The sequence below is a fragment of the Inquilinus sp. 2KB_23 genome (assembly GCF_052115705.1).
In the GTDB taxonomy this organism is placed as follows: domain Bacteria; phylum Pseudomonadota; class Alphaproteobacteria; order DSM-16000; family Inquilinaceae; genus Inquilinus; species Inquilinus ginsengisoli_A.
In genome coordinates this window covers 1-111,142 of sequence record NZ_JBFRHF010000006.1, presented here as the reverse complement: position 1 = coordinate 111,142, position 111,142 = coordinate 1, and the positions used below count along the sequence as shown (strand labels likewise).

106 protein-coding genes and 1 pseudogene (1 of these 107 cut by a window edge) are annotated in these 111,142 nt (G+C 70.0%); 56 read left to right on the top strand and 51 right to left on the bottom strand.

What is annotated here, in order from left to right; genetic code table 11:
- The 7 genes in view from sctO to AB4112_RS09720 are tightly spaced (at most 47 nt apart) and all read right to left on the bottom strand, a layout consistent with a single transcriptional unit that may run on beyond the window.
- Positions 1-125 carry the 5' end (the start) of a type III secretion system stalk subunit SctO gene (gene sctO, locus AB4112_RS09750; RefSeq protein ID WP_441719028.1) on the bottom strand. Its footprint begins 361 nt before the window's first position, so the window shows 125 of its 486 coding nt (coding positions 1-125); its start codon is at positions 123-125; its stop codon lies beyond the left edge, outside the window.
- The gene (locus tag AB4112_RS09745; RefSeq protein WP_441719025.1) at positions 122-1,474 is read right to left on the bottom strand and encodes a FliI/YscN family ATPase; all 1,353 of its coding nucleotides are present in this window, start codon (positions 1,472-1,474) and stop codon (positions 122-124) included. The genes sctO and AB4112_RS09745 overlap by 4 nt, the downstream gene beginning before the upstream one ends.
- Positions 1,471-2,094 carry a type III secretion system stator protein SctL gene (gene sctL, locus AB4112_RS09740; protein WP_441719022.1) on the bottom strand — a complete coding sequence of 208 codons (624 nt, stop codon included), beginning with the start codon at positions 2,092-2,094 and terminating at the stop codon, positions 1,471-1,473. The genes AB4112_RS09745 and sctL overlap by 4 nt, the downstream gene beginning before the upstream one ends.
- Complete coding sequence (locus AB4112_RS09735) at positions 2,087-2,749, bottom strand: SctK family type III secretion system sorting platform protein (protein WP_309800097.1); 663 nt, start codon at positions 2,747-2,749, stop codon at positions 2,087-2,089. The genes sctL and AB4112_RS09735 overlap by 8 nt, the downstream gene beginning before the upstream one ends.
- Positions 2,746-3,549, bottom strand: a complete 804-nt coding sequence (gene sctJ / locus AB4112_RS09730) for a type III secretion system inner membrane ring lipoprotein SctJ (RefSeq protein ID WP_441719018.1) — start codon at positions 3,547-3,549, stop codon at positions 2,746-2,748. Before sctJ ends, AB4112_RS09735 begins: the two co-directional genes overlap by 4 nt.
- Before the next feature lie 6 nt (positions 3,550-3,555).
- Complete coding sequence (locus tag AB4112_RS09725) at positions 3,556-4,044, bottom strand: hypothetical protein (protein WP_309800101.1); 489 nt, start codon at positions 4,042-4,044, stop codon at positions 3,556-3,558.
- 47 nt (positions 4,045-4,091) lie between these two features.
- Entirely contained in the window at positions 4,092-4,787 is a 696-nt protein-coding gene (locus AB4112_RS09720) for a secretin N-terminal domain-containing protein (RefSeq protein ID WP_309800103.1), read from the bottom strand.
- 445 nt (positions 4,788-5,232) lie between these two features.
- On the opposite strand from AB4112_RS09720, the gene AB4112_RS09715 reads away from it, so the two are divergent.
- The 7 genes from AB4112_RS09715 (at position 5,233) to AB4112_RS09685 (ending at position 11,666) form a co-directional block, all read left to right on the top strand.
- Complete coding sequence (locus tag AB4112_RS09715; protein ID WP_441719013.1) at positions 5,233-5,409, top strand: hypothetical protein; 177 nt, start codon at positions 5,233-5,235, stop codon at positions 5,407-5,409.
- A 111-nt stretch (positions 5,410-5,520) separates the two neighbouring features.
- On the top strand, positions 5,521-6,504 hold the full coding sequence (locus AB4112_RS09710; RefSeq protein ID WP_309800108.1) for a SctD/MshK family protein: 984 nt from the start codon (positions 5,521-5,523) through the stop codon (positions 6,502-6,504).
- Between the two features lie 30 nt (positions 6,505-6,534).
- The gene (locus tag AB4112_RS09705) at positions 6,535-6,909 is read left to right on the top strand and encodes a hypothetical protein (RefSeq protein WP_441719010.1); all 375 of its coding nucleotides are present in this window, start codon (positions 6,535-6,537) and stop codon (positions 6,907-6,909) included.
- Positions 6,910-6,914: 5 nt separating this feature from the next.
- Positions 6,915-7,250 (top strand): hypothetical protein, encoded by a 336-nt coding sequence (locus AB4112_RS09700; RefSeq protein ID WP_309800112.1) that lies wholly within the window; start codon positions 6,915-6,917, stop codon positions 7,248-7,250.
- On the top strand, positions 7,247-9,343 hold the full coding sequence (sctV, locus tag AB4112_RS09695; protein ID WP_441719006.1) for a type III secretion system export apparatus subunit SctV: 2,097 nt from the start codon (positions 7,247-7,249) through the stop codon (positions 9,341-9,343). Before AB4112_RS09700 ends, sctV begins: the two co-directional genes overlap by 4 nt.
- Positions 9,344-9,351: 8 nt before the next feature.
- Positions 9,352-10,965 (top strand): type II and III secretion system protein family protein, encoded by a 1,614-nt coding sequence (locus tag AB4112_RS09690; RefSeq protein WP_441719003.1) that lies wholly within the window; start codon positions 9,352-9,354, stop codon positions 10,963-10,965.
- Between the two features lie 8 nt (positions 10,966-10,973).
- Positions 10,974-11,666, top strand: a complete 693-nt coding sequence (locus AB4112_RS09685) for a CpaD family pilus assembly lipoprotein (RefSeq protein WP_441719000.1) — start codon at positions 10,974-10,976, stop codon at positions 11,664-11,666.
- Between the two features lie 37 nt (positions 11,667-11,703).
- On the opposite strand, the gene AB4112_RS09680 is transcribed toward AB4112_RS09685, so the two are convergent.
- Positions 11,704-12,468, bottom strand: a complete 765-nt coding sequence (locus tag AB4112_RS09680; protein ID WP_309800119.1) for a tetratricopeptide repeat protein — start codon at positions 12,466-12,468, stop codon at positions 11,704-11,706.
- Positions 12,469-12,648: 180 nt separating this feature from the next.
- Positions 12,649-13,245 carry a YcbK family protein gene (locus tag AB4112_RS09675; RefSeq protein ID WP_309800121.1) on the bottom strand — a complete coding sequence of 199 codons (597 nt, stop codon included), beginning with the start codon at positions 13,243-13,245 and terminating at the stop codon, positions 12,649-12,651.
- A 236-nt stretch (positions 13,246-13,481) separates the two neighbouring features.
- Between AB4112_RS09675 and AB4112_RS09670 the strand changes: the two genes are divergently transcribed.
- On the top strand, positions 13,482-14,114 hold the full coding sequence (locus AB4112_RS09670) for a CDP-alcohol phosphatidyltransferase family protein (protein WP_441718996.1): 633 nt from the start codon (positions 13,482-13,484) through the stop codon (positions 14,112-14,114).
- On the opposite strand, the gene AB4112_RS09665 is transcribed toward AB4112_RS09670, so the two are convergent.
- The 5 genes from AB4112_RS09665 to aepX form a co-directional block, all read right to left on the bottom strand.
- Positions 14,105-14,536 carry a DUF2141 domain-containing protein gene (locus AB4112_RS09665; protein WP_309800125.1) on the bottom strand — a complete coding sequence of 144 codons (432 nt, stop codon included), beginning with the start codon at positions 14,534-14,536 and terminating at the stop codon, positions 14,105-14,107. The two genes, AB4112_RS09670 and AB4112_RS09665, sit on opposite strands and share 10 nt — an antisense overlap.
- Complete coding sequence (locus AB4112_RS09660; protein WP_441718992.1) at positions 14,533-15,639, bottom strand: 2-aminoethylphosphonate--pyruvate transaminase; 1,107 nt, start codon at positions 15,637-15,639, stop codon at positions 14,533-14,535. Before AB4112_RS09660 ends, AB4112_RS09665 begins: the two co-directional genes overlap by 4 nt.
- Positions 15,636-16,640, bottom strand: coding sequence for a flippase-like domain-containing protein (locus AB4112_RS09655; protein ID WP_441718989.1), 1,005 nt, complete (start codon positions 16,638-16,640; stop codon positions 15,636-15,638). Before AB4112_RS09655 ends, AB4112_RS09660 begins: the two co-directional genes overlap by 4 nt.
- Positions 16,637-17,806 (bottom strand): phosphonopyruvate decarboxylase, encoded by a 1,170-nt coding sequence (gene aepY, locus AB4112_RS09650; protein ID WP_441718986.1) that lies wholly within the window; start codon positions 17,804-17,806, stop codon positions 16,637-16,639. The genes AB4112_RS09655 and aepY overlap by 4 nt, the downstream gene beginning before the upstream one ends.
- Positions 17,807-18,013: 207 nt before the next feature.
- Positions 18,014-19,690: a phosphoenolpyruvate mutase gene (aepX, locus tag AB4112_RS09645; RefSeq protein WP_309800135.1), complete on the bottom strand. Its 1,677-nt coding sequence runs from the start codon at positions 19,688-19,690 to the stop codon at positions 18,014-18,016.
- A 57-nt stretch (positions 19,691-19,747) separates the two neighbouring features.
- Here aepX and AB4112_RS09640 point away from each other — a divergent pair, with 57 nt between their 5' ends.
- The 3 genes from AB4112_RS09640 to AB4112_RS09630 all read left to right on the top strand — a co-directional run bounded on the left by AB4112_RS09640 (position 19,748) and on the right by AB4112_RS09630 (position 22,652).
- The gene (locus tag AB4112_RS09640; protein WP_441718983.1) at positions 19,748-20,575 is read left to right on the top strand and encodes an NTP transferase domain-containing protein; all 828 of its coding nucleotides are present in this window, start codon (positions 19,748-19,750) and stop codon (positions 20,573-20,575) included.
- A gap of 2 nt (positions 20,576-20,577) precedes the next feature.
- Positions 20,578-21,372: a phytanoyl-CoA dioxygenase family protein gene (locus tag AB4112_RS09635; RefSeq protein ID WP_309800138.1), complete on the top strand. Its 795-nt coding sequence runs from the start codon at positions 20,578-20,580 to the stop codon at positions 21,370-21,372.
- A gap of 242 nt (positions 21,373-21,614) precedes the next feature.
- Positions 21,615-22,652 (top strand): LLM class flavin-dependent oxidoreductase, encoded by a 1,038-nt coding sequence (locus AB4112_RS09630; protein ID WP_309800141.1) that lies wholly within the window; start codon positions 21,615-21,617, stop codon positions 22,650-22,652.
- A 154-nt stretch (positions 22,653-22,806) separates the two neighbouring features.
- On the opposite strand, the gene hpnE is transcribed toward AB4112_RS09630, so the two are convergent.
- Positions 22,807-24,069, bottom strand: a complete 1,263-nt coding sequence (gene hpnE / locus AB4112_RS09625; protein ID WP_309800144.1) for a hydroxysqualene dehydroxylase HpnE — start codon at positions 24,067-24,069, stop codon at positions 22,807-22,809.
- The gene (locus AB4112_RS09620) at positions 24,066-25,793 is read right to left on the bottom strand and encodes a squalene/phytoene synthase family protein (RefSeq protein ID WP_309800147.1); all 1,728 of its coding nucleotides are present in this window, start codon (positions 25,791-25,793) and stop codon (positions 24,066-24,068) included. The genes hpnE and AB4112_RS09620 overlap by 4 nt, the downstream gene beginning before the upstream one ends.
- 566 nt (positions 25,794-26,359) lie before the next feature.
- Between AB4112_RS09620 and AB4112_RS09615 the strand changes: the two genes are divergently transcribed.
- From AB4112_RS09615 to AB4112_RS09595, 5 genes are all read left to right on the top strand, one after another.
- On the top strand, positions 26,360-27,115 hold the full coding sequence (locus tag AB4112_RS09615) for an SDR family oxidoreductase (RefSeq protein WP_441718977.1): 756 nt from the start codon (positions 26,360-26,362) through the stop codon (positions 27,113-27,115).
- Positions 27,116-27,449: 334 nt separating this feature from the next.
- Entirely contained in the window at positions 27,450-28,445 is a 996-nt protein-coding gene (gene hpnA, locus AB4112_RS09610) for a hopanoid-associated sugar epimerase (protein ID WP_441718973.1), read from the top strand.
- An 8-nt stretch (positions 28,446-28,453) separates the two neighbouring features.
- Positions 28,454-29,629, top strand: a complete 1,176-nt coding sequence (locus tag AB4112_RS09605; protein WP_441718970.1) for a glycosyltransferase — start codon at positions 28,454-28,456, stop codon at positions 29,627-29,629.
- The gene (gene shc, locus AB4112_RS09600; protein ID WP_441718967.1) at positions 29,626-31,575 is read left to right on the top strand and encodes a squalene--hopene cyclase; all 1,950 of its coding nucleotides are present in this window, start codon (positions 29,626-29,628) and stop codon (positions 31,573-31,575) included. The genes AB4112_RS09605 and shc overlap by 4 nt, the downstream gene beginning before the upstream one ends.
- A 292-nt stretch (positions 31,576-31,867) precedes the next feature.
- Positions 31,868-32,530 (top strand): phosphorylase family protein, encoded by a 663-nt coding sequence (locus AB4112_RS09595; RefSeq protein ID WP_441718964.1) that lies wholly within the window; start codon positions 31,868-31,870, stop codon positions 32,528-32,530.
- Here the strand turns inward: AB4112_RS09595 and hpnH are convergent.
- Positions 32,477-33,631 carry an adenosyl-hopene transferase HpnH gene (gene hpnH / locus AB4112_RS09590; RefSeq protein ID WP_309800162.1) on the bottom strand — a complete coding sequence of 385 codons (1,155 nt, stop codon included), beginning with the start codon at positions 33,629-33,631 and terminating at the stop codon, positions 32,477-32,479. The two genes, AB4112_RS09595 and hpnH, sit on opposite strands and share 54 nt — an antisense overlap.
- A 47-nt stretch (positions 33,632-33,678) precedes the next feature.
- The gene (gene ispH, locus AB4112_RS09585; RefSeq protein ID WP_309800166.1) at positions 33,679-34,617 is read right to left on the bottom strand and encodes a 4-hydroxy-3-methylbut-2-enyl diphosphate reductase; all 939 of its coding nucleotides are present in this window, start codon (positions 34,615-34,617) and stop codon (positions 33,679-33,681) included.
- Between the two features lie 239 nt (positions 34,618-34,856).
- On the opposite strand from ispH, the gene dxs reads away from it, so the two are divergent.
- Both dxs and AB4112_RS09575 read left to right on the top strand, forming a co-directional pair.
- On the top strand, positions 34,857-36,806 hold the full coding sequence (gene dxs / locus AB4112_RS09580; protein WP_441718960.1) for a 1-deoxy-D-xylulose-5-phosphate synthase: 1,950 nt from the start codon (positions 34,857-34,859) through the stop codon (positions 36,804-36,806).
- A gap of 58 nt (positions 36,807-36,864) precedes the next feature.
- Positions 36,865-37,503 carry an ABC transporter substrate-binding protein gene (locus AB4112_RS09575; protein WP_441718957.1) on the top strand — a complete coding sequence of 213 codons (639 nt, stop codon included), beginning with the start codon at positions 36,865-36,867 and terminating at the stop codon, positions 37,501-37,503.
- A gap of 49 nt (positions 37,504-37,552) precedes the next feature.
- Here the strand turns inward: AB4112_RS09575 and AB4112_RS09570 are convergent, their stop codons facing one another.
- From AB4112_RS09570 to AB4112_RS09550, 5 genes are all read right to left on the bottom strand, one after another.
- Complete coding sequence (locus AB4112_RS09570) at positions 37,553-38,380, bottom strand: MlaA family lipoprotein (protein ID WP_309800176.1); 828 nt, start codon at positions 38,378-38,380, stop codon at positions 37,553-37,555.
- A 270-nt stretch (positions 38,381-38,650) separates the two neighbouring features.
- Positions 38,651-41,266, bottom strand: a complete 2,616-nt coding sequence (locus AB4112_RS09565) for an MMPL family transporter (RefSeq protein ID WP_309800178.1) — start codon at positions 41,264-41,266, stop codon at positions 38,651-38,653.
- A 92-nt stretch (positions 41,267-41,358) separates the two neighbouring features.
- A complete protein-coding gene (locus tag AB4112_RS09560; protein ID WP_441718953.1) occupies positions 41,359-42,540 on the bottom strand; it encodes an MFS transporter in 1,182 nt (393 codons plus the stop codon).
- Between the two features lie 10 nt (positions 42,541-42,550).
- Complete coding sequence (locus AB4112_RS09555) at positions 42,551-43,825, bottom strand: Gfo/Idh/MocA family oxidoreductase (protein WP_309800181.1); 1,275 nt, start codon at positions 43,823-43,825, stop codon at positions 42,551-42,553.
- A gap of 91 nt (positions 43,826-43,916) precedes the next feature.
- Positions 43,917-44,519 (bottom strand): TetR/AcrR family transcriptional regulator, encoded by a 603-nt coding sequence (locus AB4112_RS09550; RefSeq protein WP_309800183.1) that lies wholly within the window; start codon positions 44,517-44,519, stop codon positions 43,917-43,919.
- A gap of 102 nt (positions 44,520-44,621) precedes the next feature.
- Here AB4112_RS09550 and AB4112_RS09545 point away from each other — a divergent pair, with 102 nt between their 5' ends.
- From AB4112_RS09545 to AB4112_RS09535, 3 genes are all read left to right on the top strand, one after another.
- Positions 44,622-45,326 carry a glutathione S-transferase N-terminal domain-containing protein gene (locus AB4112_RS09545; protein ID WP_309800184.1) on the top strand — a complete coding sequence of 235 codons (705 nt, stop codon included), beginning with the start codon at positions 44,622-44,624 and terminating at the stop codon, positions 45,324-45,326.
- A 2-nt stretch (positions 45,327-45,328) separates the two neighbouring features.
- Entirely contained in the window at positions 45,329-46,033 is a 705-nt protein-coding gene (locus tag AB4112_RS09540) for a glutathione S-transferase family protein (protein WP_309800186.1), read from the top strand.
- A 190-nt stretch (positions 46,034-46,223) separates the two neighbouring features.
- Positions 46,224-46,649 (top strand): OsmC family protein, encoded by a 426-nt coding sequence (locus tag AB4112_RS09535; protein WP_309800189.1) that lies wholly within the window; start codon positions 46,224-46,226, stop codon positions 46,647-46,649.
- 61 nt (positions 46,650-46,710) lie between these two features.
- Here the strand turns inward: AB4112_RS09535 and AB4112_RS09530 are convergent, their stop codons facing one another.
- The 3 genes from AB4112_RS09530 to AB4112_RS09520 all read right to left on the bottom strand — a co-directional run bounded on the left by AB4112_RS09530 (position 46,711) and on the right by AB4112_RS09520 (position 48,097).
- Positions 46,711-46,917, bottom strand: a complete 207-nt coding sequence (locus tag AB4112_RS09530) for a hypothetical protein (RefSeq protein WP_309800191.1) — start codon at positions 46,915-46,917, stop codon at positions 46,711-46,713.
- Positions 46,918-47,021: 104 nt separating this feature from the next.
- On the bottom strand, positions 47,022-47,540 hold the full coding sequence (locus tag AB4112_RS09525; RefSeq protein ID WP_309800192.1) for a DUF1579 domain-containing protein: 519 nt from the start codon (positions 47,538-47,540) through the stop codon (positions 47,022-47,024).
- A 29-nt stretch (positions 47,541-47,569) separates the two neighbouring features.
- A complete protein-coding gene (locus AB4112_RS09520) occupies positions 47,570-48,097 on the bottom strand; it encodes a DUF1579 domain-containing protein (RefSeq protein WP_309800193.1) in 528 nt (175 codons plus the stop codon).
- Positions 48,098-48,185: 88 nt separating this feature from the next.
- On the opposite strand from AB4112_RS09520, the gene AB4112_RS09515 reads away from it, so the two are divergent.
- Positions 48,186-49,160 (top strand): helix-turn-helix transcriptional regulator, encoded by a 975-nt coding sequence (locus AB4112_RS09515; RefSeq protein WP_441718947.1) that lies wholly within the window; start codon positions 48,186-48,188, stop codon positions 49,158-49,160.
- 3 nt (positions 49,161-49,163) lie between these two features.
- Here AB4112_RS09515 and AB4112_RS09510 read toward each other — a convergent pair whose 3' ends face one another.
- Both AB4112_RS09510 and AB4112_RS09505 read right to left on the bottom strand, forming a co-directional pair.
- Complete coding sequence (locus tag AB4112_RS09510; protein ID WP_441718944.1) at positions 49,164-49,853, bottom strand: GntR family transcriptional regulator; 690 nt, start codon at positions 49,851-49,853, stop codon at positions 49,164-49,166.
- 7 nt (positions 49,854-49,860) lie between these two features.
- Positions 49,861-50,856: a Gfo/Idh/MocA family protein gene (locus AB4112_RS09505; RefSeq protein WP_441718941.1), complete on the bottom strand. Its 996-nt coding sequence runs from the start codon at positions 50,854-50,856 to the stop codon at positions 49,861-49,863.
- Between the two features lie 212 nt (positions 50,857-51,068).
- Here AB4112_RS09505 and AB4112_RS09500 point away from each other — a divergent pair, with 212 nt between their 5' ends.
- The 5 genes from AB4112_RS09500 to AB4112_RS09480 all read left to right on the top strand — a co-directional run bounded on the left by AB4112_RS09500 (position 51,069) and on the right by AB4112_RS09480 (position 55,211).
- Positions 51,069-52,775, top strand: a complete 1,707-nt coding sequence (locus AB4112_RS09500; RefSeq protein ID WP_441718938.1) for an IlvD/Edd family dehydratase — start codon at positions 51,069-51,071, stop codon at positions 52,773-52,775.
- 34 nt (positions 52,776-52,809) lie between these two features.
- Positions 52,810-53,721: a dihydrodipicolinate synthase family protein gene (locus AB4112_RS09495; protein WP_441718935.1), complete on the top strand. Its 912-nt coding sequence runs from the start codon at positions 52,810-52,812 to the stop codon at positions 53,719-53,721.
- Positions 53,722-53,821: 100 nt separating this feature from the next.
- On the top strand, positions 53,822-54,136 hold the full coding sequence (locus tag AB4112_RS09490) for an ArsR/SmtB family transcription factor (RefSeq protein ID WP_309800205.1): 315 nt from the start codon (positions 53,822-53,824) through the stop codon (positions 54,134-54,136).
- Positions 54,133-54,615, top strand: a complete 483-nt coding sequence (locus AB4112_RS09485; RefSeq protein WP_441718931.1) for an SRPBCC family protein — start codon at positions 54,133-54,135, stop codon at positions 54,613-54,615. Before AB4112_RS09490 ends, AB4112_RS09485 begins: the two co-directional genes overlap by 4 nt.
- Positions 54,603-55,211, top strand: a complete 609-nt coding sequence (locus AB4112_RS09480; RefSeq protein WP_441718928.1) for an ATP-dependent Clp protease proteolytic subunit — start codon at positions 54,603-54,605, stop codon at positions 55,209-55,211. The genes AB4112_RS09485 and AB4112_RS09480 overlap by 13 nt, the downstream gene beginning before the upstream one ends.
- Here the strand turns inward: AB4112_RS09480 and AB4112_RS09475 are convergent.
- The 9 genes from AB4112_RS09475 to pcaD form a co-directional block, all read right to left on the bottom strand.
- Positions 55,208-56,545, bottom strand: coding sequence for a 3-carboxy-cis,cis-muconate cycloisomerase (locus tag AB4112_RS09475; protein WP_441718925.1), 1,338 nt, complete (start codon positions 56,543-56,545; stop codon positions 55,208-55,210). The genes AB4112_RS09480 and AB4112_RS09475 overlap by 4 nt on opposite strands.
- A gap of 114 nt (positions 56,546-56,659) precedes the next feature.
- Complete coding sequence (locus AB4112_RS09470) at positions 56,660-57,238, bottom strand: HPF/RaiA family ribosome-associated protein (RefSeq protein ID WP_441718923.1); 579 nt, start codon at positions 57,236-57,238, stop codon at positions 56,660-56,662.
- A 91-nt stretch (positions 57,239-57,329) separates the two neighbouring features.
- The gene (pcaF, locus tag AB4112_RS09465; RefSeq protein ID WP_441718920.1) at positions 57,330-58,535 is read right to left on the bottom strand and encodes a 3-oxoadipyl-CoA thiolase; all 1,206 of its coding nucleotides are present in this window, start codon (positions 58,533-58,535) and stop codon (positions 57,330-57,332) included.
- On the bottom strand, positions 58,532-59,305 hold the full coding sequence (locus AB4112_RS09460; RefSeq protein WP_309800215.1) for a CoA-transferase subunit beta: 774 nt from the start codon (positions 59,303-59,305) through the stop codon (positions 58,532-58,534). Before AB4112_RS09460 ends, pcaF begins: the two co-directional genes overlap by 4 nt.
- Before the next feature lie 2 nt (positions 59,306-59,307).
- Complete coding sequence (locus AB4112_RS09455) at positions 59,308-60,165, bottom strand: CoA transferase subunit A (RefSeq protein ID WP_441718917.1); 858 nt, start codon at positions 60,163-60,165, stop codon at positions 59,308-59,310.
- Positions 60,166-60,177: 12 nt separating this feature from the next.
- Positions 60,178-60,756 carry a protocatechuate 3,4-dioxygenase subunit alpha gene (pcaG, locus tag AB4112_RS09450; RefSeq protein ID WP_441718914.1) on the bottom strand — a complete coding sequence of 193 codons (579 nt, stop codon included), beginning with the start codon at positions 60,754-60,756 and terminating at the stop codon, positions 60,178-60,180.
- Positions 60,753-61,475, bottom strand: a complete 723-nt coding sequence (gene pcaH, locus AB4112_RS09445) for a protocatechuate 3,4-dioxygenase subunit beta (protein WP_441718911.1) — start codon at positions 61,473-61,475, stop codon at positions 60,753-60,755. The genes pcaG and pcaH overlap by 4 nt, the downstream gene beginning before the upstream one ends.
- Entirely contained in the window at positions 61,472-61,870 is a 399-nt protein-coding gene (pcaC, locus tag AB4112_RS09440; RefSeq protein WP_441718908.1) for a 4-carboxymuconolactone decarboxylase, read from the bottom strand. The genes pcaH and pcaC overlap by 4 nt, the downstream gene beginning before the upstream one ends.
- Positions 61,863-62,651 carry a 3-oxoadipate enol-lactonase gene (gene pcaD / locus AB4112_RS09435; protein ID WP_309800226.1) on the bottom strand — a complete coding sequence of 263 codons (789 nt, stop codon included), beginning with the start codon at positions 62,649-62,651 and terminating at the stop codon, positions 61,863-61,865. Before pcaD ends, pcaC begins: the two co-directional genes overlap by 8 nt.
- 100 nt (positions 62,652-62,751) lie before the next feature.
- Between pcaD and pcaQ the strand changes: the two genes are divergently transcribed.
- The 3 genes from pcaQ to AB4112_RS09420 all read left to right on the top strand — a co-directional run bounded on the left by pcaQ (position 62,752) and on the right by AB4112_RS09420 (position 65,872).
- Complete coding sequence (gene pcaQ, locus AB4112_RS09430) at positions 62,752-63,711, top strand: pca operon transcription factor PcaQ (protein WP_441718905.1); 960 nt, start codon at positions 62,752-62,754, stop codon at positions 63,709-63,711.
- A 174-nt stretch (positions 63,712-63,885) separates the two neighbouring features.
- Entirely contained in the window at positions 63,886-65,181 is a 1,296-nt protein-coding gene (locus AB4112_RS09425; protein ID WP_441718903.1) for a multidrug effflux MFS transporter, read from the top strand.
- A gap of 16 nt (positions 65,182-65,197) precedes the next feature.
- Complete coding sequence (locus AB4112_RS09420) at positions 65,198-65,872, top strand: HAD family hydrolase (protein WP_309800231.1); 675 nt, start codon at positions 65,198-65,200, stop codon at positions 65,870-65,872.
- Positions 65,873-66,226: 354 nt separating this feature from the next.
- Here AB4112_RS09420 and AB4112_RS09415 read toward each other — a convergent pair whose 3' ends face one another.
- Positions 66,227-66,913, bottom strand: a complete 687-nt coding sequence (locus tag AB4112_RS09415; protein ID WP_441718900.1) for a hypothetical protein — start codon at positions 66,911-66,913, stop codon at positions 66,227-66,229.
- A 298-nt stretch (positions 66,914-67,211) separates the two neighbouring features.
- On the opposite strand from AB4112_RS09415, the gene AB4112_RS09410 reads away from it, so the two are divergent.
- Complete coding sequence (locus AB4112_RS09410) at positions 67,212-68,153, top strand: alpha/beta fold hydrolase (protein WP_441718897.1); 942 nt, start codon at positions 67,212-67,214, stop codon at positions 68,151-68,153.
- A gap of 237 nt (positions 68,154-68,390) precedes the next feature.
- Here AB4112_RS09410 and AB4112_RS09405 read toward each other — a convergent pair whose 3' ends face one another.
- Together AB4112_RS09405 and AB4112_RS09400 are read right to left on the bottom strand one after the other, a co-directional pair.
- Entirely contained in the window at positions 68,391-70,232 is a 1,842-nt protein-coding gene (locus AB4112_RS09405; RefSeq protein ID WP_441718894.1) for an ATP-dependent nuclease, read from the bottom strand.
- A 502-nt stretch (positions 70,233-70,734) separates the two neighbouring features.
- The gene (locus AB4112_RS09400; protein ID WP_441718891.1) at positions 70,735-72,081 is read right to left on the bottom strand and encodes a calcium-binding protein; all 1,347 of its coding nucleotides are present in this window, start codon (positions 72,079-72,081) and stop codon (positions 70,735-70,737) included.
- Positions 72,082-72,318: 237 nt separating this feature from the next.
- Between AB4112_RS09400 and AB4112_RS09395 the strand changes: the two genes are divergently transcribed.
- The 9 genes from AB4112_RS09395 (at position 72,319) to AB4112_RS09355 (ending at position 81,677) form a co-directional block, all read left to right on the top strand.
- Positions 72,319-72,618: a hypothetical protein gene (locus AB4112_RS09395; RefSeq protein WP_441718888.1), complete on the top strand. Its 300-nt coding sequence runs from the start codon at positions 72,319-72,321 to the stop codon at positions 72,616-72,618.
- Positions 72,619-72,998: 380 nt separating this feature from the next.
- Positions 72,999-74,075 carry an ABC transporter substrate-binding protein gene (locus AB4112_RS09390; RefSeq protein ID WP_441718886.1) on the top strand — a complete coding sequence of 359 codons (1,077 nt, stop codon included), beginning with the start codon at positions 72,999-73,001 and terminating at the stop codon, positions 74,073-74,075.
- 162 nt (positions 74,076-74,237) lie between these two features.
- Positions 74,238-75,164, top strand: coding sequence for an ABC transporter permease (locus tag AB4112_RS09385; RefSeq protein WP_441718883.1), 927 nt, complete (start codon positions 74,238-74,240; stop codon positions 75,162-75,164).
- Positions 75,164-75,943, top strand: a complete 780-nt coding sequence (locus tag AB4112_RS09380; RefSeq protein ID WP_441718880.1) for an ABC transporter permease — start codon at positions 75,164-75,166, stop codon at positions 75,941-75,943. The genes AB4112_RS09385 and AB4112_RS09380 overlap by 1 nt, the downstream gene beginning before the upstream one ends.
- Positions 75,930-76,991 carry an ABC transporter ATP-binding protein gene (locus tag AB4112_RS09375; protein ID WP_441718878.1) on the top strand — a complete coding sequence of 354 codons (1,062 nt, stop codon included), beginning with the start codon at positions 75,930-75,932 and terminating at the stop codon, positions 76,989-76,991. Before AB4112_RS09380 ends, AB4112_RS09375 begins: the two co-directional genes overlap by 14 nt.
- A 3-nt stretch (positions 76,992-76,994) precedes the next feature.
- A complete protein-coding gene (locus AB4112_RS09370; RefSeq protein ID WP_441718875.1) occupies positions 76,995-77,591 on the top strand; it encodes a cysteine hydrolase in 597 nt (198 codons plus the stop codon).
- A 4-nt stretch (positions 77,592-77,595) separates the two neighbouring features.
- The gene (locus AB4112_RS09365) at positions 77,596-79,821 is read left to right on the top strand and encodes an MGH1-like glycoside hydrolase domain-containing protein (RefSeq protein ID WP_441718872.1); all 2,226 of its coding nucleotides are present in this window, start codon (positions 77,596-77,598) and stop codon (positions 79,819-79,821) included.
- 166 nt (positions 79,822-79,987) lie between these two features.
- Positions 79,988-80,911 (top strand): hypothetical protein, encoded by a 924-nt coding sequence (locus AB4112_RS09360; RefSeq protein WP_309800247.1) that lies wholly within the window; start codon positions 79,988-79,990, stop codon positions 80,909-80,911.
- A 91-nt stretch (positions 80,912-81,002) separates the two neighbouring features.
- Positions 81,003-81,677: a lysozyme inhibitor LprI family protein gene (locus tag AB4112_RS09355; RefSeq protein ID WP_441718869.1), complete on the top strand. Its 675-nt coding sequence runs from the start codon at positions 81,003-81,005 to the stop codon at positions 81,675-81,677.
- 64 nt (positions 81,678-81,741) lie between these two features.
- Here AB4112_RS09355 and AB4112_RS09350 read toward each other — a convergent pair whose 3' ends face one another.
- From AB4112_RS09350 to AB4112_RS09315, 8 genes are all read right to left on the bottom strand, one after another.
- Positions 81,742-82,032, bottom strand: a complete 291-nt coding sequence (locus AB4112_RS09350) for a hypothetical protein (protein WP_441718866.1) — start codon at positions 82,030-82,032, stop codon at positions 81,742-81,744.
- Positions 82,033-82,218: 186 nt separating this feature from the next.
- Positions 82,219-82,809 carry a hypothetical protein gene (locus AB4112_RS09345; protein WP_441718863.1) on the bottom strand — a complete coding sequence of 197 codons (591 nt, stop codon included), beginning with the start codon at positions 82,807-82,809 and terminating at the stop codon, positions 82,219-82,221.
- Positions 82,810-82,942: 133 nt separating this feature from the next.
- On the bottom strand, positions 82,943-83,398 hold the full coding sequence (locus AB4112_RS09340) for a GNAT family N-acetyltransferase (RefSeq protein ID WP_441718860.1): 456 nt from the start codon (positions 83,396-83,398) through the stop codon (positions 82,943-82,945).
- Positions 83,399-83,492: 94 nt separating this feature from the next.
- A complete protein-coding gene (gene glgX, locus AB4112_RS09335) occupies positions 83,493-85,625 on the bottom strand; it encodes a glycogen debranching protein GlgX (RefSeq protein ID WP_441718858.1) in 2,133 nt (710 codons plus the stop codon).
- 67 nt (positions 85,626-85,692) lie between these two features.
- On the bottom strand, positions 85,693-86,229 hold the full coding sequence (locus tag AB4112_RS09330; protein ID WP_309800257.1) for a hypothetical protein: 537 nt from the start codon (positions 86,227-86,229) through the stop codon (positions 85,693-85,695).
- Positions 86,219-88,936, bottom strand: coding sequence for a malto-oligosyltrehalose synthase (gene treY, locus AB4112_RS09325; protein WP_441718855.1), 2,718 nt, complete (start codon positions 88,934-88,936; stop codon positions 86,219-86,221). The genes AB4112_RS09330 and treY overlap by 11 nt, the downstream gene beginning before the upstream one ends.
- Positions 88,933-90,777, bottom strand: a complete 1,845-nt coding sequence (gene treZ / locus AB4112_RS09320) for a malto-oligosyltrehalose trehalohydrolase (RefSeq protein WP_441718852.1) — start codon at positions 90,775-90,777, stop codon at positions 88,933-88,935. Before treZ ends, treY begins: the two co-directional genes overlap by 4 nt.
- A 42-nt stretch (positions 90,778-90,819) precedes the next feature.
- Entirely contained in the window at positions 90,820-91,017 is a 198-nt protein-coding gene (locus tag AB4112_RS09315) for a DUF2934 domain-containing protein (protein ID WP_309800265.1), read from the bottom strand.
- Between the two features lie 529 nt (positions 91,018-91,546).
- Here AB4112_RS09315 and AB4112_RS09310 point away from each other — a divergent pair.
- From AB4112_RS09310 to AB4112_RS09265, 10 genes are all read left to right on the top strand, one after another.
- Entirely contained in the window at positions 91,547-92,596 is a 1,050-nt protein-coding gene (locus AB4112_RS09310) for a LacI family DNA-binding transcriptional regulator (protein WP_441718849.1), read from the top strand.
- A gap of 1 nt (position 92,597) precedes the next feature.
- The gene (locus AB4112_RS09305) at positions 92,598-93,560 is read left to right on the top strand and encodes an ABC transporter permease (RefSeq protein WP_441718846.1); all 963 of its coding nucleotides are present in this window, start codon (positions 92,598-92,600) and stop codon (positions 93,558-93,560) included.
- Positions 93,560-94,459 carry a carbohydrate ABC transporter permease gene (locus AB4112_RS09300; RefSeq protein ID WP_309800271.1) on the top strand — a complete coding sequence of 300 codons (900 nt, stop codon included), beginning with the start codon at positions 93,560-93,562 and terminating at the stop codon, positions 94,457-94,459. The genes AB4112_RS09305 and AB4112_RS09300 overlap by 1 nt, the downstream gene beginning before the upstream one ends.
- Before the next feature lie 43 nt (positions 94,460-94,502).
- Positions 94,503-95,954 carry an extracellular solute-binding protein gene (locus AB4112_RS09295; RefSeq protein ID WP_441718842.1) on the top strand — a complete coding sequence of 484 codons (1,452 nt, stop codon included), beginning with the start codon at positions 94,503-94,505 and terminating at the stop codon, positions 95,952-95,954.
- The gene (locus tag AB4112_RS09290; RefSeq protein ID WP_441718840.1) at positions 95,941-97,158 is read left to right on the top strand and encodes an ADP-ribosylglycohydrolase family protein; all 1,218 of its coding nucleotides are present in this window, start codon (positions 95,941-95,943) and stop codon (positions 97,156-97,158) included. Before AB4112_RS09295 ends, AB4112_RS09290 begins: the two co-directional genes overlap by 14 nt.
- Positions 97,159-97,175: 17 nt before the next feature.
- Positions 97,176-99,284, top strand: coding sequence for an ADP-ribosylglycohydrolase family protein (locus AB4112_RS09285; protein WP_441718837.1), 2,109 nt, complete (start codon positions 97,176-97,178; stop codon positions 99,282-99,284).
- Positions 99,277-100,500, top strand: coding sequence for a CaiB/BaiF CoA transferase family protein (locus tag AB4112_RS09280; RefSeq protein ID WP_309800278.1), 1,224 nt, complete (start codon positions 99,277-99,279; stop codon positions 100,498-100,500). Before AB4112_RS09285 ends, AB4112_RS09280 begins: the two co-directional genes overlap by 8 nt.
- Positions 100,497-102,581 (top strand): ADP-ribosylglycohydrolase family protein, encoded by a 2,085-nt coding sequence (locus AB4112_RS09275; RefSeq protein ID WP_441718834.1) that lies wholly within the window; start codon positions 100,497-100,499, stop codon positions 102,579-102,581. The genes AB4112_RS09280 and AB4112_RS09275 overlap by 4 nt, the downstream gene beginning before the upstream one ends.
- 6 nt (positions 102,582-102,587) lie before the next feature.
- Positions 102,588-103,466, top strand: a complete 879-nt coding sequence (locus AB4112_RS09270; RefSeq protein WP_441718831.1) for an HpcH/HpaI aldolase/citrate lyase family protein — start codon at positions 102,588-102,590, stop codon at positions 103,464-103,466.
- Positions 103,467-103,527: 61 nt separating this feature from the next.
- Complete coding sequence (locus tag AB4112_RS09265; protein WP_309800283.1) at positions 103,528-104,778, top strand: alginate lyase family protein; 1,251 nt, start codon at positions 103,528-103,530, stop codon at positions 104,776-104,778.
- A 22-nt stretch (positions 104,779-104,800) separates the two neighbouring features.
- Here AB4112_RS09265 and AB4112_RS09260 read toward each other — a convergent pair whose 3' ends face one another.
- Positions 104,801-105,178 (bottom strand): hypothetical protein, encoded by a 378-nt coding sequence (locus AB4112_RS09260; protein WP_309800285.1) that lies wholly within the window; start codon positions 105,176-105,178, stop codon positions 104,801-104,803.
- Positions 105,179-105,252: 74 nt separating this feature from the next.
- Positions 105,253-106,017 (bottom strand): SDR family NAD(P)-dependent oxidoreductase, encoded by a 765-nt coding sequence (locus tag AB4112_RS09255; RefSeq protein WP_309800287.1) that lies wholly within the window; start codon positions 106,015-106,017, stop codon positions 105,253-105,255.
- Positions 106,018-106,092: 75 nt separating this feature from the next.
- On the opposite strand from AB4112_RS09255, the gene AB4112_RS09250 reads away from it, so the two are divergent.
- From AB4112_RS09250 to AB4112_RS09240, 3 genes are all read left to right on the top strand, one after another.
- The gene (locus AB4112_RS09250) at positions 106,093-106,641 is read left to right on the top strand and encodes a TetR/AcrR family transcriptional regulator (protein WP_309800289.1); all 549 of its coding nucleotides are present in this window, start codon (positions 106,093-106,095) and stop codon (positions 106,639-106,641) included.
- Positions 106,642-106,738: 97 nt separating this feature from the next.
- A complete protein-coding gene (locus tag AB4112_RS09245; protein WP_309800291.1) occupies positions 106,739-107,326 on the top strand; it encodes a TetR/AcrR family transcriptional regulator in 588 nt (195 codons plus the stop codon).
- Positions 107,323-108,153, top strand: coding sequence for a DMT family transporter (locus AB4112_RS09240; protein WP_309800293.1), 831 nt, complete (start codon positions 107,323-107,325; stop codon positions 108,151-108,153). Before AB4112_RS09245 ends, AB4112_RS09240 begins: the two co-directional genes overlap by 4 nt.
- Here the strand turns inward: AB4112_RS09240 and AB4112_RS09235 are convergent.
- Positions 108,150-108,839, bottom strand: coding sequence for a GntR family transcriptional regulator (locus AB4112_RS09235; RefSeq protein WP_309800294.1), 690 nt, complete (start codon positions 108,837-108,839; stop codon positions 108,150-108,152). The two genes, AB4112_RS09240 and AB4112_RS09235, sit on opposite strands and share 4 nt — an antisense overlap.
- Before the next feature lie 207 nt (positions 108,840-109,046).
- Between AB4112_RS09235 and AB4112_RS09230 the strand changes: the two genes are divergently transcribed.
- The 3 genes and pseudogenes from AB4112_RS09230 to AB4112_RS09220 all read left to right on the top strand — a co-directional run.
- Complete coding sequence (locus tag AB4112_RS09230) at positions 109,047-110,072, top strand: 2-dehydropantoate 2-reductase (RefSeq protein ID WP_309800296.1); 1,026 nt, start codon at positions 109,047-109,049, stop codon at positions 110,070-110,072.
- A gap of 50 nt (positions 110,073-110,122) precedes the next feature.
- Positions 110,123-110,566 carry a CBS domain-containing protein gene (locus AB4112_RS09225; protein ID WP_309800298.1) on the top strand — a complete coding sequence of 148 codons (444 nt, stop codon included), beginning with the start codon at positions 110,123-110,125 and terminating at the stop codon, positions 110,564-110,566.
- A gap of 155 nt (positions 110,567-110,721) precedes the next feature.
- A pseudogene (locus tag AB4112_RS09220) lies at positions 110,722-111,142 on the top strand (NAD(P)(+) transhydrogenase (Re/Si-specific) subunit alpha); the annotation flags it as partial.

Genomic DNA, 111,142 nt, shown 5'->3' with positions numbered 1-111,142 from the left:
TCGGCCTGGCGCTCGCGGGCCTCGGCGGCGGCCAGCTCGGCGCGCTCGCGGCCCAGCGCCTCGATCGCCAGCCGTTCGCGGTCGTGGCGCAGCCGCCGCAGCCGGTCGAGGGGATCGGGCTTCATCGGGCCAGCCGCTCCAGCTGTTCGCGGGTCTGGCCATAGGGCGTGGCCTCGTCGAAATCCTGCTGCAGGAAGCGCCGGATGTCGCCGATCTTGGCCACCGCCTCGTCGGCCAGCGTGTCGCTGCCGGCCCGGTATTCGCCGACCTGCAGCAGCAGCTCGATGTCGGCATGCTTGGCCATCAGCCGGCGGACCTGCACCGCGGCGCGGCGATGGGGGGCGTCGATCACCGCGTCCATCACCCGGCTGCGGCTGTCCAGCACGTCGATCGCCGGGAAATGGCCGGCGCTGGCCAGGGCCTGGGACAGCACGACATGGCCGTCCAGCAGGCCGCGGGTCTCGTCGGCGATCGGGTCGGTGGCGGCGTCGCCTTCGACCAGCACGGTGTAGAAGCCGGTGATCGACCCCTTGGCCGCCGGCCCGGCGCGTTCCAGCAGCCGCGGCAGCATGGCGAAGAAGGAGGGCGGGAAGCCGCGGCGGGTCGGCGGCTCGCCCGCCGCCAGCCCGATCTCACGCACCGCGCGGGCGAAGCGGGTGATGCTGTCCATCAGCAGGGCGACGCGCATCCCCTGGTCGCGGAAGTATTCGGCGATGGCGGTGGCGACGAAGGCGGCCTTGACCCGCTCGATCGCCGGCCGGTCCGAGGTGGCGGTGACGATCACCGCCCGCCGCAGCGCCTCGGGCCCGAGATGGCGGTCGATGAATTCGCGCACCTCGCGGCCGCGCTCCCCGATCAGCCCGATGACGATGGCATCGGCGTCGGCGCCCTTGACGATCTGGGCCAGCAGCGAGGATTTGCCGGTGCCGGGCGACCCGTAGATGCCGATGCGCTGGCCCTCGCCGCAGGTCAGCAGCCCGTCGATGGCGCGGATGCCCAGCGGCATCGGCCGGGTGATCAGCGGGCGCAGCAGCGCCGGCGGCGCCTCGGCGTGCAGCGGATAGGTGGCGTCGGTGTCCAGCGGGCCGCGCTCGGCGGTGTCGAGCGGCCGGCCCAGGCTGTCCAGCACCCGCCCCAGCAGGCCGGGGCCGACGCCCAGCCGCAGCGATCGGCCGGTCGGGATCGCCTCGGTCCGGGTCGACAGGCCCTGCAGGCTGCCGATCGGGGTCAGCACCGCGGCGCCGTCGACCAGCCCGACCACCTCGGCCAGGATGACGTGCCCGGTCTGCGGGTCGCGCAGCTCGCAGATTTCGCCCAGCCGGGCGTCGTTGATCTCGGCATGGACGGTGACGCCGATCGCCTTGACCACGCGGCCCTTGACCGGGCGCGGGTCGGCCTCCTCCAGGCGCCGCCGCAGCGCCTGCAGCGGGTCGGCGCGGGGCTTCAGGGGGATGACCGGTGGCGGCTGGGTCATGGCGCGGCCTCGCCCGGCCCGGCGCGGCGCAGCCCGTCGCGCAGCGCCCGCAGCTGGGCGTCGATGCCCAGCTCGACATGGCCGTATCTGGTCACCATCACGCAGGTGTCGCCGGCCAGGCCGGGGTCGGATTCGACGGTGACGCGGCGGGCAATGTCGCCGAGATCCTGAGCCGGGTCGGCCAGCCGGTCGCGCAGCGCCGCCACCAGCTCGGGCGCCACCCGCAGCGTCGCCGCATGGTCCAGCCGGGCCTGGCGCAGGCCGTGGGCCACCGCCTGCAGCACCAGCTCGCGCCGGTCGAACCCGCCCAGGATGCGCTCGATGGTCTGCTGCACCAGGTCGGCCAGGGTCTGGTCCAGCCCGGCGAAGTAGCGGTCGATCTGCACGCCGGTGGCGGTCAGCAGCGTCGCCGCCTCCTGCTGCCCCGCGGCCAGCCCCTCGGCATGGCCGCGGGCCTTGCCGTCGGCGAAGGCGGCGTCGGCCTCGGCGCGCAGCCGCGCGGCATGGGCCTCGGCCTCGGCCAGGAAGCGCGTCGCGTCGTGCCATTGCCTGAGCGACGCGGCCTTCAGGACCGGGCGGCCGGCGCGGAAGGCGGGTCCGGGCGGGGTCGTCTCAGCCATGGGGCGCCACCGCCCGCGCGGCGGTTGCGAACCGTGCGGCGGTCGCGAACAGCGCGGCGGCGGCCGCCTGCTGGGGGACGGGGAGGGGGGCTGCGGGCCAGCGCTCCGGCGCCAGCCGCAGCCGCAGCCGTTCGCCCACGGCGGCGCCGGCCGTGGCGCACCAGGCGGCGAGGCACAGCAGGCCGGCCCGTTCCACGGCATCCTCGATCGGCGTCTCGTCCATGCCGTCGATCGCCGGCACCGTACCTTTGTGGCCGAGGCCGAAGCTGTAGGCCTCGGCGCCGATCCGGGTGGTGACGCGGCGGATCTCGGCGCCCAGCACCACGGTGCGCAGCCGGGCGGCCAGGGCCGCGGCACCGGCATGCAGAACGGCGCGATCCAGCTCGGCCGGCGCCAGCTGGGCGATGCGGGCGGTGTCGCCCTGCCAAGCCGCCGCGTCGCAGGGCATCAGGGACAGGCGCTGCCGCAGCAGGGCCGACAGGCGCGGCCGGATCCGCGGGGTGTCGAGCAGCAGCCGGGCGGCGGCGTCCGGCAGGCCGGGAAAGATCCGGCCCAGCTGCGCCGGATGGGCGTGCAGCGCCACCGCCTGGTCGAAGCGGCGCGGCGCCAGCCGGTCCTCGGCCGCCCGGCTCCCGGCCGCCACGCCCGAGGTCATTCCGCCGCCTGCGGGGCTGCGCCGCGCCGGCGCCACAGCATCCAGCCGACGGCGGCGGCCGCGGCCGCCAAAGCGAGGCCCAGCACCGTCAGCAGCCCCTCCAGCCAGGGGGCGCTGGACTGGTGCACCCAGACGCCGGCGATGTTGGTCAGCGGATCCTGGATCGGCGGCGTCGTGGCGCCGACGGCGGTCGGCAGGAACACCACCGAGACGTTCTCGTACAGCAGGCCCTTGATGCCGTTGGCCACCAGCATCTTGATCTCGGGCGTCAGCTTGGTCAGGTCGATGTCGGCGCGATGGCGGATGACGACCGAGGCGGAGGACGGCGTCGCCGACGCCTTCAGCCCCTCGGCATCCGGCAGCACGACATGGACGCGGGCGGAATAGACCCCGTCGATCTGCGAGATGGTGCGCGACAGCTCCTGGCTCAGCGCATAGATCAGCCGCGCCTGCTCCTCGACCGGTGACGACACCAGCCCGTCGCCCTTGAAGATCGTCGGGATCGAATCATAGTGCTCGCGGGGGTAGCCGTTGCGGCGCAGCAGGTCGACCGCATCGGCGAAGCGGTCCTCCTCGACCGACACCACCAGGCCGCGATCCTTGGTCGCCGTGCGTTCGGCCGGGATGCCCTGGTGCAGCAGGATCGCGACCATCTCGTTGGCTTCGCGCTCCTCCAGTCCGCTGTAGAGGTCGACCTTGCAGGCGGCGAGCAGCAGCAGCCCGGCAAGCGCCAGCCCGCGAAGCGGCTTCGCCCAGGCGGAGCGGTTCGGCGGAGTGCCGCGGTCGGCTCGGTTGCGCAAGGTGGTTCAGGCCTTCAGCAGGTCGGTGAAGCCGCTGGTGCCCTTCTGGACGACCGTGGTCATCAGGGCGGACCGGATCATCTGCCCGTTGAACTGCGCGGTCTTCTCCATCAGGGCGCTGATGTCCTTCCAGTGGCTGGCCTCGGGGCTCTCCTTGCCCGGATGCTGCGCCGCCGGGCCCGACGCCGTCGCGGGGCCGGGAGTCGAGGCCGCGGGCGGCTGGGGCGTGGTCGAGGCGCGCATGGCGAGCGTGTCCTTGTGGAAGGACTCGATCGACTGCAGCATCCGGTCGCCCATCGCCCCGGGATTGGCCAGCAGCTTGGCCTTGAGGCTGGGCGCGTAATCCGCGATCGACTTCTGGCTGGGCTGCAGCGGCAGGGCGTAGTCGAAGACGTTCGCCGCCTTCGGGTCCAGCGGCAGCGCGACCGGCTGGATCGCGGCCTTGGGCTCGATCGGCATCGGCGCGTGGAGGACGGCGGGCGAGATGACAACCATGGGTCAGCCTCGGCTTCTTGCGTGGGTCGGGTGGGGCTGCGGCGCGGTCACGATCCGGGTTTCCCGATTCGGCCGCGCACGATCGTGGTCTGGAACTGGTAGGCCTGCTGCAGCGCCTGCATCGTCTCCTTGACCAGGGCGACGTAGCGGGGCGGGCCGGAGACCAGCGCCACATTGGCGCGCAGCAGCGGTCGCAACGGGAAGCGGGGGTCGTCCAGGTGCAGGCTGGCCAGCGACGCCTGCAGGTCCTCGAACCCGATCGCGCCCAGTGGCACCATCTCCGACGCCGCCTCCTCGACCGTGGTGACGTAGAGCACCTGGCCGTCATAGTACCATTGCAGGCCGTAGCTGGCGGCGAGGTGGTCCAGCAGCTGCTGCGGCGTCAGCTGCGGCAGCCGGCCCCGGACGCGGCCCGTGACCTTGTCGCTGACCTTGACCGGGACGTCGAGATTGCTGCCGAAGGCGGCCAGCACATCGCGGATGTCCTGGTCCAGGATTACGTAGGGGTAGGGGCGGTCGGGCCACGGCATGGTGCCCCGGCCGGACACCGCGGCGGGGGCGGTCGAGGCAGGGGCGGGGATCGCTGCCGGCCCGGCCGGCGCCTGCTGCGCCAGCCCGGTCGCCGGGCCCAGCGCGGTCGCCATTCCCAGGATGGACAGCGCGACGGCCGCACGGCCCCAGCGCGGCGAAAAGCCGGTGATCAGCGCCGAGACGCGGGTCGCAATAGGTTTTGCCGCCTGCATCAAGACTTCCTGTCGATCCCCCAATCGCCAAGTCCGCGTCCAGCTTATATAGACCGCTGCCGCCGCGGGCGCAAAACCCAATCAAGACGGCGATCACAGCAGTCCAGACCAAGCGCGTCGTGCCCAAACGGCTGAACAGCCGATTCGGTTCCAGACTTTTTTGTTAAAGTTTTCGGCATGCGTTTGCATGACGAGACATGAGGCGTTGCTGGTCTAAATTGGGTTGACCTGTCCAGGTTTTGCTACATATTTTATCAGGCTCTTGGCTGAATGTGTCGAGAGCCTGGGGGTAATGCTGGTTCGTCGTGTTGAGATCGCTGCGGGATATCGAAGCGTCCGGCTCCTGTTAGAAAGCCGATGGGTCGACAATCCTGCAGGCATCTTCACGGCCGTCTGACGGCCCCTGGTTTGGAATTTGCCGCGTCGCCACTCGAAGGAGAACAGCATGTCCAACGTCCCAGCGCCGGGCGGAACCGGTACGGCCGCCGACTACGAGAAGCTCACCAACGACATGTCGAAGAAGAACTGGGAGAGCACTCTCAGGAACGCGCAGCTGCAGCAGACCCTCTCGGACAACGAGAAGGGCTCCCAGACGGCGCTGAAGGCCGCGGGCCAGGGCTGACCCGCGCTCTTCTGATCGTTCGTCAGGAACTTCTGTCGTCTTTTTTCGAGCGCGGCTGCAATGCAGTCGCGCTCGACTTCGCTGATGGTCGGGATGTCCGTGAGGTGTGCGATGCCCTCGAAACTCGGGACCGCCTTGTCCGAAGCGGCTACCTCCCTGGGGTTCCGGCGCCCGCCGCCCTCGGTCACCCTGTTCGTGGTCGAAGGCCCCAACGCCGGCACGGCCCAGAAGCTGGGACTCGCGACCTATCGGGTCGGTCGTGGGCTCGATTCGGACATCGTTCTCGCCGATGAGGCGCTGGCGCCGGTCCACACCCTGATCGATATCGACCGACGGCGCGTCCGGATCGAACCGCTGGCCGGTCCCGTCTCGGTGCCGGGACGGGCCGAGGCGGTGGAGCCGGGGTCGGCGCTGAGCCTGGCCCTGCCGGCCGAGCTGACCCTGGGGTCGTCCCGCATCGTGCTGCGCAGCCCGGTCGAGGTCGGCGGCCGGGTGCCGCGCCTGCACGCCATCGCCGCCGTCGCGGCGCTGATGGTGGCGCTGGGCGGCCTGTCCGGCATCGCGCTGTCCTCCGGCAGCTCCCGCACCGATGGCGACGACCGCGCCGTGGCGCCGGCCGCGGATGCGGCCAGTGCCGAGAAGCGGGTGATCCAGACGGCCGCCCTGACCCCGGTCGTGCCGCGGCAGCAGACGCCGGCGGAGGCGCTGCAGGAGCGGATCGATTCGGCCCATCTCGCCGGCCTCACCCTGGCGGTGAATGACAGCCGCATCGTCGCCTCCGGCCGCCTCTCGGCGGCGGACATGGTGCAGTGGCGTGAGATCCAGGCCTGGTTCGACCGCACCTTCGCGGCCTCTGCCCAGCTGGCGTCCGAGGTGGCGACCGGGCAGTCGAGCGGCGCGCCCGAGATCGTGATCCAGGCGGTCTGGACCGGCGCCAACCCCTATCTCATCACCCACACCGGCTCGAAGTACTTCGAAGGCGCGGACCTCGGCGGCGGCTGGTCCGTGGCCACGATCCGCGCCGATGCCGTGACCCTGCGCAGCCGAACCGGTCAGAGCTTCGTGATGGCCCTGACCGACCCCGCCAAGCCTTAGCGGGCCGGCCGGGGCAATGGGGGAAGCGAGATGACGACGATCCGGGCACGCACCGAACCCCTCGACGGGATCCGGGCGGGCGACCCGTCCGAAGGCGCCGCCACCGCCCGGCCGGCCGGGCCGGTTGGCACCGGGGCACCTCGCCGGGCCGGGGCCGCCCGGTCGCGTCGCGGCCGCACCTCGCGGCTGCGCGAGGAGGTGCTGGACTACATCCGCCCGGCCGATGGCGGCGAGATCTCGACCAACCCGTTCGGCCAGGCCGAGACCCTGGCCGGGATCATCGACCTGCTGCAGGCCGAGGCGCCGGACGACCGGCTGGCGCGCTGGGGCAGCGCCGTGCTGCTGCAGGAACTGCGCAAGCACGACCTGCTGCGGGTCCGCCTCAACGACCTGATCGGCGGGTGACACGGATGACGCCCGCCCAGCGCGACGCCCTGCACCGGCTCGTCTTCGACTATCTCCGGCACGGCCAGAATCGGCGGGCGCTGGCCCTGGCGCTGCTGCTGGCCTCACGCGACGACCGGCCCGACCCGGCGGCGCTACGGGCGGTGGCCGTGGCCTCGCTTGCGGTCGGCCGGCCGGACCGCGCCATCGCCGTCCTCGACCGGCTCGACCAGGAAGAGGCGCCGGTCGCGGCGCGGCACCTGCTGCGCAGCCGCGCCCTGCACCAGCTGGGCGAAATCGAGGCCGCGCGGCGCGCCTTCCGCGACTATCTCGACGCGCCGGACCGGCGGGTGGCGGCATGACCGCGCGGCTGCAATCCGCCCTGACCGCCGCCACCGGCCGCCAGGACCTGATGATCGTCGCGCTGCTGGTCGCGACCATCTTCCTGATGATCCTGCCGCTGCCGACCGTGGTGGTGGACGTGCTGATCGCCTGCAACATGACCTTCGCGGTCCTGCTGCTGATGGTGTCGGTCTATCTGCGCAGCCCGCTCGAGCTGTCGGTGCTGCCCTCGGTGATCCTGATCGCCACGGTGTTCCGCCTGGCGCTGTCGATCGGCGTCACCCGGCTGGTGCTGCTGCAGGCCGATGCCGGCTCGATCATCCAGACCTTCGGCGAATTCGTCATCGGCGGCAGCCTGGCGGTCGGGCTGGTGATCTTCCTGATCATCACCGTGGTCCAGTTCGTGGTGGTGGTGAAGGGCGCCGAGCGGGTGGCCGAGGTCGCGGCGCGCTTCACCCTCGACGCGCTGCCCGGCAAGCAGATGAGCATCGACGGCGAGCTGCGCGCCGGCGACATCGACCTGGCCGAGGCGACGCGCCGGCGGCAGACGCTGGAGAAGGAAAGCCAGCTCTACGGCGCCATGGACGGCGCCATGAAGTTCGTGAAGGGCGACGCCATCGCCGGACTGGTGATCGTCGCCGTCAACCTGATCGGCGGCCTCGCCATCGGCATGCTGTCGCACGGCATGTCGCTGGGCCAGGCGCTGCACGTCTATTCGCTGCTGACCATCGGCGACGGGCTGGTGGCGCAGATCCCGGCCCTGTTCGTTGCCATCACCGCCGGCACCGTCGTCACCCGGGTGACCACCGCCGACAGCGGCAATCTCGGCGCCGACATCACCCGCCAGATGGGCGCCAACCCCACCGCGCTGCTGATGGCCGCCGGGGTGGTGGCGCTGCTCGGCTTCATCCCCGGCTTCCCGACCGCGATCTTCCTGGCCATCGCCGCGGTGATGGCCGGCGGCGTGCTGCTGCGCCGGCGCCGCCAGGCGGCTTCGGCCGCGGTGGCGGCCGGCGACGAGGAGCGGCGGGTCGCGGCGGAGACCGTGGCGGACGACACCGTGACCCTGCATCTCGGCGCCGACCTGGCGGCGGGGCTGGGCCAGCCCGCGGCGGAGCGCCTGGCGCAGGACGCGGCGGCGGGGCTGGAGCTGGCGCTCGGCGTGCCCTTCCCGGTCGCCCGGGTGGTGCCGGACGGGGCGCTGGCGCCGGACCGCTTCCGGATCGACCTCGACGGGGTGCCGGTCGACGCCGGGGCGGCCCGCCCGGGCCGGCTGCTGCTGCGCGACGATCCGATGCATCTCGACCTGCTGGATCTCGAAGCGGAGTCCGACGACGGCGAGGGCGGCGCGCCGGCGCACTGGATCGACGCCCGGCACGAGGCGGCGCTGGCCGAGGCCGGGGTCGGCCATGCCACGGCGGAGGAGATCGTGGCCGAGGCGCTGACCCGGGCGCTGCGCCGCTACGCCCCGCATTTCCTCGGCATCCAGGAGACCCAGGCCTTCCTCAGGGGCATCGAGGCGACGCGCGGCGACCTGGTGCGCGAGGCCCAGCGCAACCTGTCGATCAACCAGGTCGCCGACGTCTTCCGCCGGCTGCTGGAGGAGGGCGTGTCGCTGCGCAATCACCGGCTGGTGCTGGAGACGCTGGCCGAGTGGGGACCGAAGGAGCAGGACGTGATCCTGCTGACCGAATATGTCCGCGGCGGGCTGAAGCGCCAGATCTGCCACGCTCATGCCGACGAGCGGAAGGTGATCCACGCGCTGATCCTCGACCGCGGCGCCGAGGACCTGGTCCGCCAGTCGATCCGCCAGACCTCGGTCGGCGCCTATCTCGCCTTGCCGGAAGGCCAGGCCGAGGAGCTGGTCGACACCATCCGCGGCCACCTCGCCCGGGTCGGGGCCGCCGGCCGGCCGCCGGCGATCCTGACCGCGCTCGACACCCGCCGCTTCCTGCGCCAGACCCTGGCCCGCAACCAGATCGACGCGGCGGTCCTGTCCTATGCCGAGATCGCGCCGGACTACACGGTGCAGCCGGTGGCGGTGGTCCGCCTGACCGGCCGGCGCGGCCGCGCGGACGCGGAGGCCGGGCTCGACCGGGCGGCCGCGGAATGAGGGGGGAGATGGACGGATCACGATCCCTGGGTCGATGGCGCCGGGCCCTGCTTCCGGCCGGCCTGCTGATCGCGCTCGCGGCCGTCGCCGCCACGGGTGCCCGGGCCCAGACCGAAACCCCCGGCATGACGGTCCAGCCGGCGCCGACCCAGGCCGGGTCGCCGACCATCTCGGCCCAGGCCGCGCCCGGCATGCCGGGCGAGGACGTCACCGCCATGCGGGCGCCGGCCACCGCGCCGAAGATCGTCACCGCGCCGCCGGAACCGCCGCCGGCCGCGGTGCCGCAGGCCGTGCCGGGCGAGCCGCTGCCCACCGTCCCCGGAACCCCGGCGCCTGGAACCTCGGGCATGACGGTGTCGCCGGCGCCGCCGCGGGCGATGACGGTCTCGCCGGTGGTGACGCCCAGCCGGTCGATGCTGGAGATGAAGGTCGGGCAGGGCAACCTGCTGACCTTCTCGCAGCCGGTGCAGACCGTGCTGGTGGCCAACCCCAACGTGCTCGACGTCGAGATGGTGTCGGCCCGGTCGGCCTACATCTACGGCGTGTCCACCGGCACCACCAACCTGTTCGCCCTCAGCGGCGCCGACCAGGTGGTGGCGGCGGCCAATGTCCGGGTCAGCCAGGACGAGATGGCGGCCCAGCGCGAGGCGGCACGGGTGGCGCCCGCCGGGTCCGGCCAGTTGGGTTACATCCAGGACCGGCCGGTGACGTCAGGCACGGCCCCGGACCTCGGCAGCGCGATGAAGCTCGACGCCCTGGCCCAGCAGCTCGGCAGCAACGCCGGCGGGGCGATGAACCTCAACACGGTGCAGGGGTCGCAGCAGGTCGGCATCCGCGTCCGCTTCGCCGAGGTGCAGCGCAACGCGGTGCAGAATCTCGGCGTCAACTGGCAGTCGATGTTCGACATCGGCAAGTTCAACATCGGCCTGGTCAGCGGCGGCTTCCCCGGGGTCGGCGGGGTCGGCACCGCCACCGCGGGGTACCACAGCGGCGGCTACAACGTGGACGCCGTGATCGACGCGCTGCAGCGCGAAGGCGTGGTCAACATCCTGGCCGAGCCGACCCTGACCGCGGTCAGCGGCGAGACCGCGAACTTCCTGGCCGGCGGCGAATTCCCGATCCCGGTGCCGCAGGGCAACGAGACGGTGACCATCCAGTACAAGCAGTTCGGCGTGTCGCTATCCTTCACCCCGACCGTGCTGCCGGGCGAGCGCATCGCGATGCGGGTGAAGCCCGAGGTCAGCGAGCTCAGCGACGACGCCCGGGTGGAGAGCGGCGGCTTTTCGGTTCCGTCGCTGATCGTTCGCCGGGCCGAGACCACGATCGAGCTGGGCTCGGGCCAGACCTTCGCCCTGGCCGGGATGTTCCAGCGCAACATGTCGAACGTGGCCGACCAGATCCCGGTGCTCGGCGACATTCCGATCATCGGCAAGCTGTTCCAGTCGAGCCGGTACAAGCGCAACGAGACCGAGCTGGTGATCCTGATCACCCCGTTCCTGATGAAGGCGAGCGACACGCCCAAGGCCGTCGCCTTGCCGGCCCAGCGCACCGAACCGACGGTGCGGCGCGCGCGCTCGTCCCCCTCCATGACCGGCGGCAGCGCCGGCTTCGTGCTCGAATAGGACTCGCGATGACGTTCCCGCTCCGACCGCACCATGTGGCGGCCCTGGTCCTGGCCGGTTTCCTGGCGGCCTGCGACCACAAGATCCCGGACTGGCCGGAGGACGGCTACACCACCCTGTCGACCCCGGTGGCGCATCCGGTGCTGTTCGCGCCACAGGCGTCGAGCCTGAGCGCGACCGAACGCACCCGCCTGGTGGACTTCATCCGCGGCGCCGGGCTCAGCCCTGGGGCGACCGTCACGGTGGCGGCCGGCGGGCCGCGGGCCGCGGCGCGGCAGCAGGCGGTGTCGGCGGTGCTGCGCGGCGCGGGGCGCTACAATGTCACGCTGGTCGACGACCCCGGCGCCGGCGACGAGGTGCAGGTGGCCGCGGCGGGGCAGGGGGTGCTGTGGCCCAAGCGCTGCCTGAACCCGGACGGGTCGCTGCCGGAGGACCTGCCGCTGGGCTGCTCCAGCGACATCAACATGGCGCTGCAGGTCGAGCGCAAGGGCGACCTGTTCCGCGGGCGGCCGACCGGACCGGCCTTCGCCAACCCCTCGGTGCGCGCGGCCGAACGCTACCTGCAGCTGCCGGGCGCCGGCGAGGCCAACGGGCTGTCCAGCCCGGACGACGCCGGCAGCCAGGCGGGGGCGGTGCTGCCGCCCAGCGACACCACCGGGGCCGGCAGCGGGGCCACCACCGGCGGTACCACGTCTCCCTGATCCGCCCGGCCGGCCACGCCCCGGCGGGCGTCCGGACCTATCCGATGGTACCGATCGCCTGGGCCCGGCGCGCCGGGTCCTTGATTCCGCGGATCCGGCGCGCGGCGTTCAGCAGGCTACGCGCCTCCTTCGCCGGCAGGGCCGCGGCCGCGACGCTGCGGGCATCCTGGGTCTTGCCGTCCAGGGCCAGGACCAGGGCCAGGTTGCGCTGCTGCACCGTGGTGGCGTCGGCCGCCGCCGCCGCCTCGCGCATCACCCGCACCGCCTCGCCGGTCTCGCCGGCCAGGGCGTAGGACAAGGCGAGGTTGGTCTTCAGGCTGACATTGCTCGGCGCCTTGGTCAGCGCCCGCTGATACAGCACCTGCGCCTCCTTCGGCCGGCCCAGCAGGGCCAGGGCCGTGCCCTTGGCCAGGACCGTCGGCACGTCGTCCGGCTTCTTCGCCAGGGCCTGGTCCAGCACCGCGATGGCTTCTTGCGGCCTGCCCTGGGCCAGTTGCACCTTGCCCAGGCCGCGCAGCGCATCGACATTGTCGGAATCGATCGCCAGGGCGGCGTTGTAGTAGCCCGCGGCCCGCGCCGGGTCGCCGGTCTGCACCAGCGCGTCGCCCAGCTTGACCATCGGCTGCGGGTTGCTGGGGTCCTCCGTCGCCGCCTTCTGGTACAGGGTGATGGCGGTGTCGGGGTCGCCGGCCGTGCGGATGTTGTCGCCCATCCGCAGCAGTGAGGTGGTCGAGGATTCACCGCATCCCACAACGATTAGGGTGGCGGCGACAACGGCGGCGCGGGCGAGGTGGAATGTCATGGCGGCGGGCTCCCCCTTGAAGCAGCGAGTCCGGTGCGCCTCTGGCGGGCGCGCTTGGAAAGGTCACGAATCCCTGGCTCATGGATAGAACGATCCCGCCGCCGCGTCGACCCTGGGATTGGGAATCCGGTCCGGCATCCGCACCCGGGCGCCGCGCGTCCTGGGGACCGCGGGCGGCGGTCAGCCTTCCCAGGTGCGCAGGTTGCCGGAATCGATATGGGTGAAGCCGGGATACTGCCCGACGCCGCCGATCTGCAGCGCCAGGGCGCAGCCGACCAGCTGGCTCGGCGGCACCTTCTCGAAGGTCAGGTCGATGGCGCGGCCGGCCATGTGCAGCGAATTCCGCGCGGTGCCTTCGAGCGAGGAGTTGGTCTGCAGCGTGCGGTAGCCGGAATTGATCGTCGCCTTGCCGCTGAAGCCGGCGCGCTGGCACACCGTGCGGATCACCGCCAGGGCCCAGAACAGCCGGGGGTCCATCTGCACGCTCTGCTTCTGGCGCCAGTCGCGCAGGAACCAGTCCAGCTTCTGCAGCTCGGTGACGTCGTAGCCGCCGGCGCCGTAGAACTGGCCGACATAGCTCTCGCCGGTGTGGGCGTGGCCCAGCTCCAGATACGGCGTCACCCGGTCGTGCAACTCGTCCAGCAGCGATCCCGGGCGGGCTGCCGGGGGCAGGGCACGGGCGGCCGGGCCGGCCAGCGCGATGCCGCCGACGACCCCCAGCGCGGCACGCCGGGTCAGGGTCGGGCCGAAGGCCCGGGACGGAAGAGACGCGGTCATACGAAAACCATCCTCGACAGGCGAAGATACTTCAGCCCGGTTTTGTATAGCATTTTGCCGGGCCGGCGACGGATTGCAATCCCGCCGCACGTGTGTTGCAGACCGGAGGCTGGAGCATCGGCGGCATGCTGAGATCATAGCGGATCATTCGCAAGGGATGGTTTAGAGACAATTGAGGCCCCCAAATTGGGGGGCGGAAGGCCCTCAAAAGGGGGGCTTGGAGGTAGCGGAACCGGATGAGCCACGACACCCTGATCCATCGCATCGTTCGTCCCCTGGTCCGGCGGATCGCGCCGACCGGCGTCACCCCCAACCAGCTGACCACGGTGCGGTTGGTCACGGGCATCGCCGCGGCGGTCGCCTTCGCCCGGGGCGGCGGCCTCTGGGTCGATCTCGGCGGGGTGCTCTTCCTGGTGTCGATGCTGTTCGATCGGGCCGATGGCGAACTGGCCCGGCAGACCGGCCGGATGACCCCCGGCGGCCACCGCTACGACCTGGCCACGGATTGCTTCTCCGAGGCGATCGCCTTCATCGGCATCGGCATCGGGCTGGCGCGGGACGGGGGCGGCGCCGAGCCGATCCTGCTCGGGCTCGTCGCCGGGATCAGCATCGCGGTGCTGTTCTGGCAGCTCAACGTGATCAAGGTGGTCGAGCTGTCGCGCTACGCCATGCGCCGTCGCGGCGTGGTGCTCGACCCCGACGATGCCCTGGCGGTGGTGCCGGTGCTGGTCTGGGTGGACCTGACCTGGCCGATGCTGATCGCGGCCGCGGTGATCACCCCGGCGATCGCGGCCGGGCTGGGCCTGCTGTCGCGCCGGACGCGGGAGGGCGCGCCGGAGTCGGGTGCGCCATCGGGGGCTCAGAAGTAGCGCAGGCGGACGCTGATCAGCGCTTCGCGGGGGCCGACGGTGAACGAGGCGTCCTTAAAGTCCGGCGGCGAGAACAGATAGGACGGATTGCGCGAGAAGGCGACGCCCTCTTCCGGAACGCCCAGCAGGGTGCGGTCGATCTCGTGGTTGTCGTTGACGTCCTGGTAGCCCTGGGCGGCGTAGATCCCGGGCTGGACGTTGGTGATCACGACGGTGGTCTGCCCGGCGACCGCCGGGGCGCTGCCGCTGTAGGGGCAGTTGTCCTTCAGGAACAGCGCCTCCGGACACAGCGACATCCGGATGGTGCCCTTGGCCTCATGGATGTTGGTGACGGTGATCTCGACCGTCGCCGCGGCGACCACGCCGCTGCCCAGGACCAGCAGGGCGGCGGTGGCGAAGGCAAGAGCATGCAGGGCCTTCATCGGCGCAACTCCCCCAATGCCTCTTCGACGGCGACCAGCAGGGCCTCGAAGTCGGCGCGGCCCAGGGCGCCGATGCAGCCGATGCGGAAGCTCTCGGCCTTGGTCAGCTTCCCTGGATAGATCAGGAAGCCGCGCGCCGCCAGCGCCGTGTAGAAGCGATCGAAGGCAAAGTGCGGATCGTCCAGCGGATGGAAGGTGGCGATGATCGGCGCCTGCTCCTCCGGGTCGAGGAACAGGTGGAAGCCCAGCCGCGCCATGCCCTCGGCCAGCGTGTCGAAATTGTCCTGGTAACGCCGCAGCCGTGCCGGCGCGCCGCCCTCCGCCTCCAGCAGGCGCAGCGCCTCGACCAGCGCCGCCACCACCTGCACCGGCGGGGTGAAGCGCCACTGGCCGTTGCCCTCGAAGCCGCGCCACTGGTCGTGCAGGTCGAAGCTCAGCGACGGGCTGTTGCCCTTCGCGGCCACGATGGTCGCCCGCTCGACCAGCGCGAAGCCCAGGCCAGGCACGCCTTCCAGGCCCTTGTTGCTCGACGCCAGCACTGCCGCGACCTTCGTCGTCGACAGGTCGATCGGCAGGACTCCGAAGCTGCTCATGGCGTCCAGGATCAGCGCCCGGCCATGGTCTGCGACCACCTCGGCCACGGGCTCCAGCGGGTTCAGCAGGCCCGAGGTGGTCTCGCAATGCACCAGCGCGACATGGGTGATCTTCGGGTCCGCCGCCAGCGCCCGGTCCAGCTTGGCCGGGTCGACCGGGCGGTCCTCCGGCCAGCGCAGGGCTTCGACCGGCCGGCCCAGGCGCCGCGCGATCTCGACCATGCGCTCGCCATAGGCGCCGTTGACCAGCACCAGCAGCTTGTCCGCCGGCCGCAGCAGGGTGGCGATCGCCGCCTCGACGATGAAGGTGCCGCTGCCCTGCAGCGGGATGGCGACATGGCTGGCCCCGCCATGGGCGACGTCCAGCAGCCGCCGCCGCAGCTCGGTGGTCATGGCGATGAAGGCGCGGTCGCGCGATCCCCAGTCGCGCAGCATGGCGCGGCGGGTCTCGATCGCGGTGGTCAGCGGCCCCGGGGTCAGCAGAGTCGGGTCTTCCGGGCTGCGCGTCATGACGACGCCTCCGAGGTCGCACGGGCCCGGGCGCGGCGCCGGGCCAGGTGCTTGCCTTCCATGATCTGCCAGGCGACCAGGCCGGGGACGCCCAGCGCGATCTCGCGGATGCGGCGGATCAGGGCCATGGCCACGGCGCTGTGCGGCGGGATGCCCAGCAGGCCGCAGATGACGATGAAGCCGCCCTCCTGCACCCCCAGCGCGCCTGGGACAATCACCCCGGCCATGCGGATCGCCTGGGCCAGGCTCTCGATGATCACCGCCTCGCGGAACCCGGCATCGACGCCCAGCGCCCACAGCGTCATCCAGATCTCGAGGCAGCCGAGCAGCCAGGAGATCAGGTGGTGGCCACCGGAGACCCACACCCGGCGGGCATGCTCCTCATACAGCGCCACGATCGAATCATGCAGGCCGGAGACCTCGCCCAGCGACGACCAGCCGAACTTGTCGGCCAGCCGGATCAGCGCCCGCTCCAGCACCTTGAACATGCCGAAGCGCTGGGCGCCGATGAACAGCGCCACCAGCAGAAAGCCGATGCCGCAGCCGGCGATGATCCAGGGCGTCATCGCCCCGTCATGGTTGCCCAGGAACAGCAGGCCCAGCCCGAACATGGTGAACACCACCTGGCTGGCCATCTGGGTCGTCAGGTCGACCACGATGGCGGCACCCGATCGGTTCAGCGGTACGCCGCGCATCGCCAGCAGCCGGGCGGTGATCAGCTCGCCGCCGATCTGGGCGACCGGCAGCAACGAATTGATCGCCTCGCGGATCCAGCGCAGCCGCATGAAGAAGCTCAAGGGCGGCACCGGCCGGCCCGGCACCAGCGCGCGCCAGCCCAGCGACGAGAACAGGAACTGCGGGAAGTGCAGGGCGATGACGGCCAGGATGCCCCAGCCGGCGCCGACCAGCGCGGACCAGATCTCCGCCGCGCCGGTCAGCCAGACCAGCACGACCGCGACCGTCAGGCCGACGGCGATCCCGATGCAGGCGGGCCATTTCATGATGCGGCGCCGACACTCGCTGCGGCCGGGCGGATGCCGGCAAGGAAGTCCTTGAAGCGCCGGGCGACGTCGACCGGCCCGACTGTCGGGCGGCCAAGCTTCTCCATCGATCCCGGGGCGATGCGGACATGGATCAGAGCGGGGCGCGGGGATTCGGACGCGGCGCGGAACGCCGCCTCGAAACCGTCCAGGCTGCTGCAGGACGCGGCGAACTGGTAGCCGCAGGCCAGCGCGACGGCGGCGAAGTCGACCGAGGCGGAGACGGTGGCCTGGCCACCAGTCGAATCATGCACGCCGTTGTCGAGCAGGATGTGGATCAGATTGTCAGGCGCCTGGGCGCCGATGGTGGCGAAGGTGCCCAGCTTCATCAGCGCGGCACCGTCGCCATCCAGCACCACCACCGGTGCCTTGGTGTTCAGCGCCACGCCCAGCGCCATGCCGGAGGCACCGCCCATCGACCCGACCTGGTAGATGTGCTGCTTCCGGTCGGCCAGGGTGAACAACTCGCGGCCGGCCTTGCCGGTGGTGGCGACCACGGCGGTGCGGTCGTCGGTCAGGGTCAGGAAGCGCTCCAGCACCGCAGCGCGGGTCGGGCGCGGTCCGGCCTCCGGCCAGTCGGCGCGGCGGCCGGGGCGCGGCAGGGTGCGGGGCAGCGCCTGCAGGTCCTCGTCGCGCACATCGCCCTTCTTCATCACGAAGGCATAGGGGATGCCGCCGGCCATCTCCGCCACGGCCTCGTCCAGCGCCGGGCCCAGGGCCTCCGGCGTGGCCGGGAACGGCGCCTGCGGGATCTCCATCAGGCTCAGCAGGTCCTGGGTGATGCGGCCCATCACCTCGTGCTGCGGCTCGTCCGGCTGGCCGGGCTGGCCGCGCCAGGTGGTGACGAACAGCGTCGGGATGCGGAACGGCGCGTTCAGCGAGGTCAGCGGGTTGACCGCGTTGCCCAGGCCGGAGTTCTGGCACATGACCACGGTGCGGCGACCGGCCAGCCAGGCGCCGGCGGCAATCGCCACCGCCTCGCCCTCGCTGGCCGCACCGACATAGGTCAGGGCTTGGCTCGACAGCACGCCGTTGATCAGCGGGGTCAGGAAGCTGCACGGCACGCCGGTGTAGAAGTCGTGGCCACGCGTCTTCGCCGCCGCGATGAAATCGTCTGCGGTGATCATGCCGACGTTCTAGAGCGCCAGGACCCGGGATGGAAGCGCATCTGCTTGCATTTCCGGTACGGGCTGGGTTGTGGGCGACGCCCACCACGCGACCTTATGTATCATTCGGACCCATATCAGGTCTTGGAAAGCGCCCTCGACTTCTATTGTCATGCCACGGTCGAGCCGGGCAATGACAATAAAAGCTGATAGTTGGGGTGGCCGGCTCTAGGTGAAGTTGCGCGCGTCGGCCAGGTCGCTCAGCGTGTCGACATCCAGCCAATGGGCGGTGAAGTACTGCACCACCACCGGATGCTTGGCCGCCAGGCGGGTCAGCAGCAGCGGCAAATCCGCCGTCTCCAGCAGCCCTTCGGCCTCGATCAGGTCGATCTCCTCGCGCAGCCAGGCGGCGCCTTGGGTGCTGAACCGGGCCAGGCCGATCCATTCGCCGCTGACCTCGGCCGACGGGATCGACTCGGACATCGACTTCAGATGCACCGGCGTGTCGTCGAGATAGCTGCCGGAATAGGGCCGGTCGGCGGCCACCAGGTCGCGCACGGTCTTCTTCGGGTCCTTGACCGACAGGCTCAACCCGTCGACGGCGACGACGATATCGCCCTCGCTCGACATCAGCCCGTCCAGGATGTAGCGGCGGAACAGCACGTCGCCATAGGCGACCACCGCCTCGCCATCCAGCGCCTTGCGCGCCTGGGCCAGCGAGAACACCTCGCCGGTCTCGGCGAAGCGGTCGTTGTCGACGGTCTTGATGCCGGGGACGGCCACGGCCTCCTTGCGGTAGCCGCGGACCACGGTGACGTCGCGCAGGCCGCTGTCGCCCAGCGTCGAGACCAGGCGCTGCAGCAGCGACTGGCCGCGCACGTCGATCATGCATTTCGGCTGGTCGCGGGTGAGGTCGCCGAGGTCGCCGCGCGACGCCGCCAGCACCACGGCCTTGGGCGCCGCCTTGCCGGGGAGGTAGCGGCGCTCCGCCGCCTCCAGCTCGGCATTGCCGACCAGGGCGAAGATGTCGCGGACGCTGGCCACCCGGCCTTCGACCTCGCGCAACGACTGGTCCTCGAAGATCCGCCGGGCGGTTTCGCGCATCGCGGTCATCGACGACCGCAGCAGGTGGTTGGCCCAGATGATGGTCGAGATGCCGGCCTGGCGGAACAGGTCGGTCGAGGTGGCGTAGTACATGGTCGGCACGATCACCACCGGCGACCGGTTGGCCCAGCGCTCGGTGAACTCGAAGATCTCGGTCGCGGTCGACTTCTTGGAATGGATCAGGATCGCATCGGCCCCGGCCGCGTGATAGGCCTCGGCCCGGCGCAGCGCCTCTTCCATGCCGCGGCCGGAGATCAGGGCCTCGACCCGGGCGACCAGGATGAAGTCGTCGTCGGTCTGGCTGTCCTTGCCGGCCTTGATGCGGCCGCAGAACTCATCGATGTCCGCCAGCGGCTGGGCTTCGCCGATGAAGGAGTTGGTCTTCGGGAACAGCTTGTCCTCGATGCAGACCCCGGCGATGCCGCGCTCGCACAGCTTGCGCACCAGGCGGCGGACATTGTTGAAGTTGCCGTAGCCGGTGTCGCCGTCGACCAGGATCGGCAGGCTGGTGGCATCCGCCATGTATTCGAGGGTGTCCAGCACCTGGGTCCAGGACGCCTCGTTGCTGTCGCGCAGCCCCAGGCTGGCCGATCCGGTCAGGCCGGACGCCCAGATGCCGCGGAAGCCGGCTTCCTCGACGATCTTGGCCGACAGGCCGTTATGGGCCTCCATCAGGAAGGACAGCGACGGGGAGGCGATCTCCTCGCGCAGCGCCGCGAACACCGTCTTCGGGCGTCCATTCCGCTCGGCGGCAGCGCCGCTGGACGGGCCCGCCGAGGCGGTCTCTTCGAAAGCCTTCATCGCGTCTTCAGTCCTGAACCGGATGTCCGGGTTGCGGAATCTCAGACGTCCAGCGCCTTGCCGGGCCGCCATATCGGCCTGTATCTTCATCCTGCGTCCGAAAAATGCAACCGGAGCATCACGGTCTTGTCATATAGCGATGGGCGTTCGACCGCCGCGATCATCCTCGCGGCCGGGGTCGGGCGACGCCTGGGAACGGCCGTGGACGGCCCAAAAATCCTCCTTCAGTTCGGCGGCCGATCGCTGCTGGAACGGCATATCGCCGCGCTTCACGCCAATGGGGTCGAAGACATCTCGATCACCATCGGGCATGAGGGCGACTCGATCCGGCATGAGATCGAGCGGCTCGGCCTCACCAGCCGCATCCGCTTCGTCGAGAACCCGCGCTACCGCGAGGGCAGCCTGGTCTCGCTGTGGGCCCAGCGCGACCTGTTGTCGTCCGGCGCCCCGGTCGTGCTGATGGATGGCGACGTGCTGTACGGCGCCGCCATGATCGGCCGGCTGCTGGCCGCGGCGCCGGAGAACACGCTGCTGGTCGACCGCGAGATCGAGCCGGGCGACGAGCCGGTGAAGATCTGCTTCCGCGGCGACGTCATCGTCGACTTCCGCAAGAAGCCCGAGCACGCCCATGACTGGCACGGGGAATCGGTCGGCTTTTTCCGCTTCTCGCCCGATATGGCGCGTGCGCTCGGTGAGCGCACCGACTGGTATGTCGGCCAGGGCATCACCACTGTGGAGTATGAGGAAGCGATCCGCGACCTGATCCTGGCCGAGCCCGGCCGTTTCGGCGTCGCCGACATCAGCGACCTGCCCTGGACCGAGATCGACTTCGACGTGGATGTCACCCGCGCGCGACAGGAGATCCTGCCGCAGTTGGAGCGTTGAGAATGCCCGATTCCCTGCCCCCCGGCCGCACCGGCGCAGCCGGCCCGCTTTCCGCCGAAGACCTTGCGGCCTACGGGCGCACCGGCTGGGTCGCCGCCCGCGGCTTCTTCGACGCGGCCGAGACCGCGGCGATCACCCGCTGGACCGACGAGCTCAGCGCCATGCCCGAAGAGCCGGGCAAGCACATGGTCTATTACGAGCCCAGCCTGCTGGACCCGAACCAGCGCGTGGTGCAGCGGATCGAGAACTTCTGCCCCTACCACCCGCAGTTCGACGGGCTGGTCCGCGGCGGCCGGCTGTTCCAGGCGGTGGAGCAGCTGCTCGAAGGCCCCTCCTGCCTGTACAAGGAGAAGATCAACTTCAAGATGGCGGGCGGCGCCGGGTTCGAGCCGCACCAGGACCAGCAGGCCGGCTGGTCGCGCTACGCCCCGATCTTCCTCACCGTGATGGTCTCGGTCGACCGCGCCACGGTCGAGAACGGCTGCCTGGAGATGGCGGACACGCCGCGCCTGACGGGGATGATCGGCGAGGAGTGGAAGCCGCTGACCGACGCCCAGATGGCGGGCTTCACGCTGGACCCGGTGACGACCGAACCGGGCGACGTGCTGTTCTTCGACAGCTACGCCCCGCACGCCTCGAAGCCGAACCTGACCGACAAGGCGCGGCGCATCCTGTACCTGACCTACAACCGCCTGGCCGATGGCGACCACCGCGAGCGCTACTTTGCGGAGAAGCGGGCCAACTTCCCGCCCGACATCGAGCGCGAGCCGGGCAAGGCCTACAAGTTCCGGGTGTAGTCGCGGCTTCCTCTTCCTATCATTGCCCGGCTCGACCGGGGCAATCCAGGAGCCACCGAGAGCTGCTCTGGCCGCCCCTGGATGCCACGGTCAAGCCGTGGCATGACAATTGGGGAGCGCTGCGACGGAGCGCGCGGGCGAGAAGATCCATCCGTAGGACAGTCTGTTTCCGCGGGCGCCGTTGACCGGCCGCGCCCGGGGGCCATCTCTGCGGTGACGATTCCCGCGACCTAGAGACCCTGATGGCACAGCCCCTCGAACTCGGCCTGGACACTTTCGGCGACGTCACCACTGGTGCGGACGGCGCCTTGCTGCCGCACGGGCAGGTGCTGCGCGACGTCATCGAGGAAGGCGTGCTGGCCGACCAGCTCGGCATCGACTATTTCGGCGTCGGCGAGCATCACCGCGCCGATTTCGCGGTGTCCGCGCCCGAGGTGCTGCTGGCGGCGATCGCCGGCCGCACCAGCCGGATCCATCTCGGCTCCGCGGTCACGGTGCTCAGCTCCGACGACCCGATCCGCGTCTTCCAACGCTTCTCCACCCTCGATGCCGCGTCGAACGGGCGGGCCGAGGTCATCCTCGGTCGCGGCTCCTTCACCGAATCCTTCCCGCTGTTCGGCTTCGCGCTGAGCGACTACGAGACGCTGTTCGAGGAGAAGCTGGACCTGTTCGCGGCGCTGCTGCGGCAGGAGCCGGTGACCTGGCAGGGCACCACCCGCCCGCCGCTGCGCAACCAGAGCGTGTTTCCGCCGGTCGAGACCGGGCGGCTGAAGACCTGGATCGGCGTCGGCGGCAGCCCGGAATCGGTGGTCCGCGCCGCGCGCTACGAGCTGCCGCTGGCGCTGGCCATCATCGGCGGCGACCCCAAGCGCTTCCGGCCCTATGTCGACCTGTACCACCGCGCCTTTGCGCAGCTGGGCAAGCCGGTGCTGCCGATCGGCATCCACTCGCCCGGCTATGTCGCCGACACCGACGCCCAGGCGCGCGAGGAGTTGTACCCCGACTACAAGCGTATGCGCGACCGCATCGGCGGCGAGCGCGGCTGGCCGCCGATGGGGCAGGACGAGTTCGAGCGCGAGGCCGAGCACGGCTCGCTCTATGTCGGGTCGCCGGAGACGGTCGCCCGCAAGATCGTCGCCACGGTCACGGCGCTGGGCGCCGCGCGCTTCCAGATGAAGTACAGCGCCGGCACCCTGCCGCACCCCAAGCTGATGCGCAGCATCGAGCTGTTCGGCAGCAAGGTGGCGCCGCTGGTGCGGGACATGCTGGCCTCGGCATGATGCGTAGGGCGCCGGCCCACCATCCCCATCACTGTCATTGCCCGGCTTGACCGGGCAATCCAGGGGCCATCGAGAGCCGCTCTGGCCGTCCCTGGATGCCACGGTCAAGCCGTGGCATGACAATAAAAATTAAACCCGCAACAGAACCCAACGATCACCGCTTCCGGCCACGGGCCGTGCCGCGGCCGCGGATGTGCTCGGCGGCGCGGAAGCCGGACAGCAGGCTGCCTTCGATCGTCGCCGGCAAGCCGGTCGCGGTCCAGTCGCCCGCCAGCCACAGATTGGCGAAGCCGGTGGAGCAGGGCGGACGCCGGGCCTCGTCGGCCGGGGTCTGGCGGATGGTCGCCCGCTTCTCCTTGATGATTCGGTACAGCGGCAGGTCGCCGGCCAGGTCCGGGAAGGCCCGCACCACATCGGCCCACAGAAGCGCCGCGATCGCCTCCGCCGGCGCGTCCACCAGGTCGCGGGCGGCGCTGACCGTGGTGCTGGCGATGCCGGGGCGGCGGAACACCCAATGCGCCGTGCCGCCGACGATGCCGGCGATGTCGTGCGGCTCGTCCCGCAGCGGGATGGCGAAATGGCCGTTGACGATCGGCTCGTCCGCCTCCGGCACCACCAACCCCGGCACCAGCCGGGCGGCGATCGCCGGCGGCACCGCCAGCACCACCTGGTCGTCCGGCGCCAGCGGCAGCAGCCCCTGGTCCAGCTCCAGCGCCTCGACCCGGCCGTCGTCGAGATGCAGCGCCTTGATCCGGGTCCCGGTCCGCACCGTGACGCGGCGGCGGTGCAGGAAGTCCAGCGCCGGGTTGATGAAGGTGTCGGCCAGGTCGTTGCGGGCGATCAGCGGAATGGTCTGGGCGCCGCCCTTGGCCAGGGTCTGCTCCACCACCGCCCACAGGCCGCGGGCCGAGGCCTCGTCGGCGGGGGTGTTGAGGGCCGAGACCGCCAGCGGCTCGATCAGGCAGCGATACAGCTCGCCGGCCGGGAAGGCCTGGGCCACGGTGTCGGCCGGCCCGGCCTTGGACAGGCGGCGCAGCGCCAGATAGTCGCCGGCCCGGGTGTCCGGCACCCGGCGCCCGGCGCGCAGGATCCACCACGGCAGCGACCCGCGGTTGGGCCGCAGGGTGAACTCGCGGCCGCGGGTCAGGTCGACGAAGCGGAAGCCCGGCCGGGCCGGGGCGGCCAGCCGGTCGGCCGCGCCGATCAGCTCGAGATAGCGCCGCACGTTGCGGTTGCCCGACAGCACCAAGTGGTTGCCGTTGTCGATGATGCGGTCCAGCACCGGCTCGTGGAAGGCGCGGCAGCGGCCGCCGGGGCGTGCCGTGGCCTCGTACACCACGGCGGGGATGCCGGTGCGGGCGAGCTCGACCGCGGCGGCCAGCCCGGCGAGGCCGCCGCCGATCACATGCGCCGTCACTTCAGCAGGGCCGACAGCAGGATGCCGAGCTTCTCGCGCTTCGACAGGCGCGGCCGGACGCGGCGGTCGGTGTAGCCGCGGGCCTGCAGCATCTCGAAGATGCGGCGATAGCTGTGCTGCATGATCAGCGCCGCCTTCATCCGCTTCTCGGTGCCCGGCGGCATCAGGCCGGGCAGGGCGGCGTAGAGCGGCACGATGTCGGCCGCCAGCCGGGCGCAGACCTGGGCGATCCGTGGGTCGGCGACGATGGTGGGGATCGGCGCGTCGGTCGAGATGCCGGCTTCGCGCAGCCAGCTCTCCGGCAGGTACAGCCGGCCCAGCCCGGCATCCTCGTCGACGTCGCGCAGGATGTTGGTCAGCTGCAGCGCCTCGCCCTGGGCCACGGCGAAGGCCTCGCTGGCCGCATCGGGGCAGCCGAAGATCTTGACCGCCAGGACGCCGACGGTGCCGGCGACGCAGCGGGCGTAATGCGCCAGCCCGGCGCGGTCGGCGATCCGCACCTCCGCCGCGGCGTCGATGGTCATGCCGTCGAGCATGCCGTCGAATTCGGCGCGCGGCAGGTCGAAGCGCCGGATCGCCCAGATCATCTCGCGGTCCAGCGGGTCTTCGCCCCGGCCGGCGAAGATGCGGTCCAGCCGTTCGCGCCAGGCGGCGAGGTCGGCGATCTTCTCCTCGACCGTCGCGGTGGAATCGGCGATGTCGTCGACCTGGCGGCAGAAGCCGTAGACGGCGTAGATGGCGCGGCGGCCGTCCGGCGGCAGGATGCGCATGCCGGCGGCGAAGGAGGATTTGGCGCGGAAGACCGCCATCCGCACCAGCGTCGCATCGTCCAGCGGCCTGGCGCCGAAGGCCATCACCGACAGGCCGGGGCGCAGCGCCCTGGCGAAGTCGCTCTTGCCCAGCGCCACCCGGCCCAGCAGCGGGTCGCCGGCGCGCAGCCTGGCGGCCAGCCGGCGCGCCAGCCACAGCATGACGCTGACCTCCGCCGCCAGCGGCCGCGAGGTCAGTTGGCCGGGCAGGGTGGTGGCGGTGTCGAGCATGGCGTCGACCAGGTCGAGGCAGCGGTCCAGCACCGGACGGCGCAGCCGGGCCGAGGCCTCGTCGGCGGTGAAGAAGCGGTCGATGCCGCCGGCCGCCGCGATCCAGTCGGTCGGCACATAGATGCGGCGCAGCTTGCGCCAGTCGTCGCCGCAATCCTGCAGGTGGTTCAGGATCTGCAGCACGGTGCACAGCGCGTCGCCGGCCGGGAAGGTCGATTCCGCCTGGCCGTGCAGCCGCAGCAGGTAGCGCCCGACCGGGTTGGCGGAGTAGCGGCAATAGTCGATCAGGTCGTCCCAGCTGGCGCAGCTGCGATTCTCGGAATCGCGGCGGAAGGCGGTGAGGATGTCGCGGCAATCCACCAGCCCGACGCCGGTCGCGGCGATCGAGGCGCGGATCGCGGTGGTGGAGTCGGGCCCCGGCCCGGTCAGCCCCGCCTCCAGCGCGTCCAGCCGGGCCAGCTTCTCCGCCGGTGCCAGGTCGGGGTCGTCGCCGATGTCGTCGGCGGTGCGGGCGAAGCGGTAGAAGGCGGCGATATGCGGCCGCAGCGCCTTGGGCAGCAGCCAGGACCCGACGGGGAAGTTCTCCTGGCGCGAGGTCTTGGACGCCGCCACCTCCACGGCAGTGGGCGCACCGCCGGCGGGCGGAGAAGAGTCGGCAATGGCTCGGTCGGCCGGCACGGTCATGATCGCCTGTCTACTATCGGCCAGGGCCGATCGGGAAACGACGGCGCGACGGCTGAACCGTCGCGCGGCCCTGAACCGGGCCACCAGATCGCAGACCCCCCGGAATTGTCAAGGCAAAGGCCGGCGGACCAAGCGCCGCACTGTCCCCTGTCCCGCACTCTTCTTCGTCATTGCGAGGAGGCGCAGCCGACGCAGCAATCCATGTCAGGCGGCGCCATGGATTGCTTCGCTGCGCTCGCAATGACGAAGGGGGCGGCGGGGGAGGCGACACGCCATGGCCGCTTGACGGTCGGGCTCCCCAGGCGTTAACCATCCGCCCGCAGCCGCCTCGATGGCGCTGCCGTAGGCGTTACCGTCATCCAACGCGTCCTTGGTCGAGAAGGTCCCAGCAGGGAGATCTCGAGGCAAAAGGCGCGACGGTATGTCCTCACTCTCCTGCTCTGCGGCTCGCCCGCTCGACACATCCATCCTGGCCGGGCCTGTCCCCGCCGCGACGTCGGCTGTCGTCCCGGGATGGCTCGCGGCAGGGGCCGCCGTCGCCTTTCTCATGACGAAAGGCAGCAATCATGAAGATCACCGGCAACACGATCCTGATCGCCGGCGGCACCAGCGGCATCGGCCGGGCACTGGCCGAGGCCCTGCACCAGCGCGGCAACCGCGTCATCGTCACCGGGCGGCGGCAGGCCCTGCTGGACGAAGTCACGGCCGGTCGCCCCGGCCTGGTCGGGATGTCGCTCGACCTCAATGACCCGGCCGCGCTGTCCCGCCTCGCGACCGAAATTCGCGCGCGCTTTCCCGACCTCAATGTGCTGATCGCCAACGCCGGCATCTCGCGGGCGGAGGACATGGCGGCAGACGGCTGGGATGCCGCCGACGCCCAGGCGATCGTGGAGACCAACATCCTGGGCGTGCTGCGCGTGACGGCGGCGCTGCTGCCGGTGCTGAAAGGACGGCCGGACGCGACCATCATCGCCACCAGCTCCAACCTCGCCTTCGTGCCCCGTGCCGACTTCCCGGCCTACTGCGCCAGCAAGGCGTTCCTGCACTCCTGGCTCCAGTCGCTGCGTCACCAGCTCCGCAGCGTCCCCGTCGAAGTGCTCGAACTCGCGCCGCCCTATGTGCAGACGGCGCTGACCGGCGCCCGCCAGGCCTCCGACCCGCGCGCCATGCCGGTCGCCGCCTATGTCGCGGAGGTGATGCAGCTGCTGGAGCGGGGAGACCATCCCCGGGGCGAGGTGCTGGTCGAGCGCGACCGCGCTCGGCGCTGGGCCGAGCGGGACGGTCGCTACGACGCCACCTTCGCGGCGATGAACCCGGACTGAAGACGTGGTCGGCCACCGCAGCCCTTCGCGTCGCCTTTCAGCCGCGCCACACCCCTCTTCGTCATTGCGAGGAGGCGAGCCGACGAAGCAATCCATGCCAGGCGGCGCCATGGATTGCTTCGCTGCGCTCGCAATGACGAAAGGGGGTGGAGAGGCCATGCAAGGTGCCAGCTTTCATCCGCCGATCCCCCGCATGCAGCAGGGGCCGGGGAGGGCTACGTCCTTTTAAGTTGCGGTGGCGGGCCCGCTTCGACAGTCTCGCCGCCATGATGACACTGCCGAGACAGGTCCCGCGTTCGACGGGCGGGCGTTCAATCGGCGGCCGCGGGGCCGCATGAGCGAGATCGCCCTCGTCACCGGGGCCACCGGCTTCGTCGGCTCGGCGGTCGCCCGCGCGCTGCTGGCTCAGGGCCACCGGGTCAAGGCGCTGGTCCGCCCGGCCAGCGACCGGCGCAACCTCGCCGGGCTGGAGGTCGAGCCGGTCGAGGGCGACCTCGCCGATCCTGCCACCCTGGCCCCGGCGCTGGCCGGCTGCACCGCCCTGTTCCATGTCGCGGCCGACTATCGCCTGTGGGTCCGCGACCCGCAGGCGATGTACCGGGCCAATGTCGACGGCACCGCCGCGATCCTGCGCGCCGCCGCCGCCGCCGGGGTGGCCCGCGCCGTCTACACCTCCAGCGTGGCGACGCTGGGCCACCGGCCCGACGGCCGGCCGGCCGACGAGACCACGCTGGCGACCGCGGCCGAGATGATCGGCCCCTACAAGCGCTCGAAGTTCCTGGCCGAGGATGCGGCGCGGCTGGCGGCCGCCGAGACCGGCCTGCCGGTGGTGATCGTCAACCCCTCGACCCCGATCGGGCCGCGCGACGTCAAGCCGACCCCGACCGGCCGGATCATCGTCGAGGCCGCGACCGGGCGGATCCCCGCATTCGTCGACACCGGCCTCAACCTGGTCCATGTCGACGACGTCGCCCAGGGCCACCTGGCCGCCTTCGCCCGGGGCGCGCCCGGCGAACGCTACATCCTGGGCGGCGAGGATTTCACCCTGTCCGCCATCCTGGCCGAGATCTCCGTCCTGGTGGGGCGCCGGGCGCCGAAGATCCGGCTGCCGCTCGGCCCGATCTGGCCGGTGGCGCTGGTGGCCGAGGCGGTGTCGCGCCTGACCGGCAAGGAGCCGATGGTGACCCGCGACGCGCTGCGCATGGCGCGGCACACCATGTTCTTCTCCTCCGACAAGGCCAGGGGTGCGTTGGACTACCGGCCGCGCCCGGCGGGGCAGGCTCTGGTCGATGCGCTCGACTGGTTCCGGACCAACGGCTACCTGAAATGATCGGCCTGGTGCTCGCGATTGCCAGCCTCGTCGTCTGGCTCAACCTGTGGCTGTTCCGCGGCCGGTTCTGGGAGACCGCGACCGCGCCCGAGGCGCCGCTGCCGTCCAGCTGGCCCGATGTCGTGGTGGTGATCCCGGCGCGCAACGAGGCCGAGGGCATCGGCGGCACCGTCGGCTCGCTGCTGCGCCAGGCCTATGCCGGCCGGCTGCAGGTGGTGGTGGTCGACGACCAGTCGACCGACGGCACCGCCGACCTGGCCCGCGCCGCGGCGGCGGAGGCCGGCGCCGCCGACCGGCTGACCGTCATTTCCGGCACGCCGCTGCAGCCCGGCTGGGTCGGCAAGATGTGGGCGGTGTCGCAGGGCGTCGCGGCGGCGGAGCGGGTGGCGCCGGAGGCGCGCTGGATCCTGCTGACCGACGGCGACATCGTCCACCGGCCGGGCAACCTGGCGCAGCTGGTGGCGCGGGGCGAGATCGACCGGCTCGACCTGGTGTCGCAGATGGTGCGGCTGCGCTGCGTCGCCGCCGCCGAACGCTGGCTGATCCCGCCCTTCGTGTTCTTCTTCAAGATGCTGTACCCCTTCGCCTGGGTGAACCGCGCCGACCGGCCGACCGCCGGCGCCGGCGGCGGCTGCATGCTGGTGCGGCGCACCGCCCTGGCCCGTATCGGCGGCATCGAGTCCATCCGCGACGCGCTGATCGACGACTGCACCCTGGCGGCCGCACTGAAGCGTAACGGCCGGATCCGGCTCGACCTCACCGACGAGGCGGAAAGCCTGCGCGATTACGGTCATGTCGGCGAGATCTGGCGCATGGTGGCCCGGACGGCCTATACCCAGCTGCGCTATTCGCCCTGGCTGCTGGCCGGGACCGTCGCCGGCCTGGTCGTCACCTACCTGGTGCCGCCGGTCGTGACGATCGCGGGGCAGGGGGCGGCGCGATATGTCGCCCTGGCCGCCTGGGCGATCATGAGCGGGTGCTACCTGCCCATGCTGCTGTTCTACCGGCGCTCGCCTTTGTGGGCACCGTTCCTGCCGGTCGCGGCGCTGGTCTATCTCGGCGCCACGATCGATTCGGCGCGGCGCCACTGGGCCGGCGTCGGCGGGGCCTGGAAGGGCCGCGTCTACGACCAGCCCGGCGCCTCGCCCGCCCCGTCCCGTCAGCCCCGAAACCCCTCGCCATGACCATGCACAGCCCCCAGACCGCCGACCTCGCCACGCCCACGCGCACCACCCTCGACGAGGCGATCGGCCGCGGCGTGGACGGGCTGCTCGGCCTGCAGCGCGAGGACGGCCACTGGGCGTTCATCCTCGAGGCCGACGCCACCATCCCGGCCGAATACATCCTGCTGAAGCACTTCCTCGGCGTGGTCGACCGCGAGAAGGAGGCGCTGCTGGCCACCTACATCCGCGGCATCCAGTCGGCCACGCATGACGGCTGGCCGCTGTGGCATGACGGGCCGTTCAACATCAGCGCCAGCGTGAAGGCCTATTTCGCGCTGAAGGCGGCGGGCGACGATGTCGACGCGCCGCACATGGCCCGCGCCCGCGCCGCCATCCTGGCCGCCGGCGGCGCCGCCCGCGCCAATGTCTTCACCCGCATCCTGCTGGCCCTGTTCGAGCAGGTGCCGTGGCGGGCGGTGCCGGTGATGCCGGTGCAGATCATGGTGCTGCCCTCCTGGTTCCCGTTCCAGCTCAATAAGGTGTCGTACTGGAGCCGGACGGTGATCGTGCCGCTGCTGGTGCTGATGGCGAAGAAGCCGCGGCCGGCCTCACCCGGTGCGCTGTCGATCCAGGAGCTGATGGTCGAGCCGCCGGAGAACGTGAAGAACTGGCACGTCCATGCCGACGGCACCTTCTGGGGCCGGTTCTTCCGCCGGCTGGACGGGGTGCTGCGGCCGATCGAGCCGTTCTTCCCGCGGCGGCGTAAGTCGGTCGACAAGGCGGTGGCCTTCGTCACCGAGCGGCTGAACGGCGAGGACGGGCTGGGCGCGATCTACCCGGCCATGGCCAATTCCGTGATGATGTTCCACTGCCTGGGCTATCCGGACGACCATCCGGACCTCAAGACCGCCTGGGCCTCGGTCGAGAAGCTGGTCGAGACCGTCGACGGCGTCACCTACGCCCAGCCCTGCCTGTCGCCGGTGTGGGACACCGCCCTGACCGCCCATGCGCTGCTGGATGCCGGCGACCCTGAGGCGGTGGCGCGGGCGAAGCGGGGCCTCGACTGGCTGGTCGGCAAGCAGGTGCTGGACGTCAAGGGCGACTGGGCCGACCGGCGGCCGGATGTGCGGCCCGGCGGCTGGGCCTTCCAGTACGCCAACCCGCACTATCCCGACCTCGACGACACCGCGGTGGTGGTGATGGCGATGCACCGCGCCGACCCGGAGCGCTACCGCGAGGCGATCGACCGCGGCGTCGAATGGCTGGTCGGGCTGCAGAGCAAGAATGGCGGCTGGGCGGCGTTCGAGGTCGACAACACCTACCACTACCTCAACCACATCCCCTTCGCCGACCACGGCGCGCTGCTCGACCCGCCGACATCGGATGTCACGGCGCGCTGCCTCAGCATGCTCGGCCAGCTAGGTAGGCGCGCAGACGATCCGGTGGTGGCGCGCGGGCTGGAGTTCCTGCGGCGCGAGCAGGAGGCCGACGGCTCCTGGTTCGGGCGCTGGGGCACCAACTACATCTACGGCACCTGGTCGGTGCTGTGCGCCCTCAACGCGGTCGCGGCCGACATGCAAGCGCCCTATATCCGCCGCGCCGTGGCCTGGCTGCTGGCGCAGCAGCGCGAGGATGGCGGCTGGGGCGAATCCGGCGACAGCTATTATGCCGGCAAGCCGGAGATGACGCCGGCCACCTCGACCGCGTCGCAGACCGCCTGGGCGGTGCTGGCGCTGATGGCGGCGGGCGAGACCGACCATCCCGCGGTGGCCCGGGGCATCGCCTGGATCTCGGCGCAGCAGCGCCTCGACGGGCTGTGGGACGAGCCCAGCTTCACCGCGGTCGGCTTCCCCCGGGTGTTCTACCTGCGCTATCACGGCTACCCCGCCTTCTTCCCGACCTGGGCCCTGTCCCGCTACCGCCGCCTGCGCGACAGCAACAGCGGCCGGATCGAGGTCGGGATGTGAGAGACCGCTTGGAAGCGCGCCGGCGCGGCCGTCTGATGGCGGCGCCTGCGCTTCCGGTGCTCACGGACCAAACGTCCGCTGCGCGCCGGTTCTCGGCGCCACCACCAGCCGACTCACGCCAACGCGCTTCCAGACGGTCTCTGCAGAGGGAAATCCTACCTCTCCCTCTCATCGTCATCCCCGCGAAAGCGGGGATCTCCTCTGGGCCGCGACGGGATCCCGTGTCTGCGCAGCGGCACTTCGCGCCGCAGCGCGCACGGGATGACGGGCTGGTCTGGATGAGGAGCGACCCATGCTCGGCATCCTGACCGGCCTGGCCAGGGAGGCGGAGATCGCACGGGCGATCTCGCCGCTGGTGCTGTGCTCGGCCAGCGATCCGGCGCGGGCGGAGGCGCTGGCGCGGGACCTGGTGGCGCAGGGCGCCACGGCGCTGCTCAGCTTCGGCATCGCCGGCGGACTGGCGCCGGGCCTGCGCAGCGGCGACCTGGTGATCGGCACCGCGGTCCGCACCGGCGCCGGCGGTCACGCCTGCGATCCCGGCTTGGCGGTGCAGCTGGCGGCCGCCCTGCCGGGCGCCTCACGGGGTGTGGTCTGGGGCGGCGACGTCATCGTCGACACCTCGGCGGCCAAGGCCGCGCTGCACCGCGACAGCGGCGCCGACATCATCGATCTGGAGAGTGCCGCGCTCGCAGCCGCCGCCGTGGCGGCCGGGCTGCCCTTCGGCGTGCTGCGGGCCGTGGCGGACCCGGCGGCGCATGGGCTGCCGCCGGCCGCGCTGGTCGGTCTGGATGCGGAGGGAAGGCCCGCGGTGGGGCCGGTGCTGCGGGCCCTGGCCCGCAGCCCTGGTCAGTTACCGGCGCTCATCCGCCTGGGGCGGCAGAGCGGTGCGGCAATGGCGGCGCTACTTGCCGCCGCCGGCGCCCTTCGCCGCGGCCACCTTCGGGGTGTGGCGTAGCTTGTCCAGCGCCTTCTGGACGTGGGACGAGAACACGAACTCGGCGGGACGCTGACGGTCGAGCGAGATCTCGGGCGCCATCTTCCCTTCGGTGCGGATGCCGCGCATGCTGACCAGGAAGGCCTTCAGCGGGTTGCGGAACATGTCCTTGACCGCGCTGGCCTCGTAGCCGGAATGCACCATGCAGTTGGCGCACTTCTCGTAGTTGCCGGTGCCGTACTTGTCCCAGTCGGTGTCTTCCATCAGCTCCTTGTAGGTCTGGGCATAGCCCTCGCCCAGGAGGTAGCAGGGCCGCTGCCAGCCGAAATAGGTGCGCGTCGGGTTGCCCCAGGGCGTGCAGTGATAGGTCTGGTTGCCGGCCAGGAAGTCGAGGAACATCGTGGACTGGCTGAACGACCAGCGCTTGCCGTTCTCGCCGCGCTTGAAGATGTCGCGGAACAGCTGCTTGGTGGTCTGACGGCTCAGGAAATGCTCCTGGTCCGGCGCCCGCTCATAGGCATAGCCGGGCGAGACCGTGATGGCGTCGACGCCCATCTCCTTGACGTCGTCGAAGAAGGCCGCGACACGCTCCGGCACGGCGTTGTTGAACAGCGTACAGTTGATGTTGACGCGGAAGCCGCGGGCCTTGGCGGCCTTGATCGCCTTGACCGCGCGGTCATAGACGCCGTCCTGGCACACCGACCGGTCGTGGTCCTCCTGGTCGCCGTCGAGATGGACCGACCAGATCAGGAATGGACTCGGCTTGTACTGGTCGAGCTTCTTCTCCATCAGCAGCGCATTGGTGCACAGGTAGACGTACTTCTTGCGGTCGATGATGCCCTGCACCACCTCCGCCATCTCCTTGTGCAGCAGCGGCTCGCCGCCGGCGATCGAGACCACGGGCACGCCCGAATCATCCACCGCCTGCAGGCAGTCGGCCACCGACAGGCGCTGGTTCAGGATCTCATCGGGATAGTCGATCTTGCCGCAGCCGGCGCAAGCCAGGTTGCACCGGAACAGCGGTTCCAGCATCAGGACCATCGGATAGCGCTTGGTTCCCAAGACGTGCTGCTTGAGAAGATAAGCGCCAATACGGATCTGCTGTTGAAGCGGAATACCCATGGGACCTTCACAGACTTTCAGCCGAAACCCAGGCCGTGCGGCCCTGCCTACTCGGCAGGGACCGGCACGGTCAACTGGGAGGGCAGGCGGAAGCGGATGTTTTCGGCGACGCCCTGCAGGGTCGAGACCTCGACCTCACCGAAGCGTTGCAGAGTTTCGACGAGTTCCTGCACCAGGCTGTCCGGTGCGGAGGCGCCGGCGGTGACGCCGACGGTATTCTTGCCGACCAGCCATTCCGGGTCCAGGCCCGAGGCGTCGTCGATCAGGTAGCTCGGCACGCCGAGCTCGTCGCCGATCTCGCGCAGCCGATTGGAATTGGAGCTGTTGCGGGCCCCGATCACCAAGAGGACATCGACGATCTGCGCCAGTTCCCGTACCGCGCCCTGGCGGTTCTGGGTGGCGTAGCAGATGTCCCTGGTGTCCGGCCCGACGATCGCCGGGAACTTGACCTTCAGCGCGTCGATGACGGCCTTGGTGTCGTCGACGCTCAGCGTGGTCTGGGTGATGTAGGACACCTTGTCCGGGTCCGGCACCTGCAGCGTGGCCACATCCTCGACCGACGAGATCAGGGTCACGCCGCCGGGGATCTGCCCCGTGGTGCCCTCGACCTCGGCGTGGCCGGCATGGCCGATCAGGATGACGGTGCGATCCTGTGCCGCATAACGCCGGCCCTCGATATGGACCTTCGAGACCAGCGGGCAGGTGGCGTCGATCACCTGCAGCCCCCGCTGCTCGGCATCCGCCTCGACCGCCTGGGCGACACCATGCGCGCTGAAGATCGTGATGCTGCCGGCCGGAACCTCGTCGAGCTCGTCGACGAACCGGGCGCCCTTGGCGCGCAGGCTCTCGACCACGTGCCGGTTGTGCACGATCTCGTGGCGGACATACACGGGCTGGCCGTAGATCTCCAACGCCCGCTCGACAATTTCTATGGCTCGCTCAACGCCAGCGCAAAAGCCTCGGGGTTGGGCCAAGATGATCCGCATACGGCACCTTTGGGTCTGGCTTGGAAGCAGGGGGACGCCAGAGTGAATCGCTCTCATTTGAAACATACAACGCGTCAACTTCGTGTGTCACTACGCGTGACCATGACGGAACCGCAACGGAGATGCCCTCTTGCCAATCGTCAAATTGCTCGCCACCCGCAGATGTGCTTACTCTGTAGGCCGCCGGAGCGCGATATCGGGACGATGCCTCCGCCGAGGAGATTTGGGAGCGACGTTTGATGGGACGACCCGGGACGGATAGTCGAACACCGCTCCTCGATCAGCTTCAGGGACCTGCCAGCCTCCGCAACCTCAATGACGACGACGCGCTCAAGCAGATCGCGGACGAGCTGCGCACCGAGCTGTTGGATGCCGTCTCGGTCACCGGCGGTCATCTCGGCGCCGGCCTCGGCGTGGTCGAACTGACCGTCGCCCTGCATGCCGTGTTCGACACGCCGAACGACCGGCTGATCTGGGATGTGGGGCACCAGGCCTACCCGCACAAGATCCTGACCGACCGGCGGGACCGTATTCGCACATTGCGTCAGGGCGGCGGGCTGTCCGGCTTCACCCGGCGGTCGGAGAGCGAATACGACCCGTTCGGCGCCGCCCACAGCTCGACCTCGATCTCCGCCGCGCTCGGCATGGCCGTGGCCCGCGACGCGAAGGGCGAGCAGCGCAACGTCATCGCCGTGATCGGCGACGGGTCGATGAGCGCCGGGATGGCCTATGAGGCGATGAACAATGCCGGGGCGATGGCGTCGCGGCTGATCGTCGTGCTCAACGACAACGACATGTCGATCGCGCCGCCGGTGGGGGCCATGAGCGCGTATTTGTCGCGGCTGATCTCGTCGCGACCCTACCGCTCGCTGCGGCACCTGGTGCGTGATGTCACCGCCATGATGCCGTCGCCGGTGGCCCGGGCGGCGAAGAAGGCCGAGGAGTATGCCCGCGGCTTCGTCACCGGCGGCACGTTGTTCGAGGAGATGGGCTTTTCCTATGTCGGCCCGATCGACGGGCACAATCTCGACCACCTGCTGCCGGTGCTGCGCAATGTGCGCGACTGGCGCGACCCGGGGCCGATCCTGGTCCATGTCGTGACCGAGAAGGGCCATGGCTACGCTCCGGCCGCCCAGACCGCGGACAAGCTGCACGCCGTCGCCAGGTTCGACGTGGTCACCGGCACCCAGGTCAAGGCGACGCCGGCCGCGCCCAGCTACACCGCGGTGTTCGGCCGCGCCCTGGTGGCCGAGGCCGAGGCGGACCCGCTGGTGGTCGGCATCACCGCCGCGATGCCCTCGGGCACCGGCATCGATGCCTTCGCCAAGCGCTTCCCCGACCGCACCTTCGATGTCGGCATCGCCGAGCAGCATGCGGTCACTTTCGCCGCCGGCCTGGCGGCGGAGGGGATGAAGCCGTTCTGCGCGATCTATTCGACCTTCCTGCAGCGCGCCTACGACCAGGTGATCCACGACGTCGCCATCCAGTCGCTGCCGGTCCGCTTCGCCATCGACCGGGCCGGGCTGGTCGGCGCCGACGGCGCCACCCATGCCGGCAGCTTCGACATCGGCTATCTCGGCATGGTGCCGGGCATCGTGATCATGGCGCCGGCCGACGAGGCCGAGCTGATGCACATGGTCGCGACCGCGGCGGCGATCGACGACCGGCCCTCGGCGGTGCGCTATCCCCGCGGCGAGGGCACCGGTGCCGCGTTGCCGGCGCGGGGCGAGCCGCTGGAGATCGGCCGCGGCCGAATCATCCGCGAGGGCGGCGGCCCGATCGCCATCCTCAGCCTCGGCACCCGGCTGCAGGAGAGCCTGAAGGTGGCGGAGGAGCTGGACGCGCTCGGCCTGCGCACCACGGTCGCCGACGCCCGATTCGCCAAGCCGCTGGACGCCGCGCTGGTCGATCGGCTGGCCCGTGAGCATGAGGTGCTGATCGTGATCGAGGAAGGCGCGATCGGCGGCTTCGGGTCACATGTGCTGCACCATCTCGCGGTCAGCGGGGCGCTCGACGCCGGGTTGAAGATCCGGCCGATGGTGCTGCCCGACCGCTTCATCGACCACGACACGCCGGCCGCCCAGTACGAAGCCGCGGCGTTGAACGCCGCCCACATCGTGGCGACGGCGCTCACGGCGCTCGGAACTTCTCGGCACGAGGCCGGGTTGAAACCATCATTGGTTGGCTAAACCGCTTCGTGAACTTCGGTGGCGACCGTCCACAACCGTCCCAGATCGGAAGAAGACCATGCGCTCGCCTGTCCTTCCCCGCCTCGCCGTGGCCCTCGCGCTGCTGCTCCCGCTTCCGCTCGCCGCAGCACCGGCGGCGTCCCAGCAGGCCGCGGCGGCCACCTCGCCGCGCCAGGTCATCGACACCCTCGACCAGGCCCTGCTCGACGTCATGAAGAATGCCGATTCGCTGGGGTTCCAGGGCCGTTATCAGAAGCTCGCTCCGGTGCTCGACCAGGTGTTCAACCTGCCGCTGATGGCGCGGATCTCCGTCGGTCCGGACTGGGCGTCCCTGAAGCCGGACCAGCAGCAGAAGATCGTCGACGTGTTCCGCCGCTTCAGCATCACGACCTATGCCGCCCGCTTCGCCGGCTATAACGGTGAGAAGTTTGAAAGCGCCGACGCCACGTCGGTCACCGGCGGCGACCAGGTGGTCGCGACCAAGCTGGTCATGGCCAATGGCGGCGCGGTGGCGCTGAACTACCGCCTGCGGGCCAACGGGCCGAGCTGGCAGATCATCGACGTGTATCTGAACGGCACCATCAGCCAGCTCGCCAACTACCGCTCCGATTTCGGGGCGACGCTGCGCAGCGGCGGCGGCGATGGGCTGGTCAAGATGATCGAAAGCAAGATCGTCGAGCTGACGCCGAAAAAGTGATCCCCGGCCGGTTTCCGGCGGAGGCGATGCCTCCGCCGGGACGGCCTGGTCAGGGAATGGTCGGCAGCTGGGACGACGGCAGGGTGCCGCCACCGGCGCCGGCGGCCGGGTCGTTGTAGAGATCGCCGTCGGCCGGGGCCTTGTTGCCGTCGAGCTCGGCCTGGCGGTACTGCCGGAACACGCTGCGCAGCGTCGCATAGTAGTCGACCGAGTTGCGCTCCAGCTCGTCGCTGGCATCGACCGTGCGCGACCGGATGTCGATGCCCTTGGCCACGAACATGCCGACGCTCGCCTCGGTCGGGATGTTGACGATGTAGCCCCAGGGGCTGCTGACCGAATCGACCGCGAAGCCGACCGTGTCGCGCGGGTTGGACGGGCCGAGCAGCGGCAGCACCAGATAGGGGCCTTCGCCGATGCCCCAGCTGTACAGCGTCGCGCCGAAATCGCCGGCCGGCTGGTGGGTCACGCCGCGCGGGGTGGCGACGTCGAACAGGCCGCCGAGGCCGAAGGTGGAATTCGCCAGGAACCGCAGCAGCGTCTTGCCGGCCGCGCCGGGATCGCCCTGCAGCACCTTGTTCAGGAACACCACCGGCTCGCCGAAATTCCGCATCGCGTTGTGCAGGCCGTCACGGGCGAATTCGGGCACCACGTCGCGATAGGCGATCGCCACCGGGCGGATCGCATTCTTGTCGATCGCCTGGTTGATGTCGAAGATGGTGCGGTTCATCGGCTCGAGCGGATCGTTGATCCGGTCGAACTCGGCCCGCTGGACCGGGTCTGTCGGCGGCGTGGCGCAGCCGCTCAACGCCGTCGCGGCGAGGAGGGCGGCGACGCCGAAGGCGAAGGGGCGAGAGGATCCACGTGAGCGCGTCGGCATGTCCGGTTCGATCCCGTAAGCACAATCAAAAAGTCGATGATCTATACGTAACGGACCGCCATTGGGATCGACGGTTTCGCACGTGCTCTGCCGCAATCTGGCGCGAGGCCGGGATCGCAACGGAAAGATTAACACATTGTGAATAGTATCCCGCCAATTGTCGGGCAACAACCTTAGAGCGAAACGCCTCGCTCCGGGTCCCGCCGAGGCTAGGCGCGTCGCGCCGTTCCGGTCAGCGGCCATGACCGGCACGGCGTGTGAAGATGGGCTTCATGATTCGCGACTCCCCCGGGTCGTGGCCACCGGGCCCAGCAGCGCCGGCATGAACACCAGCACGGCCAGCAGCGTATAGCCCAGCTCGATCGACAACAGCTCTCCCATCCCGGCAGTTCCAGGGTGGGGTGAAAGCCACAGGCTGCCGAAGGCCGAGGCCGTGGTCAGGGCGCTGAACACGACCGCGCGGGTGGTGCTGGACTGCAGCGGATTGCCGCGCCCGGCGCGCCAGTTCATCACGAAGTAGATGTCGAAGGCGACGCCGATGCCCAGCAGCAGCGGCAGGGCGATGATGTTGGCGAAGTTGATCGGCAGGCCGATGACGACGGTGGTGGCCAGGGTCAGCAGCCCGGCCAGCATCAGCGGCACCAGCGCCAGCAGCACGTCGCGCAGCCGGCGCAGCGTGACCGCCAGCAGCAGCGCGATCATCGCGGTCGCCAGGATGCCGGCTGTGATGAAGGCGCCGACGATGGTGCGGCTGGACTGCTGGATCGTCACCGCCGTCCCGGTGGCATGCGGCGCGACCGCGAGCACCGCGTCGACGAAGCGCTCCATCACGGCATTGTCCGCGGCATTGCCCTTGGGGAAGACCGACAGCCGGGCCTGGCCGTCGGGGGCGACCCAGCTCTCCTTCAGGTCCTTCGGCAGGTCGGCCAGCGCGACCGGCTGCACCGACAGGATCAGCCGCAGCCGGTCCAGCGTCAGCGGCAGGTGGACCAGCAGCGCCTCGCCGACCCGCGCCAGGGTCGCGGCATCCGCCTTGGACAGGCGGTCCAGCCCGTCGGCCAGCCGCCGTTCCGGGCTGTCCGGCTCCGGGGCGATCTGCCGCAGCGTCGCCGCGGTCTTGGCGGCCGCCGCGCGCAGTGCGTCGTCGGTGGGTGGGGTCGTGGCGGCGGGCGTGTCCAGGGTCGGGCCGATCAGCAAAGCGAGGTCCGACAGGATCGCCAGCTTCTCCGGCTGGTCGGCGGGGACGAAGCTGTTCAGCGACAGCACGTTCGCCACCTCCGGCAGCTTCTCCAGCTGGGGCGTCAGCGCCGCCGCGGCCTCGACCGACGGGGTCAGGACGTCGATGGTGTTCGGCGTGGTCAGCGGATCATGCATCAGCTCCAGCATCGTCGATGCCGATTCGGTGCGCGGATCCACCAGGTTGAGCGGGTTGAAGTCGAAGCTCAGCCGCGGCAGCAGCGCCAGCGCGCCCAGTGCCACCACCACGCCGCCGGCCATCACCAGGCGACGATGCGCCAGCAGGAAGCGGTCGACCGGCGCCAGCGTCGTCCAGCCGACCTCCCGGCGCTCGGCCCGCACCGGCAGCAGTGCCAGCAGGGCCGGCAGCAGGGTCAGGTTCAGCGCCACGGCGATCAGCATGCCGAAGCCGGCGATCAGCCCGAGTTCGGAGACGCCGCGATAGGCGGTCGGCAGGAAGGCGAAGAAGCCGCTGGCCGCGGCCAGCGAGGCCAGCACCAGGGCGCCGCCGATCCGGCGGATGGCGGCGCTGGTGGCGGCCCGGGCGTCCGGGGCGTGGCTGCGCTCGGCCCGGAAGGCGACGCAGAGCTGGACGCCGAAATCGACGGCGATGCCGACGAACAGCACGGCGAAGGCGACCGAGATCAGGTTCAGCGCACCGACGGTCAGGGCGGCGAAGGCCGCGGTCATCAGCAGGCCGACGAACAGCGTGATCATGATCGCGGCGGTCATGGTCACCGAGCGCAGGGCCAGCAGCAGCAGCCCCAGCACCAGCACCACCGCCAGGGTGGTCGACACGCCGATGCCCTCGCTGACCGAGGCGAACTGGTCGTCATTGATCGCGATGTTGCCGGTCTGCCGCACGGTGACGCCGTAATCCGGGGTCAGATGCAGCTTCTCCGCCGTGGCGCGGACGAAGTCGGTGGCCTTCTTGCCGGGCTGCAGCGCGCCGTAATCCTGCACCGGCTGGGCCAGGACGAAGCGCCGCAGCGCCCGCGGCGACGGCGGCCCCGAGGACAGCAGCGACTGCCAGGATAGCGGCTGGACCACATGGGCCGAGGCCAGGTTGGCGTCGATCGTCGCCGCCATGCGGCCGAAGGCCTCCTGCGACTGCGACCGCTGGGCCTGGCCGTTCTGGATGCCCTGCAGCACCAGGTCGATGACGCCGAGCAGCCCGCGCAGCGTCGGGTCCGCGGCTAGGCCGCCGAGCAGCGGCTGGGCGGCGATGACGTCGTCCGCGGTCTGCTGGACCTCCTTGGTCGACAGGAACAGGATGCCGTTCTGGTCGAAGAACGGCCCGCCATCCGGCCGCCGGGCGGTGGTGAACAGCGACGGCTCGGCGATCAGGGCGGCGGTCAGCTGGGACGCCGCCGAATCGGCCAGCTCCGGCGTCTGGCCGTCGATCACGATGGCCAGCAGGCCGCGATTCTGCGGGAAGGCCGCGTCCAGGGCCGCGTTGTCCTGCTGCCAGGGCAGGTTGGGGTCGATCAGCGTGCCGGTGTCGGTGTTGATCGACAGATGCCGCATCACCACCAGCACGGCGCAGACCGACAGAACCAGCGCCGCGCCGATCACCCACAGCGCATGGCGCTGACAGAAGGCGCCGAGGCGGACAAGGGCTCGGGTCGGGGACAGATCGGAGGCAGGCACGCGGTCCGCTTTGCGATGGTGGGAAGGGCAGGCGGGCGCTGTTGTATCCTGCTTCGCCGATGCGAGAAAGCTGCCCGGTGACTCGGGCCGTTTTAAGGCGCGGGCGTGGGCGCCGGGGCGACGAGGCGGGCGACGCCCAGCCAGGCCAGCGCCGCGGCGGCGATGCCGGCCATCAGCAGCCAGGGTTCGGCGCCGGTGACGCGCAGCGCCCAGGGGATCAGGGCGGTGGTGCCGGCCAAGCCGACGAAGGCCATCAGGAAGGCGTAGCCGGCCTGGGCCATGTAGTGCAACTCGGGCCGGATCCGGGTGCGGATCACGGTCTGGGCCACGAGATAGGCGCCGCCGAAGGTCATGGCGTGGCCGACCTGGCTGACCACGATCAGGACGAAGGGCGGATCGAAGGCCAGCAGCAGCCAACGGCCCATCGCCACCAGGCAGCAGATCGCCAGCAGCGTGGCCGGCGGGATCCGCTCCAGCCGCCGGGCGGCATAGCGGTAGACCACGATCTCGGCGGCGACGGCGGCGCCCCAGATCAGGCCGGTGCTGCCCTGGGCGACGCCATGGTCGATCCACCAGATGGTGCCGAAGGAATAGTAGAAGGCGTGCGAGGCCTGCAGCAGCAGCGACGGCATCAGCATCGGCGCCGACACGGCCAGGGCCGACGCCGCGGCGCGCGGGTCGATGCGCTGCGCCGGCGGCTGCCAGGACGGGCCTAGCACCGACAGGCCGAGGCAGGCCAGCAGGCCGGCGGCGACGAAGGGCAGCAGGGCGATGCCGTTCGGCAGCAGCAGCAGCGCGCCCATGCCGAGATTGCCCAGCATGAAGGCGAAGGACCCCCAGGACCGCATCCGGCCATAGCCATGGCCGCTGCGCAGCGCCACGGTGTTGGCGAAGCTCTCGATCAGCGGGATCGACCCGTAGATCAGCCCGACGACGACGATCGAGAGCAGGCCGATGGTGGCGGGGTCGGCGATCAGCGCCGCGCCCAGCAGCACCAGCGCCGCGGTGAAGGCGGCGCCGGCCGCCAGGGTGCCGGCGGGCAGCAGCAGCGTCGCCACCGTGCCGAAGGCGAGGATGCACAGCGCGCGCAGGGCGAAGCTTGAGGCCATGGTCCAGCCGACCGCATCGGCCGCCAGCCCGCTCGCCGCCAGCCACACCGGCAGATACGGCGTCAGGATGCCGCTGACCCCATAATGCGCCGACAGGGCGGCCACGGCGCGCAGCCGGCCATGGTCCGGCCGCGTCTCCGCCCCGCCCACCGTGCCGTCGCTCACGCCCGTCCCGTCACAGCCGGACCACGGTGCCGGTGCGGCGCGAGCGTTCGGCGGCGAAGGCCATGAAGTGGCTGTCGAGCGATTCCTCCAGCGAGGCCAGGGCGACATTGACCTGGCTGCGGCCGCGGCGCTGGACCTGCCGGCCTAGGAACTCCGCCATCAGCCGGTCGTCGCCGCCGGCATGGCGGCCCACCATGGTCATGCCCAGCCGGATGGTGGTGACATCGTCGGTGCGGAAGTCGGTCACCACGATCTCGTTCTTCTCCAGGTTCCCGGCGATCTCGCCATGGGTGCCCATCAGGTGCAAGGTCCGGGTGTTGTCGGCGGTGAAGGCGCTGACATTCAGCGTGGCGCTGACCCCGTTGGCGAAGCGCATCGCCACCACCTGGTTGTCGACCACGTCGTTGTCGCAGCGATAGACGCAGCGGCCATAGGGGCCGTCCTGCAGCGCCGCCAGGATGCCGTCGGACGAGGTGTCGAGGCTCAGCACCGTGTGCGGCCAGCCATTGCCCGGCTTGAACTTCTCGAGATAGATGCGCTGGGCGGAGTAGGGGCAGCTGCGCTCGACTTTGCAGCCGTCGTCGCAGCGGTCGGTCGACCCGTCGGGCGCGTTCTCGCGCCGGAAATGGGCCAGCGACCCGACCGAGGACAGCTCGGTGCAGGGCGCCCCGACCAGCCAGCGGACGATGTCCAGGTCGTGGCAGGTCTTGGCCAGGATCAGCGGGCTCGACTCCGCCTCGCGCCGCCAGTTGCCGCGCACGAAGCTGTGGGCGAAGTGCCAGTAGCCGATGTGCTCGGTCTGGCGCAGCGTCACCAGCCGGCCGATGGTGCCGCGCTCCAGGATCTCCTTGATCCGCGAGAAGAACGCCGTGTAGCGCAGCACATGGGCGACGGTGATGTCGGCGCCGCTTTCCCGCGCGGCCTCCGCCAGGATCCGCGTCTCCTCCTCGGTCGGCGAGATCGGCTTCTCCAGCAGGATGCCCAGCCCGCGGCGGATGGCGGCCAGGGCCGGCTCCAGATGCAGCGTGTCCGGCGTGGTGATCAGCACCGCGTCCAGCCCGGTCTCGCGCTCCAGCAGGTCGCGCCAGTCGGCGTAGAGGTGCTCGGGGCCAAGCCCGTGGCGGGCGGCGGCGTCCTGCAGCCGGTCGGCCCGGGGGTCGGCGATGGCGACGATCCGCGCCATGTCCGGCCGGCGGCGGATGTAGTCGCCATAGGCTTCGATGCCGCGGTTGCCGGCGCCGATGACGGCGACGCGGATCTGCGGGGCTTTCGGGGGCTGGGACATCGGTCTTGGCTTTCAGGCTCGGACGATGGCCAAGGCTTACCTTTTTGCCGCACCCTCGGCCAGCCCGTCGCGAGCCTGCGCCCGGCCCAGGTCAGGGGGCCCGGAACAGCGTCCCCACCAGCGCGTCGGCGATCCGCTGCAGATGGGCCGAGTCCTGGTAGACCCGCTCCATCACCGCGAGGCCGCGGGTGAAGGTGACGACCAGGTCGGCGGCTTGATCCGGCGTCACCCGGCACGGGTGATCGCCCGGCGTCACCGCCAGCCGGTCCGGCGCGGCCGATAGCGCCGCGGCGATGATGCGGTGCAGCGCGTCCAGCATGCCCCGTAGCCGGTCCCGCACCCGCGGGTCGTCCAGGGCGGCCTCCGTCGCTGTCTTGGTGCTCAGGCAGCCGCGGGCGGGCGTTCCGTTGGTCATGCTGGCGATGGTGAAGGCGAACAGCGCCTTCAGCCCATCCCGCGGGTCCGGCGCGGCCAGGGCCTCCGCGGCCGAGGCCAGGAACCGGGCGACATAGCCGTCGAAGGCCAGCAGGAAGATGTCCTCCTTGCCGCCATAGGCGTTGTACAGCGACCCGCGCTGCACGCCGGTGGCCTCCGCCAGGTCGGCCATCGTGGTCGCCCGCATGCCCTTGCGCCAGAACACCTCCAACGCACCCGCAAGCATCTCGCCTTCATCGAACTGCCGGACACCGGCCATGGTCGCCTCGGATCATTCTTGACAATGGTGTCAAATTTGACGTTGATGTCAAACATAGCCGATCGACTCCCCGACGGCTACCCCGCCTGCAAGGACATGGCGATGATCGACCTGCACTACTGGACCACGCCCAACGGCCACAAGGTGACGATCGCGCTGGAGGAGCTGGGGCTGCCCTACCGCATCGTGCCGGTGAACATCTCGACCGGCGACCAGTTCAAGCCCGACTTCCTGGCGATCGCCCCGAACAACCGCATCCCCGCCATCGTCGATCACGACCCGGCGGAAGGCGGCGCGCCGATCTCGATCTTCGAATCCGGCGCCATCCTGGAATACCTCGCCGACAAGGCCGGCCGCCTGCTGCCCAAGGCGCCGCGCGCGCGGTTCGAAGTACTGCAGTGGCTGTACTGGCAGATGGGCGGCCTCGGCCCGATGGCCGGGCAGAACCACCATTTCTCGGCCTATGCGCCGGAGCGCATCCCCTATGCCACCGAGCGCTACGTCAAGGAGACCGGGCGGCTCTACGGCGTGCTCGACCGCCGGCTGGCCGATCGGGAGTTCGTCGCCGGCGAATACTCGGTGGCGGATATCGCGATCTATCCCTGGATCGTGCCCTATCAGCGGCAGCAGCAGCGGCTCGAGGATTTCCCGAATGTCGCCCGCTGGTTCGCCGCCATGGCGGCCCGGCCGGCAGTGGTCCGCGCCTATGAGATCGCCGCGGAGATCAACACCGTGCCGACCGTCACGGCTGAATCGAAGTCGGTGCTGTTTGGCCAGTCGGCCACGACAGTGTCGGGCCGCGCCTGACCATGGCGACCGCCGCGCTGACCCTCTACGAGCTCGCCGCGGCCGACGCCGCGCTACGCTTCAGCCCGCACTGCTGGAAGACCCGCATGGCCCTGGCGCACAAGGGGCTGGAGGCCGAGCGCGTGCCCTGGCGCTTCACCGAGAAGGCGGCCATCGCCTTCTCCGGCCAGGGCATGGTCCCGGTGCTGGTGCATGACGGCGAGACGGTCACGGATTCCTGGGCGATCGCGCTGCATCTGGAGCAGCGCTTCCCGGACCGGCCGTCGCTGTTCGGGGGTAACGGGGCGATGCCGCTGGCGCGCTTCGTCAATGGCTGGGCCGACACCGTGCTGTCCCCGGCGATCGCGCGGATCATCGTGGCCGATGTCCATGGCCGCGTGCACGCGGCCGACCGCGACTATTTCCGCACCTCGCGGGAGCAGCGGTTCGGCCAGGCGCTGGAGGATGTCGTCGCCGACCGGCCGGCCAATCTCGCGGCGTTCCGCCGGGCGCTGCAGCCGCTGCGGCGGGCCCTGGCCGGGGATGCCTTCATCGCCGGGCCGGCGCCCGCCTATGCCGATTACTGCGTGTTCGGCATGCTGATGTGGGCCCGCTGCATCAGCGATGTCGAACTGCTGGAGCCCGACGATCCGGTCTCGGCCTGGCGCGACCGGCTGCTCGACGCCTTCGGCGGCCTGGCCCGATCGGCCCCGACGGCGCGGGGCTGATCAGCTGTTCGGCGCATGCCCGCCCGGGCACCGGCGGCGCGTGGGCGGGGTCTCTTCCGCGTCGATAATTCATCTTGACCCGATATGGCACATCGGGGTGCTTGGGGGTGTTCAGCAGGGGCGGGATGCCGAAGGCCCCGCACCGCAATTTTCCCCAACGCCTTCTGACGATCGATCGAGGAGAGCGACCATGAAGAAATCCGGATCCGCCATCTGGCAGGGTGGCCTCAAGGACGGCAAGGGCGCCATTTCCACCGAGAGCGGCGCGCTGAAGGAATACCCCTACGGCTTCGCCAGCCGGTTCGACGGTCAGCCGGGCACCAACCCGGAGGAGCTGATCGGCGCCGCCCATGCCGGCTGCTTCTCGATGGCGCTGTCGCTGATCCTGGGCGAGGCCAATCTGAAGGCCGACCGGCTGGACACCAAGGCGGTGGTCACGCTGGAGAAGGTCGATGACGGCTTCGCCATCACCGCCGTGCACCTGACGCTGACGGCCAAGATCCCCGGCGCCGACCAGGCGACCTTCGAAGCGCTGACCGCCAAGGCCAAGGCCGGCTGCCCGGTGTCGAAGGTGCTCAACGCCCAGATCACCCTGGACGCCACGCTGGTGGCCTGACCCGAACCGCGGCCGGCGTGGCGGGCGACCTCAGGGGTCGCGCGCCGCGCCGGCCGCGGACTCAGTCGGCGAGCATCGCCAGGGCGGCGCGGCGGTCGCTCGGCTTCAGCTTCAGGAACAGTGCCCGGGCCTTCTTGATGTCGCGCTCGGTGCCGCTGTCCGCCGCGGCCTTGAGGGCCACGGTGGTCGCATGCTCCGGGCCGCAGATGAAGGCCACGGCCTTGGCCAAGCGCCCCATCGCCGCGCGGTCGATCGTCGTCTCGTCCATTCCGGTCTCGTCTCCGTCCGCCGGGCTCGTTTCCCGGGTTCTGGACCATCACGCGACCGTTGCACAGAATATTCCGCCGGGCTGCCATGCCCGGGCGGCGCCGGTCAGGCGGCGATCCGGGTGAACCGCATGTCCCAGTTGGTCTCCCAGCTCGCGCCGGCATCGGTCGAGAATGCCTGCTGCCAGCGTGCCGACCGTTCCGTGATCTCCGACCAGATGTAGCGGACGATGATCGGCGTGCCCTCCCAGTTGTCGTCGCCCAGGAAGGTGCCGATCCCGGCCTCGAACCGGCCCTGCACTGGCGGCTCCAGGGTGGGGAAGCGGCTGTCGATCCACCAGATCGACCACAGCCGGGTCGCGGGGTCGAACAGCTTCAGCCCGCCGCCGCGATAGGGCCCGGCCGGGGTCTCCAGCAGGTTGTCGTCGGCATGGGCCAGGCCGCCGACGATCGGCCGCACCTCGCTCCAGCCGTCGAATTCGGCCCAGTCGGTGTCGCCGACCAGGCGCTTGCGCAGCTTGCGGTGCGACACCGACCAACGGCCGTCGAGCCAGTCGAAATCATGGCGGCCGTCGTGCGGGATCTCCGCCGCGGCGGTGTCGGATCTGGCGAACAATGCCGGCATCGTCGTCTCCTGTGGGTTGCGATCCGGGATCAACCGACGCGGTCGAAGCGCATGATCCAGTTGGTTTCCCAGGTCGCGCCGGCATCGGTCGAGAACGCCTGCTCCCAGCGCGCCGAGCGCTCCGCGATCTCCGACCAGATGAAGCGGACCACGATCGGCCGGCCTTCCCAGGTATCTTCGGCGACGAAGGTGCCGACGCCGTTCTCGAACCGGCCCCGCACCGGCGTATCCAGGCCGGGGATCCGGCTGTCGATCCACCAGATCGACCACAGCTTCTCCACCGGGTCGAACAGCCGCAGCGCCCCGCCGCGATAGGTGCCGGACGGCTGCTCCAGGAGGTTGTCGTCGACATTGGCCAGGCCGCCGACGATCTGCCGCATCTCGCATTGGCCGGCGAACTCGTCCCAATGGGTGTCGCCGGCCAGGCGCTTGCGCAGCTTGCGGTGCGACACCGCCCAGCGCCCGGCGAGCCAGTCGAAATCGTCGCGGCCGTCGCGCGGCGCGGTGGTCGAAGCCTGGTCGGTGGTGATGGCGGGCTTGGTGAACAAGGCGGACATGACCGTCTCCCGTTGGATGTGAACGGGAGGAGCATGAGGCCCACATCCTGACATCTCGTGTCAGGATTTTTTCGGCTATATTGGGTTCATGCGCGCCAACCGCCTGCTGTCGATCCTGCTCCTGCTGCAATCGCGCGGCCGCCTGACCGCGCAGGCGCTGGCGGAGGAGTTCGAGGTGTCGGTGCGGACGGTCTATCGCGACATCGACGAACTCAGCGCCGCCGGCGTCCCGGTCTATGCCGACCGCGGCCCGGGCGGCGGCTTCCAACTGCTCGACGGCTACCGCACCAAGCTGACCGGGATGACGTCGGGCGAGGCCGAGACCCTGCTGCTGGCCGGCCTGCCGGGACCGGCGGCCGAGCTGGGACTGGCCGAGCCGCTGGCGATGGCGCGGCTGAAGCTGCTGGCCGCGGTGCCGGCGGCGGCGGGCGAAGGGGCGGCGCGGGTCGGCGACCGCTTCCATCTCGACCCGGTCGACTGGTATCGCCGCACCGCGCCGCCGCCGCCGCATCTGCAGGTGATCGCCCAGGCGGTGTGGCGGCAGCGGCGCCTGGTCATCCGCTACGAAAGCTGGTCGGCCACGGTGCGGCGGACGGTCGATCCGCTCGGCCTCGTGCTCAAGGCCGCCACCTGGTACCTGATGGCCCGGATCGATCGCGACATCCGCACCTACAAGGTCGCCAAGGTGCTGGACCTCGACATGCTGGAGGAGGGCTTCGATCACCCCGCCGGCTTCGACCTGGCGGCGCATTGGCGCGGCACGCTGCAGCGCTTCGAGCGCGAGCTGCGGCGGGCCGAGGCGGTGCTGCGTGTGTCGCCGGCGGCGCTGCCGGGGCTCGACCGCCTCGGCGCCGATGCGGCGGAGGCGGTGCGGCAGGCGCCGCCGGACGCGGCGGGATGGCGCCAGGCGACGGTGCCGATCGAGGGCATCGACCACGCCGCCGGCCTGCTGCTCGGCTTCGCCGACGGGATCGAGGTGCTGGATCCGCCGGCCCTGCGCCAGGCCCTGGCCGACCGCGCCCGCCGGGTGGCGGCGCTGTATCGCGACGAGGCGGCCGGCTGAGCGTCAGGCGGCGTCGTCCGGCGGCGGCTCCTCGTCGGGGCGTTGCCCGGCCAGAGAGAGGTAGTCGAGCTTGCTGGGCTGGAGATGGTCGACGCAGAGCTGCGCCAGCGCCCAGTTGTCCCGCCCCTTCAGCATCTCGATCATCATCCGGTGGTGGCCGCGCGACACCTCCAGCATCGTCCCGTCGGCCAGGGTCTTGGCCCGGACCGGCAGGCTCAGCCGCATGTAGTGCTCGATCGAGGCGACCAGATAGTCGTTGCCGCAGGCGCTGAACAGGGTCAGGTGGAAGCGGTCGTTGCACTCGTGCACGCCGCGCAGGAAGCCGCGCGCGACATGGCCTTCATATTCCGTCTGGATGTCGAGCAGCCGGGCGATCAGCTCGGCCGGGGCGGGCAGGGGGATGGCCAGCGCCGCCTGGCGCTGCAGCAGCTCGCGCACCGCGTAGATCTGGCGCACCTCGTCCGGCGTCAGCGACCGCACCATGGCGCCCTTGTTGCGCTCGCGGGTGACCACGCCCAGCCGCTCCAGCTGGTACAGCGCCTGGCGGATGAAGTGGCGGGTGACCGGGAAGCGGGCCAGCAGCACATCCTCGACCAGCCGCGTCCCGGGCGGCAGCCGGCCGAAAATGATGTCCTCCTCCAGCGCCCGGACGATCGCGGCCTCCTTGCCGCCATAGGCCATGGTCTCGGTCATTGCGGTGCTAGAGCCGGCTGGCCGCATAGACGGCCTCGACCAGGCGCAGCGTCTCGAGGTTGTCGGCCGGGCCGGTCTCGAACGGCGCGCCGGACTCCAGCCCATCCAGGAAGTGCCCGATCGCGTCGTCATAGGCGGTCTGGTAGGCCTCGGCGAGGTCGTAGGTGATGCTCTCAGGCTGCGCCCCGGCCAGGGCCAGCACCCCGTCGCGCAGCGTGATGGCGCCGGCATCGCCCAGGAACTCCGCCCGGTCGGTCAGCACCGGCCCGTGGCCGTAAGCCGCCAGGTTGCCGGTCAGGATCGCGGTGCCGTCGGCGCTGCGCAGCATCAGCACGGCGCTGTCCTCGCCGTGCAGCTCCGCCGTGCTGCGCCCGATCGCCGAGGCCGCCAGCGTCAGGGGGCCCAGCAGATAGCGCAGCGTGTCGATGTGGTGGATCAGGATCTCCATCACCAGCAGCCGGTCGAGCCCGGCGAAGAAGGGCTGGCGCACCAGTGCAGGCCGCGCCCCGTCCGCGTCGGCGATCATGCCGCTGCTCAGCAGGTCCATCCGCGCCTGCCGCACTTTGCCGATCCGGCCTTCCTCGATCCAGCGCCGGGCCTGGCGGTAATAGGGCCGGAATCGCCAGTTCTCATGCACCATCAGCTTGACGCGGCCGTCGACCGCCCGGACCAGCGCCTCGGCCTCGGCCAGCACCGGGGCCAGCGGCTTCTGGCACAGGACCGGCAGGCCGCGCTCCGCCGCCAGCGTCACCAGCTCGACATGGGTCTCGCGCGGGGCGCAGATGTCGACGGCGTCGAGCGGAACGGTGTCCAGCATGGTCCGCAGATCGGGGAAGTTGCGCTCGATGCCGAAGGCCTCGACCCGGGCGACCCGGCTTTCCCGCGACGGGTCGGCGATCGCCACCACCTGGGCCCGCCGCGCCTGCGCCTGCCAGCCCAGCAGGTGATGGCGGCTGACCCAGCCGGCGCCGACGAGGCCGATCCTGAGGCGCTGGGCAGTCATTCGGAAACCCCGCTTGCGATGTTGGCCGGATGAGAACCCGGCCTCTCGATGATTGTCAATAATCACGGCGGGATTCCGGCGAGCCCGAGCGGAACCCAAGGTAGCTTTGTACGATTATTGACAATCCTTCGCCGCGGGCTAGGGTAGGGCGGCCGCGCGGATCGTCCGCCGGCCATCGGCCTTGGGCCGATATCCAGTCGGAAGGATGCCCCATGGTACAGCGTGGCCTGCGGAAGGGCCTGACCAGCTACGGCGATCCCGGCTTCTCCTTATTCCTGCGCAAGGCCTTCATCAAGGCCATGGGCTATTCCGACGATGCGCTGGACCGGCCGATCATCGGCATCACCGACACCTACAGCGACTTCAACCCGTGCCACGGCAACGTGCCGGCGCTGATCGAGGCGGTGAAGCGCGGGGTGATGCTGGCCGGCGGCATGCCGATGGTGTTCCCCACCATCTCGATCGCCGAATCCTTCGCCTATCCCACCAGCATGTTCCTGCGGAACCTGATGGCGATGGACACGGAGGAGATGATCAAGGCCCAGCCGATGGATTCGGTGGTCCTGATCGGCGGCTGCGACAAGACCTTGCCGGCCCAGATCATGGCGGCGGCCAGCGCCGACCTGCCGGCGATCGTGCTGCCGGTCGGGCCGATGGTGGTGGGCCACCACAAGGGCGAGGTGCTGGGCGCCTGCACCGATTGCCGGCGGCTGTGGGGCCGCCACCGCGCCGGCGAGATCGACGAGGTGGAGATCGAGACGGTGAACGGCCGGCTGGCCCCGTCGGTCGGCACCTGCATGGTGATGGGCACGGCCAGCACCATGGCGATCATGACCGAGGCCATGGGCCTTTCACTTCCGGGAAGTGCGGCGATCCCGGCCACCCATGCCGACCGCATCCGCTGCGCCGAGGCCACCGGCAAGGCGGCGGCGCAGATGGCGGTGACCGGCGGCCCGCGCCCGTCCGAGATCCTGGTGCCGGGCGCCTTCCGCAACGCCATGGTGGCGCTGCAGGCGATCGGCGGGTCGACCAACGGGCTGGTCCATCTCGCCGCCATCGCCGGCCGGGCCGGCCAGCCGCTGGACTATGCCGAATTCGACCGGATCGGCCGCGACACCCCGGTGCTGATCGACCTCAAGCCCTCCGGCGCGCACTACATGGAGCATTTCCACCATGCCGGCGGCGTGCCGCATCTGCTGGCCGAGATCCGCGACCTGCTGGACCTGACCGTGCCGAATGTCGGCGGCGGCACCCTGGGCGACACCCTGCCGGCGCCGGGCGAGTGGCACGACCCGGAGGTGATCCGGCCGCGCAGCAACCCGCTGAAGGCTCAAGGCGCCATGGCGGTGCTGCAGGGCAACCTGTGCCCCCGCGGCGCGGTGATCAAGCAGTCGGCGGCGACGCCGGCCCTGCTGCAGCACATCGGCCGGGCGGTGGTGTTCGAATCGGTCGAGGACATGACGGAACGGGTCGACGACCCCGATCTCGACGTCACGGCCGACGACGTGCTGGTGCTGCGCAGCGCCGGGCCGAAAGGCGCGCCGGGCATGCCGGAGGCCGGCTACCTGCCGATCCCGCGCAAGCTGGCGCAGCAGGGCGTCAAGGACATGGTTCGCCTGTCCGATGCGCGGATGAGCGGCACCGCCTTCGGCACCATCGTGCTGCACATCACCCCGGAATCAGCGGTCGGCGGGCCGCTGGCCCTGGTCCGCACCGGCGACCTGATTCGCCTGGACACCGCCGGCCGGCGCCTCGACCTGCTGGTCGACGACGCCGAGCTGGCCCGCCGTGCCGCCGCGGCACCGCCCCCGCAACCGGCCCCGTCGCGCGGCTATGCCAAGCTGTTCCACGACAGCGTGCTCCAGGCCGATGAAGGCTGCGACTTCGATTTCCTGGTTCCCGACCGGGGCGCGCGATGAGCCGCGCCCCGATTTGCCCGAGAGGACATCTGCCATGCCGAGACTGACCGGCGTCATCGCCGCCGCCGCCACGCCGCTGCGCGACGATCTCACCATCGACCTCGACCGGCTGATCGCGCATTGCCACTGGCTGCTCGTCGAGGGCGGCTGCGACGCCGTCAACCTGCTCGGCACCACCGGCGAGGCCACGTCCTTCTCGGTCGAGCAGCGGCTGGCGGCGATGAAGGCGGTGGCCGAGGCCGGCCTGCCGCTGCACCGCTTCATGGTCGGCACCGGGGCCTCGGCGCTGGAGGATGCGGTGCGGCTGACCGGCACGGCGAAGGCTCTGGGCTTCGCCGGCGCGCTGCTGCTGCCGCCGTTCTACTACAAGGGCATCGATGACGAGAGCCTGGGCGCCTATGTCGACACGGTGATCGGCAAGGTCGGCGCCGACGGGCTGGGCCTCTACCTCTATCACATCCCGCAGAACACCGGCGTGCCCTGGCCGATCGAGGTGGTCGCCCGCCTGGCCGAGCGCCACCCGCAGACCCTGGCCGGGCTGAAGGATTCCTCCGGCGACATCGCCTATTCCACCGACCTGGCCAAGCGGGTGCCGGGCATCGCCGTGTTCCCCAGCTCCGAGGCCACGCTGGGCCTGGCGAAGGCACGTGGCTTCGCCGGCTGCATCTCGGCCACCACCAACGTCACCGGCCCGCTGGCCCGGATCGCGTTCCACCAGGCCGGCAGCCCGGAGGCGGAGGCCGCGGTGGCCGCCGCCGGCGCGCTGCGGGCGGCGCTCAGCAGCGTCACCTTGGTCGCCGCGGTCAAGGACACGCTGGCCGAGATCCATGGCGACGCCGCCTGGCGCCGGCTGCATCCGCCGCTGCGCGCCCTGACCGAGGCCGAGCGGCAGACGCTGCGCGCCGCCCTGGCGAAGACGGAGTATGCGCGGATCCATTCGGTCTGACGCCTCAACGCCACCCAGCCTGACACCGCCGTCCGACCCTCCCATCACCATGGGAGGGTCATTGTTGCGAATCGCATAAGTATCGGCTTATATGATTCCCATGACCGCGACCGCGATCCTCCAGGCCCTGGCCGACCCGACCCGCCGTGCCGTGTTCGAGCGGCTGTCCGATGGCGAGATGAGTGTGTCGGAGCTGAAGTCCGGCTTCGCCGTGTCGCAGCCGGCGATCTCGCAGCATCTCGCCGCCCTGCGCCGCGCCGGACTGGTGGCGGAACGGCGCGAGGGCCGCTTCGCCTATTACCGGGCGGCGCCGGAAGGCCTGGCCCCGCTCGGCGACTGGATCGACCGCTACCGCGCCTTCTGGCCGGAGCGGGTGGCGCGCCTCAAGACCCTGCTCGAGGACATGGACCCATGACCGACCTGAAGGACCGGGCCGACGACATCGTCGTCGACTGTGATCTGGACCACCCGCCGGAGAAGGTGTGGCGGGCGCTGACCGAGCCGAAGCTGCTCGGCGCCTGGCTGCTGCCGAACGACATCCGGGCCGAGGCGGGGCAGCGCTTCACGCTGCGCGACGGGCCGGGTGCGAGGCAGCCGATCGACTGCGAGGTGCTGGCGGCCGAACCGCACCGGCTGCTGCGCTACAGCTGGCGCGGCCGCGACCGCGATGCCGGCGGCAAGCCGCTGGACACGGTGGTGACCTTCACCCTGACCGACACCGCGACCGGCGGCACGCGGCTGCGGGTGGTGCACAGCGGCTTCCGCATCGGCGCCCGCGCGACGGCGCTGTGGACGGGCACGCCGGCGCCGCGGTGCTCCGGCGGCCGACGCCTCCCGATGCGGCCTCGGATCACGGCCTCCGCGGTCGGTGGAGGCCTGCGATGGGCGGCATGACCATGTCCCTGGTGCCGATGGTGGTGGAGCAGTCGGGCCGCGGCGAGCGCGCCTTCGACATCTTCTCGCGCATGCTGCGCGACCGGATCGTGTTCCTGAACGGCCCGATCGACGACAATGTCTCGGCCCTGGTCTGCGCCCAGCTGCTGTTCCTGGAATCGGAGGATCCGCGGCGCGAGATCGCGATGTACATCAACTCGCCCGGCGGGGTGGTCAGCAGCGGGCTCGCGATCTACGACACGATGCAATACATCAAGAGCCCGGTGTCGACCGTGTGCATGGGCTCGGCGGGATCGATGGGGTCCTTCCTGCTGATGGCCGGCGCGCCCGGCCGGCGCATCGCCCTGCCCAACGCCCGGGTGGTGCTGCACCAGCCCTCCGGCGGCTTCCAGGGCCAGGCCTCGGACATCGAGCGCCATGCCGAGGACATCGTGAAGCTCAAGCGCCAGTTGAACCTGCTCTACGCCAAGCATTGCGGCCGCACCTATGACGAGGTCGAGCGCACCCTGGACCGCGACCGCTTCATGACCGCGGAAGAGGCGAAAGCCTGGGGCATCATCGACCATGTGACGGAGCGGCGGGAGGAGGCGGCCTAACCTGCCGCCGCCGCCAGCACCCGGTCGATGAAGGCATCGGCCGCGCCCAGGTGGCGGGCGGGGTCGCGCAGGGCGGGCCAGTCGACCGGGACGTCGGAGGTCTCGGCCAGCAGGTCGAACAGGTGGCGGCCGGTGGCGGTGGCCCGGGTCGCCGCCGCCTTCACCAGCCGCTGCGCCTCCAGCCGCGGCATGTGGGCGGACAGGGCGAAGCTGGCGGCCTCGGCCAGCAGCAGGCCGTGCGACGCTTCCAGCTGCGCCGCCATCCGCACCACGTCGACCTTCAAGCTGCCGGACAGGGCGACGGCATGGTTCAGCGCCGCGCCGGTGGCGACCAGCATCTGCGGCAGGGCCAGCCATTCGATCTGCCAGGCGGCGCCGTCACGCTCGTGCTCGTGCAGCATCGCGTGGTGCAACTGCCCGACCATGCCGGCGTTGAAGCGGGCCAGGGCGACCAGCGCCTCTGGCCCGACCGGGTTCGACTTCTGCGGCATGGTCGACGACCCGCCGCCGGCGCCCGGCCGCACCTCCGCCACCTCGTTCTGGGCCAGCAGGATCAGGTCGCGGCCGATCTTGCCCAAGGTTCCGGTCACCAGCGCCAGCCAGCCGGCGAATTCGGCAATGCCGTCGCGCTGGGCGTGCCACGGCATCGGCGACACGGCGAGGTCCAGGACCTCGGCCAGCGCCGCCTCGACCGCGATGCCGTCCCCGCCCAGCGCACCCAGCGTCCCGCTGGCGCCGCCGAAGGACAGCAGCAGCAGGCGGGGCTTCAACTCACGCAGCCGGTCGCGGTCGCGCAGCAGCGGCGCCAGCCAGCCGGCGACCTTGAGGCCGAAGGAAATCGGCGTCGCCTGCTGCGACCGGGTGCGGCCCGGCATCACCGTGCCGCGATGGGTGTCGGCCAGGCCGGCCAGCGCCGTCACCAGCGCCGCGATCCTGCCGTCGAGGATGTCGATCGCCCGGCGCAGCCGCAGCACCAGGCCGGTGTCGATGATGTCCTGGCTGGTGGCACCCCAATGCACCGCCTGGGCCGCCTCGTCTCCCGCCGACGCCGCCACGGCTTGGCGCAGCGTGGCGACCAGGGCCGGCAGCGGCACGCCGTCCTCCGCCGTGCGCGCGGCCAGCGCCGCCGGGTCGGGGTCGAGCGCGCCGGCCGCCGCGGCGATGGCGCTGGCGGCCCCGGCGCCGATCACGCCGCAGCGCGCCTGCGCCTCGGCCAGCGCCGCCTCGACCTTCAGCATCGTCCGCAGCACCGTCCGGTCGGTGAACAGGGCGGCGGTCTCGGCATCCGATAGCAGCGGGCCGGTCAGGGCGGAATCGAATGGCGAGACGGTCATCGGGGAGCCTCAGAGTCTGCGGCGGACCGCGGATCGCTTTCGCCTTCGGCCCACGGGCCGGGTCCGACGGCCGATGACGCCGCCGGCACGGCTGAAAGTCAAGGCGCCCCGCCGCTATTCGCTGCGGCGGTCGGCCCCCAGCAGCCGGATCGAGCTCGCCTGCGGCCCCATCGGGCCTTCGCCAGTCGCCAGGGTCAGATGCACGATGGTGCCGACCGTCAGCTCGTCGAAGCGGCCATCGACCACGGCGTTGCGGGTGAAATACAGGTTGCCGGCCGCCTTGGCCTCGACGAAGCCGTAGCCCTGTTCCGCGAACACGCGGGTGACGCTGCCGCTCTCCCCAGCCGCCTCATGCGTCTTCACCTCGCCATGCGCGATCCTGGTGGCGTCGTCCAGCTGGCGTTCGACCACGTCGAAGGTGCGGTTGACGATGGTGCCCTGGTCCGCTGCGCTCCTGTGCTCCTCCGCGTCCCTGGCCACGATCATCGGCTTGCCCGGGATCTCGGCCTCGATCGAGATGCCCAGCGGCGGCCGGCTGCCCTGGGCGCTGCGGTGCGGCGCCTCGATCACCACGCGGCAGCCGATCAGGCTGGGATACATCCGGTCCAGCCGGTCCACGCGCTCACGCACGACCGCCTTCATCGCGTCGGACCCGTCGATGTTCTTGAACGAGAGCTGCAAGGGCTTCTGCATGGGGGAACCTCCGTGGCGGTGGGTGCAGCCGCCTTCCGGAGCCGGCGGCTGCATACCCTGGCGAACCGCCCGAGCCGGATGGGAGTTCCCCCTAAACTGCCTCGAGCGCCAGGGCGATGCCCTGGCCGACGCCGATGCACATGGTGGCCAAAGCGCGCTTGCCGCCGGTCAGCTTCAGCTGCAGCGCCGCGGTACCGGCGATGCGGGCGCCGGACATGCCGAGCGGGTGGCCGAGCGCGATGGCGCCGCCATTCGGGTTCACATGCGCCGCATCGTCGGGCAGGCCGAGATCGCGGGTCACCGCCAGCGCTTGGCTGGCGAAGGCCTCGTTCAGCTCGATCACGTCGAAATCGCCGATCGTCAGGCCCAGCCGGGCCATCAGCTTGCGGCTGGCGGGGGAAGGGCCGAAGCCCATGATCCGCGGCGCCACGCCGGCGGCGGCCCCGCCCAGGATGCGGGCGATCGGGGTCAGCCCGTGCCGAGCCGCCGCCGCCTCCGACGCCACGATCAGCGCCGCGGCGCCGTCATTGACGCCGGAGGAATTGCCGGCGGTCACGGTGCCGCCCTTGCGGAACGGCGTCGGCAGGGCGGCCAGCTTGTCCAGCGAGGTCTGGCGCGGATGTTCGTCGCGATCGACCACCACGGCCTCGCCCTTGCGCTGTGGGATGGTGACCGGGACGATCTCGCGCGCCAGCCGGCCGCTGGCCTGGGCGGCCAGCGCCTTCTCCTGGCTGCGCAGGGCGAAGCCGTCCTGGTCGGCGCGGGAGACGCGGAACTCCTCGGCCACGTTCTCGCCGGTTTCCGGCATCGAATCCGTGCCGTACATCTCCTCCATCCGCGGGTTGACGAAGCGCCAGCCGATGGTGGTGTCGTAGACGGCATTGCTGCGGGAGAAGGCGCTCTCGGCCTTCGGCATGACAAACGGAGCGCGCGACATGCTCTCGGCGCCGCCGGCCAGCATCAGCTCGGCCTCGCCGGCCTTGATGGCGCGGGCGGCGATGGTCAAAGCGTCGAGGCCGGAGCCGCACAGGCGGTTCACGGTCGACCCCGGGATCGCCGCCGGCAGCCCGGCCAGCAGCAGCGCCATGCGGGCGATGTTGCGGTTGTCCTCGCCGGCCTGGTTGGCGCAGCCCAGCACGACGTCGTCCACCGCCTCCCAGTCGACCTTGCTGTGGCGCTCCATCAGCGCCTTCAGCGGGATCGCGGCGAGGTCGTCGGGGCGGACGGCGGACAGGGCACCGGCATAGCGGCCGATCGGGGTGCGCAGATAGGCGCAGAGAAAGGCGTCGCGGCTCATGCGGCTTCTCCATGGGCGATGCGCGTGCGTTCCTGCAGGTCGCGCAGCGTCTTCAATTCCAGCGCCGAGGGCGGCGGGGTCTGTTCCAGCGTGTCGGCGAAGCGGACGGTCCAGCCGCAGCTCTCCTGCACCTGCTCGCGGGTCACGCCGGGGTGCAGCGAGACCACGGTGAATTCCTTCGTCGCAGGGTCGAGGCGCCAGACGGCGAGGTCGGTGACCAGCAGGGTCGGGCCCTTGGTGGTGACGCCGTGGCGGGCGCGGTCGTCACCGCCGCTGCCATGGCCGAGCGAGGTGAAGAAGTCGATCTTGTCGACCATGCCGCGCTTGCCCTGCTTCATGGTGATGAAGATCTCGCCGCAGGAGGTCGCGATCTCCGGCGCGCCGCCGCCGCCGGGCAGCCGCACCGTCGGCTTGTGGTAGTCGCCGATCACGGTGGTGTTGATGTTGCCGAAGCGGTCGAGTTGGGCGGCGCCGAGGAAGCCGACCGTGACCCGACCGCCCTGCAGCCAGTAGCGGAACATCTCCGGCACCGACACGGTGGTGACCGCGGTGTCGCACAGCTCGCCGTCGCCGATCGACAGCGGCAGCACCTCCGGCGCGGTGCCGATGGTGCCGGATTCATAGATCAGGGTGATGTCGGGGGCGTGGGTCAGCCGCGCCACGTTACAGGCGGCCGAGGGCGCGCCGATGCCGACGAAGCAGACATCCTCGTTGCGCAAGGCTCGGGCCGCCGCGATCGTCATCATCTCATCAGGGGTGAAGTCAGGCATGGTCAGCCCCTCCCGTTCAGCGCCGCGACCCGGCCGGCGAAGGCGCCGGGACCGCTTTCGAGCACATTGGTCTTCATCCAGGCCAGGAAGCCGTCACGGTCGGTCGCGATCCTGTCCCAGGCCAAATAGAAGGCGTTGTCGCGGGGATAATAGCCATGGGCGTAGGACGGGTGGGCGCCGCCCGGGATCTCGACGATCGAGGTCACGGTCCAGTGCGGCAGCACGCAGGCGTTCGGGTGAACGTCGTCGAAATCCGCGACGATCTCCTCCACCGTCACCACCGACCGCCTAGCCGCCAGCACCGCTTCCTTCTGCACCCCGACGATGCCTTCGATCAGCACGTCGCCGCGGCGGTTCGCCTTCTGGGCGTGGATGAAGGCGACGTCGGGGCGGATCGCCGGCACCGCCGCCAGCGTCTCGCCGGTGAAGGGGCAGGTGATCGACCTGATGTTCGGGTTGACCTCGGCCAGGCCGGCGCCGCGATAGCCGCGAAACACGGCGCAGGGCAGGCCGGCCGCCCCGGCCTCATAGGCATTGGCCATGGCAGCGTGGGAGTGCTCCTCGATCTCGACCGGGTTGGGCCAGCCCTTCTCGATCGCGTCGCGCACGCGGCGCAGCAGGCCGACGCCGGGGTTGCCGGCATAGGAGAAGATCAGCTTCCGGGCCATGCCCATGCCGACCATCTGGTCGTAGACCAGGTCGGGCGTCATCCGCACCAGGGTCAGGTCACGCCGTCCCTGGCGGATCGCCTCATGCGCGGCGGCGTGCGGGATCAGATGGGTGAACCCTTCGAAGGCGGCGGTGTCGCCGTCCCTTAGGTTCTCGGCCACCGCCTCGGCCAGGGTCTGGAATTTGGCCATGAACTCTCTCGGTCAGATGTCGAAGAACACGGTTTCGTCGGCACCCTGCATGCGGATGTCGAAGCGGTAGCGGCCGGGCCCGTCCGGCCGGGCGACCAGGGTGTTACGTCGCGCCTCGGGCACGGCATTCAGCACCGGGTCGCTTGCATTGGCCGCCGCCTCGTCCGGGAAGTAGATCCGGGTGTAGACGTGGACCAGCATGCCGCGCATGAAGACGATGACGCTGAGATGCGGCGCCTCGCCGGCCGCAGCGCTGCCCGGCTTGATGGTGTCGAACACGAAGCGGCGCTCCGGGTCGGTGCCGGTACCGCAGCGGCCGAAGCCGGTGAAGCCGTCATTGGCGGTGCGTTGCGGCCCCGGGAACACGCCCTTGGAATCCGCCTGCCAGATCTCGACCAGCGCGTCCTCGATGGGCTGGCCCTGGCCGTCCAGCACCAGTCCGGCGACGCGGATGCGGTCGCCCGGCACGGCGTCGCCGGCGATGGTGCCGTCGGCGATCTGCGGGAAGTCGTAGCCGTATTGGCGCGGCACCAGCCCATAGGCGAAGAAGGGGCCGACGGTCTGCGACCCGGTCTGGGGAAGCTTGCTCATCGGTGGCCCTCTTCCATCGGCGTCGCCAGGCGTCCGCGCAGGACGATGTCGAACTGATAGCCCAGCGCGAATTCCGGCTCGGTGATGTCGATGTCGAAGCGCGATACCAGGCGCTGCTGCGCCGCGGGGTCGGCGATGCTGTTGAACATCGGGTCCAGCGTGTGCAGCGGGTCGCCCGGGAAGTACATCTGGGTCACCAGCCGGGTGGCGAAGGCCGGGCCGAACACCGAGAAGTGGATGTGCTGCGGCCGCCAGGCATTGGCGTGGTTGCGCCAGGGGTAGGCGCCGGGCTTGATCGTCAGGAAGCGGTAGCGGCCCTCGGCGTCGGTGACGCAGCGGCCGGCGCCCAGGAAGTTCGGGTCCAGCGGCGCATCGTGCTGGTCGACCTTGTGGATGTAGCGGCCGGCGGCATTGGCCTGCCACAGTTCGACCAGCGTGCCGGCGACCGGCCTGGCATCCTCATCCAGCACCCGGCCGGCGACGATGATGCGCTCGCCCAACGGCTCGCCGTTGACGCGGCCGTTGCGGGTCAGGTCGGCCTCTGCGGGCGGGGCGGCCGCCGCGGTGAAGGTCGGCCCCTGATGCTCCGACAGCGCGCCGGACGGCGTTACGCCGGTCAGCGGGATCAGCTTCTGCGACGGCGCCCGCAGCACGGTCGAGCGGTAGCCTTCGAACAGATGGGGCGGATGGATCCGCCAGTCGCGTGGCTGGAAGCTCACTTCGGTTCCTCCCGGGCAACGCCGTCGCGTTCGGCGAAGACCTGCTTGGCGATGGCGAAGGCGGCGTTGGCGGCCGGCACCCCGGCATAGACCGCGACATGCAGCAGCGCCTCGCGGATGTCCTCCGCCGTGGCGCCGGTGTTCGCGGTGGCGCGGATGTGCATCGCCAGCTCGTCGTGATGGCCCAGCGCGGCCAAGAGCGCGATGGTCAGCATCGACCGCTCGCGATGGGTCAGCTGCGGCCGGGTCCACACCCCGCCCCAGGCGCCGTTGGTGATGAACTCCTGGAACGGCGCGTCGAAGGCCGTGGTCCGGGCCTGGGCGCGGTCGACATGGGCGTCGCCCAGCACCTGGCGGCGGACCTTCATGCCCGCGTCGTACGATGTCTCAGCCACGGGGCGCCTCCTCGATGAATCCGCGGATCAGCCGGGCCAGGGTGTCCGGCGCCTCGACGCAGGGGATATGGCCGGCGCCCGGGATGTCCGCGTAGCGCGCGCCGGGGATCAGCGCCGCCAGCGACCGCACCAGCTCCGGCGTCGTCGCGGTGTCCGCGGTGCCGCACAGGCACAAGGCCGGCACCGCCACCGCCTGCGCCACCGCGGTCAAGTCGCCGTCGCGCAACGCGGCGCAGGCGCTGAGATAGCCGTCGGCCGGGGTGCGGCTGAGCATATTTCGGGCGATCGCCACCCGCTCCGGCTGCTCCGCCCGGAAGGCGGCGGAGAACCAGCGCTCCATCGTCGCCTCGGCGATGCTGGCGACGCCGGCGGTGCGGATCGCATCGATGCGGGCCTGCCAGCTCTCGGTGGTGCCGATGCGGTGGGCGGTGTCGCACAGGATCAGGCGGTCGACCAGGTCCGGCCGCAGGTGGCTCAAGGCCAGCGCGATCATGCCGCCGATCGACAGGCCGACGATGGTGGCGCGGCCGATGCCCCTGGCGTCCAGCAGCGCCGCGAGATCGGCGGCGTGGGCGTCGATGCTGTCGCCGCCTTCGCTGGCGGACAGGCCGTGGCCGCGCTTGTCGTAGCGCAGGGTCCGATGGTCGGGGAACTGCGGCACCACCGCATCCCAGATGCGGAAATCGGTGCCGACCGAATTGACGAAGACCAGGGCGGGCGCGTCGCGCGGACCCCTGTCCTCGATGTGCAGCACGATGCCGTTTGCCTTGACCGCGTCCATCCCCGATCCCTGGTCCTGCCTGGGTGTCCTGATGCGACTGTGCTCGGCGGCAACGGTTATGTAAAATGACGAATTGGCCGAGAAACATAACCGGACGAGTATGGCGGAACGCGGCGACAGCGCGGCGGGGATCGAGCGGCGGATCAAGTTCCGGCACCTGCAGTGCTTCCTGGAGGCGGCGCGGCTGCGCAGCGTGGTCGCGGCGGCCGATGCGCTGTCGATCAGCCAGCCCGCGGTGTCCAAGACCCTGCGCGAGCTGGAGGAGGCGCTGGGCGCGCCGCTGTTCGACCGCAGCCGCAAGGGCGTGGTGCTGACCGCCTTCGGCAAGACCTTCCTGCATCATGCCGGCACCAGCGTCACCGCCCTGCGCCAGGGCATCGAAAGCGTGGTGCGGGCCCGCGCGGCGGGGGAGGAGCTGCTGCGCGTCGGGGTGCTGCCGACCGTGGCGGCGCAGATGATGCCGGCGGCGCTGCAGCGCTTCCGCGAAGCCTGCCCTGGCGTGGTGGTGCGGGTGGTCGACGGCCCGAACCAGATGCTGCTGGGCCAGCTGCGCGTCGGCGAGCTCGACCTCGTGCTCGGCCGGCTGGCGGAGCCGGAGCAGATGACCGGCCTGTCCTTCGAGCATCTCTATTCCGAACGCATCGCCTTCGCCGTCCGCCCCGGCCATCCGCTGCTGGACCGACCGTCCCTGGCGATCCGCGACATCGGCGCCTTCCCGGTGATCGCGCCGCCGCCCGGCTCGGTGATCGGGCCGACGGTCGACAAGCTGCTGATCGCCGCCGGGGTCGGGGTGCTGCCCGACCGGATCGAGAGCGTCTCGCCCACCTTCGGCCGCTCCTACACCCGCCGCACCGATGCGGTGTGGATCATCTCGCGCGGCGCGGTGGCGCAGGATGTGGCGGAGGGCGTGCTGGCCGAGCTGGCGATCGACGACGGCGATTCCACCGGCCCGGTCGGCCTGACCATGCGGGCCGAGGTGCCGGCCACCGCCGCGGGCCAGGTGTTCATGGCCATGGTGCGCGACGAGGCCCGGGACATGCGGTCGGCCATGCCGGGCTGAGCCGCCGGCGGGAGGCAGCGTTGCGCGCCAACCGCTTGCCCCACGGGCCGGTTGTGGCCGAAGCTCATCCTGTTTCTCATGATCCCCGCAGGGGCGGGCAGCACTCGACCGGCATCGTCGCCCCAGGGCGGTGGTGCGGGCCGGGCCATGCCGCGTGGCACGAGACCGGACCGAATGTCCTTCATCAAGACGACGAGCGCCGACGCCGCGACCGGCGCCACGGCGGCCAGGCCGGCCCGCCGGGCGACGCCGGAGCCAGGCTTCGTCGAGTTCGTCGGCCTGATCGCCTTCATGATGGCGCTGATCTCGCTGTCGATCGACAACCTGCTGCCGGCCTTCGGCGCCATCCAGGCCGATCTCGGCATCGCCGACCCCAACGCGCTGCAGTATGTCCTGACCGCCTACATGGCCGGCTTCGGCGTGATGCAGCTGGTCTACGGCCCGGTCTCCGACGTCATCGGCCGGCGGCCGACGCTGATGATCGGCCTGTCGGTCTACTGCGTCGGCAGCGTGCTGGCCATCGCCGCCCACGGCTTCGAATGGCTGCTGGTCGCCCGCGCCGTGCAGGGCATGGGCGCCGCCGCCGCCCGCGTCCTGACCGTCACCATCGTCCGCGACCGCTTCTCCGGCCGCGAGATGGCGCGGGTGATGTCGCTGACCATGATGGTCTTCATCATCGTCCCGATCTTCGCCCCGGCGATCGGCCAGATGTTCCTGTTCGTGGGCAGCTGGCACATGATCTTCGTCAGCATGCTCGGCCTCGCTTTGGTCCAGATCGTCTGGTTCAACCGCCGGATGCCGGAGACGCTGCACCCGGAATACCGCCGGCCCTTCTCGGTCGCCCGCATCCGCGACGGCGTGCGCACCTGCGTCACCACCCGGGTGTCGATCGGCTACGCCACCGCCATGGGGCTGATGATGGGATCGCTGATGGGCTATCTCGGCTCGTCCCAGGCGATCTTCGAGGTCGACGTCTACGCCCTCGGCCCGATGTTCCCGATGGCCTTCGGGCTGATCGCGATGGTGATGGGCTTCGCCTCCTTCCTCAACTCCCGGCTGGTGCGCCGGCTCGGCATGCGGCGGATGTCGCACACCGGGATCTGCGGCTTCGTCGCGGTCGGCGCGGTCCAGCTGGCGATCGCCTTCGCCTTCGGCGGCAAGCCGCCGCTGTTCCTGTTCGGCGTGGTGCTGGCCGCCAACATGTTCCTGTTCAGCCTGACCGTGCCGAACTTCAACGCCATGGCGATGGAGCCCTTGGGCGCCATCGCCGGCACCGCGTCCTCGGTGATCGGCAGCTACACCACCATCGCCAGCGCGGCCCTCGGCGCCCTGGTCGGCCAGGCCTTCGACGGCACGGTGGTGCCGCTGGGCTTCGGCTATTTCGGGCTCGGCGCCTGCGCCCTCTTGGTGGTGCTGTGGACCGAGCGCTTCCGGCTGTTCGTGCCGCACCACCCCGACCCTGTTCGTTGAACCCAGGAGAGCCCGCATGCGCCAGCAGACCTCGTTCCTGTTCGACCTCGACGGCACGCTGGTCGACAGCGTCTACTACCATGTGCTGGCCTGGCGCGAGGCGCTGGACGCCGAGGGCATCGACCTGTCGGTGTGGCGCATCCACCGCAAGATCGGGATGAGCGGCGGGCTGTTCACCAACATGCTGCTGCGCGAGACCGGCCTGGACATCAGCGAGGAGCGGGTGGAGCGGCTGCGCCGGCTGCACGCCGCGGCCTACCTGAAGCATGCCGAGAAGAGCGTGCCGCTGCCCGGCGCGCGCGAGCTGCTGGCCTGGCTGACCGAATCCGGCATCCCCTGGGCGATCGCCACCAGCGGCCGGATGGAGACGGCGCGGCCGGTGCTGGAGAACCTGGGCGTCGACTTCGACAAGGTGCCGGTGATCACCCGCGACCTGGTGAAATACGCCAAGCCCGACCCCGACCTGTTCCTGGCCGCGGCCGAGAAGCTGGAGGTGCCGATCGAGCGCGCCCATGTCGTCGGCGACAGCGTGTGGGACATGCTGGCGGCGCAGCGGGCGCGGGCGCTCGGCATCGGCTTCCTCTCCGGCGGCTACGGCCAGGACGAGCTGGAGCGCAGCGGCGCCTACCGGGTGTTCGAGGATCCGGCGGACATGCTGCTGCATATCGACGAGGTCGGCGGAAGACGCTGAGACCATTCGGAAACGCGCCGGCGCGGCCGTCTGACGGCGGTGTCTGCGCTTCCGGTGCTCGACGAGCACCATGTCCGCTGCGCGCCGGGTCTCGACACCACCACCAGCCGGCTCACACCAGCGCATTCCCGGACGGTCTCCAATGTGAGTCCCCCCTCCCCCCGCGGGAGGGGGGAGGGGGTTGGCGCAGCCAGGGCCGGCACTCCCCAGGGACCGACTCCGCCATCGGCGCGCGGACGCGCGCAGACCCCTCCCCCTAACCCCCTCCCSCAAGGGGAGGGGGGACAAGGAGGGGGCTGCCGGTCGAGCGGATGGACGGCGAACGGTTGGAATGAGCGCGAGCACACCGCCAACTCAGCTGCTGTCCGGCGGCTTCCGGGCCGGGCGGCCGGTGCCGCCCCGGCCGGCGGCGGGCTCGGGCGCTTCGGGGGGCGGGTCGGTCAGTGCTTCGGGCAGGGGCTCATCCAGAGGCCCGGCCGCCTCGTCCTCGGCGAAGGCGTCCTCCCAGCGCTGCGGCAGGCGGCCCGGCGTGCGGCCGAGCCGGCGGCAGATGCGCAGCACGATCTCATCGATCGGCAGGGTGTCGAGCTCGACATCCGGCACCTCGGTCTCGGTCAGGCTTTCCCGCGGCGCGGYCGGGCTGCCGGCATCTTTGGCCCCGGCGGCCCCGGCCGGCCGCTCGGGCCCCAGCGCCTCGGCCACGGCGCGGGCCACCTGCGCCCGACGCCTCTGCCGGCGCGCCTGCACCGCCGCGGCGGCGGTCTCCGCCTCGGCCTTGCGGGCGCGGTAGGCCTCGCGGATGCGCTCGGTCATGGCGATGGACAGGCGCACGGCGCGGGCGACACGGGCCTGCATCAGCGCGAAATCGGGCGGCGGCGGCACGATGGGCGTCGCCATCTGCTGCGTCTCGATCCGGCGGGCGGTGCGCATGCCGATATCGACCAGCTCGCGCAGCTTGCCCAGCGCCCACACCGTCCACTCCCGGTCGGGATCGACCGGCTGGGTCTCGTCAGGGGCGGCGTCGGTGGGCGCGTTGTCCATGGAACATATCATGAACATGTTAAACCGCTTGCGCAATGTACATTGTGTTTACGGATGGGCGCCGCCCCCATCGTCATTGCGAGCGCAGCGAATCCATCCATCGGGCCGCGCATACCGGCGCCATGGATTGCTTCGTCGGCTTCGCCTCCTCGCAATGACGAAGAAGGGGCAGGGGGCGGCTCCGGCCCATCCGCCCCATCCCCCGCACCAACTTTTTTCACACCCCCTGTCGGGACCGGCCGGCCCCCGTCGTCCTTGGGGCATCGACGCCATCGGCTTCGCCCCAAGGGAGATCGACATGCTGAAATCGACGCTCGTCCTGGTCGCCGCCACGGCCCTGCTGGCCGCGGCCGCCCCGGCCTCGGCCCAGACCGCCCCCGTCCAGCCCGCGGCCCAGCCCCCGGCTGCGCTGAAGGCGGAGAAGACCGGGCAGGTCCGGGCCGGCGGCATCGACTACCACTACGCGGTCTACGGGCAGGGCGAACCGCTGCTGCTGCTGCATGGCGGCCTGGGCTCCACCGACATGTTCCAGCCGGTGCTGCCGGTGCTGGCGGCGCACCGCCAGGTGATCGGCGTCGACCTGCAGGGCCATGGCCGCACCCCGCTGGGCGACCGGCCGATGAGCCTGCCGGCGATGGGCGACGACATGGCGGCGGTGCTGGACGCGCTGGGCGTGCAGCAGGCCGACGTGCTGGGCTATTCGATGGGCGGCGGCGTCGCCTTCCAGCTGGCGCTGCAGCACCCCGACCGGGTGCGCCGCCTGGCCCTGGTCTCGGCCGGCTACGCCCAGGACGGCTTCTATGCCGAGATGCTGCCGCAGCAGGCCGCGGTCGGCGCCGGCATCGCCGACATGCTGAAGGACACGCCGATGTACCAATCCTATGTCGCGGTGGCGCCGAACCCGGGCGACTTCCCGCGCCTGCTGGACGCCATGGGCGCGATGATGCGCCAGCCCTTCGACTGGTCGGCGGATGTGCCGAAGCTGGCCGGGCCGGTGATGCTGGTGTTCGGCGACAGCGACATGGTCCGGCCCGAGCACATCGTGAAATTCTACCAGCTGCTGGGCGGCGGCCTGCGCGACGCCGGCTGGCAGCGCGAGCACATGGCGCAGAACCGCCTCGCCATCCTGCCGGGCCTGACCCATTACGACATCTTCCTGTCGCCGCGCCTGACCGAGACGGTGCTGCCCTTCCTGGATGGCAGCGCGGAGACGGCGGATTGGGGCGGGGAGGGGAAGTGAGGGAAGGGAAGTCGAGAGCTATGTCAGGACCGGCCGCGAGAGCGGCCGCCTGCAGGCGTTCCGATTTTTGTGCCTCCACTGCGCGCTGGCAGTCATCCGTCGGAGCCCACGTGTCTCCGGTGGTATAATCTAAAGTAAAATGGAATCATAAATCTGCGGTTAATCCTTTGGTCCTGCCTACATCAATATTGATGTTATAATTAGGAAATATTTCTAAAATAAAAATACTAATAAAAATCATTTTTCTTCGTACATACATTCCGCTATTATAGTAGATATGGAATTTACCGTATCAGACAAAATCTTTTCTCCTTCAATTTTTTCCGCGAATCTTTCTTTGAGACCATCCGGGACGCCGCGAAGATAGAACCAGCTTGTTCGGTCATCTGGAATATTAAGCAGATCGATACAACGATCCTGGCTCAATTTATTCCAATATTCAGCATGTATCTTCTTTCTCCATGCCGATATTTCTTGGCCTGTGGAGCTCGCGCTGCTGACTGACTTTGTCAGTGCGAGGCAAATTTCTTTAGATTTTTCGACTGGGAACAAAAACTCTGAGGTAAAAAATGCAGATTCCTCTGGGATCCCTGTTTCGGAGAGAAAACTCTTGAAAGGATCGGTCATAGGGAGGACCCAGACCGATACTTCCTGAGTCAGACGAAATGGGGAACTTCCGGAACCTTCTCGGCAAAGATCCCGATAAGCGCTTCGGCCAGATCTATCGTTGTCAAATAAGAAAAAAGAAGGATTATTCCCAATTTTGCCGCCGTATTTCGAGAGAGACTTCAATAATTCTGAGGCAGATTTTGGCGTTCCACCCAGTACATGAATATCTATTTGATCGATATCTAGACCGATACGATTAAGGGCAGATGAGAAAATGCGCTTATCGTGTTTACCTTCGACAAATAAAGTCGGCTTTGAAGATTTATTGATATCACTATGTAATTTTCCGATATCATTTTTCAGCTCTTCGTTTTTCTGTTGCAGTTCAGATAATCTTCTGATCACAAATGGGAGTTGCAGAAGGCCTGCAACATCCATTGCTTTCTCTGCTTCGTCGATATCATCGATTGAGGAGGCTGCATCTAGAGGCATCATTGATCCGGATATCGGATCCGGTTTTTGCTTTGTTATAAAGAATCTTTTGACGTTTGATTTTTTACTAAGCGAATTTGCGAGATAAAAAGCCGGAGAGTGGCTTGTTATAAAAATTTGAGTGTCCGATCTGTCAGAGAATTCAACAAATCTTCTAGCCTCTGCTTCGGCCGCCCCAAGATCTAAGGAATTTTCAGGTTCTTCAAATCCCCAAATAAAAAATTTCTTAGAGGTTTCATTCTGATTTATAAACCTGAGAAGCTCAGGAAGGTGCCTTGCCTTTATTCCATCGCCCTTTTGCCTTAGAAGTGAGTGACCTTCCTCACCGTGTGCAAAATCAAGTGTGCGGAACAATCGCCTCATCTCGGCAGGAGCGGCCAGACGGGCTGGGCTTCCAAAAAGTGTAGTTAATTGTCCAGACAATTGGGTTGTCTGAGTTTGTATTGCTTCAACGAATCTTTTAGTAGCGTTTTGTAAGCTCTGTGTTTCTGAGGCTGCCCCATACATACGTTCGATTAGATCTGCATATACCTCAAGATCTTTGACAGCCGGTATGTAAGTAAAGTCTATTTGGTTCCTAAATTTCGTCAATTGAGCAGTCTGCCCGCGCGTTAGTTTATGAGGCCATATCGATTCCGTGGCATCTCCATCTCGATTCCACTGTCTTTTGATTGTTACTTCTTGGCCAAGAGATTTTCTAAAATTTTCTGGAACATTGAAGGTTATCTTGATCCAAATAAATTGCCGACCTTTAACTTTCTGAGCTTCTTGTCGCCGAGTATCAGACATATCAAGTTCGAAACTTAGATCGTGCGATGGTTCAATTTTGCTTTTAAAAAAGAGATTGAGCGCGCGCAGTAAATTAGATTTGCCGCTATCATTTCTGCCAAAAACGATATTGATGTTGCCAACATCGTTAAGCGTTGCGCTGTAAAGAGATCTTAGATAGTTTATTTCTATTTTCTTAATGAGGTTCATGATATCTGCCCTAATTTTACCCGATAAGCCTAAGCTTTTGCTCTCTAAAATCTGGCTTATCCGCTAATTCGCTATGCCATTTTTGCCGGCACAATAGTTTGCATCCAACAAAAATCCGTAAAGCCACGAGCCTATTATCGTCGGGTGCGGCATGTTTGCAACCCGCTTATCGTTCTTGTTTAATTCCAATCGCTTAGGGATGAATGCGATTGTCACCTTGCTCTAGATGTGGCCGCGGTATTGGTTTTGTGCCGGCTCAGTTGGGTTGCTTCGATAATTGGCTGGCGGAATGGGTGACAATTCACCTGAGCGCGCCCAACGCAATTTGACAACCCGCCGCCACCCTCGCTAGCATCGTTTGTATACGAATGATAGCCGGCGGGGAGCGTTTCATGTCTTTCACACTAGATCGGCGTTGGTTCGGCGCGCTGCTAGGGGCCAGCGTCGCGGCCGAAACCATAGGGCTGCCGCTGGGCCGGGCGCAGACCTAACCAACCCACCCCTACAGCACGAAATCCCCCGCCACCAGGGCCACCGCGCCGGTCAGATTGATCTGAAAGTCCGCGACATGGTCGCCGTTCACGTCGCCGAGGATCACCGTGGTGCCGCCGGAGACCGCGGCCCGCAGCTGCCCGGCCACGCCGGTGAAGGCGGCGGCGCCGATGAAGCTGAAGGCCTGGTTGCCGGCCAGGGTGGTGCTGGCGTCGATCGACACCAGGTCGATGCGGTCGCCCTGGGCGTGGCTGAAATCGGTGATCCGGTCGGCGCCCGCGCCGGGCAGGCTGTGGCCGACGCTGCCGTAGACGAAGCGGTCGGCCCCGGCGCCGCCGACCAGCGTGTCGGCGCCGCCCATCCCGATCAGCACGTCGTTGCCGGCATTGCCGACCAGCCCGTTGGCGCCGCCCGAGCCCTGCAGCGCGTCGCCGCCGGACCCGCCATAGACGTTCTCGATCGAGATCAGCACGTCGCCCTGGGCGGTGCCGCCGACGCCGCTGCCCCTGCCGCTGCCGTCGCCGGTGTCCAGCTTGACCACCACCCCGACGGCGTTCTCGCTGTAGAGCGCGGTGTCGGTGCCGTCGGCGCCGTCGAGCCGGTCGGTGCCGGCGCCACCCCGCAGCACGTCGTTGCCGAGCTCCCCGTAGAGGTAGTCGGCGCCGTCGCCGCCGTCGAGCCGGTCGTCGCCGTCGCGTCCGGACAGGCGGTCCGCGTCGGCCCCGCCAAAGAGCTGGTCGTTGCCGTCGCCGCCGTCGAGCTTGTCCACCCCGGCATCGCCGAAGACGCGGTCGGCCCCGCCGCCGCCGTAGAGCTGGTCGTTGCCCAGGCCGCCGGAGATCAGGTCGTCCGCGGCGCTGCCGGTGATCTGGTCGTCGCCCTGGTCGCCCTGGGCCGTCCTGGCGGCACCGAGCGTGATGAGATCGGCGCCCAGCCCGCCGAGGATGGTCTCGCCGGCCACGCCGGTATAGGTGTCCGGGTTGGCGCTCAGCTCAGTGTTGGGGTCGGGGAGGGTGGTCACGAACACGCTGTATTGGCCGGGCTCGCCCTGGTACAGGCGCGCCTCGATGTAGTAGACGCCGCCGGCGGTCGCCGTGTACTGCAGGTACGAGTTCAGATTGGCGCCGCTGTCGTCATCCTGCGCCAGAACGGTTCCGTTCGCCTGCAGCAGGGCGATCGTGCTGTCGTCGGTGGGGCCGACACCATGGGCATAGAACCGGTAGGTGGTCCCCGCCGCCAGCGTGACCCGGATCCAGTCCCTGTCGCCGATGGTCTCGATCTCGCCCGAGAAGCTGCCGCCGGTGGCGTCGCCCTCGATCACGGCGGTGGTGGCGGTGGTGTTCGGAATGTCGACCATGGCGCAGCCTTCCTGGCGGGGTTTCCGTGAGGGAGCCTAGGGATTTCGGCGATGCCCCGCATCCGCCGTTCGGCGGATGCCGCGGCCGGGGCGGGGTGATAGGCTGCCGGGTTTCTCCGCGGCCGCCGCACCCACCCGGCATCATCCAAATGGATGACGCGCGGGTGCTGCGGGTCTGCCAACCTCCGAGGGGTGGGGCCGATGGGTCTCACCAACCCCCGATCACGGAGAGAGAGCATGGCCAACAGGACCGCGACCACCCTCAGCCTGAACCACAACCCGCCCCGCCCCAGCGGCGGCACCGGCGACATCACCGTGCCGTTCACGGAGAACGGGCAGGAGGTCGTGCTCAAGTGGAAGGATGGCGTGCTGGTCGACGTGGTGCCGTCGCCGGCCCAGAACTCGGGCGCGATCTCGAGCTACCAGATGCGAATTCTGGAGACCGAAGAGGCTGGCGGCGCCGGCATCGTCACCTGCTACAAATGCGCGAGGGACAGCAACACCGGCCACGAAGTGTGCTGGCCCGTGCCCTGCTGAGGACCGGATCTTCATGAACCGGCCGCTCGCGAGGGCAGCCGTCGATTTCGACGGAGCGTGATCCAGCAGGAAACGCCCAAGACAGCGATAGCCGCGCGCCCGATCAGACCCGAGCTATTGCCTGCTGCAGCATGCTTCGACCGGATTTTTCACGCCCCGGACCTGTGCCGGACCATGGCCGGCCAACACGGGGACCGGATGCCGGAGCCCCTTTCCGGGGCTCCCAGGACAACACCATCAACGACCCTGACGCAGCGATCCCCGGCCGGCGCCGGCCGGGGATCGCTGCCTCGGAGCCACCCCCCAACGCAATTTGACAACCCCCGCCGCCCCGCGCTAGCATCGTTTGTGTACAAACAATAACCGCCGGGGAGCGTTTCATGTCCTTCACACTGGATCGGCGCCGGTTCGGCGCATTGCTGGGCGCCGGCGTCGTGGCCGGAACCGTCGGGCTGCCGCTGCGCCGGGCGCGGGCCGCCGACACCATCTACGTCCTCAACTGGCAGGGCTACGGCACCGACGAGGCCTGGGCGCTGAAGGCCTTCACCGAAAAGACCGGCATCGCGGTCAAGCACGACTACTTCAACTCCGAAGAGGAGATGCTGACCAAGCTGCGCACCAACCCCGGCACCTATGACGTGGTGCTGATCAACAGCGCCCGCACCCTGCAGGCCCAGGCCGAGGACCTGCTGGAGCCGATCGACCTGTCCAAGGTGCCCAACGCCAAGGACCTGGCGCCGCAGCTGCGCGACCACGCCAATTTCCACAAGGACGGCAAGGCCTACGGCGTCTCCTGGCTGTGGGGCATCAACGCGCTGGGCCTGCGCCGCGACAAGGTCAAGGCCGACAGCCTTTCCGTGCTGGCCGACCCCGCCTATGCCGGCCGCGTCGCCCTGTTCGACGACGCCGTCACCGCGATCGGCATCGGCGCGCTGATGACCGGGCAGGACATCAACGCGCCCAAGGACATGGCCGCGGTCGGCGCCAAGCTGAAGGAGCTGAAGCCCGGCGTGAAGCTCTTGTGGTCCAGCGAGGACCAGTGGAACAAGGCTTTCGCCGCCGGCGAGTTCGACGTCTCGATCTACTGGTCGGGCGCGGCCGTGCGGTCGCAGCGCAACTTCAAGCTGGCGGTCGACTTCGTGGTGCCCAAGGAGGGCGGCATCGGCTGGATCGACGGGCTGTCGGTGCCGGCCACCAGCACCAAGAAGGAGGCCGGCCTGGCCTTCATCAACTACATGATCGACCCGGGCTTCTACGACTACTGGGCCACCAATGTCGGCGCCCCGGCCTCGGCCAACGCCGTGGCCATGGACAAGCTGCCGGCCGACGACCTGAACAAGCAGATCCACAAGGCCGAGTACCTGTCCAAGCTGCAGTTCATGTCGCCGCTCAGCGACGACCAGCGGACGGCCTTTTCCGACCTGTGGCAGGAGACGAAGGCGTTCTACGCGGGCTAGGGCGTTTCCGCTTTTTCGGCATCGTCATTCCCGCGAAAGCGGGAATCTCTTTCCGTTGCGACCGTTGAGAGATCCCCGCTTTCGCGGGGATGACGCCTAGAGTGTTGGGAGATCAGGCGGCGTGTTGGAATTGTCCGCAATGACGGCGCAAGGGATGAGGCGATGACCGAGACGGCGGTCCCCACCACCGCATCCGCCATCACCGCGCCGGCCGCGGCGATGGGGGCGGAACGCCGCGGCTGGCTGGGCACGGCGGCGCTGCTGCTGCCGGCCTATGGCTGGCTGACGCTGGCGATCTTCCTGCCGCTGCTGATGATGCTCGGCTTCAGCTTCCTGAAGGTCGCGCCCTTCGGCGGGCGGGCGATCGTCGCCACCTTCGACAACTACCTCGCCTTCTTCCGCCGGCCCTATCTGCTCGACGTGGCCTGGACCTCGCTGTCGATCGGGTTCTGGACCACCGGCCTGTCGGCGCTGATCGGCCTGCCGGCGGCGATGGCGCTGGCGCGCGCCACCTTCGGCCGCACCCGGCAGGTGCTGTTCCTGCTGATCATCCTGCCGTTCTGGACCAACGGGCTGGTCCGCGTCTTCTCCTGGACCATGGTGCTGCGCGACGGCGGCATCATCGACGGCCTCTACCACTGGATCGTGCCGGACGCCGCGCCGCTCGGCCTGCTCTACACCTATCCCGCCATCGTGGTCGGGCTGGTGCACGCCTACCTGCCCTACATGATCCTGACCTGCTATCTCAGCGTCGTCGCCATCGACGACCAGATCCTGGAGGCGGCGCGCAGCCTGGGCGCCCGCGCCCCCGTGGTGTTCTGGAAGGTGATCCTGCCGCTGGCGACGCCGGGGCTGATCTCCGGCTCGGTCCTGATCTTCGTGCCTGTCATCGGCAGCTTCATGGAGCCGCGGATTCTCGGCGGCCGGGTCGGCGTCACCATGGGCACGGTGATCGAGGACCAGTTCACCCAGGCGTTCAACTGGCCGCTGGGCGCCGCCTTGTCCTTCATCATGCTGCTGATCGTGCTCGCCATCTTCGCCCTGGCCTCGCCGGTGCTCAAGCGGCAGCAAGGGGGAGGGGCGGTCTGATGAAACGTCTCGGCCTGGTCCATCTCCTGCTGGTCATCGCCTTCCTGTACCTGCCGATCACGGTGATGGTGGTGATGGCGTTCAACGCCTCGCCGCTGTACGAGCTGCCGTTCAGCTTCTCGCTCGACTGGTTCGCCAAGCTGCCGGACAACGACCGGCTGCTGACCGCCAGCGGCAACAGCCTGATGCTGGCGGTGACCACGGCGGTGCTGGCCACCGCGATCGGCGTGCCGGCCTCGCTGGCCCTGTCGCGCCGCAAGTTCCGCGGCCGCACCCTGCTGCAGCTGCTGCTGCTGCCGCCGATCGCCATTCCCTGGCTGATCACCGGCACCGCCATGCTGGTGTTCTTCTTCTCCACCGGCATCGGCCGCGGCCTGTTCGCCATGACCGTCGGCCATGTCGCGCTGGCCATCCCCTATGTCGTGCTGGTGATCGGCACCGGGCTGCAGTCGCAGCGCGCCGATCTGGAGGAGGCGGCGATGAGCCTGGGATCGACGCCGCTGCACGCCTTCTTCCGCGTCACCCTGCCGCTGCTGCTGCCCAGCATCATCGCCGCGGCGCTGTTCGCCTTCGCCGTGTCGCTGGACCAGTTCGTGGTCTCGTACTTCCTGGCCACCCCCGGCGTCACCACCCTGCCGGTGGAGATCTACTCCGCCATCCGCAAGGGCTTCACGCCGGAGATCAACGCCATCTCCACCATCCTGCTGGGCGCCTCGATGATCCTGGTCCTGGCCTTCGCCCTCTTGTCGAATATGGGAGGCGCCCGTGAGCGGCGTTGAAGTCACCGCCGTCAGCAAACGCTACGGCGCCGCCACGGTCCTCGACCGGATCACCGCCAGCTTCGAGGCCGGGCGGTTCACCAGCCTGCTCGGCCCCTCCGGCTCGGGCAAGACCACGCTCCTGCGCATCGTCGCCGGCTTCGTCATCCCGGATGAGGGCGAGCTGCGCATCGGCGCGGCCGAGGTGACGCGGGTGCCGGTGTGGAAGCGGCGCATCGGCATGGTGTTCCAGTCCTACGCCCTGTTCCCGCACATGACCGTGCTGGAGAACGTGATGTTCGGGCTGAACCGGCGCGGCGTGCGCGGCCCCTCCGCCGCCAAGGAAGCACGCGAGGCGCTGGAGATGGTGCGGCTGACCGGCTTCGAGGCGCGCAGCCCGAAGCAGCTGTCCGGCGGGCAGCAGCAGCGCGTCGCCCTGGCCCGCGCCATCGTCACCAAGCCCGAGGTGCTGCTGCTGGACGAGCCGCTGTCGGCGCTCGACCGCCGGCTGCGGCAGGAGATGCAGGTCGAGCTGAAGCGCATCCAGCGCGAGAGCGGCCTGACCACCATCTTCGTCACCCATGACCAGGAGGAGGCGCTGACCCTGTCCGACCGCATCGCCATCCTCGACCGCGGCCGCATCGTGCAGGACGGGGTGCCGGGCGAGATCTATGAGCGGCCGCGCACCCGCTTCGCCGCCTCGTTCCTCGGCGACGCCAACTTCCTCGAGGGCACGGTCACGGCAAGCGGCGTCGAGGTCGCGGGCGCGCTGGTCCGGGTCGCGGGGAAGCTGCCGGCGGCCGGGTCCAAGGTCACGCTGGCGGTGCGGCCGGAGAAGATGACGATCCTGGCGCCCAACACCGCCAGTTCGTTCGAGAACGCCCTGCCGGCGACGCTGCGCGAGGTGATCTATGCCGGCGCGGTCTCGACCTACCTGCTGACCGGGGCGGATGGCCGCGAGCTGAAGGTCTTCGCCCAGAACCGCGCCCAGGATGGCGCCGGGTTCCAGCCGGGCGCGTCCGTCACCCTAGGCTGGTCGGCCGCCCACACCATTCCGATGGAAGACTGAGCCATGCTGCGCTTCGGGCCGCTCGGGCCGAACACCATCCATGTCGCCATCGACCTGCAGCGGCTGTTCGCCGAGGACACGGTGTGGTCGACCCCGACGCTGATGGACATCGTCCCCAACGTCGTCGCCCTGACCAACGCCCAGCCGGGCCGCACCCTGTTCCCGCGCTTCGTCACGCCGCAGGCGGCGGCCGACGCGCCCGGCACCTGGCGCCGCTACTACACCCGCTGGCACGACGTCACCCGGCCGATGCTGGCGTCGGGGATGCTGGATCTGGTGGCGCCGCTGGCGGCGATCGCCCCGCCCGGCAGCATCATCGACAAGCCGACCCATTCCGCCTTCGCCGTGCCGGAATTCGCCGGCCGGCTGGCGGCGCTGGGGGCGGACACGCTGCTGGTGACCGGGGTGGAGACCGATGTCTGCGTCCTCGGCACCATCCTCGACGGCATCGACCGCGGCTTCCGCATCGTCGCCGTGTCCGACGCGATGACCAGCTCGTCGCTGCCGGGCCATTGCGCCACGCTCGACCTGATCCTGCCGCGCTTCGACCAGCAGGTGGAGATCGTCACGACCGAAGCGGCCCTGCGGGCCTGGAGCTAGCCTGATGCTGCGCGATACCACCGTCCCGCTCGCCCGGGCCTGGAACACCTGGTCCAGCCGCCCGGCCGAGATGGTGTTCCTGCCGCTCGGCGTGCGGGTGACGCCGCTGGCCTTCGCCGGCAGCACCCGCACCGCCACGCTGTTCCCGGCTGGCACCGTGAAATACGGCCGCCACGCCCTGGATGCGGCGCTGGTCGAACTCGACCTCGACCATGCCGGCACCAGCCTGGCCTGGCGCTGGACCAAGCACGGGCCGTTCGAGGTGGCCGGCACCTGGCGGACGCAGCAGAGCGGCGAGTGGGGCCTGCGCTTCTGGATCAATCTGTGCCTGTCGGCCGAGGGCGGAGAGGTCGCGCGCTGGGACCCCGCCGGCGCTGCGGTGGTCAAGGTCGGGCACCGCTTCGTCGCCCTGGCCAGCGCCGAGCCGCCGGTGCAGGTGACCGGCCACGCCACGGTCGAGGCCGCGGCCGAGGATTACGAGACCAACGGCTATTTCCACCTGGGGTCGCGGTCGGAGGCGGCGCCGGTGCTGGTGCTGCGGTTCAACCTGGAGATGATGAAGAACGGCGGCGTCGGCGTCGCCGTGGCCGACCGTGCGGATCTGGCGGTCGCCCGGGCCAAGGCGTTGGCGGCCGCGCCGGGCGATGCGCCTGATCTGCCCGGCCAGACCGGGGCGCAGGCCGGGTCACTCGACGCGCTGCGCGACGTCATGGCCTGGAACAGCGTGTGGGACGAGGTCAACGGCCGGCCTTACACCTCGATCAGCCGCAACTGGAACCTGTCGAAATTCGGCGGCTTCGGCGTCTGGCTGAACGACCAGCTGTACAACGCCCTGCTGACCGGCTTTTTCGACCAGGAGATGGCGCGCGAGAACCTGGCCGCGTCGCTGGCCAGCGCCACGCCGCAGGGCAACCTCGCCTGCCTGCTGACCGCCAACGACGCCTGGGTCGACCGCACCCAGTTGCCGATCGGGTCGTTCCTGCTGTGGCTGCTCTATCTCCGCTCCCGCTCCCGCCCAATCCTGGAGCTGGCCTACGGGACGCTGGCCCGCAACCACGCCTGGTGGTGGCGGGAGCGCGACCCGCGCGACCGCGGCCTAGTGTCCTACGGCACCTCGGATGTGGGGGAGGGGCTGTACAAGGGCACCTCCTTCGGCGCCCGCAACGAATCCAGCATGGACAACTCGCCGATCCATGATGAGGCGGCCTACGACCCGGAGACCCGGACGCTGCGCTCCGAGGATGTCGGGCTGAACAGCCTGCTGGCCTTCGACGCCGAGGTGCTGTCCTGGATCGCGGCCGAGCTGGGCGACGATGCCGCCGCCGCATCCCATGCCGAGATCGCCAACCGCACCCGGTCGCGGATCCGGACCGAGCTGTGGGACGACAGCCGCGGCATCTTCGCCAACCGGCTGTGGTCCGGCGACTTCGTGCGCAGCCTGGGGCCGACCAGCTTCTACCCCCTGGTCTGCGGCGCCGCCTCGCCGCAACAGGCACAGCGCCTGCTGCAGCATCTGCGCGACCCCGCCACCTTCGGCGGCGAATTCGTCATCCCCGGCACGACGCGGGACGACCCGGCGGCCAAGGACAATTCCTACTGGCGCGGCCGGATCTGGCCGCCGCTGAACTGGCTGGTCTGGCACGGGCTGCGCCGCAACGGCTTCGACCGCGAGGCCGTGCGCCTGGCCGACGACAGCCTCCGCCTGTTCCGACAGGTGTGGGACGAGCGCCGGCTGTGCCCGGAGAACTACAACGCCGAGACCGGCGAGCCGATGGACCAGCCGGACACCGAGGGCTTCTACAGCTGGGGCGCGCTGATGCCGGCGCTCGGCGTTGCCAGGGTGATGGACATCAACCCCTGGGGCGGGTGGGAGCTGGTGAATGACGGCGCCGATGCCACGCTGGGGCCGATCGCCAGCCCGGCCGGCGCGGTGACTTTGCGCATCGCCGATGGCGTGCTGGCGCTGCAGCAGGGCAACCGCACCCTGCTGGAGACCAATTTCGTCGGCCGGCTGTCGCAGCTGCGCTTCGACGCGGGCGACATCGCCGTCACCCTGCCGCCGGACCTGCCCGACGGCGTCTGGCTGCGCTTCCCGTCGCTGGCGCCGGACCGGGTGCTGGACCTGCGCCTCGGCGACGCACCGGCCACCTGGCGGGCCGCAGACGGCGTCACCGTCGATGCGCTGCCCGCCCAGGCCGCCGGCGCGACGCTGCGGGTGTTCCTGGCCTGACGAGGCAGGTTTCCCGCTCCTCTTCGTCATTGCGAGGAGGCGCAGCCGACGAAGCAATCCATGGCGCCGCCTGATATGGATTGCTTCGCTGCGCTCGCAACGACGATTGAGAGGCAGGGAGGCCTCCGCATCGACGAACGGGCGGGGCGCCACCATCTGAATCGCCATGCGCTCCGCCATCCAGCAGCCTGCGGCCCAGGACCGCGCCATCGAGCTTCGGCCGGTCGACGGGGACAAGCCCGGCATCCAGGCGAGGTTTCCCTACGACCGGGCGATGGTGGAGCGCTTCATGAAGGCCTTCCCCCGGGCCCGCTGGCGCGAAGCCGAGGCGGCCTGGTTCATCCCGGGCACCACCGCCGAGCGCCGGCTGACGCGCTGGCTGGCCCGGGAGATGCCGCCGGGCGGCGACCATGGGGATGCCAAGGGGCGGGACGCCTATGCTTTCGATCCCATCGCCAGCCCGTATCTCGAGGTGGCGGACGATCTGCGCGTCCGGACGCCCTATTCCAGGACCGTCATCGACCAGATGCGCGCCATCCCCTGGTCCTGGTGGGATGCGGAGGCCCGGGCCTGGCGGGTGCCGTTCCGGTCCTATGACGAGCTGTGGCGCCGCTGGCCGGAGATCGAGGAGGCGGCGCGCCGCAACGAACCGGAGGAGCGCCGACGGCGCCGGGAGGCCGAATGGGATCCCGAACGCCAGCGCCGCGCCGCCGCCCTGGCCGCCGAGCGCCGCCGCCATCGCTATCCCGTCGCCGCCGACGACCTGCCGCCGCTGGACCGGCCGGTGATGACCGAACGCTTCGGAATGCTGGTGTTCGTCGAGATCGCGGGCGAGGTCGTGGAGCCGGCCGAGGCGGCGCCGTTCTACCCGCATCTGGGGATGGCCCCGATCGACCATGTGTGGGCGGCCTGGCGCCGCCCTTCACTCGACGAGCTGATCGGGGTCTGGCCGGCCCGCGCGGAGGCCGGGGACGCTGAGCGGGCGCGGGGCTGGTGGCGGCCGACCCGCGGCGAATTGCGCCAAGGCCGGCGGGACGCCCGCATCCGGGAGAGGACGAGCGAGCGCCGCGTTGCCGCGAGCGAGGCTTAGCGGCGGCGAGATGCCTCGCTCCGTGCCTGCTTGCCGGCGGCCGCAAGCTGCTATGCTCGTGATCCCAAGCGGACTCGTTGCTGAAGGGGAAATGGATCAGATGAGCATTTGTCGCATTTTCGGTTATGCGCTTTTGATCTTATCGGCCGCATCGTCCCTCGGGCAGGCGCAGGAGGACCCGAGTTTTGACTGCGCCAAGGCGCGAACCCATGTCGAGAAGGTGCTGTGTTCCGGCGGCAATTCGGGGATGGGGTGGATCGACCAGACAATGGCCGACCTGTACCAGGCGGTCCACCAGGCTCCGGGGGCGGACGCCGCCGCGCTTCAGGCCAGCCAGCGCGCCTGGCTGGTGCAGCGGAACCACTGCTCCGGCTCCGACGAGAAGGTGATGAACTGCCTGCTCGACAGCTACCGGGCCCGGTATGTGGAACTCTCGGCCCCCTACGACCAGCATCACCTGACGGGCAGTTACTCGAACGATCGGGTCGGCGGGTTTCTCGACGGCGTGCTCTTTCCCGACGGCAGCCTGTCGGTCAGCATCTCCTCGACCGGGCCCGCACCGGCCTATGACCAATGCTCCGTCACCTTCCGGGCGCCGCTGGACGGCGGCAAGGTGCACTACGTCGCCCCGCCGGATCCCGACATCCCCGACAGCAAATGCACGGTCGATCTGACGGTGAGCGGCTCCGAGATCCGGGTCGTGCCGACCGATTGCCGGGAGTCCTGCGGCAACGGCGCCTCGTTCGACGGCGTCTACAAGAGGTGATCGGCAGCGCCGCGCCGCCGCCCTGGCCGCCGCCCGGCGTTCGACGAGCTGATCCTCGCGGTGGTCAGTTGAACAGGTCCTGCAGGAAATCCGACGGGCTATCGTTCCGATCACGATCCCGGTCGCGATGCCGGTCATGGTCATAGCGCCGGCCGTGGCGATCCCAGTGGCGATCGCGCCGATCGTCGTCGTGGCGCCGGTAGCGATTGTCGCCGTGCCGATGGCCATCATGCGGGTTGTAGAGACGTGGCTGGTTGGTGCTCTCCCACCCTCCCGCCTGGGCGGGGAGCGTAAGGACCGGCACGATGGTGAGGGCCGCGGCAACAAGGGCGACCCTGGTCAGATGCTTGAGCATCACTGCAGCCTCCATGAGGTTCGTCATGCAGACACCTTGCGGGGAAATATAGTTCCGTTTTCGTAACGAAGGGCTGCTATGCGGCCGTTGGGCTGCGGTCTGCTTCCGCCCGTACCAACAGACCCTTCGCGGTCGAGATCGCCGGCCGGGACGGCGGCGAGCGGGTCTGGAGCGCGCTGGCCTGATCTACCGGCCCAGCGCTATGGCCGACCCCGTGAACGGCAGCACCAGCGTGTAGCCGGCCGGCGGGGGCTGGATCGGCGCGCCGGCGGCGGTGCCGAACTGGGTGACGCCCCGGCCGATCTGGTCGGCGAGATCGTGGCGGCCGCCGCCGAACTCGAACGGGGTGCTCGCGACCAGACGCGCCGAGAACACGTTGGTGCCGACCAGCGCCTCGGTCTTCGCGCCGACGGTCCCGTCGACCGTCGTGCCGACCACCAGGCTGGTGCGGCGGAAGGTGGCGATGCATTCGCCCTGCGCGAAGGAAGCCGGGTCGTCGAAGGTCCCGGCCGGCCGGCGCTGCAGGTACAGCGAGAACTCGCCGATGGGATCGACCCCGAGCGACAGGCTGCCATTGGTGACCTTCCGCGCCTGGAACGGCCTGGCGGCAAAGGTGAAATGCGCGGTGGTCTCGCCGCGCTTCCCGTCGAACAGCGGCAGGTCGGGGAAGGGCAGGTGCAGGAAATAGCCGTAGTCGGCCACCGGGCCGTCCTGCTCGGCCTGGTAGAAGCGGCCGGTGACGTACCAGGCAAGCTCGGCGGGAAGCAGGGCGGTCATGGGGCGGACCTTCGTCTGGAGGGCTCCTCGTCTCGGAGCCATAGCACGGATGAGGGCGGCGGAGGCCGGTCGTGACTCAAACACCATTCCGGGCACGATTCTCGTCAACGAGGGATCGTAGGATCGCCGGAAATCAGGCCTTGCCGATCTGTTTGCTCATGTTCACGCCCGTGACGCGAAATCCGCCGGTCCGGTAGATATGCTGCGCCCGCTGATTGTCAGCGGCCACGCGCAGCCGGATCTGTTCGAAGCCTGCATCGGAGAGAGCGGCTTCCAGAGCGCTCAGCGCCCTTGTGCCGAAGCCCTTGCCTTGGTGTGCGGCCAGGATGTGGAAGTCGCTGATGAAGGCCAGGCGCAGATCCTTGTCCGGACGGTACCAGAGGTAACCGATGGCATCGTCATCTCCATCGGCGGTTATGCAAAGCAAGACCTGGCCGTGCGTGTCCGGGCCGTCCGGCAGGTCGTCCGCGATTTCGCGCCTTGCCTGGGCGAGGGCTGCCGTGTCGGAAACGCCGTAATTCGCTGAGATCTCCGCAGCGTATTCAGGAATGAAATAGTCCAGATAGGCCGGGAATTCGGCGCTGCGCATGGGCCGCAATGCAACCATCGCCGAATTCCCCTGCTCGGTTCACGGTGGGACCGTCTGCGACTATGCCCAGCCGAATGCCGATCGGTCCATGATGCTATGCCCCGGTCTGGGCCGACAACAGGGCCAGGGTCCGGCCCTGCAGGGCGAAGGTCTCGCCGGCCGGCAGGCGGGCGCGCTGCGGCGCCTCCGGCTCGGCGGTGTCGACCAGCGCGGTCCAGGAGGGGCCGTCCGGCACCTCGGGCAGCAGGAACGGCACCTCCTCGTGATGCGCGTTCAAGAGGATCAGCAGCGTCGCCTCCGACCCGCGGCGGCGGATGCCGGTCGGCTGCGCCCGGCCGTCGATCAGCATGCCCAGGCAGCGGGTCTGCGGGTTGGTCCAGTCGCCGTTTTCCATCTCCTGCCCGTCGGGGCGCAGCCAGGCGACGTCCTTGACGTCCAGCTCCTCGTTGTAGACGCCGGTCAGGAAGCGGCTGCGGCGCAGCACCGGGAAGCGCTGGCGCAGGGCGATCAACCGGCGGGTGAACTGCAGCAGCTTGCGGCCGTCCTCGTCGATCGCGCCCCAATCCACCCAGCTGACCGCATTGTCCTGGCAATAGGCGTTGTTGTTGCCCTGCTGGCTGCGGCCGAACTCGTCGCCGCCCAGGATCATCGGGGTGCCCTGCGACAGCAGCAGCGTCGCCAGCAGGTTGCGCTTCTGCTGTTCGCGCAGGGCGCGGATGGCGGGGTCGTCGGTCGGGCCTTCGGCGCCGTGGTTCCAGGACAGGTTGTCGGAATGCCCGTCCTTGTTGTCCTCGCCATTCGCATCGTTGTGGCGATCGTTGTAGGAGACCAGGTCGTCCAGGGTGAAGCCGTCATGGGCGGTGACGAAGTTGACGCTGGCCCAGGCCTTGCGGCCGCGGCGGTTGAACACGTCGCCCGAGGCGCTGAGGCGGGAGGCGAGGTCGGCGACCTGGCCGTCGTCGCCCTTCCAGAAGCCGCGGGTGGTGTCGCGGAAACGGTCGTTCCACTCGGCCCAGCCGGGCGGGAAGCCGCCGACCTGGTAGCCGCCGGGGCCGAGGTCCCAGGGCTCGGCGATCAGCTTGACGCTCTCCAGCACCGGGTCCTGGCGGCAGCTGTCGAGGAAGCCGCCGCCCTCGTCGAAGCCATAGGGCTCGCGGCCCAGGATGGTGGCGAGGTCGAAGCGGAAGCCGTCGACCCCCATCTCCGTCACCCAGTAGCGCAGGCTGTCGGTCACCATCTGCAGCACCCGGGGATGGCTGAGGTTCAGCGTGTTCCCGGTGCCGGTGTCGTTGATGTAGTAGCGCTCCTCCGGCATCAGCCGGTAGTAGGAGGCGTTGTCGATGCCCTTGAACGACAGGGTCGGGCCGCGCTCATTGCCCTCGGCGGTGTGGTTGTAGACCACGTCGAGGATGACCTCGAGCCCGGCATCGTGCAGCCGCGCCACCATCTCCTTGAACTCGGCGGTCTCGCCGGTGGCGGAATAGCGCGGATGCGGCGCGAAGAAGCCGATGCTGTTGTAGCCCCAGAAATTGGTCAGCCCGCGGTCCAGCAGGTGCCGGTCGGCGATGAAGGCGTGCACCGGCATCAGCTCGACCGTGGTGGCGCCGAGGCTGCGGATGTGGCCGATGACCTCGGGGTGGCCGAGCCCGGCGAAGGTGCCGCGATGCCGCTTCGGCACGCTGGCGTGCTGCATGGTGTAGCCGCGGACGTTCAGCTCATAGGCGACGGTGCGGTCCCAGGCCACCGCCGGCGGCCGCGACCGGCCCCAGGTGAAGGCGGGGTCCACCACCCGGCATTTCGGCATGAAGGGGGCGCTGTCGCGGGTGTCGAAGGACAGGTCGTCCTGCGGGTCGCCGATGGTGTAGCCGAACAAGGCGTCGTTCCAGGCCAGCTCGCCCAGCAGCCGCTTGGCATAGGGGTCGAGCAGCAGCTTGTTCGGGTTGAAGCGGTGGCCGGCGGCGGGCTCGTAGGCGCCGTGGACGCGATAGCCGTAGATCGTGCCGGGGCGGGCGTCGGGCAGATAGCCGTGCCAGACCTCATCGGTGTATTCCGGCAGCTCGACCCGCGCGGTCTCGCGCTTGCCCTCGTCGTCGAACAGGCACAGCTCGACCTTGGTGGCGTTGGCCGAGAACAGGGCGAAGTTCACCCCCAGCCCATCCCAGGTGGCCCCCAGCGGAAAGGGTTGCCCCTCCAGCACGCGGACCGAAGGCTGCGCAGGCTTCTTCATTCGATACCCTTCCGGAGTTCCGTCGCCCGAAGCGGGCGTCTCACAGGCCGTCGCGCCAGCGCGGGCCCTACAGCCCGTCGCGCCAGCGTGACCGCCACATCCGGTAATCCACGCCGTATTCGCTCGCCGGGCTGGTCTCGTTGCCGAAGCGGTCGCGGAACGGGTTGATCACCCGGCGGCCCCGATGCTCGAAGGCATCGGTCACCACCGCAACACCCAACGCCTCGGCCAGCGCATCGTTCCGCAGGCCGCGCAGCAGGGCGAAGGCATCGATGCCGCGCAGCCCCAGCCATTCGTCGACATCGGTGGGCTGCAGGCACAGCCGCCGGCGCCTGCGCCAATGGCCCAGCACATCCCACACCACCGGGTTCGGGTCGTCCTCCTCCTCGGGCGGGCGGGCGACCACCCGGATGTCCACCCGCTCGGCGAAGCATCCGGTCAGCTCGACCCGGTCGGCGCCGACGATGGCGACGGCCAACCCCAGCCGCTCGAAATGCTCGCGCTGCGGCTCGGCCGCCGCCGGGGTGCGGACCAGCGGCACGCCGGGATGGACCTCGCGTGCGGTGTCGGGGCTCGAGATCAGGCGCAGCACTCTATTGACCATGGCTCTCTCCAAGGTGTCGCACGAAGATCGGCAACCGCTCGAACGGACGGCCCAGATCGAGCGGCACACCCCCCGGGACTTGCTCTCTGCCATCCCCCCCATTGTCCACGCGCGGCAGCTGCAGCGTGGTGCCGGCGAATCCGGTCAGGCCCAACCCGCCATTCAGCCGGCCGGCCACCAGCCGCGGCACGGCCACGACGATGTGGCGGTCGCCCAGCGACCGGCGCCAGGCCACGACATGTGCCGCGGCCGGGCCCGACGCCGCCACCGGCGCGTAGGCGCCGCGGGCGAACAGGGCGGGGTCGTCGCGGCGGTGCCGCAGCAGCCGCGCCGCCAGCCAGTGCTTGATCCGGCCGTCCGGCCAATCGGCGGCGAGCGCGTGCGGGTCGGCCTCGGCCACCTGCTCCAGCCTTTCGGCCAGGCCCATAAAATCGACCGGGCGGCGGTTGTCGGGGTCCACCAGCGACAGGTCCCAATCCTCGGTGCCCTGGTACAGGTCGGGCACGCCGGGCAGGGTCAGCTGCATCGCCAGCTGGGCCAGGCCGTTGACCGCGCCGACCCGCGCGACGCGTTCGGCGAAGGGGGCGATGGCGGCCAGGAAGGCACCGCCGCGCGCCGGGTCCAGGGCGGCGCGGACGAACCGATCCAGCCCGGCCTCATAGGCGGCATCCGGGTCGGTCCAGCCGGTCTCGTCCTTGCCTTCGCGCGCGGCCTTCAAGAGGTAGGCGACGATCCGGTCGGGATAGTCGGCGGCCATGCCGCCCAGCGGCCAGGTGCCGATCACGGTCTGGTAGAACAGGTGCTCGTGCCGCCGGCTCGGCACCGGCCGGTCGTTGCCGCCGCCGCGATGCGGCGCCAGCGCCGCCGACCAGGCCGCCAGCCCGGCCTCCCAGTCCGGTGCCAGCTCGCTCAGCGCCGCCAGCCGGGCGCGGACATCGGCGCCGCGCTTGTGGTCATGGGTCGACAGCGAGGACAGCGCGTCCGGCCAATCCTGCTGGCGCCGGGCGAAGGCGGCATGGAATTCGTCGACCGGCAGGCCGAAGCGCTCGGGCGTGCCGCCGACCTCGTTCAGCGAGACCAGGGGAAAGTGGCGGTAGAAGGCGGTGTCCTCGACCGCCTTGGCGGCGACGGCGCCGGTCAGCTGCTGGAACCGGCACAGGATGGCGCTGGCGCCGTCTGCCCGGCTGCGCCCGGTCACCAGCTCGGCGACCAGCCCCAGCGCCCGGGCGGCGTCCGGCGGCAGGGCCTCGCGGGCGCCGGCGATCGCGGATTCCAGCCCGAAGGCGGTGCCGTCGCCGGCGCCGCCGAGATAGCTGCGATAGGCGGTCAGCCGCTCGATCACCGCCGCCAGGGCCTCGCGGATCGCGCCGCGGGTCAGGTCGCGCCAGGGCCAGTCGGCCCGCGCCAGCCGGTCGACGGCGCCGACCAGCGCCTCGAACGGCGCGGCGAGGGTGCCGGCGATCACCGCCTGGCGGCAGCGCCGGATGGTGTCGTCCATGGTCGCGGTGTCGCCGGTGAAGCGGGCATAGGCGGCGGTCAGGGCGCCGCGCGCATTGCCGTCGACCTGCACCGCATGGATCGCGTTGGCGATCTCGTAGCCGGTGGTGCCGTCGACCGGCCACACCGCGGGCAGGTCCTCGCCGTCGGCCAGGATCTTCTCGACCACGAGATACAGCGGGGCGCCGTCGGGCTTGGCCGCGTCGATCGCCTGGCGCAGCCGCGCGAGGTAGCCGGCGGGATCGGCCAGCCCGTCGATGTGGTCGATGCGCAGGCCCTGGACCTGGCCGGCGGCCACCGCATCGAGGATTCGCCGGTGGGTGGCGGCGAAGACGTCGGGATCCTCGATCCGCACCGCAATCAGGTCGTCGATGTCGAAGAAGCGGCGGTAGTTGATCTCCGCCGCCGCCACCCGCCAATGGGCCAAGCGGTAATGCTGGCGCTCGAGCAGCCGGTGCAGGTCATCCGGGGTTTGTCGCGCGACGGCCTCCGCGATCGCCGCGGCGGCGCCGGGATCACGCGCGACCAGGGCCGCCAGGCCCCCGCGCAGCATCTCGGCCTGGCCCCGGCCGTCCGGCGGCAACGCCTGGAACAGGTCGGCCAGGGCGGTCAGCTGGTCCGCCGATGGCCCCGTGGCCTGGGTCGCCGCCTGCGCCAGGGGCAGGGCGGTGCTGGCGCCGGCCAGCGGCAGCGACAGGCCCGGCACCTCGATGCTGAACCGGCCGAGGGCGGCATCGAAGCGCAGGGCGACGTCGCCCTCTTTCAAGGCCGTGCCATAAGGCTGGCCCAGGATCGGCAGCAGCACCCGGCCGGGCTGCGCCGGGGCGTCCCAATCGATGTCGAACACTGCGGCATGCGGGCTGGACCGGCCCCATTCCAGCACGTCCATCCACCAGGCATTGTCCGGCCCGGTCGCCATGTGGTTCGGCACGATGTCGAGGATCAGGCCCAGGCTGTGGTTGCGCAACGCCGCCGTGAAGCGCTCGAAACCGTCCTCGCCGCCGCGCTCCGGGTCGATCCGGGACGGGTCGATGGTGTCGTAGCCATGGGCCGAGCCGGGACGGGCGGCGAGCAGCGGCGAGGCGTACACATGGCTGATCCCCAGCCGCGCCAGATAGGGCAGGGCGGCGCGGGCATCGTCCAGGGTGAAGCCGGCATGGATCTGCAGCCGCGCGGTGGCGCGCGGCGGGCCGGGCGGAAGGGCGGTCATGCCGGCTGCTCCAGGGCCGCGACCAGGCCCCAGCCGGCGATCCCGCCTGGCAGGGACCCGGCGAGGCCGGCCACGCTTTCATAGACGATCTCGCCGGCCGGCTTCTCCCAGGCCGGACCAGGCCCGGGAGCCAGATGCGCGACGATGCGCAGCCAGCCGCCGCCGGACAGCATCCAGGCCACATCCAGCATCCGGTCCCGGCTGCGGTTGATGCCGGGGCCGATCCGGCGATCCGCCAGCAGCGGCACGATCACCCGGTGGCGCAGCGCCAGCAGGGTGCCGACCAGTTCCAGCCGCAGGGCGGCCGCGGCGTCGTCCTCGGCCGGGGCCAGCACCGCGCTGTCGAAGGTGTCGGGGTCCAGCGCATCCGGCAGCGCCGCCGCATCGTCGAAGCCGGCGAACTGCGCGAACTCCTCGCGGCGGCCCTGCCGCACCACATCCGCCAGCTCGCCCTCGAAGTCGCAGAAGAACGGGAAGGGCTGGCGGCTGCCCCATTCCTCGCCCATGAACAGCAGCGGGATGTGCGGCGACAGCAGCAGCAGCGCGGTCATGGCCTCGACCGCCTCCGGCGCTGCCAGGGCGGTCAGCCGGTCGCCCAAAGCGCGGTTGCCGATCTGGTCGTGGTTCTGCAGGAAGTCGACGAAGGCGGCCGGCGGCAGATGCGCGCTCGGCTCGCCCCGGGATTCGCCCCGGCGCTCCGACCAGTCGCCCTGGTAGACGAAGCCTTCGGCCAGCGCCCGACCCAGCCGCACCACCGGGTCGTGGGCATAGTCGGCGTAGTAACCGTCGGTCTCGCCGGTCAGCACGACATGGGCGGCGTGGTGGAAGTCATCGTTCCACTGCGCCTCGAACCGCGCCGCCGGGCCGGGCGTGCCGATCAGGCGGCGGGCCTCGTTGCGGTCGTTCTCCAGGATCAGGTGGATGTGCCGGTCGGGCAGGGCGGCGCGCGCCGCCGCGGCGATCTCGGTCAGGATGTCGGGCTGGGCCGCATCCTCGATCGCATGCACGGCGTCGAAGCGCAGCCCGTCGAAGCGGAACTCCTCCAGCCAGTACAGGGCGTTGTGCCGGAAGAAGGCGCGCACCTGGGGCCTGGCGAAGTCGATCGCCGGCCCCCAGGGCGTGACCCTCGACCCGTCGAAGAAGGCGCCGGCGTAGTGGCCGAGGAAGTTCCCGGCCGGGCCGAAATGGTTGTAGACGACGTCGAGCAGCACCATCAGCCCGCGCTCATGCGCGGCATCGACCAGCTGCTTCAGCTCGTCCGGCGCGCCGTAGACCGACGCCGGGGCGAAGGGCAGCACCCCGTCATAGCCCCAGCCGCGCGACCCGACGAAATCGGCGACCGGCATCAGCTCGATCGCGGTGACGCCCAGCCGGGCGAGGTCGTCCAGGCGCCGGATGACGCCGGCGAAGCCGCCGGGCCGGCCGATGGCGCCGCAATGCAGCTCGTAGATCACCGCCTCGTGCCACGGCCGGCCGCGCCAGCCTTGTGCGCGCCAGGCATAGCCCTGCGGATCCCACACGATCGACGGGCCCAGCGGCCCGCCCCGCTGGTGGCGCGAGGCCGGGTCGGGCACTTCGGTTCCATCCGGCAGCCGGTAGCGATAGGGCGTGCCGGCCGGCACCGCCGGCACGGTCAGGCCGAACCAACCGTCGTCCTGGCGGTCGAGCGGCAAGTCCGGGAGCTCCTCGCCCAGCACCAGCGTGATGCCGTCCACCCCCGGTGCCCACAGGCGGAAGCGCACGCTGCCGTCGGCCCGAAGCTGGGCGCCGAACGGCAGGTCATGTGTCGAGCCCACCGCCTCGGCGATGTCGGGCCTTTGGGCGGCCGCCGAAGGGGTCACTGCGGGCTCTCCCCGGTCGCACCGGGCAGCTTCGGGCTGTCCTCAGCCACGGTTCGACGCAATCTTCGGGCCAAGGTCCTCGGCGCCCTCGGGCACGCCGGCCGTGCTCTCGGTCTCGTCCACCTGGATCTCCGCCTCGGCCCGGATCCAGTGGTCCTGCTCCTGGCCTTCCGGCCGGCCCAGCTGCTCCCAGATTTCGTAGGCTTTCTGCCGGATCCGGCTCTCTCGATCGTCGCTCATCTGCGTCTCCCATCCGAGTATTGGACCGATGTCCAATGATATGGTTGCTACATGTTCTCTATTCCCGCTGGAAAGTGTTAACGTTTTGTAAAATGTAGATCGTATGTCCGCTGATAAATTGTGCCAAACTTACATCCGGACTCACATCGAATATTGTCCGGCAAATAGTCCGCGCCGCCCGGAAGCTCCGCGAATTTTGCCGGTCCGTCCCCGGGGCGGGCGCACCAGAGGCTGCGCCATCCAAGTTTCGGGATCTCGGGAGGCCATCCGAACGGCGCGGTGCGCCCGCACGCATGGCCTCACCAGGACAATAGCGACGGCAAGATCGGGTTCCGCCGGCCGATGGGAAAATTCGGTGCCAATCCGGATGTGGGAAAATAGTCCTTCCAGGACCGGGATGGACTGCCCATAATCCCCGCAGGCGATGCCCGCTTGACGGGCGGAGCAAGAGATTGGTAACGTTCCCACACCCCATTCCATGGGGCAAAGGCCGGCTGCAGACAAAAAGCCGATCCAATGGGAGACCTCCTTGAACGGCAAGCGCGACCGCCAACCCACCATCATCGACGTCGCCCGCCTGTCCGGCGTGTCGAAGACGACGGTGGCGCGGGTGTTGTCCGGCATCGGCGCGGTGCATGCCGAGACCCGCCGGCGGGTGGAAGAGGCGGTCCAGCAATCCGGCTACGAGCGCAACCACCTGGCCTTCGGCCTGCGCACCGGCCGCAGCCGCACCCTGGGCCTGGTCATCCCCGACATCTCCAACCCGTTCTGGGCCGATCTCGCCCGCGGCGCCCAGGACAAGGCCGAGGCCGAGAAGCGGTCGCTGCTGATCTTCAGCTCCGACTGGGATGCGGAGCGTGAGCGCCGGCACCTGCAGGTGCTGCGCCAGGCCCGGGTCGACGGCATCATCCTCAACCCCGCCACCGACGACAGCGGGCTGCTGCGCCAGACCGAGGCGCCGGTCGTCGTCATCGGCTCCAGCGGCGAGCGCTTTCCCGAATACAGCAGCGTGCGCAGCGACGTCGCCCAGGGCGTGCGCCTGGCCCTCGACCACCTGATCGCCGCCGGGCACCGCCATATCGGGCTGGTCAACGGCCGCGACCGGCGGGTGGCGCGCACCCGTTTCGTCACCGAGGCACAGGCCCATTGGCAGCGCCACGGCTTCGACGCCTCGGCGCTGCCGATGGACGAGGGCGACTACACCGTCGAATCCGGCCAGGCGGCGATGACACGGCTGGTCGAGCGCGAGGGCGGCCGCATGACCGCGGTCTTCGCCGCCAACGACATGATGGCGGTCGGCGCCATCCTGGCCGCCCGGGCCGCCGGCCTGGCCTGCCCGCGCGACATCTCGATCATGGGCATGGACGGGGTCGAGGCCGGCAGCTTCACCGATCCCGGCCTGACCACGGTCGACAAGCCGCGCTACGACATGGGGGTGGAGGCGACCCGCCTGCTGCTGGCCGAGATCGACGGCGCCGGCGACACCGTGCGCACCGTGCTGCCCTGCCGGGTGGTCGAGCGCGCCTCGGTCGCCGCACCGCGCCGCAGCGTCAGCCCGGCGCGGAAGAAGAGCGCCTGACATGACCGGCATCGGCGACACCACCCCGACCTTGGCTACCGCCCATGGGAACGTTCCCAAGGTGACCAGGCCATCGGCCTTGCGCCGCGCCTGGCGTTGGCGCGGCTACTACCTGATGCTGCTGCCGGGCATCCTGTACTTCGTCGTCTTCCATTACCTGCCGATCTGGCAGACCAAGCTGGCGTTCCAGGACTACCGCATCATCGGCCCCAGCCTCTGGGTCGGGCTGAAGCATTTCCGCCTGCTGTTCGACAGCCCGGTGTTCACCCAGGTGCTGTGGAACACCGTGCTGATCAGCGCCATGAAGCTGGTGCTGCTGTTCCCGGTGCCGGTGATCGTGGCGCTGCTGGTGAACGAGGTGCAGGGCCGCCGCTACCGCCGCTTCGTCCAGTCGGCGATCTACCTGCCGCACTTCCTGTCCTGGATCGTCATCGCCGGCGTCTTCATCGCCGTGCTGTCGCCGATCGACGGCACGGTCAACGACCTGCTCGGCCTGGTCGGCATGGCGCCGATCCCGTTCATGACCTCGAGCGGCAGCATCCTCTGGGTCCTGGTGGTCTCCGAGATGTGGCGCAGCGCCGGGTGGGATTCGCTGCTGTTCCTGGCCGCGATCATGACCATCGACCCCGGGCTGTACGACGCGGCGACGATCGACGGCGCCGGGCGCTGGCAGAAGATCCGCCACGTCACCCTGCCGGCGCTGGTGCCGACCATGGCGACGGTGTTCATCCTCAACCTCGGCGGCTTCATGAGCGCCGGCTTCGACCAGGTGTTCAACTTCTCCAACGACGCGATCCGTGACCGGATCGACATCCTCGACACCTATGTCTACCGCATGGGGATCATCGGCGGCGAATACGCCTATGCCACCGCCGCCGGGCTGTTCAAGGGCGTGATCGGCATGGCCATGATCCTGGGCGCCCATCTCGTCTCCAAGCGCCTGACCGGCAAGGGGGTGTGGTGATGGCCTCCCGCATCCGCCGCACCCCGTTCGAGCGCATCGAATACGCCATCATCTGCTCGACCCTGCTGCTGATGGTGGTGGTGACGGTCCAGCCGATCCTGAACCTGCTAGCGGTCTCGCTGTCCGACGGCGCCAAGGTGCCGGGGATGAGCGGCCTCGCCATCCTGCCGGAGGGCTTCTCGCTCGACGTGTGGCGGGTGCTGCTGACCCATCCCCAGGTGCTGGCCGGGCTGGGCAACAGCCTGCTGATCACGGTCGCCGGCACCGTCATCAACGTGGTCGCCACCACGCTGATGGCCTGGGCCCTGTCGCGGCCGGGGCTGCCGGGGCGGCGGGCGATCCTGATCTTCATCCTGGTGACCGTGGTGTTCGACCCCGGCGTGGTGCCGGACTACCTGGTGATGAAGCAGATCGGCCTGCTCAACTCCTACTGGTCGGTCATCCTCTACCGCGGCGTCTTCGCCTGGTACCTGATCGTGCTGATCCGCTTCTTCGAGGAGATCCCGAAGGAATTGATCGAGGCGGCGGAGATGGAGGGCGCGTCGCCGCTGCAGACCCTGTGGTACGTGGTGGCGCCGCTGGCGCTGCCGGCGATCGCCACCATCACCCTGTTCTACACCGTGCTGCACTGGAACGAGTATTTCCGGGCGATGATCTACCTGAACGACCCCGGGAAATGGCCGCTGCAGGTGGTGCTGCGCCAGTTCGTGGTCGAAGGCGACAAGTCGCTGATGGTCGGCATCGACGCTATGAACAACTACACCGGCGGCAGCCAGATCGACCTGCGGGCGCTCAAGGCCGGGATGATCATCCTGACCCTGCTGCCGGTGCTGGCGATCTATCCGCTGATCCTGAAGTTCTTCACCAAGGGCACCATGAGCGGGGCGGTCAAGGGATGACCCACGCCATGGTCCACAAACAAGAAATCATGGAGGAATCGCGATGACCAAGACGCTTCTGGGACCCGCTCTGGCCCTGGTGTTCGCTGCTGCTCTCACCTCCGGGCCGTCGGCCTGGGCCGCCGACCCGGCCACGATCCGCATCGTCAGCAAGGACTTCACCAACTCGAACCCCGACGACGTCAAGCTGCTGGCGGCGATCGAGGCCGGCATGGCGGCGCAGGGCCATCCGGTGAAGCTGGAGCTGGTCGACCTGCCCCCCGGCGGCTATGCCGACAAGCTGTCGCTGATGCTGCTGTCGGGCGACATCCCGGACCTGATCTACTTCCAGGGCGGCGACCAGAAGATCGTCGAGCAGGGGCTGCTCGAGGATTGGCGCCCCTGGCTGGAGAAGGCGCCGCATCTTAAGCAGGCGCTGTGGGCCCACAACAAGCCGCGGCTCGAGAACTATCCCTATCTGATCTACCCATTCCCGGTGCGGGCCAAGGTCGGCGTGATCCGCCAGGATTGGCTGGAGAAGACCGGCCTGCCGGCGCCGCAGACGCTGGATGACTGGGAGGCGCTGTTCCGCAAGATCGTCGATTCCGATCTCGACGGCGACGGCAAGAAGGACACCTGGGGCATCACGGTGGCCACCATCCCGCCCGCCGGTGCGACCGACGAGTTGGACGAGATCTTCAACCAGGCCTTCGGCGTCACCGCCACTTGGATCAAGGATCCGTCGGGCCAGTGGATCAGTGCCCGCGTCTCGACCCAGGAACGCGACAAGATCGCCTTCTACCACAAGCTGTTTGCCGAAGGCCTGCTCGACCCCGACTTCATCACCACCAAATGGGACACCCGCGAGGACAAGTTCTACTCCGGCCGGGTCGGGGTGGTCCTCGGCGTGGTCGGCGTCAACATCGACATCTACCAGGGCAAGATGCGCCAGGTGCATCCGGGCGTGAACCTGGTGCCGCTGGACCCGCCGAAGGGCCCGGGCGGGCAAGGCCTGCGCGCCGTCGACGTCAGCCGGGAAAGCCGCGGCTTCGCCATGTCGGCCCTGTCCGAGCACAAGGACGATGTGGTGGCGCTGCTGGACTTCATGGCCAGCCCGCAAGGCCAGCAGATCGACCGCATGGGCTTCGAGGGCGAGGAATGGGTCAAGGACGGCGGCACCGTCAAGACCACCGACAAGATGAGCACCTGGTACCCGCGCTTCCTGATCGCCCAGCCGGAGGCCTGGACGCCGCCCGCGCCGCTGCTGTCGGCCCAGGCCGAGAAATCGATCGCCATCGCCCAGAAATTCTATTCGCCGGACGACAGCTTCGTCTTCCCCAGCGACTACACCGCCCAGCTCGATGCGCTGGAAAACATCTACCGCAGCTATGTCTGGAAGTTCGTGTCCGGCGAACTGCCGATGGAGAAGTGGGGCGACTACGTCGCCGACTGGAACGCCAATGGCGGCACCGCCGTCACCGAATATGCGAGGACCAAGCTGAATGGCACCAACTGACGCCGCGCTCTCGCTCAAGGGCCGGATCCGCGGGCTGCTGCATGGCGTCGCCTTCGGCGATGCCATGGGGGCGACGGTCGAGAAGCTGTCGGCCGCCGAGATCCGGCAGCGCTACGGCCGGGTGACCTCGCTCGACGTCGAATGGCACCGCATGGCCGAGCCGGAGGCGGGCCGCGGCGGCCGGATCCGCGGCCGCGGCATCATCACCGACGACACGCTGATGACGCTGTGCCTGATGGCGGTCTATGAGGAGGAGGGCCGCCATCTCGACGCCTGGGACATGGCCGGCGGCATGGTCCGCCAGATCGCCTGGACGCCGCGCTGGATCCCCGAGATGCAGCGCGAGACCATGCTGATCGAGCGGCTGTTCTATCCGGAGAAGTGGATCTTCCAGCGCCATCAGCTGGCCAATTGCGACCCGCGCGAGGGCGGCATCGGCAACATGGTCAATTGCGGCGCCGCCATGTACATCGCCCCGGTTGGGGTGGTGAACGCCTGCGACCCGCGGGGGGCCTATGACGAGGCCATCGACCTCGCCGCCGGCCACCAGCACAGCTATGGGCTGGAGGCGGCGGGGGTGCTGGCCGCCTGCGTCGCCGCCGCCATGGTGCCCGGCACCACCATCGAGGCGGTGGTCGAGGCGGCAATCGGCCTGGCCAAGGACGGCACCCGCGCCGCCATCGCCGACATCGCCGAGGCGGCGCACCGGCTGAAGCCGCATCGCGCCGACCACGCCCGGGTGACCGAGGAGTTCCAGGCGATCATCGGCCGCTACTCCAGCATGGGCGACGACGTCCACCGCCGGCCCGACAAGGCCGGGCTGCCGACCCACGACTACACCCCGTCGCGGCTGCGCGCGATCGAGGAGCTGCCGCTGGCGCTGGGCTTCTGCCTGGTCAATGGCGGCGACTTCCGCGCCTCGATCCTCGACGGCGTCAACTCCGGCCGCGACACCGATTCGATCGGCTGCATGGCCGGCGCCATCCTCGGCGCGATTCAGGGCGAGGCGGTGATCGACCCTGCCGACCGCGACCTGCTGGACCAGGCCAACCGCTTCGACCTGACGGCCGAGGCCGACCGCTTCCACGGCGCCGTCGCCGCCATCCTCGCCGCCGACCTCGACCGCAGCCGCGCCCGCGACGCCCAGCGCCTCGCGCTGGCCGTCGACCCCCATCCGCCGGCCCGCGCCGCCGCCGGCCGCTGACCAGACGAAAGCCCGGAATGCCCATCCCCACCGACACAATCGACCGCATCTATGCCGGCTTCCTCGGCAAGGCCATCGGCGTGCGCCTCGGCGCCCCGGTCGAACCGACGATCTGGACCTGGGACCGGATCGAGAAGACCTATGGCGAGATCACCGGCTATCTCCGCGACTTCAAGAACTTCGCCGCCGACGACGACACCAACGGGCCGATCTACTTCATCCGGGCGCTGCGCGATTTCGGCCTCGACCCGACACCTGAGGATGTCGGCCGCACCTGGCTGAACTACGCCGCCGAACAGCATGGCATGTTCTGGTGGGGCGGCTATGGCGTCTCGACCGAACACACCGCCTTCGCCAACCTGCAGGCCGGCATCCCGGCGCCGGACTCCGGCTCGATCGCCCGCAACGGTGCCGTGATCGCGGAACAGATCGGCGGCCAGATCTTCGTCGATTCCTGGGGCTGGGTGTGCCCGGGCGACCCAGCCCGCGCCGCCGACCTCGCCGCCCGCGCCGCCAGCGTCTCGCATGACGGCAACGGCCTGCACGGCGCCCGCTTCGTCGCCGCCGCCATCGCCCGGGCCTTCACGGCCAGGACGATCGAGGAGGTGGTGGAAGCCGGCCTCGCCACCATTCCGACCGGCAGCGAATACGCCCGCGTCGCCCGCGCTGTGCAGGCCATGCACCAGGCGCAGTCGGAGGATTGGCGCGCCTGCCGGCGGATGCTGGAGCTGGAGTTCGGCTATGACCGCTACCCCGGCGTCTGCCACATCATCCCGAATGCCGGCCTCTTGATCCTGTCCCTGCTCTACGGCCAGGGCGACCTGTCGCGCACGGTCGAGATCGCGACCATGGGCGGCTGGGACACCGACTGCAACGCCGGCAACGCCGGGGCCATCACCGGCACCCTGGCCGGCATCGCCGGTGTCGCCCCGCACTACCGCAAGCCGATCAACGACAGCATCGTCGCCTCCGGCGTCACCGGGTCGCTCAACATCGTCGACATCCCCAGCTTCTGCCGCGAGCTGGCGGTGCTGGCCCACCGCCTGGCGGGGCAGGAGCCGCCGGCGGACTGGGTCGCGGATATGGAGCGGCGGGGCGTCCGCTTCGACTTCGACCTGCCCGGGTCGACCCACGGCTTCCGCACCGCGCCGGACAACCGCATCGCCCTGTCCTGGTCGGACGAGCGCAAGGCCACCGGGCGGGGGTCGCTCTGCGCCCTGCTGGACCGGCTGGAGCGCGGCGACGGCGGCCGCATCTTCTGGAAGCCGTTCTACCGCCGCAGCGATTTCGACGACGAACGCTACCGCCCGATGTTCTCGCCGGTGGTGGCGACCGGGCAGCAGGCGGTGCTGCGCCTGTGGCTCGACCCGTGGGAGGGCGACGGCCATCTCCGCCTCGTGCCCTATGTCCGCCGCGCCATGAGCGGCATCATCGACGAGATCGGCGCCTGGACCCAGCCCGGGACCGGCGAGTGGCAGGAGCTGCGCTTCACCGTGCCGGAGACCGGCGGCGAGGCGATCGACGAGATCGGCTTCAAGGTCGAGTATTTCGGCCGGCTGAAGTTCCTCGGTCGGATCTTCGTCGACGAGTTCAGCGTCTCCGGCCCCGGCTCGGCCCGGCTCGACCCCGCGATCGCCGCCAATGAATGGGGTGGCATCACCGGCTGCAGCTGGAACCGCGGCATCTGGCGGGTCGAGGATGGCCGCATCCACGCCCTGACCGCGACCGATGCCGACCTGTGGACCGGCCACGCCTACGCCCGCGACCTCACGGTGACGGCGGCGGTGACGCCGCTGGCCGGCGAAAGCCACCTGGTCTGCGCCCGCGGCCAGGGCAACGAGCGCGGCTACGCCGCCGGCTTCGTCTCGGCCGGCGAGGTCGCGATCCTGCGCCGCGACTTCGGCGAGACCGTGCTGGCCCGCGCACCCTTCAAGCGCGATCTCGGCCGCAGCTACAGCCTGGCGCTGCAGGCGATGGGCGACCACTTGGTGCTGTCGGTCGACGGCACGCCGCTGCTGGAGGCCCGCGACGGCACCCTGGCCTATGGCATGGTCGGCCTGCGCATGGCCTCGGCCGGCCGCATGCAGGCCGGCGCGATCGAGATCGTGGAGACCGCCCATGGCTGATGCGCCGCGCCCTGCCCGGATCGTGCCCGACCACCAGGGCCCGCTGTCCGGCATCCGCGTGCTCGACCTGTCGCGCGTGGTCGCCGGCAACGCCCTGGGGCTGGAACTGGCGGATTTCGGCGCCGAGGTGATCAAGGTCGAGCCGCCGGGCGGCGACCCGCTGCGCGACTGGAAGGTGAAGGGCCACAGCCTCTATTGGAAGGAGCTGTCGCGCAACAAGCTGTCCTTGGTGCTCGACCTGCGCAAGCCGGAGGGCATGGCGGCGCTGGAGCGGCTGATCCCGACCGCCGATGTGCTGATCGAGAACTTCCGCCCGGGTGTGCTGGAGGAGATGGGGCTGGCGCCCGACCGGCTGCTGGCGATGGCGCCGGACCTGATCCTGGTGCGCATCTCCGGCTTCGGCCAGACCGGGCCGGCCAGCCGGCTGCCGGGCTTCGGCACGCTGGTCGAGGCGATGTCCGGCTTCGCCTCGCGCAACGGTTTCGCCGACCGCGAGCCGGTGCTACCGCCGCTGGCCCTGGCCGACATGATCGCCGGCCTGCACGGCGCCAAGGCGGTGCTGGCGGCGCTGCGGGCGCGCGACCGCGGCATGGCCCGCGGCCAGGTGATCGACCTGTCGCTGCTGGAGGCGATGTACGGGGTGCTGGGGCCGGAGGCCGGCAGTTGGGCCGTCACCGGCGAGGTCAAGGAACGCACCGGCAGCGCCTCGGGCAACAGCGCGCCGCGCAACGTCTACAAGACCCGTGACGGTCGCTGGATCGCCATGTCGGGGTCGACCGAGCGCATGGCCAAGCGGATCCTGCTGCTGGTCGGCGGCGACGCCCTGGCCCGCGATCCGCGCTTCGCCACCAACGCCGACCGGGTGCGCAACCGGGTGATGCTGGATGCCGTGATCGGCGAATGGATCGGCGCCCGCGACCGCGACGTGGCCCTGGCGACCTTCCGGGCCGAAGGCATCACCGTCGGCCCGGTGCACGACATCGCCGATTTCATGGATGACGACCATGTGATCGAGCGCGAGGTGGTGGTGGCGATCCCCGACCGCGACCTCGGCAGCGTGCCGGTGCACAATGTGCTGCCCCGGCTGTCGGCCACGCCGGGCGCCATCCGCCATGTCGCGCCGGAGGTCGGCGCCGACGCCGAGGCGGTGCTGCGCCAGGCCGGCTTCTCGACCCCGGAGATCGAGGCTCTGCGCGCGGCGGGGGCGCTGGGATGATTCCGGCCGGCTATGACGACCGGGTCTATGCCGGCTGGCTCGGCAAATGCATCGGCGTCCGCTTCGGCGCCCCGCTGGAGAACTGGACCGAGGCCCAGATCCGCCAGCATGTCGGCGCGCTGGAGTTTTATCTCAGCGAGGATGACGGTCGCTTCTTCAAGCCGGACGACGACACCGCCTTCTCGATGATGCTGGCCCGGATCTTCGATGATTGCGGCGCTTCGGCGGAGATCACGCCGCAGCAGGTGGCCGAGGGCTGGCTGAACCATCTGGCCGACCAGCAGGGCACGCTGTGGTGGGGCGGCTATGGCGTCGCCGCGATGCACACCGCCTATGTCAACCTCGCCGCCGGGATCCCGGCGCCGCTGTCGGGCTCGGCCTCGCTGAACGGCCGGCTGGTGGCGGAGGAGATCGGCGGCCAGATCTTCGCCGACATCTGGGGCCTGATGGCGCCGGGCCGCCCCGGCCTCGCCGCCGACCTGTCGGAGCGCGCGGCCAGCGTGTCCTGGGACGGCACGGCGTTGCACGGTGCCCGCTTCGTCGCCGCCATGGTCAGCGCCGCCTTCGCCGAGCGCGACCCGGCGGCGCTGATCCGTGCCGGGCTGGCGCAGATCCCGGCCGATGGCGACTACGCCGCCGTGGTCCGCGCCATGGTCGCGACGCATCGCCGGCACCCACAGGACTGGCGGGCGGCTTTCGCCGTGCTGCAGGCCGAATTCGGCTATGACCGCTATTTCGGCACCGTGCCGATCGTCCCCAACGCCGGCATCATCGTCCTGGCCCTGCTGTATGGCGGCGGCGATTTCAGCCGGGCGTTGCGCATCGCCGCCATGGCCGGCTGGGACACCGACTGCAACGCCGGCAATGTCGGCGCGGTGATGGGCGTCGCCGTCGGCACCGAGGGCATCGACCTCGCCTGGCGCCGCCCGCTCAACGACATCCTGATCAATGCCGGCCTGGTCGGCGGCCGCAACCTGATGACCGCGCCACAGGGTGCCGACCTGCTGTGCCGGCTCGGCCGCCGTCTGGCCGGCGCCGAGGGGGGGCCGCGGCGGCCGTGCCGCCATCTCCGCTACGCCGGCTCGATGGGCGGCTTCCAGGCCCGGGCGACCGGCGGGCTGGGCCGGCCGATCGAATGGCGGCGGTCGACCGAGGCCGACCCGGCCGGCGCGCTCTCGACCACGATCCGCAAGCTCGGCGGCACCGGCGAGGTCCGGCTGTCGACGCGCAGCTACATCAGGCCGTCGGAGCTCAGCGGCAATTTCTACGGCGCCAGCTTCTCGCCGCTGCTTCATCCCGGCCAGCGGGTGTCGGCGCGGCTGTGGATACCGCCCGATGCGCCGCCGTCGTTGCGCGCCGCCCTCTATGTCCGCGACGACAATCACGACCGGCACCACCAGGCCGAAGGCGCGCCGCTGCGGCCCGGCGAATGGCAGGATCTCGCCTTCGACATCCCGGCGCTGGCCGATGCCTGCCTGTCCGAGGTCGGCGTGGTGCTGCGCAACCTGGGCGGGACCTGGGAGGCGGGGTCGATGCAGCTGGCCTGGCTGGATTGGGACGGCGCGCCGCGCTTCTCCACCAGCTTCGCCCGGGAGCGGCCGGAGAGCGGCGGCATCAGCCAATGGACCCGGCTGCGCGGCGCCTGGCGGCTGGAGGACGGCGCCTATCACGGCAGTGGCCCGGGCCCGTCGGAAAGCTACACCGGCGACATCGACTGGCGGGACCTCACCGTATCCGTCACCCTGGTCCCGATCGCCGGGCCGGCTCATGCCGTGCTGGCTCGGGTGCAGGGCGCCCGCCGCAGCTACGCCCTGGCGCTGACCGATGACGGCCGCCTGACCCTGTTCCGCAAGCAGGGCGAGGCGCACCCGGTCCGATCCGTGCCCTTCGCCTGGACGCATGGCCGGTCCTACCGCCTGGACATCGCCGCCGCCGGTCCCACCCTGCGCTGCGCCGTCACCGGCGACGGCGATTCGGCCGGGTTCGACTGGACCGACGACCGGCCCCATATGACCGGGCAGATCGGGCTCGCCAACTGGGGCGGCGCCCACACCCGCTTCACTGCCGTGGAGGTCGGCTGAGCCGCCATGACCGAGACCCGATTCCGCCGCCTGCGCTCCCTTCTCTATGTTCCGGCCGACCGCGAGCGCTTCGTCGCTGGCGCGGCGGCGCGGGGGGCCGATGCCGTGATCCTCGACCTCGAGGACGGCGTCGCCGAATCCGCCAAGCCGGCGGCCCGCGCGGCCCTGGCCGCGGCGGTGCCGCTGGTCGGCGCGGCGGGGGCGCGGGTCTTGGTCCGCATCAACAGCTGCCTGGCCCATGCCGCGGAGGACATCGCCGCCGCGGTGCGGGCCGGCGCCGACGGCCTGCTGGTGCCCAAGACCGAGGACGGGCAATGGCTGCGCCTGATCGCCGACCGGCTCGACGAGCTGGAACGCGAGGCCGGGCGGCCCGAAGGCTGGACCCGGCTGATCCCGCTGGTCGAGACCCTGCGCGGCCTCGACCGTCGGGCCGAAATCGCCGCCGCCACGCCGCGCACCCTGGCCCTGGTCTGCGGCACCGAGGACCTGTCGGCCGAGATTGGTGCCGAGCCCGATTCCGCGGTGCTGCGGCTGGCGCAGCAGCAGGTGCTGTTGGCGGCGCGTGGCGCCGGGCTGCTGCCGCTGGGGCTGATGGGCTCGCTGGCCGGGATCGACGACCTCGATGCCCTGCGCCGCGCCGCGGAGGAGGCGGTGCGCCAGGGCTTCGAGGGCGCCAGCTGCATCCATCCGGCCCAGGTGGCGGTGCTGAACCAGGCCTTCACCCCGGATGCGGCGGCGGTCGACCGGGCCCGGCGCATCGTCGCGGCCTTGCTGCAGGGGCAGGGGACGGCCAAGGTCGACGGCCGCATGGTCGACGCCCCGGTCGTCGCCCGCGCCCGCCGGGTGCTGGCCCGCGCGGGGGTGGCGGAGACCGAAAGGGATTGAGCCGAATCGCGCAGCGCGATCTACTCGATAGGATAATTGTCCATAATCGGGGGGATCGACCATGCGTGCTGCGGCATTCGCCTGCACCATCTTTGCCTTGTTCGTGGCGGCCACGCCCGCCGTTGCGGCGCAGTCGCGCTGGTTTACCTATGATCCGGTCGAACTGGCCCAGGCGCGGGCGAAGATCGCGGCCGCCGATCCGCTCTACCAACCGTCCTATGTCGCGCTGCTGAAGAAGGCCGATGCGGCGTTGGCCAAGGCGAACCCGTCGGTCACCGCCAAGACGCTGACCCCGGCCTCCGGCAGCAAGCACGACTATTTCAGCTTCGGCCCCTATTGGTGGCCCAACCCGGACACGCCGAACGGGTTGCCCTACATCCGCCGCGACGGCCAGACCAACCCGGACAGCAAGACCGACGCCACCGACAGCGTGCGCCTGGCCAGTTTCAGCGGCGATGTCCGCAGCCTGGCGCTGGCCTACACCTTCACCCGCGACCCGAAATACGCGGTGAAGGCGGCCGAGATGCTGCGCGTGTGGTTCGTCGCGCCGGCGACGCGGATGAACCCGAACATGACCTATGCCCAGGCCATCCCCGGCATCGTCAACGGCCGCGGCATCGGCATCATCGACAGCCGCGCCTTCATCGACGTGATGGACGCGGTCGAGCTGATCCGCCCCAGCAACGCGCTGCGCGAGGTCGACTACCAGCTGATCAAGCTGTGGTACCGCATCTTCGACCTGTGGCTGCTGACCAGCGAGAACGGCTTCGAGGAAGGCAACTGGCACAACAACCATGGCACCTGGTACGACGCGCAGGTGGTGGCGTTCTCGCTGTTCACCGACCAGCCGGACCTGGCCAAGCGGCAGTTGAAGATCGCGGCGCTGCGCCGGGTTGCCGGCCAGTTCGACATGGATGGCCGCCAGGTGGCGGAGCTGGAGCGAACCCGGCCCTACCACTACAGCCAGTTCAACCTGCAGGCGTTCAGCAAGCTTGGCCGCTATTCCGAACTGGTCGATGCCGGGCTGACCAATGGCGACACCGACCCGACCGACCTCTGGCAGTTCAGCCTCGACAGCCACGGGTTGAAGGCGGGGTACGGCTTCGTCGCCGGCTACATCAACGCGGCCGGCAACCTCGATCCCTCCTGGCCGTATCCGGAGCTGACGCCGGGTGACGGCGTCGACGAGGCCCTGGGCAACCTGCTGGCCGCCGTCCGGGCCTACAAGGACCCGGCCCTCCGGCAGAAGGCCGCCATCCTGCTGGCCCGCTACCCCGGCCAGATCGATGCGCTGCTGCTGCCGCTGGAGTGAGCGGCCGCAGCAGCGCCCGGCCTCACGACACCGGCCGCTGCAGCTCCAGCCGGTCGCCGATGCGGCGCAGGCGCAGCTCCAGCGCCGGCTGGCCCGGGCCGCGCGGGACCGAGACCACGGCCTCCTGGCCCGGCGCCAGGGTGGAGACGAATCGGACGATGCCGCCCGGCTCCTCGGTCCCGGCCGTGACCACGGTCTCATAGCCGGTCGCCGCCGGCAGGTAGCTGACGCTGACATGCACCGCATCGAGCGTCGCGGTCAGGCCGACGCCGGGCGGGATCTCCTCCGCCGCGGCCGGGCGCAGGGCGAAGGCCCCGAGCAGCGCCGCGGCGGAGAGGATGCCGGCCGCACGGCCGAGCGTCGAAGGTCTCGCGGCGGATATCGCAGATGTCCTGGACATGATGGTTTCCTTGGATTGCATCGCCGGTCCGGGCACGCGCCGGGACCGGCGTTCTGTCTCTCTTTCTCAGTGGGTCAGACGGCGCTCTGGCCGCCATCGACCACCAGCGCCTGGCCGTTGACGTAGGAGGCCCGGTCCGACAGCAGGAACAGGGCGACCTGGGCCATCTCCTCCGCGTCCGCCAGCCGCCCCAGCGGGATGCCGTAGGCGAGGGGATGGGATTCGGTGCCGTCCGCATTCTTGACGATGCGGCCCGCCGTCATCTCGGTGCGGGTGATCGACGGATTGATCGAGTTCACGCGGATGCCGTGCGGCCCCAGCTCCACCGCCGCCGCCCGGGCCAGCGAGACGATGCCGCCCTTGCTGGCGCTGTAGATCGAGGTGCCGGGCTGGGCGATGCTGGCGAGCACCGAGCCGTTGAACAGGATCGCCCCGCCGCCGCCCTGCTTCTTCATCTGCGCGGCCTCGGCCTTCAGGGCGAAGAAATGGGCCTTGAGGTTGGTGTCGATCAGGCTGTCCCAACGGGCCTCGTCCAGCGTCTCGATCGGGCCGCCGCCGGAGATGCCGGCATTGTTGAAGGCGGCGTCCAGCCGCCCGAACCGCGCCACCACCTGGCCGACAATGCTGGGAATGGCGTCGATCTCTGTCAGATCGGCCTGGATGAAGATCGCCTCGCCGCCCGCGGCCGCGATCTCCGCCACCACCGCCTCGCCCTCGGCCGCGCGGCGCCCGGTCAGCGCCACCTTGGCGCCCTCGTGGGCGAACAGCACGGCGCTGGCGCGGCCGATGCCCGATGTCCCGCCGGTGACCAGCGCCACCTTGCCCTCTAGCAGTCCCATGATCGATCCTTATATGATAGACGTCATCTAACGGTGAATAGATGATGTTCGTCATATATTTTGCAAGAGGCGAAAATGGGCAGGGTCTCGCGGGACCGGGCGGCGGAGAACCGGGCGGCCGTGGTGGCGGCGGCCTCGGTCCTGTTCCGGCGCAAGGGGCTGGACGGGGTCGGCATCGCCGAGTTGATGGCCGGGGCCGGGCTGACCCATGGCGGGTTCTACCGCCAGTTCGGATCGAAGGACGGGCTCGCCGCCGAGGCCTGCGCCCACGCCTTCGCCAGCGCCGGGCAGGCCTGGGGCGCTGCAGGGGAAGGGGATGCCGCCGGCCGGCTGCGCCGCCTGGCGGAATTCTACTTCACGCCCAAGCCATCCGGATACGACTGCCCGATGGCGACCCTGGCCGGCGATGCCGCCCGCACCCCCACCGGCGGCCCGTTGCGCCGGGCCTTCACCGCCGGGCTGCGCCGGCTGGCCCACCTGGTCGCGGGCGAGAGGCCGGACGACAAGGCCCTGGCCGTGTTCGCCGCGATGGTGGGCGCCGCCGTGCTGCGGCGGGCGGGCGACGACCCGGCGCTGGCGCAGTCGATCGAAGCCGCCGTGCTGCGCCTGGCCGACGCGCCGTAGGGGCGGCGATCGATACCGGTGCGAAGTCACGTTGACGAAGGGATGCGATTGGATGCAGTGTGTATGAGACAGACCTGTCTCACCTCTGGTGAATTCCATGGCGTCCTCCGCCCAGATCGCCGCCGACAAGCGCCGGCACATTGTCGAAACCGCCTACGCGCTGTTCAAGCGCGCCGGCTATCACGCCACCGGCATCGACCGGATCATCGCCGAGGCGGAGGTGGCGAAGATGACGATGTATCGTCACTTCCCCGGCAAGGACGGCCTGATCGTCGAGGTTCTGCAATACCGGGCTGAACGGTTCGACGCCCAGCTCGACCGCCTGGCGGGCACTGCGGGGACGCCCGGGCAGAAGATCGGCACGATCCTCGACTGGTATGAGCGCTGGTTCCGCAGCCCGGATTTCCACGGCTGCCTGTTCGCGCATGCCCTGGCCGAGTTCGGCGATCCCGGACATCCGGTGTTCGCCGCCGTCGCCGAGCACAAGAACGGCTTCCGGCGGCGGCTGCGCCGCATTCTCGAACAGACCATGCCGGGCGATCGGGCCGAAGGCGTCGCCGCAGCCCTGTTCATGCTGCTCGAAGGGGCGACCCTGCTGGCCCAGATGGGGCAGGGGGACGACGCCATCCGCAGCGTGCGGCAGGCGGCTTCTGCCCTCATCGCCATGCCGGCGGGCGCCCCGTGAGCGCGGCGGTCATCGGCCTCGCGCTGTTCGCCGCGATGCTGCATGCGAGCTGGAACGCCGTCCTCCGCACCGGCGCCGACCGGCTGTGGACAGTCACCGTGATGAGCTTCGCGATGACGGCCATCGCCCTTCCGGTCGCCCTTGCCCTTCCCGGCCCGCCGCCCTCGGCCTGGCCGTACCTGATCCTCTCCTCCAGCCTCCAGGTCGGCTACAGCGTCTTCCTGGTCGCCGCCTACCGGTCCGGCGAGTTGGGGCAGGTCTATCCGATCGTCCGGGGCAGCGTGCCGCTGCTGGTGACGCTGGGCGGCTTCGTGCTGGCCGGCCAGCCCCTCTCCCCTGGCGCGGTCGCCGGTGTCGTGCTCGTGGCTCTCGGGATCATGAGCCTTTCCCTGGGCAAGGGGCGGGCGACGACGGGTTCGATCGTGCTGGCGCTGACCACGGGCCTGTTCATCGCCGGCTACACCACGGTCGATGCGATCGGCGTGCGCGAGGCCGGCAACCCGATCGTGTATGCGGCTTGGATCTCGTTGATCTACGGCGTGCTGCTGCCGGCCGCCTTCGCTCTGATCCGCGGCAAGCCGACTCTGGACCTGCGCTCGCCGGAGACCCTGAAGGCCCTGGCCGGCGGCGTGGTGTCGCTCCTGGCCTATGGTGCCGTGGTCGCGGCCTTCGCCCTCGGGCCGGTCGGACCGATCTCGGCACTGCGGGAAACCAGCGTCGTGTTCGCGGCCCTGATCGGCCGGCTTTTCCTCGGCGAGACCCTGACGCTCCGCCGCGTCGGCGCCTGCGCCGTCGTCGCCCTCGGCGCCATCTGCCTCGGCGCCTAGTTCAGAAAGTCGCCATGCTTGCGCACATGCTCGCCGAGGCCGAGCGTGTGCTCGCGCACCAGCCGGTCCGCCAGGTCGGCGTCGCGGGCCTCGAGCGCCGCGACGATCTTCTGGTGGTCGACCACCGAGCGCTGGGCCCGATGGTCCTGGCCGATCGTCACCCGGCGGATGCCGCGCATGTGGATGAACAGGTTGTCGGTGATGTCGACGATCATCTGGCAGCCGCTGATCCGGATGATCTGCTTGTGGAAGGCGATGTTGGCCTCGGAGTATTCGCTGACATGCTCCTCCGGGTCGCGGTCGCGGAACACGTCGACATAGTCGTGCAGCTTGCGGATCGCGGCGTCGCTGGCGACCTGGGTGGCCAGCCGCGCCGCCATGCCCTCCAGCGCCGCCCACACCGTGATCATCTCCAGGACCTCGGCCTTGGATTTGCGGATGACGAAAATGCCGCGGCGGGGGACGGAGCGGACGAAGCCCTCCTGCTCCAGCAGCGTCATCGCTTCGCGGATCGGGGTGCGGCTGACGCCCAGCATCTCGCTCAGCTGCCGCTCCTCCAGCTTGATCTCGGCCGTATGGCCGTAGATGTCCATCTCGGTGATGGCCTGCTTCAACGCCTTGTAGGCCTTGATCCGGAAGCTCGATTCGGTGTCGAGCGGCTTCACGTCGATCTGGGGAAAGCTCATCGGAGGCCCTTCTGTCGCCTGCGTGGCCGGCATTCCCTCCGGCTATAGCCCCGGGTGCGAGCCGCCACAAGTATACCGTGGACGAGAGTCCAGCGCAGCCCTTCTCCCTTGGATGCATTGACAGCAGGTATTTTGTATACCACCATGCCTTTCAGCCGGCTGCTCAGCGGCCTTTGACTCCAAAGAAATCGGGAGGAAGGCGCGGCCATGAAACTCTGCATCTATGGCGCCGGGGCCATCGGCGGCTATCTCGGCGTCCAGCTCCATCGTGCGGGGGTCGAGGTCAGCCTCGTCGCCCGCGGCCTGCATCTCGAGGCGATGCGCCAGAACGGCCTGACGCTGAAGATCGACGACGAGATCCGCACGGCCCGCATCCGCTGCACCGACAACCCGGCCGATCTCGGGCCGCAGGATTATGTCGTGATCAGCCTCAAGGCCCATTCGGTGCCGGGGGTGGTGGAGGCGATGCAGCCGCTGCTCGGGCCCGACACCGCCGTCGTCACCGCGGTGAACGGCCTGCCCTACTGGTACTTCTACCGGCATGGCGGCGAATACGAGAACCGCACCATCGAGACCGTCGATCCCGGCGCGCTGCAATGGAACCGCCTGGGGCCGCAGCGCGGCATCGGCTGCATCGTCTATCCGGCGACGGAGGTGGTGGCGCCCGGCGTGGTCGAGCACCATTACGGCGACAAGTTCCCGATCGGCGAGCCCGACGGCAGCCGGTCGGACCGCATCGTCGCGCTGCATGAGGCGATGCAGGCGGGCGGGCTGCAGGCGCCGATCCGCGACAACATCCGCGACGAGATCTGGCTGAAGCTGTGGGGCAACCTCTGCCTCAACCCGATCAGCGCGCTGACCCATGCCACGCTCGACATCATCACCGGCGATGCCGGCACCCGCGACGTCGCCCGGCGGATGATGGCCGAGGCGCAGGCGATCGGCGGCCGGCTGGGCGTGCATTTCCGGGTCGACATCGAACGCCGGCTCGACGGCGCCGGCGCGGTCGGCGCCCACCGCACCTCGATGCTGCAGGATCTCGAGCGCGGCCGGCCGATGGAGATCGACCCGCTGGTCACCGTGATCCAGGAACTCGGCCGCATGGTCGGGGTGCCGACCCCGACCGTCGACACCGTCCTGGCCCTGGTGCAGCAGCGCGCCGGCGTTGCCGGCCTCTACAGCCCCGCCGCGTCGGCCGTGGCCAAACCCGTGCCGGCGCTGGTGCCGGCCTGACCCGATCCCGAGCGGCCGCAAGAGCCGATTTCTCCAGGAGGAACCCAGCCATGAGAGCCGAAGACATTCTCCGCCAGAAGGACACGCGCATCATCATGATCCGCGTCGGCGAGACGGTGGCCACCGCCGTCGCGCTGATGACGAAGGAGGTGATCGGCGCGCTGGTGGTCAAGGAGGTGTGCCGCACCGAGGGCAATGTCGTGGTCGGGGTGTTCTCCGAACGCGACGTCGCCAAGGCGCTCGCCACCCATGGCGCCGCGGCGCTGACCATGCCGGTCTCGGCCTTCATGGGCCGCACGGTGATCAGCTGCGAGCCGCGCGACAGCATCGAGACGGTGCTGCGGCTGATGGACGAGAACCACATCCGGCACGTGCCGGTGATGGAGGATCACACCCTGGTCGGGGTGATCAGCGCCCGCGACCTGATCCGCCACTTCCTGCAGCAGGCCTCGCCGGCGCTGCAGGAGAAGGCAGCGGCCGTGATCCACGCCTGATTTCCGGTTCCACGGATTGCACCGCGGCGGCCTGATCGCTGCCGCGGGTGATCCTGTCTCTGGGCAAAATGCGGCGCCGCACTCCGGGCCGCGTGGGGGAGTTGCTGTCCATGCGGATAGGTGTGTTGCGGGAGCGGCGGGATGGGGAGCGCCGTGTGGCGGCGACGGCGGACAGCGTGAAGAAGCTGGTGGGCCTGGGCGCTACGGTGGTGGTGGAATCGGGCGCGGGTCTGGGCAGTGCGGTGACGGACGAGGCGTACCGGTCGGCGGGGGCCGAGGTGGTGCCGGACGCGGCGGCGGCGCTGGCGGGCGCGGATGTGGTGCTGAAGGTGCGGCGTCCGCTGCGGGCGGGGGAGGGCGAGCTGGACGAGCTGTCGCTGATCCCGCGCGGCGCGACGCTGATCGGCATCCTGGAGCCCTATGACGACGCGGAGAGCCTGACGGCCTATGCCGCGGGCGGGATCGAGAGCTTTGCCTTGGAGCTGGTGCCGCGGATCACGCGGGCGCAGTCGATGGACGTGCTGTCGAGCCAGGCGAACCTGGCGGGGTATCGGGCGGTGCTGGAGGCGGCGTCGG

What these genes read in the sequence shown, in the direction of transcription:
- treY (WP_441718855.1), bottom strand. Translation starts at nt 88,936, where the DNA reads ATGACCGCCCTTCCGCCCGGCCCGCCGCGCGCCACCGCGCGGCTGCAG.
- AB4112_RS09350 (WP_441718866.1), bottom strand. Translation starts at nt 82,032, where the DNA reads ATGCTCAAGCATCTGACCAGGGTCGCCCTTGTTGCCGCGGCCCTCACC.
- AB4112_RS09570 (WP_309800176.1), bottom strand. Translation starts at nt 38,380, where the DNA reads ATGCCGACGCGCTCACGTGGATCCTCTCGCCCCTTCGCCTTCGGCGTC.
- AB4112_RS09420 (WP_309800231.1), top strand. Translation starts at nt 65,198, where the DNA reads ATGCGCCAGCAGACCTCGTTCCTGTTCGACCTCGACGGCACGCTGGTC.
- sctV (WP_441719006.1), top strand. Translation starts at nt 7,247, where the DNA reads ATGACCGCGCGGCTGCAATCCGCCCTGACCGCCGCCACCGGCCGCCAG.
- AB4112_RS09475 (WP_441718925.1), bottom strand. Translation starts at nt 56,545, where the DNA reads ATGACCGTCTCGCCATTCGATTCCGCCCTGACCGGCCCGCTGCTATCG.
- AB4112_RS09635 (WP_309800138.1), top strand. Translation starts at nt 20,578, where the DNA reads ATGCCCGATTCCCTGCCCCCCGGCCGCACCGGCGCAGCCGGCCCGCTT.
- AB4112_RS09745 (WP_441719025.1), bottom strand. Translation starts at nt 1,474, where the DNA reads ATGACCCAGCCGCCACCGGTCATCCCCCTGAAGCCCCGCGCCGACCCG.
- AB4112_RS09260 (WP_309800285.1), bottom strand. Translation starts at nt 105,178, where the DNA reads ATGTCCAGGACATCTGCGATATCCGCCGCGAGACCTTCGACGCTCGGC.
- AB4112_RS09615 (WP_441718977.1), top strand. Translation starts at nt 26,360, where the DNA reads ATGAAGATCACCGGCAACACGATCCTGATCGCCGGCGGCACCAGCGGC.
- ispH (WP_309800166.1), bottom strand. Translation starts at nt 34,617, where the DNA reads ATGCGGATCATCTTGGCCCAACCCCGAGGCTTTTGCGCTGGCGTTGAG.
- AB4112_RS09495 (WP_441718935.1), top strand. Translation starts at nt 52,810, where the DNA reads ATGCCGAGACTGACCGGCGTCATCGCCGCCGCCGCCACGCCGCTGCGC.
- AB4112_RS09555 (WP_309800181.1), bottom strand. Translation starts at nt 43,825, where the DNA reads ATGTCCCAGCCCCCGAAAGCCCCGCAGATCCGCGTCGCCGTCATCGGC.
- AB4112_RS09510 (WP_441718944.1), bottom strand. Translation starts at nt 49,853, where the DNA reads ATGACCGAGACCATGGCCTATGGCGGCAAGGAGGCCGCGATCGTCCGG.
- AB4112_RS09455 (WP_441718917.1), bottom strand. Translation starts at nt 60,165, where the DNA reads ATGGCCAAATTCCAGACCCTGGCCGAGGCGGTGGCCGAGAACCTAAGG.
- AB4112_RS09655 (WP_441718989.1), bottom strand. Translation starts at nt 16,640, where the DNA reads ATGAAATGGCCCGCCTGCATCGGGATCGCCGTCGGCCTGACGGTCGCG.
- AB4112_RS09705 (WP_441719010.1), top strand. Translation starts at nt 6,535, where the DNA reads ATGACGACGATCCGGGCACGCACCGAACCCCTCGACGGGATCCGGGCG.
- AB4112_RS09595 (WP_441718964.1), top strand. Translation starts at nt 31,868, where the DNA reads ATGCTCGGCATCCTGACCGGCCTGGCCAGGGAGGCGGAGATCGCACGG.
- AB4112_RS09550 (WP_309800183.1), bottom strand. Translation starts at nt 44,519, where the DNA reads ATGGCCGGTGTCCGGCAGTTCGATGAAGGCGAGATGCTTGCGGGTGCG.
- AB4112_RS09630 (WP_309800141.1), top strand. Translation starts at nt 21,615, where the DNA reads ATGGCACAGCCCCTCGAACTCGGCCTGGACACTTTCGGCGACGTCACC.
- AB4112_RS09315 (WP_309800265.1), bottom strand. Translation starts at nt 91,017, where the DNA reads ATGAGCGACGATCGAGAGAGCCGGATCCGGCAGAAAGCCTACGAAATC.
- AB4112_RS09425 (WP_441718903.1), top strand. Translation starts at nt 63,886, where the DNA reads ATGTCCTTCATCAAGACGACGAGCGCCGACGCCGCGACCGGCGCCACG.
- AB4112_RS09285 (WP_441718837.1), top strand. Translation starts at nt 97,176, where the DNA reads ATGCCCATCCCCACCGACACAATCGACCGCATCTATGCCGGCTTCCTC.
- AB4112_RS09365 (WP_441718872.1), top strand. Translation starts at nt 77,596, where the DNA reads ATGCTGCGCGATACCACCGTCCCGCTCGCCCGGGCCTGGAACACCTGG.
- AB4112_RS09525 (WP_309800192.1), bottom strand. Translation starts at nt 47,540, where the DNA reads ATGCCGGCATTGTTCGCCAGATCCGACACCGCCGCGGCGGAGATCCCG.
- AB4112_RS09340 (WP_441718860.1), bottom strand. Translation starts at nt 83,398, where the DNA reads ATGCGCAGCGCCGAATTCCCGGCCTATCTGGACTATTTCATTCCTGAA.
- aepY (WP_441718986.1), bottom strand. Translation starts at nt 17,806, where the DNA reads ATGATCACCGCAGACGATTTCATCGCGGCGGCGAAGACGCGTGGCCAC.
- AB4112_RS09460 (WP_309800215.1), bottom strand. Translation starts at nt 59,305, where the DNA reads ATGCCTGACTTCACCCCTGATGAGATGATGACGATCGCGGCGGCCCGA.
- AB4112_RS09355 (WP_441718869.1), top strand. Translation starts at nt 81,003, where the DNA reads ATGGATCAGATGAGCATTTGTCGCATTTTCGGTTATGCGCTTTTGATC.
- AB4112_RS09515 (WP_441718947.1), top strand. Translation starts at nt 48,186, where the DNA reads ATGCGCGCCAACCGCCTGCTGTCGATCCTGCTCCTGCTGCAATCGCGC.
- pcaF (WP_441718920.1), bottom strand. Translation starts at nt 58,535, where the DNA reads ATGAGCCGCGACGCCTTTCTCTGCGCCTATCTGCGCACCCCGATCGGC.
- AB4112_RS09290 (WP_441718840.1), top strand. Translation starts at nt 95,941, where the DNA reads ATGGCACCAACTGACGCCGCGCTCTCGCTCAAGGGCCGGATCCGCGGG.
- dxs (WP_441718960.1), top strand. Translation starts at nt 34,857, where the DNA reads ATGGGACGACCCGGGACGGATAGTCGAACACCGCTCCTCGATCAGCTT.
- AB4112_RS09270 (WP_441718831.1), top strand. Translation starts at nt 102,588, where the DNA reads ATGACCGAGACCCGATTCCGCCGCCTGCGCTCCCTTCTCTATGTTCCG.
- AB4112_RS09275 (WP_441718834.1), top strand. Translation starts at nt 100,497, where the DNA reads ATGATTCCGGCCGGCTATGACGACCGGGTCTATGCCGGCTGGCTCGGC.
- AB4112_RS09300 (WP_309800271.1), top strand. Translation starts at nt 93,560, where the DNA reads ATGGCCTCCCGCATCCGCCGCACCCCGTTCGAGCGCATCGAATACGCC.
- AB4112_RS09500 (WP_441718938.1), top strand. Translation starts at nt 51,069, where the DNA reads ATGGTACAGCGTGGCCTGCGGAAGGGCCTGACCAGCTACGGCGATCCC.
- AB4112_RS09575 (WP_441718957.1), top strand. Translation starts at nt 36,865, where the DNA reads ATGCGCTCGCCTGTCCTTCCCCGCCTCGCCGTGGCCCTCGCGCTGCTG.
- AB4112_RS09690 (WP_441719003.1), top strand. Translation starts at nt 9,352, where the DNA reads ATGGACGGATCACGATCCCTGGGTCGATGGCGCCGGGCCCTGCTTCCG.
- AB4112_RS09675 (WP_309800121.1), bottom strand. Translation starts at nt 13,245, where the DNA reads ATGACCGCGTCTCTTCCGTCCCGGGCCTTCGGCCCGACCCTGACCCGG.
- AB4112_RS09370 (WP_441718875.1), top strand. Translation starts at nt 76,995, where the DNA reads ATGCTGCGCTTCGGGCCGCTCGGGCCGAACACCATCCATGTCGCCATC.
- AB4112_RS09725 (WP_309800101.1), bottom strand. Translation starts at nt 4,044, where the DNA reads ATGGTTGTCATCTCGCCCGCCGTCCTCCACGCGCCGATGCCGATCGAG.
- AB4112_RS09255 (WP_309800287.1), bottom strand. Translation starts at nt 106,017, where the DNA reads ATGGGACTGCTAGAGGGCAAGGTGGCGCTGGTCACCGGCGGGACATCG.
- AB4112_RS09410 (WP_441718897.1), top strand. Translation starts at nt 67,212, where the DNA reads ATGCTGAAATCGACGCTCGTCCTGGTCGCCGCCACGGCCCTGCTGGCC.
- AB4112_RS09660 (WP_441718992.1), bottom strand. Translation starts at nt 15,639, where the DNA reads ATGACGCGCAGCCCGGAAGACCCGACTCTGCTGACCCCGGGGCCGCTG.
- AB4112_RS09530 (WP_309800191.1), bottom strand. Translation starts at nt 46,917, where the DNA reads ATGGACGAGACGACGATCGACCGCGCGGCGATGGGGCGCTTGGCCAAG.
- AB4112_RS09295 (WP_441718842.1), top strand. Translation starts at nt 94,503, where the DNA reads ATGACCAAGACGCTTCTGGGACCCGCTCTGGCCCTGGTGTTCGCTGCT.
- AB4112_RS09265 (WP_309800283.1), top strand. Translation starts at nt 103,528, where the DNA reads ATGCGTGCTGCGGCATTCGCCTGCACCATCTTTGCCTTGTTCGTGGCG.
- AB4112_RS09620 (WP_309800147.1), bottom strand. Translation starts at nt 25,793, where the DNA reads ATGACCGTGCCGGCCGACCGAGCCATTGCCGACTCTTCTCCGCCCGCC.
- AB4112_RS09390 (WP_441718886.1), top strand. Translation starts at nt 72,999, where the DNA reads ATGTCCTTCACACTGGATCGGCGCCGGTTCGGCGCATTGCTGGGCGCC.
- AB4112_RS09280 (WP_309800278.1), top strand. Translation starts at nt 99,277, where the DNA reads ATGGCTGATGCGCCGCGCCCTGCCCGGATCGTGCCCGACCACCAGGGC.
- pcaD (WP_309800226.1), bottom strand. Translation starts at nt 62,651, where the DNA reads ATGGACGCGGTCAAGGCAAACGGCATCGTGCTGCACATCGAGGACAGG.
- AB4112_RS09480 (WP_441718928.1), top strand. Translation starts at nt 54,603, where the DNA reads ATGGGCGGCATGACCATGTCCCTGGTGCCGATGGTGGTGGAGCAGTCG.
- AB4112_RS09665 (WP_309800125.1), bottom strand. Translation starts at nt 14,536, where the DNA reads ATGAAGGCCCTGCATGCTCTTGCCTTCGCCACCGCCGCCCTGCTGGTC.
- shc (WP_441718967.1), top strand. Translation starts at nt 29,626, where the DNA reads ATGACCATGCACAGCCCCCAGACCGCCGACCTCGCCACGCCCACGCGC.
- AB4112_RS09330 (WP_309800257.1), bottom strand. Translation starts at nt 86,229, where the DNA reads ATGGTCAATAGAGTGCTGCGCCTGATCTCGAGCCCCGACACCGCACGC.
- AB4112_RS09485 (WP_441718931.1), top strand. Translation starts at nt 54,133, where the DNA reads ATGACCGACCTGAAGGACCGGGCCGACGACATCGTCGTCGACTGTGAT.
- AB4112_RS09505 (WP_441718941.1), bottom strand. Translation starts at nt 50,856, where the DNA reads ATGACTGCCCAGCGCCTCAGGATCGGCCTCGTCGGCGCCGGCTGGGTC.
- AB4112_RS09225 (WP_309800298.1), top strand. Translation starts at nt 110,123, where the DNA reads ATGAGAGCCGAAGACATTCTCCGCCAGAAGGACACGCGCATCATCATG.
- glgX (WP_441718858.1), bottom strand. Translation starts at nt 85,625, where the DNA reads ATGAAGAAGCCTGCGCAGCCTTCGGTCCGCGTGCTGGAGGGGCAACCC.
- AB4112_RS09395 (WP_441718888.1), top strand. Translation starts at nt 72,319, where the DNA reads ATGGCCAACAGGACCGCGACCACCCTCAGCCTGAACCACAACCCGCCC.
- AB4112_RS09720 (WP_309800103.1), bottom strand. Translation starts at nt 4,787, where the DNA reads ATGCAGGCGGCAAAACCTATTGCGACCCGCGTCTCGGCGCTGATCACC.
- AB4112_RS09380 (WP_441718880.1), top strand. Translation starts at nt 75,164, where the DNA reads ATGAAACGTCTCGGCCTGGTCCATCTCCTGCTGGTCATCGCCTTCCTG.
- sctL (WP_441719022.1), bottom strand. Translation starts at nt 2,094, where the DNA reads ATGGCTGAGACGACCCCGCCCGGACCCGCCTTCCGCGCCGGCCGCCCG.
- AB4112_RS09405 (WP_441718894.1), bottom strand. Translation starts at nt 70,232, where the DNA reads ATGAACCTCATTAAGAAAATAGAAATAAACTATCTAAGATCTCTTTAC.
- AB4112_RS09490 (WP_309800205.1), top strand. Translation starts at nt 53,822, where the DNA reads ATGACCGCGACCGCGATCCTCCAGGCCCTGGCCGACCCGACCCGCCGT.
- AB4112_RS09360 (WP_309800247.1), top strand. Translation starts at nt 79,988, where the DNA reads ATGCGCTCCGCCATCCAGCAGCCTGCGGCCCAGGACCGCGCCATCGAG.
- AB4112_RS09700 (WP_309800112.1), top strand. Translation starts at nt 6,915, where the DNA reads ATGACGCCCGCCCAGCGCGACGCCCTGCACCGGCTCGTCTTCGACTAT.
- AB4112_RS09245 (WP_309800291.1), top strand. Translation starts at nt 106,739, where the DNA reads ATGGCGTCCTCCGCCCAGATCGCCGCCGACAAGCGCCGGCACATTGTC.
- hpnA (WP_441718973.1), top strand. Translation starts at nt 27,450, where the DNA reads ATGAGCGAGATCGCCCTCGTCACCGGGGCCACCGGCTTCGTCGGCTCG.
- AB4112_RS09685 (WP_441719000.1), top strand. Translation starts at nt 10,974, where the DNA reads ATGACGTTCCCGCTCCGACCGCACCATGTGGCGGCCCTGGTCCTGGCC.
- AB4112_RS09710 (WP_309800108.1), top strand. Translation starts at nt 5,521, where the DNA reads ATGCCCTCGAAACTCGGGACCGCCTTGTCCGAAGCGGCTACCTCCCTG.
- AB4112_RS09520 (WP_309800193.1), bottom strand. Translation starts at nt 48,097, where the DNA reads ATGTCCGCCTTGTTCACCAAGCCCGCCATCACCACCGACCAGGCTTCG.
- aepX (WP_309800135.1), bottom strand. Translation starts at nt 19,690, where the DNA reads ATGAAGGCTTTCGAAGAGACCGCCTCGGCGGGCCCGTCCAGCGGCGCT.
- AB4112_RS09250 (WP_309800289.1), top strand. Translation starts at nt 106,093, where the DNA reads ATGGGCAGGGTCTCGCGGGACCGGGCGGCGGAGAACCGGGCGGCCGTG.
- AB4112_RS09540 (WP_309800186.1), top strand. Translation starts at nt 45,329, where the DNA reads ATGGCGACCGCCGCGCTGACCCTCTACGAGCTCGCCGCGGCCGACGCC.
- hpnH (WP_309800162.1), bottom strand. Translation starts at nt 33,631, where the DNA reads ATGGGTATTCCGCTTCAACAGCAGATCCGTATTGGCGCTTATCTTCTC.
- AB4112_RS09230 (WP_309800296.1), top strand. Translation starts at nt 109,047, where the DNA reads ATGAAACTCTGCATCTATGGCGCCGGGGCCATCGGCGGCTATCTCGGC.
- pcaQ (WP_441718905.1), top strand. Translation starts at nt 62,752, where the DNA reads ATGGCGGAACGCGGCGACAGCGCGGCGGGGATCGAGCGGCGGATCAAG.
- pcaG (WP_441718914.1), bottom strand. Translation starts at nt 60,756, where the DNA reads ATGAGCAAGCTTCCCCAGACCGGGTCGCAGACCGTCGGCCCCTTCTTC.
- AB4112_RS09305 (WP_441718846.1), top strand. Translation starts at nt 92,598, where the DNA reads ATGACCGGCATCGGCGACACCACCCCGACCTTGGCTACCGCCCATGGG.
- AB4112_RS09535 (WP_309800189.1), top strand. Translation starts at nt 46,224, where the DNA reads ATGAAGAAATCCGGATCCGCCATCTGGCAGGGTGGCCTCAAGGACGGC.
- AB4112_RS09735 (WP_309800097.1), bottom strand. Translation starts at nt 2,749, where the DNA reads ATGACCTCGGGCGTGGCGGCCGGGAGCCGGGCGGCCGAGGACCGGCTG.
- AB4112_RS09680 (WP_309800119.1), bottom strand. Translation starts at nt 12,468, where the DNA reads ATGACATTCCACCTCGCCCGCGCCGCCGTTGTCGCCGCCACCCTAATC.
- AB4112_RS09545 (WP_309800184.1), top strand. Translation starts at nt 44,622, where the DNA reads ATGATCGACCTGCACTACTGGACCACGCCCAACGGCCACAAGGTGACG.
- AB4112_RS09345 (WP_441718863.1), bottom strand. Translation starts at nt 82,809, where the DNA reads ATGACCGCCCTGCTTCCCGCCGAGCTTGCCTGGTACGTCACCGGCCGC.
- AB4112_RS09235 (WP_309800294.1), bottom strand. Translation starts at nt 108,839, where the DNA reads ATGAGCTTTCCCCAGATCGACGTGAAGCCGCTCGACACCGAATCGAGC.
- AB4112_RS09400 (WP_441718891.1), bottom strand. Translation starts at nt 72,081, where the DNA reads ATGGTCGACATTCCGAACACCACCGCCACCACCGCCGTGATCGAGGGC.
- AB4112_RS09385 (WP_441718883.1), top strand. Translation starts at nt 74,238, where the DNA reads ATGACCGAGACGGCGGTCCCCACCACCGCATCCGCCATCACCGCGCCG.
- AB4112_RS09670 (WP_441718996.1), top strand. Translation starts at nt 13,482, where the DNA reads ATGAGCCACGACACCCTGATCCATCGCATCGTTCGTCCCCTGGTCCGG.
- AB4112_RS09470 (WP_441718923.1), bottom strand. Translation starts at nt 57,238, where the DNA reads ATGCAGAAGCCCTTGCAGCTCTCGTTCAAGAACATCGACGGGTCCGAC.
- AB4112_RS09715 (WP_441719013.1), top strand. Translation starts at nt 5,233, where the DNA reads ATGTCCAACGTCCCAGCGCCGGGCGGAACCGGTACGGCCGCCGACTAC.